General features: G+C 40.1%; 101 protein-coding genes and 1 pseudogene. 46 read left to right on the top strand and 56 right to left on the bottom strand.

Annotation, left to right across the window (positions count from 1 at the left end):
• Positions 1-103: 103 nt before the first annotated feature.
• The gene (gss, locus tag H5180_RS06800; RefSeq protein WP_182757990.1) at positions 104-1,987 is read left to right on the top strand and encodes a bifunctional glutathionylspermidine amidase/synthase; all 1,884 of its coding nucleotides are present in this window, start codon (positions 104-106) and stop codon (positions 1,985-1,987) included.
• Positions 1,988-2,138: 151 nt separating this feature from the next.
• On the opposite strand, the gene H5180_RS06795 is transcribed toward gss, so the two are convergent.
• Positions 2,139-2,588, bottom strand: coding sequence for an Lrp/AsnC family transcriptional regulator (locus H5180_RS06795; protein ID WP_149981764.1), 450 nt, complete (start codon positions 2,586-2,588; stop codon positions 2,139-2,141).
• A gap of 100 nt (positions 2,589-2,688) precedes the next feature.
• Between H5180_RS06795 and H5180_RS06790 the strand changes: the two genes are divergently transcribed.
• The 3 genes from H5180_RS06790 to H5180_RS06780 all read left to right on the top strand — a co-directional run bounded on the left by H5180_RS06790 (position 2,689) and on the right by H5180_RS06780 (position 4,493).
• A complete protein-coding gene (locus H5180_RS06790; protein ID WP_145240775.1) occupies positions 2,689-3,282 on the top strand; it encodes a LysE family translocator in 594 nt (197 codons plus the stop codon).
• Between the two features lie 203 nt (positions 3,283-3,485).
• Positions 3,486-3,836, top strand: coding sequence for a hypothetical protein (locus H5180_RS06785; RefSeq protein ID WP_259399546.1), 351 nt, complete (start codon positions 3,486-3,488; stop codon positions 3,834-3,836).
• 237 nt (positions 3,837-4,073) lie between these two features.
• On the top strand, positions 4,074-4,493 hold the full coding sequence (locus H5180_RS06780; protein ID WP_182757960.1) for an HPP family protein: 420 nt from the start codon (positions 4,074-4,076) through the stop codon (positions 4,491-4,493).
• A gap of 84 nt (positions 4,494-4,577) precedes the next feature.
• Here H5180_RS06780 and corA read toward each other — a convergent pair whose 3' ends face one another.
• Complete coding sequence (corA, locus tag H5180_RS06775) at positions 4,578-5,534, bottom strand: magnesium/cobalt transporter CorA (RefSeq protein ID WP_145241796.1); 957 nt, start codon at positions 5,532-5,534, stop codon at positions 4,578-4,580.
• Between the two features lie 337 nt (positions 5,535-5,871).
• On the opposite strand from corA, the gene dps reads away from it, so the two are divergent.
• Entirely contained in the window at positions 5,872-6,396 is a 525-nt protein-coding gene (gene dps, locus H5180_RS06770) for a DNA starvation/stationary phase protection protein Dps (RefSeq protein ID WP_145241798.1), read from the top strand.
• Between the two features lie 122 nt (positions 6,397-6,518).
• Here dps and H5180_RS06765 read toward each other — a convergent pair whose 3' ends face one another.
• Entirely contained in the window at positions 6,519-8,186 is a 1,668-nt protein-coding gene (locus tag H5180_RS06765; protein WP_182731128.1) for a methyl-accepting chemotaxis protein, read from the bottom strand.
• A 454-nt stretch (positions 8,187-8,640) separates the two neighbouring features.
• On the opposite strand from H5180_RS06765, the gene H5180_RS06760 reads away from it, so the two are divergent.
• Together H5180_RS06760 and H5180_RS06755 are read left to right on the top strand one after the other, a co-directional pair.
• Positions 8,641-9,006 (top strand): DUF2237 family protein, encoded by a 366-nt coding sequence (locus H5180_RS06760; protein WP_145241802.1) that lies wholly within the window; start codon positions 8,641-8,643, stop codon positions 9,004-9,006.
• 272 nt (positions 9,007-9,278) lie between these two features.
• Positions 9,279-11,018, top strand: a complete 1,740-nt coding sequence (locus tag H5180_RS06755; protein ID WP_182757959.1) for a SulP family inorganic anion transporter — start codon at positions 9,279-9,281, stop codon at positions 11,016-11,018.
• Positions 11,019-11,138: 120 nt separating this feature from the next.
• On the opposite strand, the pseudogene H5180_RS06750 reads toward H5180_RS06755, so the two are convergent.
• Positions 11,139-11,474: pseudogene (locus tag H5180_RS06750) on the bottom strand (zinc ribbon domain-containing protein YjdM).
• 190 nt (positions 11,475-11,664) lie between these two features.
• Between H5180_RS06750 and H5180_RS06745 the strand changes: the two are divergent.
• The 3 genes from H5180_RS06745 to H5180_RS06735 all read left to right on the top strand — a co-directional run bounded on the left by H5180_RS06745 (position 11,665) and on the right by H5180_RS06735 (position 15,440).
• Complete coding sequence (locus H5180_RS06745) at positions 11,665-13,026, top strand: MFS transporter (RefSeq protein WP_145241808.1); 1,362 nt, start codon at positions 11,665-11,667, stop codon at positions 13,024-13,026.
• A gap of 180 nt (positions 13,027-13,206) precedes the next feature.
• Positions 13,207-14,763, top strand: a complete 1,557-nt coding sequence (locus tag H5180_RS06740; RefSeq protein ID WP_182757958.1) for a sensor histidine kinase — start codon at positions 13,207-13,209, stop codon at positions 14,761-14,763.
• Positions 14,763-15,440: a response regulator transcription factor gene (locus tag H5180_RS06735; protein WP_182735733.1), complete on the top strand. Its 678-nt coding sequence runs from the start codon at positions 14,763-14,765 to the stop codon at positions 15,438-15,440. Before H5180_RS06740 ends, H5180_RS06735 begins: the two co-directional genes overlap by 1 nt.
• A 38-nt stretch (positions 15,441-15,478) precedes the next feature.
• Here the strand turns inward: H5180_RS06735 and H5180_RS06730 are convergent, their stop codons facing one another.
• A complete protein-coding gene (locus H5180_RS06730) occupies positions 15,479-16,345 on the bottom strand; it encodes a delta-class carbonic anhydrase (RefSeq protein ID WP_182735721.1) in 867 nt (288 codons plus the stop codon).
• A gap of 230 nt (positions 16,346-16,575) precedes the next feature.
• Here H5180_RS06730 and H5180_RS06725 point away from each other — a divergent pair, with 230 nt between their 5' ends.
• Entirely contained in the window at positions 16,576-18,276 is a 1,701-nt protein-coding gene (locus H5180_RS06725) for a diguanylate cyclase (RefSeq protein ID WP_182757957.1), read from the top strand.
• Between the two features lie 59 nt (positions 18,277-18,335).
• Here the strand turns inward: H5180_RS06725 and H5180_RS06720 are convergent, their stop codons facing one another.
• Complete coding sequence (locus tag H5180_RS06720; RefSeq protein ID WP_145241816.1) at positions 18,336-18,584, bottom strand: hypothetical protein; 249 nt, start codon at positions 18,582-18,584, stop codon at positions 18,336-18,338.
• 186 nt (positions 18,585-18,770) lie between these two features.
• Between H5180_RS06720 and H5180_RS06715 the strand changes: the two genes are divergently transcribed.
• The 6 genes from H5180_RS06715 to H5180_RS06690 all read left to right on the top strand — a co-directional run bounded on the left by H5180_RS06715 (position 18,771) and on the right by H5180_RS06690 (position 25,145).
• Complete coding sequence (locus H5180_RS06715; protein WP_145241818.1) at positions 18,771-19,919, top strand: hypothetical protein; 1,149 nt, start codon at positions 18,771-18,773, stop codon at positions 19,917-19,919.
• Between the two features lie 270 nt (positions 19,920-20,189).
• A complete protein-coding gene (locus H5180_RS06710) occupies positions 20,190-20,663 on the top strand; it encodes a YqhA family protein (protein WP_145241820.1) in 474 nt (157 codons plus the stop codon).
• Between the two features lie 543 nt (positions 20,664-21,206).
• Positions 21,207-21,569: a hypothetical protein gene (locus H5180_RS06705; protein ID WP_145241822.1), complete on the top strand. Its 363-nt coding sequence runs from the start codon at positions 21,207-21,209 to the stop codon at positions 21,567-21,569.
• Positions 21,570-22,026: 457 nt separating this feature from the next.
• Positions 22,027-22,317, top strand: coding sequence for a hypothetical protein (locus H5180_RS06700; RefSeq protein ID WP_145241823.1), 291 nt, complete (start codon positions 22,027-22,029; stop codon positions 22,315-22,317).
• Positions 22,318-22,402: 85 nt separating this feature from the next.
• Positions 22,403-24,523: a TonB-dependent receptor gene (locus tag H5180_RS06695; RefSeq protein WP_182757956.1), complete on the top strand. Its 2,121-nt coding sequence runs from the start codon at positions 22,403-22,405 to the stop codon at positions 24,521-24,523.
• Positions 24,524-24,836: 313 nt separating this feature from the next.
• Positions 24,837-25,145, top strand: coding sequence for a hypothetical protein (locus H5180_RS06690; RefSeq protein WP_182757955.1), 309 nt, complete (start codon positions 24,837-24,839; stop codon positions 25,143-25,145).
• Positions 25,146-25,212: 67 nt separating this feature from the next.
• Here the strand turns inward: H5180_RS06690 and H5180_RS06685 are convergent, their stop codons facing one another.
• From H5180_RS06685 to H5180_RS06660, 6 genes are all read right to left on the bottom strand, one after another.
• The gene (locus H5180_RS06685; RefSeq protein WP_182757954.1) at positions 25,213-26,085 is read right to left on the bottom strand and encodes a lipopolysaccharide assembly protein LapB; all 873 of its coding nucleotides are present in this window, start codon (positions 26,083-26,085) and stop codon (positions 25,213-25,215) included.
• Between the two features lie 15 nt (positions 26,086-26,100).
• Entirely contained in the window at positions 26,101-26,817 is a 717-nt protein-coding gene (locus H5180_RS06680) for a hypothetical protein (RefSeq protein WP_182757953.1), read from the bottom strand.
• Between the two features lie 148 nt (positions 26,818-26,965).
• The gene (locus tag H5180_RS06675; protein WP_182757952.1) at positions 26,966-27,616 is read right to left on the bottom strand and encodes a response regulator transcription factor; all 651 of its coding nucleotides are present in this window, start codon (positions 27,614-27,616) and stop codon (positions 26,966-26,968) included.
• Complete coding sequence (locus H5180_RS06670) at positions 27,613-28,752, bottom strand: sensor histidine kinase (RefSeq protein ID WP_182757951.1); 1,140 nt, start codon at positions 28,750-28,752, stop codon at positions 27,613-27,615. The genes H5180_RS06675 and H5180_RS06670 overlap by 4 nt, the downstream gene beginning before the upstream one ends.
• Positions 28,753-29,451: 699 nt before the next feature.
• The gene (locus H5180_RS06665) at positions 29,452-30,039 is read right to left on the bottom strand and encodes an ACP phosphodiesterase (protein WP_182757950.1); all 588 of its coding nucleotides are present in this window, start codon (positions 30,037-30,039) and stop codon (positions 29,452-29,454) included.
• A gap of 116 nt (positions 30,040-30,155) precedes the next feature.
• The gene (locus tag H5180_RS06660) at positions 30,156-31,286 is read right to left on the bottom strand and encodes an AraC family transcriptional regulator (protein ID WP_259399545.1); all 1,131 of its coding nucleotides are present in this window, start codon (positions 31,284-31,286) and stop codon (positions 30,156-30,158) included.
• A 227-nt stretch (positions 31,287-31,513) separates the two neighbouring features.
• Here H5180_RS06660 and H5180_RS06655 point away from each other — a divergent pair, with 227 nt between their 5' ends.
• Entirely contained in the window at positions 31,514-32,323 is an 810-nt protein-coding gene (locus tag H5180_RS06655) for a DUF2306 domain-containing protein (protein ID WP_145241831.1), read from the top strand.
• A gap of 250 nt (positions 32,324-32,573) precedes the next feature.
• Here the strand turns inward: H5180_RS06655 and H5180_RS06650 are convergent, their stop codons facing one another.
• Entirely contained in the window at positions 32,574-33,590 is a 1,017-nt protein-coding gene (locus H5180_RS06650) for a metal-dependent hydrolase (RefSeq protein ID WP_182757949.1), read from the bottom strand.
• A 293-nt stretch (positions 33,591-33,883) separates the two neighbouring features.
• On the opposite strand from H5180_RS06650, the gene H5180_RS06645 reads away from it, so the two are divergent.
• A complete protein-coding gene (locus tag H5180_RS06645) occupies positions 33,884-34,264 on the top strand; it encodes a hypothetical protein (protein ID WP_145241835.1) in 381 nt (126 codons plus the stop codon).
• 217 nt (positions 34,265-34,481) lie between these two features.
• Here H5180_RS06645 and H5180_RS06640 read toward each other — a convergent pair whose 3' ends face one another.
• Positions 34,482-36,308 carry a GGDEF domain-containing protein gene (locus tag H5180_RS06640; protein ID WP_182731116.1) on the bottom strand — a complete coding sequence of 609 codons (1,827 nt, stop codon included), beginning with the start codon at positions 36,306-36,308 and terminating at the stop codon, positions 34,482-34,484.
• Positions 36,309-36,994: 686 nt separating this feature from the next.
• On the opposite strand from H5180_RS06640, the gene H5180_RS06635 reads away from it, so the two are divergent.
• From H5180_RS06635 to H5180_RS06625, 4 genes are read left to right on the top strand one after another with little or no spacing between them, the layout of a single operon-like run.
• Positions 36,995-37,852 carry a chitodextrinase gene (locus H5180_RS06635; protein WP_182757948.1) on the top strand — a complete coding sequence of 286 codons (858 nt, stop codon included), beginning with the start codon at positions 36,995-36,997 and terminating at the stop codon, positions 37,850-37,852.
• The gene (locus tag H5180_RS06630; protein ID WP_259399544.1) at positions 37,849-38,631 is read left to right on the top strand and encodes a hypothetical protein; all 783 of its coding nucleotides are present in this window, start codon (positions 37,849-37,851) and stop codon (positions 38,629-38,631) included. Before H5180_RS06635 ends, H5180_RS06630 begins: the two co-directional genes overlap by 4 nt.
• The gene (locus H5180_RS23755) at positions 38,565-38,993 is read left to right on the top strand and encodes a KTSC domain-containing protein (protein ID WP_310736489.1); all 429 of its coding nucleotides are present in this window, start codon (positions 38,565-38,567) and stop codon (positions 38,991-38,993) included. Before H5180_RS06630 ends, H5180_RS23755 begins: the two co-directional genes overlap by 67 nt.
• Before the next feature lie 22 nt (positions 38,994-39,015).
• On the top strand, positions 39,016-39,873 hold the full coding sequence (locus H5180_RS06625) for a chitodextrinase (protein WP_182757947.1): 858 nt from the start codon (positions 39,016-39,018) through the stop codon (positions 39,871-39,873).
• A 330-nt stretch (positions 39,874-40,203) separates the two neighbouring features.
• On the opposite strand, the gene H5180_RS06620 is transcribed toward H5180_RS06625, so the two are convergent.
• On the bottom strand, positions 40,204-42,225 hold the full coding sequence (locus tag H5180_RS06620; protein WP_182757946.1) for an ATP-binding protein: 2,022 nt from the start codon (positions 42,223-42,225) through the stop codon (positions 40,204-40,206).
• A 223-nt stretch (positions 42,226-42,448) separates the two neighbouring features.
• Between H5180_RS06620 and H5180_RS06615 the strand changes: the two genes are divergently transcribed.
• On the top strand, positions 42,449-42,727 hold the full coding sequence (locus H5180_RS06615) for a hypothetical protein (RefSeq protein ID WP_145241854.1): 279 nt from the start codon (positions 42,449-42,451) through the stop codon (positions 42,725-42,727).
• Between the two features lie 546 nt (positions 42,728-43,273).
• On the opposite strand, the gene gcvP is transcribed toward H5180_RS06615, so the two are convergent.
• The 4 genes from gcvP to H5180_RS06595 form a co-directional block, all read right to left on the bottom strand.
• Complete coding sequence (gcvP, locus tag H5180_RS06610; RefSeq protein ID WP_182757945.1) at positions 43,274-46,165, bottom strand: aminomethyl-transferring glycine dehydrogenase; 2,892 nt, start codon at positions 46,163-46,165, stop codon at positions 43,274-43,276.
• Between the two features lie 176 nt (positions 46,166-46,341).
• On the bottom strand, positions 46,342-46,731 hold the full coding sequence (gene gcvH / locus H5180_RS06605) for a glycine cleavage system protein GcvH (protein ID WP_145241859.1): 390 nt from the start codon (positions 46,729-46,731) through the stop codon (positions 46,342-46,344).
• Between the two features lie 219 nt (positions 46,732-46,950).
• A complete protein-coding gene (gcvT, locus tag H5180_RS06600) occupies positions 46,951-48,033 on the bottom strand; it encodes a glycine cleavage system aminomethyltransferase GcvT (protein ID WP_145241861.1) in 1,083 nt (360 codons plus the stop codon).
• 187 nt (positions 48,034-48,220) lie between these two features.
• Entirely contained in the window at positions 48,221-48,820 is a 600-nt protein-coding gene (locus tag H5180_RS06595) for a hypothetical protein (RefSeq protein ID WP_182757944.1), read from the bottom strand.
• A gap of 126 nt (positions 48,821-48,946) precedes the next feature.
• On the opposite strand from H5180_RS06595, the gene H5180_RS06590 reads away from it, so the two are divergent.
• Together H5180_RS06590 and H5180_RS06585 are read left to right on the top strand one after the other, a co-directional pair.
• Complete coding sequence (locus H5180_RS06590; RefSeq protein WP_145241866.1) at positions 48,947-49,792, top strand: LysR family transcriptional regulator; 846 nt, start codon at positions 48,947-48,949, stop codon at positions 49,790-49,792.
• A gap of 206 nt (positions 49,793-49,998) precedes the next feature.
• On the top strand, positions 49,999-52,149 hold the full coding sequence (locus H5180_RS06585; protein ID WP_182757943.1) for a TonB-dependent receptor domain-containing protein: 2,151 nt from the start codon (positions 49,999-50,001) through the stop codon (positions 52,147-52,149).
• Positions 52,150-52,247: 98 nt separating this feature from the next.
• Here the strand turns inward: H5180_RS06585 and H5180_RS06580 are convergent, their stop codons facing one another.
• On the bottom strand, positions 52,248-53,159 hold the full coding sequence (locus H5180_RS06580) for a LysR family transcriptional regulator (protein ID WP_182757942.1): 912 nt from the start codon (positions 53,157-53,159) through the stop codon (positions 52,248-52,250).
• Between the two features lie 106 nt (positions 53,160-53,265).
• Between H5180_RS06580 and H5180_RS06575 the strand changes: the two genes are divergently transcribed.
• From H5180_RS06575 to H5180_RS06560, 4 genes are all read left to right on the top strand, one after another.
• Positions 53,266-53,712: a VOC family protein gene (locus tag H5180_RS06575; RefSeq protein WP_145238636.1), complete on the top strand. Its 447-nt coding sequence runs from the start codon at positions 53,266-53,268 to the stop codon at positions 53,710-53,712.
• A complete protein-coding gene (locus tag H5180_RS06570; RefSeq protein ID WP_182757941.1) occupies positions 53,699-54,292 on the top strand; it encodes a glutathione S-transferase family protein in 594 nt (197 codons plus the stop codon). The genes H5180_RS06575 and H5180_RS06570 overlap by 14 nt, the downstream gene beginning before the upstream one ends.
• 274 nt (positions 54,293-54,566) lie before the next feature.
• On the top strand, positions 54,567-55,298 hold the full coding sequence (locus H5180_RS06565; RefSeq protein WP_182757940.1) for a MauE/DoxX family redox-associated membrane protein: 732 nt from the start codon (positions 54,567-54,569) through the stop codon (positions 55,296-55,298).
• Positions 55,299-55,413: 115 nt separating this feature from the next.
• Complete coding sequence (locus H5180_RS06560) at positions 55,414-56,250, top strand: mechanosensitive ion channel family protein (RefSeq protein ID WP_145238627.1); 837 nt, start codon at positions 55,414-55,416, stop codon at positions 56,248-56,250.
• Positions 56,251-56,321: 71 nt separating this feature from the next.
• On the opposite strand, the gene H5180_RS06555 is transcribed toward H5180_RS06560, so the two are convergent.
• From H5180_RS06555 to H5180_RS06525, 7 genes are all read right to left on the bottom strand, one after another.
• On the bottom strand, positions 56,322-56,570 hold the full coding sequence (locus tag H5180_RS06555; protein ID WP_182757939.1) for a hypothetical protein: 249 nt from the start codon (positions 56,568-56,570) through the stop codon (positions 56,322-56,324).
• 30 nt (positions 56,571-56,600) lie between these two features.
• Positions 56,601-57,170 carry a DUF2799 domain-containing protein gene (locus tag H5180_RS06550; RefSeq protein ID WP_182757938.1) on the bottom strand — a complete coding sequence of 190 codons (570 nt, stop codon included), beginning with the start codon at positions 57,168-57,170 and terminating at the stop codon, positions 56,601-56,603.
• Positions 57,171-57,259: 89 nt separating this feature from the next.
• The gene (locus tag H5180_RS06545) at positions 57,260-57,481 is read right to left on the bottom strand and encodes a DUF3955 domain-containing protein (protein ID WP_145238621.1); all 222 of its coding nucleotides are present in this window, start codon (positions 57,479-57,481) and stop codon (positions 57,260-57,262) included.
• Between the two features lie 11 nt (positions 57,482-57,492).
• Positions 57,493-58,395: a polysaccharide deacetylase family protein gene (locus H5180_RS06540; protein WP_310736488.1), complete on the bottom strand. Its 903-nt coding sequence runs from the start codon at positions 58,393-58,395 to the stop codon at positions 57,493-57,495.
• 48 nt (positions 58,396-58,443) lie between these two features.
• Positions 58,444-58,983 (bottom strand): YbhB/YbcL family Raf kinase inhibitor-like protein, encoded by a 540-nt coding sequence (locus H5180_RS06535; protein WP_010390480.1) that lies wholly within the window; start codon positions 58,981-58,983, stop codon positions 58,444-58,446.
• A gap of 31 nt (positions 58,984-59,014) precedes the next feature.
• Positions 59,015-60,115 (bottom strand): alkene reductase, encoded by a 1,101-nt coding sequence (locus H5180_RS06530; RefSeq protein WP_182757937.1) that lies wholly within the window; start codon positions 60,113-60,115, stop codon positions 59,015-59,017.
• A 39-nt stretch (positions 60,116-60,154) separates the two neighbouring features.
• Complete coding sequence (locus H5180_RS06525) at positions 60,155-60,559, bottom strand: lactoylglutathione lyase (RefSeq protein ID WP_182757936.1); 405 nt, start codon at positions 60,557-60,559, stop codon at positions 60,155-60,157.
• Between the two features lie 115 nt (positions 60,560-60,674).
• Here H5180_RS06525 and H5180_RS06520 point away from each other — a divergent pair, with 115 nt between their 5' ends.
• Positions 60,675-61,565: a LysR family transcriptional regulator gene (locus tag H5180_RS06520; RefSeq protein ID WP_182757935.1), complete on the top strand. Its 891-nt coding sequence runs from the start codon at positions 60,675-60,677 to the stop codon at positions 61,563-61,565.
• Positions 61,566-61,651: 86 nt separating this feature from the next.
• On the opposite strand, the gene tldD is transcribed toward H5180_RS06520, so the two are convergent.
• The 9 genes from tldD to H5180_RS06475 all read right to left on the bottom strand — a co-directional run bounded on the left by tldD (position 61,652) and on the right by H5180_RS06475 (position 74,320).
• The gene (tldD, locus tag H5180_RS06515; RefSeq protein ID WP_182757934.1) at positions 61,652-63,091 is read right to left on the bottom strand and encodes a metalloprotease TldD; all 1,440 of its coding nucleotides are present in this window, start codon (positions 63,089-63,091) and stop codon (positions 61,652-61,654) included.
• Positions 63,088-63,897, bottom strand: coding sequence for a carbon-nitrogen hydrolase family protein (locus H5180_RS06510; protein WP_182757988.1), 810 nt, complete (start codon positions 63,895-63,897; stop codon positions 63,088-63,090). Before H5180_RS06510 ends, tldD begins: the two co-directional genes overlap by 4 nt.
• A 20-nt stretch (positions 63,898-63,917) precedes the next feature.
• Entirely contained in the window at positions 63,918-67,763 is a 3,846-nt protein-coding gene (locus H5180_RS06505; RefSeq protein WP_182757933.1) for a YhdP family protein, read from the bottom strand.
• Entirely contained in the window at positions 67,763-69,235 is a 1,473-nt protein-coding gene (rng, locus tag H5180_RS06500; protein ID WP_149982651.1) for a ribonuclease G, read from the bottom strand. The genes H5180_RS06505 and rng overlap by 1 nt, the downstream gene beginning before the upstream one ends.
• A gap of 1 nt (position 69,236) precedes the next feature.
• Positions 69,237-69,806: a nucleoside triphosphate pyrophosphatase gene (locus tag H5180_RS06495; protein ID WP_145238593.1), complete on the bottom strand. Its 570-nt coding sequence runs from the start codon at positions 69,804-69,806 to the stop codon at positions 69,237-69,239.
• Positions 69,806-70,285 carry a rod shape-determining protein MreD gene (gene mreD, locus H5180_RS06490; RefSeq protein ID WP_145238590.1) on the bottom strand — a complete coding sequence of 160 codons (480 nt, stop codon included), beginning with the start codon at positions 70,283-70,285 and terminating at the stop codon, positions 69,806-69,808. Before mreD ends, H5180_RS06495 begins: the two co-directional genes overlap by 1 nt.
• On the bottom strand, positions 70,278-71,120 hold the full coding sequence (gene mreC / locus H5180_RS06485; RefSeq protein WP_182717725.1) for a rod shape-determining protein MreC: 843 nt from the start codon (positions 71,118-71,120) through the stop codon (positions 70,278-70,280). The genes mreD and mreC overlap by 8 nt, the downstream gene beginning before the upstream one ends.
• Positions 71,120-72,163, bottom strand: a complete 1,044-nt coding sequence (locus H5180_RS06480; RefSeq protein WP_145238587.1) for a rod shape-determining protein — start codon at positions 72,161-72,163, stop codon at positions 71,120-71,122. Before H5180_RS06480 ends, mreC begins: the two co-directional genes overlap by 1 nt.
• Before the next feature lie 138 nt (positions 72,164-72,301).
• Entirely contained in the window at positions 72,302-74,320 is a 2,019-nt protein-coding gene (locus H5180_RS06475) for a formylglycine-generating enzyme family protein (protein WP_145238584.1), read from the bottom strand.
• Between the two features lie 280 nt (positions 74,321-74,600).
• Here H5180_RS06475 and H5180_RS06470 point away from each other — a divergent pair, with 280 nt between their 5' ends.
• Complete coding sequence (locus H5180_RS06470; RefSeq protein WP_182757987.1) at positions 74,601-75,455, top strand: 1-aminocyclopropane-1-carboxylate deaminase/D-cysteine desulfhydrase; 855 nt, start codon at positions 74,601-74,603, stop codon at positions 75,453-75,455.
• Here the strand turns inward: H5180_RS06470 and H5180_RS06465 are convergent.
• The 3 genes from H5180_RS06465 to H5180_RS06455 form a co-directional block, all read right to left on the bottom strand.
• A complete protein-coding gene (locus H5180_RS06465) occupies positions 75,452-77,209 on the bottom strand; it encodes an EAL domain-containing protein (RefSeq protein ID WP_182757932.1) in 1,758 nt (585 codons plus the stop codon). The genes H5180_RS06470 and H5180_RS06465 overlap by 4 nt on opposite strands.
• Positions 77,210-77,568: 359 nt before the next feature.
• A complete protein-coding gene (gene ssb / locus H5180_RS06460) occupies positions 77,569-78,294 on the bottom strand; it encodes a single-stranded DNA-binding protein (protein ID WP_182735083.1) in 726 nt (241 codons plus the stop codon).
• Positions 78,295-78,314: 20 nt separating this feature from the next.
• Positions 78,315-79,682, bottom strand: coding sequence for an MFS transporter (locus tag H5180_RS06455; RefSeq protein WP_182757931.1), 1,368 nt, complete (start codon positions 79,680-79,682; stop codon positions 78,315-78,317).
• A gap of 164 nt (positions 79,683-79,846) precedes the next feature.
• Between H5180_RS06455 and uvrA the strand changes: the two genes are divergently transcribed.
• The 3 genes from uvrA to H5180_RS06440 all read left to right on the top strand — a co-directional run bounded on the left by uvrA (position 79,847) and on the right by H5180_RS06440 (position 84,767).
• Positions 79,847-82,672: an excinuclease ABC subunit UvrA gene (gene uvrA, locus H5180_RS06450; protein WP_182735081.1), complete on the top strand. Its 2,826-nt coding sequence runs from the start codon at positions 79,847-79,849 to the stop codon at positions 82,670-82,672.
• A 30-nt stretch (positions 82,673-82,702) separates the two neighbouring features.
• Positions 82,703-83,761 carry a hypothetical protein gene (locus H5180_RS06445; RefSeq protein ID WP_182757930.1) on the top strand — a complete coding sequence of 353 codons (1,059 nt, stop codon included), beginning with the start codon at positions 82,703-82,705 and terminating at the stop codon, positions 83,759-83,761.
• A 733-nt stretch (positions 83,762-84,494) separates the two neighbouring features.
• Entirely contained in the window at positions 84,495-84,767 is a 273-nt protein-coding gene (locus H5180_RS06440) for a hypothetical protein (protein ID WP_182757929.1), read from the top strand.
• A gap of 249 nt (positions 84,768-85,016) precedes the next feature.
• Here the strand turns inward: H5180_RS06440 and H5180_RS06435 are convergent, their stop codons facing one another.
• Positions 85,017-87,158 (bottom strand): winged helix-turn-helix domain-containing protein, encoded by a 2,142-nt coding sequence (locus H5180_RS06435; protein WP_182757928.1) that lies wholly within the window; start codon positions 87,156-87,158, stop codon positions 85,017-85,019.
• Between the two features lie 283 nt (positions 87,159-87,441).
• On the opposite strand from H5180_RS06435, the gene H5180_RS06430 reads away from it, so the two are divergent.
• Positions 87,442-87,792, top strand: coding sequence for a hypothetical protein (locus H5180_RS06430; RefSeq protein WP_182757927.1), 351 nt, complete (start codon positions 87,442-87,444; stop codon positions 87,790-87,792).
• Positions 87,793-87,827: 35 nt separating this feature from the next.
• Entirely contained in the window at positions 87,828-88,748 is a 921-nt protein-coding gene (locus tag H5180_RS06425) for a TraB/GumN family protein (protein ID WP_182757926.1), read from the top strand.
• Positions 88,749-88,873: 125 nt separating this feature from the next.
• Here H5180_RS06425 and trpS read toward each other — a convergent pair whose 3' ends face one another.
• Genes trpS through rpe form a run of 3 tightly spaced genes read right to left on the bottom strand, consistent with a single transcriptional unit; the run spans position 88,874 to position 91,277 of the window.
• Positions 88,874-89,878, bottom strand: coding sequence for a tryptophan--tRNA ligase (gene trpS / locus H5180_RS06420; RefSeq protein WP_182735078.1), 1,005 nt, complete (start codon positions 89,876-89,878; stop codon positions 88,874-88,876).
• A gap of 50 nt (positions 89,879-89,928) precedes the next feature.
• Positions 89,929-90,594 carry an HAD-IA family hydrolase gene (locus tag H5180_RS06415; RefSeq protein ID WP_182735077.1) on the bottom strand — a complete coding sequence of 222 codons (666 nt, stop codon included), beginning with the start codon at positions 90,592-90,594 and terminating at the stop codon, positions 89,929-89,931.
• Complete coding sequence (gene rpe, locus H5180_RS06410; RefSeq protein ID WP_145238551.1) at positions 90,594-91,277, bottom strand: ribulose-phosphate 3-epimerase; 684 nt, start codon at positions 91,275-91,277, stop codon at positions 90,594-90,596. The genes H5180_RS06415 and rpe overlap by 1 nt, the downstream gene beginning before the upstream one ends.
• Positions 91,278-91,561: 284 nt before the next feature.
• On the opposite strand from rpe, the gene H5180_RS06405 reads away from it, so the two are divergent.
• Both H5180_RS06405 and H5180_RS06400 read left to right on the top strand, forming a co-directional pair.
• Positions 91,562-91,855 carry a hypothetical protein gene (locus H5180_RS06405; protein ID WP_145238548.1) on the top strand — a complete coding sequence of 98 codons (294 nt, stop codon included), beginning with the start codon at positions 91,562-91,564 and terminating at the stop codon, positions 91,853-91,855.
• A gap of 4 nt (positions 91,856-91,859) precedes the next feature.
• Complete coding sequence (locus tag H5180_RS06400; RefSeq protein WP_145238545.1) at positions 91,860-92,045, top strand: DUF2970 domain-containing protein; 186 nt, start codon at positions 91,860-91,862, stop codon at positions 92,043-92,045.
• On the opposite strand, the gene H5180_RS06395 is transcribed toward H5180_RS06400, so the two are convergent.
• The 9 genes from H5180_RS06395 to H5180_RS06355 form a co-directional block, all read right to left on the bottom strand.
• Positions 92,008-92,859 carry a Dam family site-specific DNA-(adenine-N6)-methyltransferase gene (locus H5180_RS06395; RefSeq protein ID WP_149982636.1) on the bottom strand — a complete coding sequence of 284 codons (852 nt, stop codon included), beginning with the start codon at positions 92,857-92,859 and terminating at the stop codon, positions 92,008-92,010. The genes H5180_RS06400 and H5180_RS06395 overlap by 38 nt on opposite strands.
• A gap of 53 nt (positions 92,860-92,912) precedes the next feature.
• Entirely contained in the window at positions 92,913-94,253 is a 1,341-nt protein-coding gene (locus H5180_RS06390) for an AAA family ATPase (RefSeq protein WP_182757925.1), read from the bottom strand.
• The gene (gene aroB / locus H5180_RS06385) at positions 94,253-95,323 is read right to left on the bottom strand and encodes a 3-dehydroquinate synthase (RefSeq protein WP_182735074.1); all 1,071 of its coding nucleotides are present in this window, start codon (positions 95,321-95,323) and stop codon (positions 94,253-94,255) included. The genes H5180_RS06390 and aroB overlap by 1 nt, the downstream gene beginning before the upstream one ends.
• A gap of 25 nt (positions 95,324-95,348) precedes the next feature.
• Positions 95,349-95,867: a shikimate kinase AroK gene (aroK, locus tag H5180_RS06380; RefSeq protein WP_008466255.1), complete on the bottom strand. Its 519-nt coding sequence runs from the start codon at positions 95,865-95,867 to the stop codon at positions 95,349-95,351.
• 184 nt (positions 95,868-96,051) lie between these two features.
• Complete coding sequence (locus H5180_RS06375) at positions 96,052-98,136, bottom strand: type IV pilus secretin PilQ (protein ID WP_182731698.1); 2,085 nt, start codon at positions 98,134-98,136, stop codon at positions 96,052-96,054.
• The gene (locus H5180_RS06370; RefSeq protein ID WP_182731697.1) at positions 98,123-98,659 is read right to left on the bottom strand and encodes a pilus assembly protein PilP; all 537 of its coding nucleotides are present in this window, start codon (positions 98,657-98,659) and stop codon (positions 98,123-98,125) included. The genes H5180_RS06375 and H5180_RS06370 overlap by 14 nt, the downstream gene beginning before the upstream one ends.
• Positions 98,656-99,276 (bottom strand): type 4a pilus biogenesis protein PilO, encoded by a 621-nt coding sequence (locus H5180_RS06365; protein ID WP_182735072.1) that lies wholly within the window; start codon positions 99,274-99,276, stop codon positions 98,656-98,658. Before H5180_RS06365 ends, H5180_RS06370 begins: the two co-directional genes overlap by 4 nt.
• Positions 99,276-99,839 (bottom strand): PilN domain-containing protein, encoded by a 564-nt coding sequence (locus H5180_RS06360; protein WP_145238523.1) that lies wholly within the window; start codon positions 99,837-99,839, stop codon positions 99,276-99,278. Before H5180_RS06360 ends, H5180_RS06365 begins: the two co-directional genes overlap by 1 nt.
• Positions 99,827-100,906, bottom strand: a complete 1,080-nt coding sequence (locus H5180_RS06355; RefSeq protein WP_145238520.1) for a pilus assembly protein PilM — start codon at positions 100,904-100,906, stop codon at positions 99,827-99,829. Before H5180_RS06355 ends, H5180_RS06360 begins: the two co-directional genes overlap by 13 nt.
• Positions 100,907-101,038: 132 nt before the next feature.
• Here H5180_RS06355 and H5180_RS06350 point away from each other — a divergent pair, with 132 nt between their 5' ends.
• The gene (locus tag H5180_RS06350) at positions 101,039-103,534 is read left to right on the top strand and encodes a penicillin-binding protein 1A (protein ID WP_182757924.1); all 2,496 of its coding nucleotides are present in this window, start codon (positions 101,039-101,041) and stop codon (positions 103,532-103,534) included.
• 81 nt (positions 103,535-103,615) lie between these two features.
• Here H5180_RS06350 and metL read toward each other — a convergent pair whose 3' ends face one another.
• Positions 103,616-105,961: a bifunctional aspartate kinase/homoserine dehydrogenase II gene (metL, locus tag H5180_RS06345; RefSeq protein ID WP_182735070.1), complete on the bottom strand. Its 2,346-nt coding sequence runs from the start codon at positions 105,959-105,961 to the stop codon at positions 103,616-103,618.
• 6 nt (positions 105,962-105,967) lie between these two features.
• On the bottom strand, positions 105,968-107,230 hold the full coding sequence (gene metB, locus H5180_RS06340) for a cystathionine gamma-synthase (RefSeq protein ID WP_145238511.1): 1,263 nt from the start codon (positions 107,228-107,230) through the stop codon (positions 105,968-105,970).
• A gap of 235 nt (positions 107,231-107,465) precedes the next feature.
• Here metB and metJ point away from each other — a divergent pair, with 235 nt between their 5' ends.
• On the top strand, positions 107,466-107,786 hold the full coding sequence (gene metJ, locus H5180_RS06335; protein WP_016709540.1) for a met regulon transcriptional regulator MetJ: 321 nt from the start codon (positions 107,466-107,468) through the stop codon (positions 107,784-107,786).
• Between the two features lie 109 nt (positions 107,787-107,895).
• On the opposite strand, the gene H5180_RS06330 is transcribed toward metJ, so the two are convergent.
• Together H5180_RS06330 and rpmE are read right to left on the bottom strand one after the other, a co-directional pair.
• On the bottom strand, positions 107,896-109,137 hold the full coding sequence (locus tag H5180_RS06330) for a malic enzyme-like NAD(P)-binding protein (RefSeq protein WP_145238508.1): 1,242 nt from the start codon (positions 109,135-109,137) through the stop codon (positions 107,896-107,898).
• Between the two features lie 564 nt (positions 109,138-109,701).
• Complete coding sequence (rpmE, locus tag H5180_RS06325; protein ID WP_145238505.1) at positions 109,702-109,914, bottom strand: 50S ribosomal protein L31; 213 nt, start codon at positions 109,912-109,914, stop codon at positions 109,702-109,704.
• A gap of 233 nt (positions 109,915-110,147) precedes the next feature.
• Here rpmE and priA point away from each other — a divergent pair, with 233 nt between their 5' ends.
• The 5 genes from priA to H5180_RS06300 all read left to right on the top strand — a co-directional run bounded on the left by priA (position 110,148) and on the right by H5180_RS06300 (position 115,296).
• Positions 110,148-112,334: a primosomal protein N' gene (gene priA / locus H5180_RS06320; RefSeq protein ID WP_149982625.1), complete on the top strand. Its 2,187-nt coding sequence runs from the start codon at positions 110,148-110,150 to the stop codon at positions 112,332-112,334.
• Positions 112,335-112,355: 21 nt separating this feature from the next.
• Complete coding sequence (locus tag H5180_RS06315) at positions 112,356-112,886, top strand: SPOR domain-containing protein (protein WP_182757923.1); 531 nt, start codon at positions 112,356-112,358, stop codon at positions 112,884-112,886.
• 80 nt (positions 112,887-112,966) lie between these two features.
• Positions 112,967-113,485, top strand: a complete 519-nt coding sequence (hslV, locus tag H5180_RS06310) for an ATP-dependent protease subunit HslV (protein WP_145238496.1) — start codon at positions 112,967-112,969, stop codon at positions 113,483-113,485.
• Between the two features lie 11 nt (positions 113,486-113,496).
• Positions 113,497-114,825: an HslU--HslV peptidase ATPase subunit gene (gene hslU, locus H5180_RS06305; protein WP_145238493.1), complete on the top strand. Its 1,329-nt coding sequence runs from the start codon at positions 113,497-113,499 to the stop codon at positions 114,823-114,825.
• Positions 114,826-114,921: 96 nt separating this feature from the next.
• Entirely contained in the window at positions 114,922-115,296 is a 375-nt protein-coding gene (locus H5180_RS06300) for a gamma-butyrobetaine hydroxylase-like domain-containing protein (protein WP_182757922.1), read from the top strand.
• Positions 115,297-115,343: the final 47 nt, after the last annotated feature.

The raw sequence follows: 115,343 nt of genomic DNA, 5'->3' as shown, positions 1-115,343 counted from the left end.
ACATATAAAATGCCTGAAAGATTATATTTATTATCTTGCTATCGGCCTTATTCACTCCTATAGTCTGCAAATTATCACTCCTTAATTTTGAATTACTTTGTCTATTAAATCCCGCGTTCCTGTCAGTCAGTTTGGTGAATTATTAGGTTATGCGCCTGGTAATGTTGCTGTTTATTCGTCTGATTACGATACAGCTGACGAAACAATTTATCCTAACCGTAGCGCCTATCGTAGTTACCTCGATGGTATTTACATGGGCTATAAATGGCAATGTGTTGAATTTGCGCGACGCTGGATGTATCTCAATCATGGCTATATTTTTGATGATGTTGCAATGGCTTACGATATTTTTGAGCTACGCTCAGTGCGTGACATAAACAATCAAACCAGGTTGCCTTTACAAGCATTTCGAAATGGTGCAAAACACCACCCAGTGGTAGGAAGTTTACTCATTTGGGAAGAAGGCGGTGAATTTGAAGAAACTGGCCATGTTGCGGTGGTGGTTGAAGTACATCAGGATAAAATTCGTCTTGCTGAACAAAACGTGGCCCATCAGCTATGGCCGCAAGATCAACAGTGGTGTCGCGAACTCAAAGCGAAAGTCACAAAAGAAGGTGACTACTGGATTGAGTGCTCTTACAGTGACGCCACTATTTTAGGCTGGATGACACAAACTGAGTACAGCGAATTTAGTGAACCTACGCCTGAAATAAACACTGATCTGTTTGCCATAAAAGCCCAATATGCAACTGATTATGGGCAAGCCACTAAGTCATGGCTTAACATTGCCAATGACGATGAAGCAGCCTACGTAGAAATGATGCAAGGGCATAAATTGACTTCAGTTAATGCTGATCAACATCATTATTTTACAATTTCAAAAACCGCTCAACAAACTATTGAACATGCTACCAATGAATTACATGGCTTGTTTATGCATGCAACAGACTATGTACTGCAGCATCCTGAGCTATTAAAAAAGTTTAATTTACCCGATGCGGTGCTCAATAAGATTCGCCAATCATGGGATAATCGCTTAAATCAACTGATCACCAGTCGATTTGATTTTGCATTAACTCCCGCAGGCTTGAAAGTCTATGAATACAACTGCGATTCAGCATCGTGCTATATGGAAAGTGGCAAAGTACAAGGTAAATGGGCCAAACACTTTGGTGTTAAAACGGGTATTGATGCCGGCCATGATTTATTTAAAGATTTAGTAAGGGCATGGCGAAAAAGTGAAGTAAACGGCCTTGTCCATATATTGCAAGATGATGAGCCAGAAGAACATTACCATGCATTGTTTATGAAAGAAGCTATTGAAGCCGCTGGTTTTGAGTGCAAAGTGATCATTGGTTTGACTGATTTACACTGGGACGCAGCGGGTAATATTATTGACGCTGATGGCGAAAAACTCAGTTACGTTTGGAAAACATGGTCATGGGAAACCGCTCTTGATCAAATAAGACTAGAGTGTGAGGCTGATCAATCCCAAAGCGATGATTTTGAGCCGCACTGGCAATCTGGTAAAACCCCACGTTTGGTCGATGTATTACTTCGTAAAAATGTGATGGTTTTTGAGCCGCTGTGGACATTAATACCCAGTAATAAAGCAATTTTGCCAGTACTGTGGAGTTTATTTCCAAATCATCCGTTTTTACTCAATACTGCATTTGATTTAAATGATGAACTATTGCAAACAGGCTATGTCGTTAAACCGATTGTTGGTCGATGCGGTGCAAATATTCAACTCGTTGATGAACAACAACACGTAATAGAAAAAACAACGGGTCATTTTGCCTCTCAAGAGCAAATATACCAGCAGTTATTTGCCCTTCCTAAAGTAGCTGATTACTTTGTGCAAATATGTAGTTTTACCGCAGCAGGTAAATACGCTGGTGCTGGCGTACGCGTTGATAAAAGCATGATTATAAACGGCCACAGCGATTGTATGGCACTGCGTATCAGCGATGATAGTTACTTTTAATTAAACGTGCTTTAACCTCAATATTGAGCGCATATCAAACCCAACAAGTAGCCTGTTTACTGCTACTTGTTGGGTAAATAAAGTGACATAAACCACCAAGCAAGGACTCAGCATAAAATTAAAAGTGGCATCGCACCGTTGGCACTAGCATTTACGCCCGCTCATCTTTTGGTGAGTCCATCACTACATGCGAAGTGATCGTTCGTACCTGTGGGATTGATCCTAAAACATCAGCATGGAATGCTTTATAAGACTTAATATCAGCGGTTTCTACTCTAAGTAAATATTCAAATGCTCCTGTGACATTATGGCACTCTTTAACTTCATCAATAAACTCAAGTGCTTGTTCAAAAGCTCGTTGTGATTTCGTAGAGTGCTCATTTAAACCCACCCCCACATACGCGACAAAACCAAGTCCAAACGCTTGATTATTAATAACTGCTCGGTAGCCTTTGATCACACCTGCTTTTTCTAACTCTTGTACACGGCGCAAGCATGCTGATGGGGATAAACCAACCAAATCAGCAAGTTCAGCGTTGGCAATTCGACCACTGCGCTTTAATTCTTGCAATATCCTGTCGTTAATTCGATCTTTTTTCATATTAAGTTGCTAAAGTAAATTTATAATAGATTAATAAGCGCAAAAATTGCGAGCCATACAAAATATAATTGCACAATCATTATCAACTGAGCAACTATAAATGAATATTGAATTGGTATCAGCATTAGCATTATTTGCACTTGTATCTTCCATCACCCCAGGTCCTAACAACCTGATGTTAATGAACTCAGGCGCTAACTTTGGTTTTAAACGTTCATTGCCACATTTACTCGGCGTAACAATTGGCTTTGTGATCATGCTCGTATTGGTTGGTTTAGGTGTCATGCAATTATTTGACTTTGTGCCATGGAGTTACCAGCTATTAAAAGTGCTTTGCATTGCTTATTTGCTTTATCTTGCTTATAAAATTGCCAGTAATAAAACTCCTATCGGTGCTAAAAATAGCGATACTAGACCTTTTTCTTTTGTACAAGCATCTTTATTTCAATGGGTTAACCCGAAAGCCTGGACTATGGCATTAAGTGCAGTGAGTGTTTATGCCCCATCCAAAGGAATTGGTGCAGTGGTACTTGTAGGTCTTATTTTCGGTATAGTTAATTTACCCTGTGTCTGCTCATGGACGTTAGTCGGACAAAAGCTACAAGTATGGCTAAAAGATCGCAAGCGCCTACGAGCATTCAATATTTTTATGGCTGTATTGTTAGTCGCCTCGGTACTTTTTAGTATGCTGTGAGTAATAAAACAAATAAACGCCTTAACAATGGCAACTTGGTTAAGTTGCCATTGTTAACCTCAATTTCGGATAACAAATCAATTTCCAGCAGCTAACTTATAAACCCCTCGCGAACTAAAACTTTGATCTACTGCAACATGACTATGCTTGCCTCGTGCAATTATGGAGAGACTTGCAAACAGTACTGACACTTATCTATATTCATGATGGAAGCCTCTATTCGTACAGCACGTATTGGGGTATATAAGTTACTTAATATCCCTAAACAAGTGCCCGACATTAGCCCAACCCAATATGATATTCGTAACCTAATTAAAGGAGCTAGAGCGCTCAACAGCGGCAAGCCCTTTATTGGCGAGCGGTTATTACACCGCCTGCTTGATAAAACCTACTTTGCTCATATTTTACCGCCATTACCAGAGCCAAGTAGTAAAGAACAAACCCATTTTGAAGCAGAAATGCATGAGCTACTGGGCAAAGGCAACTCGGCGATACATAAATTTTCAAACTGGGTTGGTACACTAAGGGATAATTTTTCGCATAAAGATAAATAATCTGAGCTTCGGAGAGTAAATATATCTCCAGTGGCTATAAATCTAAACCAGCTGATGACCAAGCTAAAAACTATTCCTATACAAAAAACCAAAGCCTTGATCTTGATAAAGTGCAATAAGAAAAAATAAGGCTAGAATGATTAATAATATGAGCTCTGGATAATCCATCTATCTCCAGTAGCTATTTTAGTAAACCTTTTAACCAAAGTTCTAGTTAGTGATTTCACGGGAGCCAAAATGAGCCAAACAGTTGCAGATTTAATGACATCAGATCCATTTGCCGTAAGTGCAGAAAACACCCTACACGACGCACATAATCTAATGAAGGAAAAAAATATCCGCCATATTCCCGTAATTGATAACAATGGCGAACTAGTGGGTATGTTGACACAAAAAATCATGATTGCCCAAGTGATGAATATTATGGCTAATTACAGTCCTAGCGCACTTGAACGAAAGGAAAAACAAACGAAAATACACACTATTATGGCAACCGATTTTGCCACTGTACTAGCAACCCAACCACTGCAAGATGTTGCTCGGTTTTTTGTTGATAACCGCCATGGTTGCATGCCTGTGACCACTGAAAAAAATAAACTCGTGGGTATACTTACCTCGTCCGACTTTGTGCGCCTAGCGGCCGCTTTATTATCTTAATGCAAGGTGATAATAAGACCGCTATCCGTATAAAATGAATATAAACTCGTATAATAGTGTATGCCAACTAGTCATTGGCACACACTACAGCCAGCCTTTGTGTTTAAAAAATAAATAAGGGGCAAAGCCCGATAGCAACATAATGCCAATTGCAAATGGGTAACCCCATTCCCATTGCAGCTCAGGCATTATATTAAAGTTCATCCCATATACACTGGCTACTACGGTAGGTGGTAAAAAAACCACCGAAGCAATAGAGAAGGTTTTGATAATTTGATTTTGTTCAATGTTAATAAAACCTTGTGTTGAATCCATCAAAAAGTTCACCTTATCAAACAAAAAGGTACAGTGAGACATTAGCGTATCTATATCAAGTACAATTTCTCGTAGTGATTCACGATCCTCATTTTGTACACCTAAACGACGTATTAAAAACGAAATATTGCGCCGCGTATCCATTAAACACAAACGCACTTTCCCATTCGCATCCTCTAAACGCGCGATACGACTAACCGCTTCTTCTAGATCAGAGTCATCTTCTTCTAGTACATATGCACTGAGCTTCTCTAACTGATGATGCATATCCTCGAGCATATCAGCATGGTTTTCGACTTTTTGATCGAATAATGTAACCAATAACTGTTTTGGCGTATCACACATTACTTGACCTTTACGTGCTCTTAAGCGTAACAATCGAAAGTCAGCCAGCTCGTCATCGCGAATGGTCAGCAAACAGTTATCCTGTAGTAAACAGGCAACTGTTACCGTATTAAAACGTCCTTCATTGGGCGACATAAACAATGCATGCACATGCAAGCCTTCATTGTCGATAAAACATCGCGATGAAGCTTCAATCTCTTGCACATCCCCTGACTCAGGAAAAGTTATATTGAGCGTTTTTGCGAGCGTATTTCGCTCATCTTCCGTTGGGTTGATTGTGTCAATCCAGTGTGCATTTCTGATTGATACTTCAAGAGAGGTATCGGATGAAGGCTCTAACTCTTTGATCACCCCCTGCTCGATAGAAAAAAATCTCAACATGCACTTCTCCTTTAATAACAAGATGAGTTGAGTATATGTAAGTGATGATTAATCAACAATGACAATACACTCCTGCATCTCAGTTATTATTAATAGTAAGCAATTCGCTAACACGTAACAGCACCTTTTGTTTTGCAGATTTTACAAAAAAGTGCATATTTTTCATGGCATATCAAAGAAAGCTTTCATCCCCCTCCTTTGAAAAAAATACAAAACATTAAATATCAGCAACTTAAAAAACAATTTTTATCGGCACAACCATTGCTTTATATAAACTAACGCATGTTCATAGACTTTATTAGACGCTGTGAACATTCCTTATAAATCAGGAGGAATAATGAGTAACAATAACGAAACAAACAAAATCGCTGAATTTACTGCCCCAGGTATGAATGAAGAATCTGCAAAAAATACCATTGCTACACTTGATAACCGCATGGTCGCACTGATCGATTTACAATTGACTCTAAAACATATTCATTGGAATGTAGTTGGCCCAAATTTTATTGGCGTGCATGAAATGCTCGACCCTCAGGTTGAAGTGATCAGAGCAATGACCGACACCATCGCCGAGCGAATCGCTACGTTGGGCGGAGTTCCAGTTGGTACTCCAAAATCGATAGTTGATCGTCGTTCATGGCAAGATTACTCAATTGGTAAGGGCTTGGTAAAAGATCACTTAGTTGCGCTTGATAAAGTATATAATGGGATTAATGGCGATCACCGAAGTGCGATTGGCAAGCTATCAGAGCTCGATCCGGTATCTGAGGATATGCTAATTAGCCAACTTGCCGATTTAGAACAGTTTCAATGGTTTGTGCGTGCACACTTAGAGTCGTCAACGGGCAAACTCAGCAGCTAATCTAGCGGTTTTGTGTTCAGTTTAAACTGACTAATTTATATTTAAAGTCAAAGATCGGGCTATTTAAAGCCTGATCTTTATTTATTACTGATCAACAATAATATCGCCACTTTTTGTTTATATTAGATCTTAAACTGACCTACTAAATTGCCTAAACTCTCCCCTCGACCAGCTAAGTGATGACTAACTGATGAGGTTGTTTTAATTGAACGTGTTAGCTCATTAACGATTTCTTGAATCGCAAAAACGTTACGGTTAATTTCCTCAGTTACACTACTTTGCTCTGTGGCAGCTGTAGCTATTTGCGTGCTCATATCGTTAATTGTGGTAACCGAGCTGGTTACCGCCCCTAAACTTTCAGAAATTGCGCGAGATGACTCAACTGAGCGATTGCAGCTTTGCTGGCTTGCCAACATTGCCTTTACCGCTGCTGTGACTAGCGTATGTAACTCATTAAGCATTTCATTAATCTCTAACGTGCTCTCTTGTGTACGACTGGCTAAACTTCTCACTTCATCAGCTACAACCGCAAAACCACGGCCTTGCTCGCCAGCCCTTGCAGCTTCAATAGCCGCATTAAGGGCCAATAAGTTAGTTTGCTCAGCAATGCCACCGATAACACTTAATACACTGTTAATTTTTTTAGATTGTTCACTTAATGAATTAACCTGTTCAGCAGCTTGATTAATCTCACTCATTAAATTTGAAACTTCTTCTAAAGAAACATCTACACATTTTTGAGCATTGGCAACATCTTGCGTGGCTGACTGAGTTGATACCGCCACTTGTGTGGTATTTTGCGCGACTTCCTGAGATGTTGCTGACATTTCGGTGATCGCCGTTGCTACCAGCTCAGTTTCATGATTATGGTTTACTAACTGATTTTCAATTAACTGTGTTTGTGTATTGATATCATTTGATGAATCTTTTACATCACGAGTTACATCTGCCACATTGGTGATAATGCTATGTAGTTTACTAACAAACACATTAAATGAATTACCCAATTGACCAATTTCATCATTACTATGCACTTCTAAGCGCTTAGTCAGATCACCTTCGCCTTTTGCTATATCATCTAAGTTTTGCACCATATTTTGGATAGGCTTTACCATATTGTTTGCCGCAATTAAGGCAAAAAACACCGTCAACATCACCCAAAATAATGCAATTAATAACAGGGTCGTTACTTTTTCATTCATATGAGCTTGTATTGTTGCTTGGTACTTTGTTAGCTCAGCTTCAATATCATCCATATAAGCGCCCGTTCCTAGCATCCAATCTGTACCAGGAACCATCGCTGCATAACCCATTTTTTCAACTAACCCCGTTGTATTAGGCTTTTGAAAATCATAATAAAAAGCACCGCCACCTTGTCTTGCTTGCTCAAGTAATCCAACAATTATTTTTTTACCATTGGGATCGGTCATGGCTATTTTATTTTGCCCTTCAATTGCATCACCCAATAGAGCATGGAAAATACTAACGCCTTTTGTATCATAGATAAAAAAGTAACCATCTTTGCCAAAAGTGAGATCTCGCAATGCATTTTTTGCATCTTCTTTAGTCCCCTTGGCTAGTTCGTAATTAATTATTTGGCGGCCTATCTCAACCTCAGTTGCTAATAAACTTTCTTTGTCAGCAATTAATTTTGTTTTAAACGATACAAAATTTTGCTGCTGATTTTGATACTCTAAATAATATGAGCTGGCCATTAAACTAATTAAAAGCAGCGTGAGCGGCAAAATAGCTAATAGCAACAGCTTGTTTTTCAGACTTAGATTACTCATTTTTCCTCACGTGTAACAATGTAAAGCTCCATGGTATTGATACATCGAGAGCTTATAAAAACTGTAATTATACTGCCAATTACAATTAAGTGTTTATTTGAAATCAGAAGCTATTCAAATACCATATTCACATATATATAGATTCTGGATATAAGACAAACGTATAATAGCTGCAAGTTACCATAATAAATTTTTACTAGTACAGTAAACGTAAAAATTGCAAGCCAACTAAAACACAATTGCACAATAATTACACAGCAAGCAACTATAAATGAATATTGAACTGATTTTGGCCTCGCCATTAGTTTGATGAACTGACGTTTAATATTTTTAATGGCTATGTTATTTGTGATCTCCATGCTATCTATCAATATAAGCTTTTCATCCACCACGTTTTCACATAGTCTGAAGCAGACTGAATGTAAAACAATACAAATTATAACAAGGTAGTTTTATGAGCAATCAATTAAATGTATTAGGTACGCGCTTGCATTTGTGCTGCGGGAATACAGGCTACACTCGAGAAGGGTTTTGCTATGTCCCTGCATCTGATTTTGGTAACCACAGTGTATGTGCCATCATGACTGAAGAATTCTTACAGTTTTCAAAAGCACAAGGCAATGACTTGATAACGCCTAATCCAATGTACGATTTTGCAGGCCTAAAGGCTGGTGATAAATGGTGTTTATGTGCCGTGCGCTGGCACCATGCGGTTGCTGAAAACGTAGCTCCGCCGGTTATACTTGAGGCCACCCATGAAAAATCGTTACAAGTAGTCTCTCTTGAAGTATTAAAGGCTCACCAATACTCTGCACGTTAAAAGTTTCCAATAGGCATTTACACACTCTAAGATAAAGCCATTGCGCTGGTTTTATCTTATTCACCATCTAGTATGATATTAGCAATGTGATAACACCAACCAGCTAATATCGCTCAACCTTAAACTTTTTCATCAGACTTAACACTCAATCAAAAGCAGTCCTAAGCCTAAGTATCTGCTATTTATTAAAAAAATCCTCACCCCTGAGCTATACTTGTTAATATATTAAATTTACTATCCAAGTGTGCTTACGATTAAATAAGGAAACTTTAGTGCTGTCGCGTTTGTATGATTTTATGCCGGGTTTAAACACTTTACTTCATTATGAACGAAAGTGGTTTGCTGATGATGTGAGGGCTGCATTATCCGTTGCCGCCGTTGCTCTACCTGTTGCTATCGCGTATGCACAACTTACCGGGGTTAACGCCGCTGTTGGGCTATATTCATGCATATTACCCATGATTTTATATGCCTTGTTTGGTACTTCCAAACAATTGATTGTCGGACCCGATGCTGCAACATGTGCGGTTATTGCTGCGGTGGTGACACCACTTGCAGCTGGAGACAGTGTTAAACACTGGCAACTCGTTGTAACTATGACCGCGATGACCGGCTTTTGGTGCTTTATTGCTAGCCGATTTAAATTAGGGGTATTAGCAGACTTCTTATCTAAGCCTATTTTAATGGGCTTATTAAACGGTGTTGCAATTACGATTATTGTCAGCCAATTTTCTAAAGTATTCGGTTTTACCTTCGATGACAGATATTTACTTGAACGATTAGGAGGTGTGCCTACTTATTTATCACAAACCCACATCCCTACTCTATTAATGGCCCTGTTTACCCTCGGTGTTTTTTTTGCCATGAAGCGACTAAAACCGACTTGGCCAGCATCTATGTTTGCTATCGCATTTGGTGCCCTATTAGTGTGGGTTTTTAATTTAAAGCAGTTTGATATCAACACAATTGGCACTGTAACCGGTGGCCTTCCAGTGTTTAACACCCCTATTTATGATATTGGTATTATTCGTGAACTTGTCGTGCCTGCACTTAACTTAGCAATAGTTAGCTTTGTCAGTATGATGCTAACCGCTCGCAGTTTTGCAGCTAAAAATGGTTACGACATAGATGCTGACAAAGAGTTTAGAGCGTTAGGTATTGCGAACATTGGATCTGCTTTATCACAAGGTTTTGCTGTCAGTGGTGCAGACTCTCGTACAGCTGTTAACGATGATTCCGGTGGTAAAACGCAATTAGTGTCGATTATCGCAGCGGGAATTATTGCTGTTATCGCCCTATTTTTAACCGCTCCCCTAGAATTTATTCCCAGTGCAGCATTAGGTGTTGTGCTTATTATTGCTTCAATCCATTTATTAGACTTAAAAGCCATTTGGCTATTAAAGCGTAAAGACAAACAAGCATTTTACCTTGCGCTAGCCACCTTATTCGCAGTGTTATTTATTGGCGTAATACCAGGCATCACTCTCGCTGTACTATTGGGGTTATTCCAGTTTATTCGCACCGTAATGCGCCCTACCGACAATATATTAGGTGTTGATATTAAGGGCGTTGTTAGGAGCCTTGATGCCACAGATAAAGCAAAGTCAGTACAAGGAGTCTTTATTTATCGTTTTAATTCTCCTTTAACTTACTTTAATGCCGGTTACTTTAAACGGCGTTTGCTAGAACAATATGCGCGGCAAAAAGACGACACGCAATGCGTTATTATCGACGCAGTCCCCTGCTTCACCCATTTAGATTTAAGTGTCATGGCCATGCTCGCCGATTTAGACGTGATATTTAAAAAACGTGGTATTCGATTAGAACTAGCTGGCAGAAAGCGGCAATTACTATCATGGTTTGAAATTGCTGGTATGACATCCGGTAAAGACGGCATCTACGTGCATTCAGATCTCTATATTGCCTTACAAAAAAACAGCGTCAGCCAACCAAGTGCACAAGTGAATTTATTTACAACACATCCAAATGAGGGTACTGCAGAACAGTTATAAACATGCGTATGTAATTATGATTGTTGCAAGCAACTAAGGCGATAGTCCTTGCTTCCCCTAATTTAGTAAGGACTTTATACAAACCACGTTTTTTCGTAAATCACTCAGTGCAAAACCTGTTCAGGCTTTTTTAACAAATTTAGCAGTCACTATCATTTCGCCTACGCCATCGACCTTACAATCGAGCTGATGATCTTTAGCATCTTTTATTCAGCGTATAACCGCTTTACTGCCAATTTTTATCACTTGTGAGCTACCTTTGATTTTTAAATCTTTTACTACAGTCACTTTATCGCCTTCGCACAAAAGCGTGCCATTGGCATCTTTTACGCTAATCACATCATTTAACAGTATCGCATCTGGATCCCACTCATAAGCGCACTCAGGGCAGATCAACAAGGTTTGATCTTGGTATACAAAGTCAGATTGGCATTTAGGACAGGAAGGTAAAGACATAAATTAGCGTGCGTAAGTAAATTTATAACAATGGTAATGGCTAATAATGATTTTGTCTATTTGTGGAGTTATTACGATATAAAGTTAATAAATGCATTGCTAAAGCATACCAATGAAGACTTTAAACTACTTGGAAAACATCCCTAGTTATTCTAGTATCTACTGGTCAAAGCTTATTATTTGCATTTAAATGAAATCATTTCCGTCACTATATTTTGCTAATCTATTTTTAATTATTGGCACCGGTTTACTCACCACCTATTTAGCCCTCTATTTAGGGAAAAATGGTATCTCGACCTTTTGGATTGGGTTAATGACCTCGTGTTATTACATGGGTTTGTTGCTTGGCTCAAAGCTTGGTTATCACCTTATTAAATCAGTCGGCCATATTAGAACCTTTGCAGCCAGTACCGCCGCTGTTTTAGCGTGCGTTGCAGCACATGGCGTTAGCGATAATATTTATTTATGGTTAGCCCTGCGGCTATTTGTAGGCCTTGGTATGATGTGTAATTACATGGTGCTCGAAAGCTGGCTCAACGAACAAGCTGCACCAGAGTCTCGCGGGCGAGTGTTTTCGTTTTATATGATCACCTCTTATCTGGGTATGATTTTAGGTCAATTTGCATTAGCCGAATTCCCAGAGCTTGGCTATGCACCACTATTTTTAGTGTGCATGGCGCTGGCAATTGGCATTATTCCTATTTCAATCACTCGTAGGATTCACCCCAAGCCATTAAAACCAATTCAAGTCAGTCTGTTTGACTACTTTAAAAAAGTACCGCAATCACTTACAGCTGTTCACTTTGCGGGTATTATAAATGGCAGCTTTTACGGCCTTGCACCAACATTTGCCAAGTCATCTGGGTTTAATTCGTCAGAAATTGCCATTTTTATGTCTGCCACTATTTTTGCAGGTCTGATCGCGCAATGGCCAATGGGGATATTGTCGGATAAAATACGTCGTAGCGTATTGATCCGCACCAATGCGGTTGCGATTGGTGTAGTTAGCTTGGCTTTATTTTTGCTACCTATTACGCAAACACTCGCCTTTGCACTCACTTTTATGTTTGGGTTGTTCGCCTTTACTTTATATCCATTATCCTCAGCCTTAGCTAATTCACGCGTTGAAGATGAAGAGCGCGTTGGCGTGTCATCTGCGTTATTAGTTGTTTTTGGAGCCGGTGCAGCACTTGGTTCAACTGCCAATGCACAAGTTATGACCTATTTTGGTCACCAAGCCCTTTATGCCTCCATCGCATTATTAACGGTGATAATGTACTTATTACTCACTTACATTAATTCGAAACAAAAAGTAGAACAACCGGAGTCGAGTGATTACGTTGTAGGCACATCAGACGTTACCAACTCGCCTCTGGCTGCGACCATGGACCCACGAATAGAAGAAACGACTGCCCACGAGCAAATGTTGGTGGTCGATGAAATTGATGATGAATATGAAGAAAACAATGCAGTCTTTGATACCGATGATCCGCAGGGTGACCTGTTTAAAGACTTTCAAACGCAAGACGAAACCGCAGAACTAAAAAAATAGCGATTCATTTTCGATATAATAAAAGCAGGTAACAGCCTCTATTTACCTGCTTTTATTTAGCTTTATTTAGCAGCTATCGTCATCTACGTAAGCTTTAGACTCGGTACTTAGTTACGAGTCTATTGCGTAGCAAAAACCTTCCATGTACCCTTATCAAACGTCCCAAATCAGTAAACCACTATGTATAAGCGCAAACTTTTTTATTTTGGCCTGACAACTGCTTTTATTTTATTTTTGGCACTACTGAGCACCGCAATTTCCGCTCATTTAACTCGCGAAAACCTGCTACAAAGTAATATTGCTCAGTCATTATTAGTTGAGCATGAAAAGCTATCGAGTATTTCTTACCGACTTTTTAAACAGCTAACCGATGAAATCATTTTTGGTCAAAATGCCAACCAAGCCTATGTACGAAAAAAACAAAACCTGATCCAGCAATCAATTAACCAAATCAAAAAACTGGAGATTGAGCAACGCAATGCATTAGGCCTATCCTTCACTAAAGGCAGCGTTGAAGACACCGATGAACTTGTAAGGCTCATTGATGAAATAACTGTTGAATTTAGAGCCGTAGTAAGCAGTGATAACAAAGCGCCTTTAAATCAGCAAGCACAGCTAAAACGCTTACTTGAAGTAACCATAGACGATCAATTTAGAGAGGCAATCAACTCGGCAGTAGCGCGTCAGGCACGTGTTGTGGCGGCGATCAATGCAAAAATTGAGATGCTTAATACCACTATTTTATGGTTTGCGATTGGCCTAGGTGCCCTCTCAATTCCGCTAATATTATATGGCTGCTATTGGCTGTTTAATCAACTTTATCAACCACTGATATTAATCGCTAATGCAACTAACTCGATTGCGTTAGGACACTATCAAAAGCCAATCTCAGTAAAACTAGATGATGAGTTTGAAGAGCTTGCAACATCGATAAACCAGCTTGCACTGCGCCTGCAAGAACACGAAAAAAACGCAATAAAATCAAGAAAACAATTAGAACTTGAAGTAAAACAGCGCACCAGTGAGCTCACTGAAGCCAACCTGCTGCTCACAAAAACTGACTCTCGGCGCCGCCAGTTTATCGCTGATGTATCACATGAACTGCGCACACCACTGACGATTATCAGAGGTGAAGCGCAAGTTACACTAAGAATGCAATCGGTATCGGTTGATGACTTTAACCAAACCCTCACATCAATACTTGAGCAAGCTGTAAGCCTAAGCCGCTTAGTTGATGATTTATTACTATTAACACGGGCAGAGATGAATCAAATAAATCTCGAAGTTATACCGACCAAAATCATGTCGTTGATCGCATCAGAAGTTGCTAAATGGCAAAAGCTCAATCCAAGTCGTGCTATAACCTTCGAAGCCAGCACAGAACTAAATGAGCAACTGGTCACCATAGATATACGACGGATCCAGCAAGTACTGGCTATTTTATGCGATAACGCGATCAAATATTCAAAGTCAAATCAACCTATTGATATTAGCCTACATAGAACAGATTTATTGATCACTATTGCTATAAAAGATTATGGCGAAGGGATCTCAGCAGCTGAAGTCGATAATATTTTTGAGCGCTTTGTGCGCTTTAGTAAACACAGTGAAGGGCTTGGGCTTGGGTTGCCAATTGCAAAAGCCATTATCGAAGCTCATGACGGCAGTATTAGCGTTACCTCAACCCAAGGGCAAGGGTCTATATTTTCAATCTCTTTACCGGTAGGACACAAATGATGAATATTCTTCTCGCAGATGACGAACTACCACTGTTAAACTTTCTATCACGGGGATTACGCAGTGAAGGCTATGAATGTACAAGCATCAATGAATTACATGAAGTCCTGCCGTTTATTAAAAAAAACTCACCGCAAATAGTGATACTCGATAGATTATTTGGTTCACAAGATAGTTTATCAATATTGGAAGCGGTCAAAGCCCTCCCCAACCCACCTATGGTGCTAATGCTAACTGCCTTAGACGAAGTCCCTGAACGCGTCAAAGGATTAGAAATGGGAGCGGATGATTATCTATGCAAACCTTTTGATTTTGACGAACTATTAGCCCGTGTATTAGCATTAAAACGCCGTATGACGGCACCGCAACAGCAAGACCAAACAACGCTTAATATTGGCTCATTAGCATTACTCATTCAGCAACGTATTGCATTACTAAATGGTGAAGAATTAGCACTGACAAAAATTGAATTTGAGTTACTGCTGTACTTTGTAGAAAATCAAGACAAGGTGCTGTCTCGTGAGCGGATACTTAGCCGTGTATGGCAAACTTACAGCGAACCCAATACTAATATTATTGACGTGTATGTCAGCCGATTAAGAAAAAAAATAGAAACAGATCCTAATTTAACTATTCAAACGTTGCGCGGAAATGGTTATAGGATGAATCTAAAATAGTGCGAGTTGACTACTCGCACTTTAAATACAGGATTAAATCACTGAGAAATAGGTGATAACAACTTAGGGTTTTGCACTAAATTACGCACCCCATGGGCATGATCTTCGTTAAATACATTCTCATCACACCACTTACCAACGCTGTTGATATCGACTACGGCAACGTGTGGTCTAACACTCCAACTAACTTGTAATGGCGATGCTTTTTCATTATATGCAGGGCCCGTTGTTGAACCTAAATACTCAATAGGGATGCCGGTATTAGTAGGAATATTAGGTGCTTGGTAATAACCATTAACTTGCTCAACATTTGCAAGCTGTGCAAAATTAACAGCATCTTTGTCATTGGCTAGCACGATTACTTGTCCTTCAACTCTAAGAGCTGGATTCATTGTGCTTTGAGCTAAACAAGCCCCCAATGTCGGGCCAGGTGTAACTTGTGCTGATGAATAAACAAAGTGTACTTCTAGAGTATCACCCACCTTTAACGACTCACCTTTTGCCGCACAAATTTTACTTTTTACAGGCTGTAATTGAGCAGCTGATAATTTGCGCTCAGAAAGGTAACCTGTATGATGACCTTTGCCATCTCCATTGCCAGCATAAGTGGTAAACTCCCCGCCTTTATGCTCCGCATTTTTATGAAAATGAATGTTGCATAAATTAAGCTCACTACGGCTTGGCGCCATCCCAAAGCTACGTAAGTTAGTACCATAATTTTGGTCTATATCGCGAGGTGATTGTGGCCCAAAACCTTTACCCTGAGTGTTTTTATCAAGTGCTTCACGTTGCTCGGCCACAATACTATCACTAACATTCTTTGCGCTCACAACCGCACTAGTAACTGCCAATGTAGACAAACCAATGACACATGCACATTTTACAAAAACTGCTGTTTTAATCATTTTCACTTTTATTTATGCCCTTTATAAAGTTAATAAGGCCATGTTATTGAAAGTATCTAAAAAAGACTTAACTGGAACATTAAAATAAGATTAAAACCCAGCGAATAATAATCAATGTATTTGAAGAGCCTAAAGCCTTCCCTTTAAATATATACTAGCTGCTTATTTTATTGCTCGACAAACAAACAATTAAAGTTAAAAATAAGTCTTTCATAAGAGGGACTTTATGTATGGTAAACCGTGTTTTATACCTTTTTTTGCTTATTTTTATCTCATGCGGTGTATACGCAAAGACTGAGAGCCTTCAATCACCTAATGTTAATATCAAGACCGCTAATGTTAATTTAACTCAATTTCCTATGGGTTACTTTATTGATACAAGTCTAGAAATGCCTTTCGAACAAATACAACAGCAACAATTCACCCCAAGTAAAAGTGAAGTAACCTTAGGGCCAAACGCAAAAATAACCTGGTCTAAAATAATCATTAACAATGAGTCTCCACAACAACTGCGGCTATTTTTGCATAACTCAGATGCGTATCACCTACAAGACGTTGATTTTTATGAGACAAAAAATGGAGAGCTATTAAAACAAATCAACATTCAATTAGATAAGCCAGGACCACATCCCAATATATTTGGCGGTAGTGCCATATTTTCATTTCATCTTGCAGCAGGTGAAAATAAGACAATTTTTGTTAGAAGCGTCACTTTTTCTCACCAGTGGTATGCCCTCGCTCTTTTCGATGAGGAGTACTCAAAACGCGCATTAGTTGGCAGTAGTAGCTACATTGCTTTGCTTGTGGGAATGATGCTGGCATTAATGCTTTATAACTTTTTCTTATATTTATCGGCAAGAAAAATTGAAAACATTGTTTATGCCTTTTATTTAATTTCCGGCATCATTTGGGTATCACTTTCCTATGGTTTAGGCGCTAACTTTTTTGGGATTTTTAGTGCCGACCTTCTGCAATTTAACTCGACTTTGTATAGCATGCCTAGTTTTTTAATCCTATTTATGATGCTTATATTTGAAACCAAAAAGCGCTACCCCAAAGAGCATATTGCACTGTGTATTATTTTAACTATATTAGTAGCCGAATTTTTTTATAGTCTATTCGACTTGGTTAGCGCATTAAAACCTGCGAGCAGTTTAGCTGCACTAATGATGACTGTGACTTTAGGAGTATCGATATCTTTATGGCGAAAGCGAGACCCCCTCGCTAAGTACTTCTTTTTGGGTCATGCAATGTTTATTATTTTTAATATGTTGGCGGTGCTTTATTACAAGGGCATAACCGAATCAAATCAAATTAATAGTCATGGCGTGGGTATAGGTATTGTACTTGAAGCGCTAATGATGGCATTTATTTTGTCATACCGGATCAGAACATTAGAAAAAATAAAATCAGCACAATCTGAATTAAAGCGCCTCGCAGATACCGACCCTTTAACCAAACTATACAACCGCCGCTACTTTGACAAAGCCTGTTCGCAATTGCTAGCAAAAAGCAAAACTGCAAAAAAAGAGCTGTCGATAGTTATTGCCGATCTCGACTTTTTTAAAGGCATAAATGACACTTACGGCCACGATATTGGCGATCGCGTTATTATCGAGTTTGCAAATATTTTAACAAAGCAACAAAAAGTAGATGATATTGCATGTCGATTTGGTGGCGAAGAATTTATATTATTACTGAACTGTGATGCTGACAATGCCAAGATTATCGCACAACGTATTCGCAGTACCGCTGAAAAGTGTATTGTGAAAACAGAAAATAACCAAGAAGTTCGCTTTACTGTCAGTATTGGTATCAATCAGGTATCGCAAACGGCTAACAATATAAAAGAAAGTATATCATTGGCCGATCAAGCTCTTTATAAAGCAAAAAAACAAGGCCGAAATTGTGTTGTTGTCATTAAAGAGTAAGTCTATTAATAACTTTTACCACAAAAGGTTACGGCTGATTTTCAATTGCCTTTGCAAGATTAATGTAACTTTTTAGGCCCACTACGAACAAGCTCTTTACCGTTTTCAAACACATCTTGTGTTACCCAGCGACCTAACAACAACTTGTGGTTATCATCAAGTACTGCTACAAACGGGCGACCATTGGTATTATTGGTCGCCAGTGCCACACCGGCTACATTTTTTAAGCCCAATCCACCGTTATCAATCAATAACAAAAAAGCCTCTAGCTCTGCGAGGGTGTCAATTACATCGTTATCATTAATCATGCTGTTTACTCAATTACAACTTAATAAGTGAAGGATAGCAGTTTATGAAAATAGGCTCTAGAGGCTGATTAAAAGTTAAAGATGAGAGTTAAAGCCCTAATCAACGTATTTATTTGCGCTTACTCGCTCTAAATCAGATAGTAGCCTTTGCATTCAAACTATTAAAACAGCTTATATAGGAAAACCATGATCAAACGACTTTTAGCCGCGAGCTTAATCTTCTCTTCCGGCTCTGTTTTTAGTGCTAACCCAACAGTTGAAGAGCTACGTATTAAGCAAGCCACAACCGCTATGCCACAAGTTTTAGATATCTTTTCTGAGGATATAGCGCTATTTGAACAAAGCTGGAAAAGCCTAAGAAACTTTAAACAGGCAACTGACTTACTACATGATTACTCAACCCAACTCTGGCTCAACGCCAAACAACACATTACCGTCACTAAAAGCTACGATGACAGAGCACTTTACTGGGCTCGCCTACTTTCAAGTAAAATAATCCGTACAACAAAACCTGAATTTGCATTAACAACTGCCGAGCAAAGCACATTGTTAACAATGCTAGAAAATGGCAGTCGCGGTCGCACCGACCTTGCCTACTCTAAAAACACCACCAAAAAGATTTTACTAACAGGCTTTGACCCATTTTTGTTGGATAGTAACATCAATCAAAGTAATCCATCCGGTGTGGCCGCATTATTACTCGACGGCCAAGTAATTACTTATCAAGGCATCAGCGCTGAAATAAATACTGTAATGGTGCCTGTTCGCTATGAAGACTTTGATCAAGGTATTATTGAAGAATTACTCGCCCCCTATTACGCACTGAACAACGTAGATATGATAGTTACCGTTAGCATGGGTAGTAAAGACTTTGACCTTGAACGCTTTCCAGGTAAGCGGCGCAGCGTAACCGCCCCCGACAACGCAAATATTGTCTATGGCGGCACAGCAAAAGCGCCACTTATTCCAAACCTAAACGATCGTCCATTGCCTGGCAGCGAATTTGTGCAGTTTAGTTTGCCCATTACGCAAATGCAGCAAGCCAAAGGGCCCTTTCCGATAAATGACAATCACAAAGTTGTTACACTGGAAAAAGCCTTTGAGCCTAAAATTTTAGCTGAACTAAAAGGTGCGATTGCAGTAAAAGGCGGCGGTGGCGGTTACCTGTCTAACGAAATTTCGTACCGCAGTATTCGCCTGCGTGATCAACTCAATTCAGATATTCCTACTGGGCATATCCATACACCGCGCATAGCGCAGTTTGAACCAGAAACAGAAGCTAAAATAGTCAAACAAATTCAAGCAATGTTAGAGCAAAGCTTAGTGGCTTTATAAACCAATTTATAAGAAGATATGACTTCAGGCTTCCTCCTCTAAAGAGGGAAGTCTGAAGTGGGTGGACTATGTCACGCCTGTTACAAGTGGTAATACTCTAAACTAATTACTTATTTCATTTAGCCGCAGCACTTTTACACATTGAATTAAACAAATCAATGATATCACCCCATGTTCGTTTGTTCCCTATAAAGGCGAAAATACCTATAAAAACAAACTGATTTAAACTATCCTTCGTATAGATAATACAATCATCAAAAGTTGAGTAGCATGGAACGTATTTTTCAAAACAGTCGGTTTTTAGTTATAATCGCCGTCATCACCGCAGCAATATCATCATTACTTGTTTACGTTTCATGTATCAACATCGTTATTCATATAGTAAAAAGCACTATTATGAGCCTCCCTGATTCAGCAAAGGATGGCAAAGAATTAATAGTGGAACTTTTAAAAATTCTTGACTTACTGCTAATTGGCATCACGCTACAAGTAATTGCTATTAGTTTATATCGTCTATTTATCTCGACCACAAAACCTAATGAGAGCCAGTTCTTAGCTGCATTTAACATAGAAGATTTTCATGATTTAAAAATAACTTTAGTACAAGTTACCTCAGTTGTATTAGTGATTTTATTTTTAGAACATGCTGTGGAATTTGGCGGAACTATAGAAACGCTTTACTTAGGTATTGCAATTGCTATCGTCATTGCAGCATCAACATTTGCTTGGCGATCGATGAAGTGACGATGCTAAATAAATATGTTTATTGCACCTAATTAACCTGTTCTTCGGGAATAAATCTATCTCCAGCGGGTATTTTCAACGCTAACCATGTTAAATTTACTGACAATAAACTCGATATTAACACCTCAACTCGCCTTGTGATCCCTGTAAACATCTTAACCAAAGCTCAAACTGATAAAAGTAAGTGTAATGGGCTGTTATTTCTAAATAGTATAAACACGTCCTAGCGAGTAACCAGCTAAGCCTTGCCTTTATAGTTTGTTATTTAGTTATTCTACTGTATATATTACCGGCTAGCACTTATCAAAAAGCAAAGTAATTTTCCGTAAACATATCGCTTGGGATTAGCTAATTTCAATCTTGATAAACCTATTATTGGCAAAAATGAAGAACCTTATCAAAACGCGAATTTAATAACCATGGCTGCAATACTTGATTGAATTATTATTAATGAATAAAAATGTTAATGAAGTGTTTATTTTGTGTATTAATTGATACATTATTGTATCTGAAAAACAAACAAACAAACATAAGGACGAAAAAATGAAAAAGGTATTAACAATAGCAACTTTACTAGCCGCTAGCGTATTTTCTGTTCAAGCAAGTGCAAGTTCAATGGAATGCTATGTAGACACTCAAGCATATGATCAATACACACCAAATAGATGTATGGCACTCATCTATGGTCAAAATAAGGCAACAGCAGTATTTCGTGTTATCGGCAATGGGTCTGCTATCGATAGTGTAATTTGGTCCAATGCAGCCCAATCTTGTGGCACCTCAGGTACTTCTTGCTCATTTGAAATAAGGTCTTTTAAACCTTATAAAGCGGAAGCAACAATCCTTTATACAAATGGCAGCTGGAGCAAAGTTTCTGCAATTGCATCATTTGAAGATGGTCGCTAAAAGTTGATAAGTAATTATTAATCATGTGAATTTAGGGCTTTTTAACACCATTTAATAAAGCCCTATAAGATGCAAAAAAACTCATATTTAACCCTTTCACACTATCAAACCTCGCGCTTTACAATTACCTAAAAATCAAGCTTACTTTAACAAGCAATCAAATCATCAAACATAGCAGCTCAGTCTATGTCACTGTTGACGTTGTCACTCATAACGACAGCCTATAAATTATCGTTTTTGGGTAAAAAGCGTTGAACTGATAAAAAAATGGCAAACTAACTAAGCAAAGCCTATTCCCTGATTGATGTCTGATCTAGAGGTTTTATTTATCAAAATAAAACATAAACCACTGATTATAAATAACAAAGTAAAAACTTATAATTAAACAGATTATTTTACTTATTCAGCTCTCGACATTGCAAAAAAAACAACGTTATACTATCACCTAATGAAACACATGAATTTACACTCATTCAGACACAATAAAACACTATTAAAATATTTAATGGTGCTTTTACTGCTGATCAGTGTTTTTTCACAGTGGCACTCAACTGTTCACGCAGTACAAAGCAGCACAGAGTGCCAACTCTGCATAAGTTCGTTTGATTTTGACGATTTAATATCCCCTACCACCAGCATATTTGAACCTGAAAGTAACCGCTACGGCGCTGTTTTAGCTTTACACTCCCCGCAATTTAGCGCAACCGTTGCGTTTTCAGGTAACCGTGATCCACCGAATACTCTTTAAAGTTCACTGCTAAAAAACCGTTTTATAAAGACTGTTTACCATTGGGTAAGCAGCCAGTTTTAGTGCAAATTTTAGAGATTAAACAATGAAAATTAAGTATTCACCATTAGTTTTGGCGGTATTAACTGCTATCAGTACACACGCAATGGCAGCAGAGAAACAAATACAAAAAGATGAAAGCGATTTAGAAAAAATTGTTATTACAGCTTCACCACTTAAACGTACCGTACTTGAATCAAGTACACCTGTATCTATTTTGAGTGGCGAAGAGCTTGATCAGCACCAAGCAGCAACCCTTGGCGAAACCTTAAAAAATGTGCCGGGTGTACACAGCTCTTATTTTGGACCCGTTGCCAGTAGTCCAATTATCAGAGGATTAGATGGACCTCGAATCAAAGTTGTACAAAACGGATTAGGCGCATCTGATGCATCACGCGTTGGCCCCGATCACCAAGTATCAACCGAAACCTCTACGGCCACACAAATTGAAGTATTACGCGGCCCTGCTACTTTGCTTTATGGTAGTGGTGCAATTGGCGGCGTTGTTAATGTGGTTGATAACCGCCTTCCCATTGAAAGACAACAAGGTATTACTGGAGAAGTATTTGCTCAGTACGATAACGTAGCAGATTCAAAAACAACATCTACTGATTTAAATGCCGGAACGGGCGACTTTGCTGTTCATATAGATGCTTACAACCGTAATACCGGTGACTATAAAATACCTGTTCCCGCTGATATTAATGAACATGGTGGCAGTACTAAACTCTCAAACTCAGCAATCGATGCACACGGTTATAACTTAGGAGCTGGCTGGATCACTGACGATACTCGGGTTGCTTTTGCCTATGGCTCAATGGACTCAGAATATGGTTTACCGGGTGAAGATGGTGTATTTATTAAGTTAAAACAAGACCGCTATCAAGGTGTTGTTGATTGGAATAATCTTGACGGTTTTATAAAATCTGTGCATTGGCAAAATGCATATACTGATTACCAACACTCAGAAATTGAAGGGACTGAAATAGGCACTACTTTTAAAAATGAAAGTATCGAGTCTAGACTATGGGCAGAGCACAGCGCGGTTTATGGTTGGCACGGCATAATGGGCTTACATTATAACAAAAGTGATTTTGAAGCGATTGGCGAAGAAGCATTCACACCACCAACAAAAACCGATAGTTTAGCCGCATTTTTAATGGAAGAAAAACAAACAGGTGCTTTATTGTGGCAGCTTGGTACACGCGTGGAGCAACTAACCCATAAAGTGAATAACCAATTTTTTGATGAGCTATCAACCGATAATAGTATCTCATTTGCAGATGAAGATTACACGGCGGTTTCAGGCTCTGCAGGAGTAGTTTGGAGCATTAACGACAAGCACTCATTAGCATTTAATTATGCATATTCAGAACGCGCCCCCTCTTCATCTGAAATTTTTGCATACGGCCCACACATTGGCTCTGGCACTTACGAAGTAGGTGGTGGTTTTAATCTTACTAACGATAACGGTAATTATTCGGTGGTGCAAAACGGCCAAAGCATGAATAAAGAAGTGTCTAATAATATAGATGCAACCTATCGTTATAATACTGACAACTGGAATGCAAGCTTAAGCCTGTTCCAAAACCAAGTGAATGACTACATATACGAAGACGTTAGTAACCTTGTTCTCAGTGATGGTGAGTTTATTACGGCGCAAGATTACCAACAACTACAAAGTAGCGGCGCAGGATCAGAGGAAGAAACCGATGGTTTACCTGTTGTACTCTTTGCCCAGCAAGATGCACAGCTGTATGGTTTTGAAGCACAAGTTGACTGGCACTTAAACGAACAATGGCGTCTGGATGTGTTTTCGGATTATACCCGCGCTAAACTAGATAAAGGCGGTAACGTACCAAGGATCCCACCATTACGTGTTGGTTCTTCAATACATTATGAATACGGTAATTGGCACACTGAAGTAGAAGTCACTCGCAACAGTAAGCAAGATAAAATTGCTGCAAACGAAACCACCACCGACGGCTATACCATGCTATCAGCCGCTGCTAACTACTACCTTAATTTAGGTAACGTTGACATGACATTGTATTTAAAAGCCGACAATCTAACCGATCAAGAAGCGCGCGTGCACTCATCTTACTTAAAAGACGAAGCACCACTTCCTGGCCGCTCAGTTAGCCTTGGCGTAAGAGCGCGTTTTTAAAAAAGACGCCTAGCCACAAATTAAATTAACAACACAAAATCCCCCAGCATGTAAATGTATGCGGGGGATTTTTTAATAAGTAATGTGATTGTTTAGTAGAACAACTCAAGTATGAAAGCAGGATGCTGCTTCATACGATCTGGTCTCTCAATTTCATCCCACCAGCAGAGTAAGTAAAGTGACCAAGAAACATTTAAAATGCAATTTAATCTGATATTTAATTTAAGTCACTGCCAAAGTTGTTACCCATCTACAAGCTCGGTTATAATCGGTTTTTATGGCTACATTTTTAGCCTCTAATTGGATTAAAACGATGAAAAAACTCTCTGCGGTGCAAATAAAACAACAAGCACTGGTACTTAAAGTTGCTGATGCAATTGAAGAGCAAGGCCGTAATGAACTCTCTGGCATGCTGCAATGCTGGTTTGACGTGGAATATCACTTATTTCCGGGCTCTTTGTTAATGTGTTTTCAATTTGCAAATGAGCAAGCATTAGCAGCGGCAGAGCCCAACCTATTAAAGTGGCAAAAGCGTTTAAGCGGGGCAATGTTAAAAAAAGGCGTGATTTTAAAAGATATGCGCAAACATTTAGTTTTCACCCTAAAAGGGCCTGATGATTAAAATGATAAAACAGGACAGGTATATGTTAATACACTTGGCCTGCCCCATTTTATTTTTATGCCACTTTTCAGCGCTTCAATAATTTAATTAATTGCTCATCATCCGTTTTCCTAGCAAGACGTCGGTATTTATTATAACCCTCTGTATTATTAGATAGTTTGTACAATTGCGAGAGACGGTAGTAAGCCCAATATAAACTGGGCAAAGAGGTATTTAATTCACTTTTACTGTAATTAGTTAACGCCTCAATACCTAATTGAATATTGGTCTTACTAAACACCGCATTGCGACCAAGCTGATATAAAATATTCAATTTTAATGAACTCATAGCATCGCTATTGTTTAGCGCCTTTAAAAACTGCTGATGGGCGTTGTCAAAGTCCTTATTTTGTTGATAGAGCAGCCCTAATTCATAAGCGATTAACTCCACGTTTGCTGGGGTTTGCTCAAAACTAAGAAGCTTTTTTTCCAGCTCTTTGCTACTTTTTGTTTGCTTATAGAAAGCGAGTTCAGCAATAAAGCCTTGTGTTTTATCACGCAACATTATTTCTTCCACTTGCTTAAACGCACGTTCTTCACTGCCACCCGCAATCGCTGGCGCCCCTAGATAAAAGTTAACTAAACCTTTTCTGTAAGTTATATTATCTGGGGCTAATAAAACGGCTTTTTCCATACAGGCCAATGACTTTTCTGCATAACTCAGGGCTTTAAAAAATGCCAGTCCAGCTTGCCTGCCCATAATTCTGCCGCAATAAAATAACGTTAAATGATTATTAGGGTACTCTTGCAGTAGCTTATTAATTAACGACTCGGCTGCATCTAAATCCTCATCAATAAGTGCTATAGCTTGTTGATTCAATTTATCGATTTCTGTAGTCGCTTTTGCCATTGAGCAAAAGGTCGTTAACAATAAGGTAAAAATCACCACGTGTTTCATCATGTATTCCCCCTATTGTTAGTTTGCATATTTACGAGAAAGGAAAAAAATAAACAACACACCAATAACTCCGGGCGCTATCCAAAACGCCAATTGCAGATACCCTGATGAGGTAAATATGTGTCTACCGCCAAAGGAAAGAAAAGCCGTAAAGGCCGCGATACCCGAGCCAATGTAGCCCCCTAAATGCTCAACGAGCCAATCGCGAGGTTTAATCTGACGCTTAAAGGTAAAATGTAAATTTGTCAGCGAAATAAATATGCCTAACGGCCCAAATATCAACATTAAGATATGCTGATCAATCATACCGCGCCAAAAAATAGCAATGCCACTCATTAATAGAGCACTGGTTATCAACAACTGAAAAGGGCTTTTGAGGCGTTGCCGATCGACTTTAGCTGTAAGCACCAGTTTACCATAACGCACTGCCACTAAAGTCAAAATAGACAAATGCAAAAGCAATACCGCAAACCGTACAATACTTTCGCGTACTTTACTGTTATCAACATCAGCCGTAAAAGCTGCCGGTTTTACCAGCTCAGGGATCAATATTGACAGTGATGCCATTAAAATACCCGAAATAACAACACCGTACATTGATATAGAATACCAATTGCCAAATTTTTTATGCCGCGGCGAGCCCTTTTTACTAAACGCAGGAAACCAAAATAAAGTTAACGCGCAAATACCTATGGCTATATGCGCTGCTAAAATAATTTTAAATATAACATCCATTATAAATAACCCCTCAATAAAACAGTTATCTATAGTATGTAAAATTACCAACAGGGATGAGAGTGCCAAAAGTCACGTTTTTTATCGCAATGGGTTTTATGCGGCAAGTGAATGGGCTTTTGTGAAGTGGGTGGGGTTAGTCCCGGTTTTATATGAGTCCTATCTCGATAGCTTTTAAGACGGCTCTGGTTCTATCCCTAACGCCAAGTTTTGCCAGTATATTCGACACTTGGTTTTTCACCCTGCCTTCGGATTTATAAATAGCCTCAGCTATTTCGCGATTACTGCAGCCTGCAGCCATAAAACGTAATATTTCGATTTCTTTTACCGTCAGTGCTTCTTGGCTTAAGCTATCAAATTGACTGTCGTTAGTCGTCAAGTGCTGTACTACACGCTGTGAAATCGCAGGTTGAATTAAGGTTTGACCGCTATGTACCACCTCAATTGCGTCAACTAAGGTTTCTAATGACACATCTTTAAGTAAGTAGCCCTTTGCACCCGCCTGCAAGGCCCCAGCAACAAGCTCGTGATCATTAAACGTGGTTAGCATAATAACCGCAGGACAGTGGCTGCGTTGCGTGCTCTGGTGCAATTCATTTAAGGTATCAATGCCTGACTTAACGGGCATTCGAATATCCATAAGCACAACATCTGGCTGCATATCTTTAATCAGCGTTAACGCTTGGTCACCATCCGCGGCCTCACCAATAACATCGATCACGTCAGAGAGCAGCAATAAACTTTTAATGCCTGAGCGCACCAACATTTGATCATCCACCAGCATGACACGAATTTTCATAATGGCTCCGGTAACCTTATGTTTGTAACAAATCCACTCGGTGTGAGTGCAAAATCAACGCTACCACTGAGTTCATTAACCCGTTCTTGAATGCCCTTTAAGCCATTACCATACACGAGTGACTTGGTGGTGTTATGATGTGCATTGTCAAAAATAGTCAAATAAATAACTTTGTCTTTATCAGTAAGGTTAATCGTAAGCTCACTCGCTTGGCTATGTTTGAGTGTATTAGTCACGCACTCTTGCGTACACCGTAACAGTGTATCAGCTGTTTTTACATCATTTATCATGATGTCATCAACAATATTCAAGTGAATAGTGAGCTGAGGAACATTACTGACGAGTGCTTGTAATGTCTGCGTGATTTCAATTGCTGATTTTTCACGGATTTCTGACACAGCCTCCCGCACATCGCTTAATAATAATTTAGACAGATCATGGCATTGCTTAATATTGTCTTGCACAGGGCCTTCAGCAGTACGATAAGCAACTTGTAGATTAATAGTCAAAGCGGTTAAATGATGACCTAAAAGGTCATGAATATTACGTGCAATGCGGACTCTTTCAGCCTGTTTTGCGGCTTCATTTAACAGTGTTTGCGTAGCAATTAACTCTCGATTTAGTGCATCAGACTGTTCACGGGCGACACTCTCTTTACGTGTGCTATTCATTACCACCAGTGCAAACAAATTAAATGTCCAAAACAGTATGCCAGTTAACAAGCTACCTTCTTGATGCCAATAAAAGCTGAAAATTAAAAACAGTGGCAGCAAACATAAAAATGATAAACAAATGGCGTAACTTAAGCGCATAAAATACGGCAACTGAGCACACCAAATGGTACTTAAAATCGCAATGTAGGTATAAGGAACAAAGATTGCTACTATCAGTAAAGCGGCATATTGAGCAAATAACAACCCACGCTTTAACAACGTATTTAAACGTACTTCATAGTCGGCATTGGCAATTAAAAAGCAGCTAATAAAAATTAAAAAGCAAACAACAACGGCGCTTAAGTCCAAAACGGAAAACCCATCAGACTGCAGCATTAACCATATTGCTGAGCCACTCACAACCGCCCAGGTGATGATTGCTGCAAAAGTTTCTATTGAAATAAAACGCCCTACGCCAGCCATTAAGGAAATCCATTAATTGTGATGATGATTATTATCTTGTCGCACAAGCACAATGTCAAAAAAGGTATCTTTCTTTATCTGATAGGCTCTTATCCCTATATTCTATAAGTTCTCCTACTCTGGCATGATTTATAAACACCGCTGCCCTGCGATTAATTTTCATAACATCTTCCTACCAGTAACTGATCGTTTCCTAACACTCAAGATAGACTCTATGGTTGACCGTTTAGCTGATCCAGGGCTGTTATATGCTTTATAATGGGTCGCTTTGCTAATTGAGGCGAGTTCGCAAACGGTATCTATCGTGATGTTATTATCTTTGCAATATTGATTAACGCGATCCCTAATATCAGACAACGGAAAAGTTTCATCATGGTTGGAATATGAAGACTCTAACCGTGCAATTTCTTGCAAGAGGTTAATATCTGTTGTTTCAAATAGTTGAAGCTACTCATTACCTTCAACTATTTAAATTAATCGTTCATAGAAGTGAACCAAAACAATAATATATCTACAAGATAAAAAGTACACTAAAGTAAACTTAAATAACAAAAAGTACACTAAAGAGATATAAAACATGCCGAACCTAATGCAATGTTCACAAAGATGAACTAAAAATAAAAAAAGTATGCAAAACTAAACTTAAAGTCTGAGCAAAATTAGCGATTAAAATTTCAAACTCTGACAAACTATGCTCATTTAAGCGCTTTCAAGGCCTCGTTGGTTTACATGCTTAATCAGCTCAGGGAAAAACGCTAAGAATATGGCATCTAATTCAGTGTAATGAAGGGCTATATCCGCAGCAGCGTCAGAAAAAGAATTAGTAAAGCGAATGCGCTTGGCAATATTATCAAGTGCAACCCCGACCCCTTCGACGGTTTCGTATTCTTTAAACCAATCATTCTGCGTCATATGTTTTACAACACTTTGCATTCTTGGCGGCATAACTGCAATACGGTTATTCAAAAGCTGATAGCTGGCTTGCTTAAAGTCACTTAGAGGTTGGTCGTTAAATCGTTGCCAATGCTGAATTAAAAAATGATCGAACACTACATCAATAGCTACAGCCGCAAAGCGCTTACGCTGAGACGAAAAATATTGTTTAGCTTCCTTTACTAGAGGGTGAGCATCTGTAAATTTGTCGACTAAATAGTGGTTCTCTAGTGCATTTTTTACCGTGATTGGCAATTGCTCTACATGCCTATTACCGCCAAAATCACCAAGCAAGTTGCCAAAGTGTGAATCTGCTGTAGGCTGCGCCAAATAAAGATGAGCTAAGTAGTTCACACTGTTCTCGGTTATTGTTAATACAATGCAGATAATACTCTAAGTTTGACTAAATTACTCATTCACTATAGCTATCTAATATTCTTGATTAACTATAAAAACAAACCTATAACTCGCTAATCAACAAGCTCCCGTATACCTTCATTATAGTAGTCACCGTTTTGTTTTCGATATTCATTAGGAATGTCACCCACAATACTTTTAAACACCCGGTTAAAAGTCGCAAGAGAAGAAAAGCCACTCTCAAGTGCTATGCTTAAAATACTCCACTCTTTGGCCTGATCGCATATCAATAACTTTTTTGCATACTTAACGCGGTATTGGTTAATAAATAAATTAAAGTTAGCTACTTTATAGTGATAGCGAATTGCTCGGCTAACTTTGTACTCAGGCACCATTAGCGCTTGTGCAAAATCTGAAATTTTGAGGCTGGCTTGTAAGTAAAGCTGCTGCTCATTGATAAGCTTTGTAATGCCAACTATCAATTCAGGCTCTACATCTTGATTGCCGCTTTCATTTAGATGACTCGTGTCATTGTTAATAGTGCCAATATCATCTTCTTGCTTTAGCGCTTGGTCATTTTTCACTCTTGCTTGAAGGGCCATGACTGCTTGCATCGCTAATACAATTAAAAGCGCAGATGAAGTAATAATTATGGGATTGTAAAGCTCAATTTCAGCCGCACTAAATATGAACTTTGGCAGAATGCTGGCATTAAACACAGCTAAAAAGAATGCACTAGCAAAGAGTATTGATTGCAGTTGTTGTGATTGTGTTTTACCTCTGTAGCCCCTTATCGCTTCCCAAAAAGACAGCGCAAGGATACTTGATGAAAGCAATATGGTGACCTCATTCACCCCTTGCTTTAAGCGCCACATTATATCGCTAGTAGGTAAAGGCTGAGGATCAAGGCTCACTAAGTAATGCCATGTTTGATTAAACATGATCAAGCCAGCAATGGTTACTGCAAAAGCCACATGCCTGCGGGAAATTGGCGAGTGCTCACGAAATAACGTTCTTGCAATCAGCCATGAAACATTACATGTTGCGCAAGTAAACAACCCAATTAGATATTGATACGCGCCAACACTTTGCGCACTGAGCTTTTGTGCTGCCACCATACAAAGCGAGCCACAAAATATCACAAATAAATAATGAACCAGCTGCTTATCTTTTTTCAACGCATTTAAAAACATTAACCCCAAACAAACAAAAAGAAGAAGATAATAAGGGGAATAATTTTGCATAATAGCGTGCTCTTAAAGTGACGTTTAAACCAACAACGTTGTCTAAATCACATAGTACAAAGTAACGCTCATATTAGCAAAAAGACTTTGTTAGAGAATGTGTCTATAACCAATTAGCTAAAGCGCAAAAAATTATCAATATATCGTTGCTCAAGTTTCGAATTTGATAAGCATTTGCCATGTAAGTCTTTATATTTGGGTTATTGAAAGGTTTGATGGAAAAATATATGTTGATGCAAAAAATGAAAATAACCCCCAAAAAGCTCCTCGATAACAGTAAAAAATTGTGGTTTATTTGCTTGCTCATGGCACAAGGCTGCTTTGTAACTTACCTTATATTGGGATATGGCCTGACCAGTGTCACCACAGGTTTGTCAGGGTGGAGTCGTCTTAACAATACAGCATATGCTGCGAGTGACCCCACCGGTAATATACTGTATGCGACGCATGTGTTACTGGCCATAGTGATGATAATTGGCGGTAGTTTACAGCTAATACCCGCATTAAGAACGAAGTATAACAAATTCCACCGCTACAACGGACGCGTATTCGTTTTGTTAGCATGTACTATCTCAATGGCTGGCATGTATCTCATTATTGTTAGAGGAACAGTGGGTAACACATTAATGCATAGCCTTACTATATTTGCTGGTTGCGTGGTCATTTTATCGAGTATATTAGCAGTACAAGCCGCCAGAGGGCGTAATATCAATACTCATCAAATATGGGCGATCCGTTTATACCTTGCAGCAAATGGTGTGTTATTTTTTAGGCTGATGATTTTTGCTTGGTTTTTAACATTCGGCTCACTTGGAATTGATACCGCAACGTTCACAGGCCCAACGGTATTAACTATTAGCATATGTTCTTATGTGATGCCGCTGCTCATAGCTGAGCTAGTAAGGTACGCAGGTAGAACAACGAATAAAGTGATAACAACCGTCACAGCAGGCTTAATGGTGTTGATATCCTTTGTATTTTTAGTAGGCTTATTTGGTGTAGTGTTAGCAAATTGGTACCCGGCGATAGTTGGCTAATAGCCACATAATTAGTTAGCAGTAATACCTGCAGAGTGAAAATATAACGCAGCTGGGTCGGTTAACAACCCAGCTTTATTTATATCAATGAAGTGAGCTTCGCCTTGGTAATTTTTATTGCTCAAATAGAACAGAGTGCTCTTACTTAGTTATCGTGTATTGCTGAATGGCGCATTGCTAAAACGGTTTTCCTCATCTTGCCTTTAAAAATTTAAGGCCTAAGCAACCGTCTATTTCAGGGAGATGTAGGCTATTTTTCGGTAGTTTCTAAATTAACATTTGGGTTAGTAATGCGGGCAAAAATGAGTCCAAGCTTCTCTAGTGGAAATCGATTGCTGAGTTGTTGATAAGGGCCAGGGATCAACTGCTGATCTTTTTGCTGTGCAACCACAAATGAAAATACATAATAACCTTCAAGACCCATTCTTAAATCACTCATAATTACTTGCTCATCTTGTTGATAAACACCATAAAGGCCTTTAGTAAATGCTTGCAGTAGCTTGATCTGTTTGGCATCTTTAAGCTGTGTTAGCAGCGCATTTTCGGTTGGGTAAAATTGCATATCAACGTTTTCAACATCATCAAACACCGACGTATAAACCTCATAATGGCCCTGCTCAGTAACGACTACCGCCCGCCACAGCAAAGTATTAAAAGGAGTTGGCGTACTTTCAAAGTCTGTAAATGTGATATTTTGCGTATTCAACGCCTTATAAACCTTATCATTAATGTGCCATTTAGCCGCTAAACCCCACGTTAAATATAGCGAACTGATAATTAATGCACTAGTAATAATACGCTGTGCATAAGGGCGCATGCTTACAAATAAAAGCACTATACAAGAGAGCAACAATGGCAAAGTATACGCAGGATCAATAATAAATATGCTCGATATACCAAAGGGGTAAGTCGTCAGTGGCCACAGCAACTGTGTACCATAGACGGTAAAACTATCGAGCAATGAATGGGTACTCAAAATTAAAAACATGGCAACCGACCAACGCGTCAGGGACACACCCTTAGCCCAATTCATTTTAAGTAAAAGCCACGCAAATAAAGGGCTCACTAGCAGCTGTATAAGCAAAGAATGACTAAAACTGCGGTGATAGACAAAGTTTTCGACATCGCCACCAAAATTAATTAGCACATCTAAATCAGGTAACGTGCCAAACCCCGCGCCGACCAATAGCGATTTTCGGCCAAGCTTATTGCCTAAGACTGAATAAGCAACTGCGCTACCAAGTACAACTTGTGTCAGTGAATCCAATGAAACCCCCTTTATAACTATGTAAGTAGTGACCATATGATACGGCCTTATCACGACAGTCGATCGCTATAAGTATTTAACTTAAAAAATTAGCAAAGCTAAACCAGCAACTTAACAACAAGCCAAGTTTACCTGTTCAATTACAATTGTATTTTGTTAATTCAGTAACCAGTCAGCCCTATTTTGTTATCACTATTAGCATGTTTTTTCGGTACTGCATGAACCATAAAACGTTTTGCTTAACCTATTGCTCAATTTAATTGTAACTAGCTTATAGAGGCCCCCATCACATTATGACCACGAATTTTCTAAGTAAACCACAACAAGTCGCACTGCAACAAGCGCTTATCAACAGCAAGCTGCTAAATGGTTACACAATAAATAGTGATAACACGCCCTCTGCTGAGCAGCAAATATATAGCCATATCGCCGTCACGCTTTACCGCTTTAATTTACAAAAAATAAAATGGTCATCTTTTTTCAAAACAGCAATCAGCATAGCAAGTAATGAATGCCAATGGTTATCGAGCGAACTTGCCAGATGCCAACAAGACTACAAAACCCAGCCTAATGACAGCGTAATACTAGAACAAAGTGCATTTTTTAGTGGTATTTTTAGCGAAGAACTCTCCTACATTGATGCTTTACTTGGGACAGCAGCGCAAGCTGAATAAAGGACCTAGGTTTTAGGTGCTGGAGTGATTTGCAGTATGGTAGTTGTGTCGTTTGTGAGTGTTTTAATTTGCACAGAAAGGGTAAGAGTCACTGCGCTACATCGAGGGGAAAAGCTCAATGACCATGCTGTTTTGAAATATGGGCGTCCTTAGGGTTTAGCTGATTGGATGTTGCCTAACGTTAAAAATTAATACGGTTATTGCCCTAAATAAAGCCTTAGGCAGTAATAGTATTTCTACCACTTCTTTTTGCTGCATATAAATTAATATCAGCACGTTTTGCAGCTTGTTCAGGCGTTTCATCTGGTGCAACTTCCACAACTCCCATACTCACCGTAGCCTTAATGTTTTTTGCTGTATGAGTTTGTTGCTCAATAGAGCTTCTAATTCTTTCTGCGACTTCTAAAGCATGTTGCAGTGATTGTTGCTCAAGTACAATTAAAAACTCTTCTCCGCCAACCCGACCAACGTTATCTGACGAGCGTACTCCTTGTGAAAGTGTATTAACCACTGACTTTATCAGTTCGTCACCAATATCGTGTCCGTACTGATCATTAACCGCTTTAAAGTGATCAATATCAATCGATATAAGTGAGTTAGCAGTGCCTGTACTTTTGCTCTTACTAATTGCCCTTTTCTTCATGTCTAAAATAGCCCGGCGATTGGCAACACCGGTTAACTCATCTTTTAATGCCAATACTTTATAATGTTGCTTATGTTGAACTTGCTTATAGGCATACACAGCCAACATTAAAAGCATCACACAAGCAAAGGCTAAAGTCAGTCGCTGCCAAAACGCCTTATCTACAGCTACAGCCAGTAACTTTTCTTTAATATCAGCAACTTCTTCGAGCCGAGCTATTTCTCGGTTTTGCTGATTTAAATTAAACATTAACCGTTCAGAAAGTAACGCCCTATCAGCCACATTATTCACTTGGGTATTTGCAATTGTTAGCAACTGCTTTTGTACAGCTGCTTGTGTTTGGTAATCACCTTGTCGCATAGCTAAAGCAGCATAAAACTGCAAATATCGCTCTGTAAAACTTGCAGGCCAATTTTGTTGGTCTAATTGAGCTAGCACATTATTTTCACGTACTGCATTGGATATCTGATCTGTTGCTAAAAACCACTGAGCAAGTGCCATTGTATGCAATTGCTTTATCCAATCACTCGTAATATCAAGCGTTTGTACTTGACTAAAATATTGCTGTGCTTTTTCAAACTCATTCAACTGAGTATAAAGCTGGGCAACTTTTATTACCAAGTACCCAAAACCATCATCATTTTCATATTGACGCACCGCAGCAAAGATCGATAAATATAGCTCAAGAGCTTTGCTAACTTCACCCTTTAGTTCATACACGTAAGCAATTTCGTCAGTCACTTTATAATGTTCTTGCACATTAAATGTTGCTAACTCAGACTTTGCACGAAGTAACTGTTCAATCGCTAAATCATAGTTAAAAAGAGCTAAATGTATAGCTGCTATTTCTCTAAGAGTTAAAGCTCGTTCGTAATAGTTTTCAGCCAGTTCGTAAGCTTGGTAAGATTTTTGTGCAGTATCGAAAGCCAACTTATATTGGCCTTTCGCTAAATAAACGCGGTTCAAGACAAAATTAGCAAAACCAATAGCAGAGGTTTGTGATTTATCATCAAGCTCGGGATTTAAAGCAACTTCAGCGATTGGCTGCAAAATCATTTTTGCGCGTTCATATAAACCTTGGCTATAAAGGTGGAAGGCCTCACAGACACTAAGATCTTGCGAAAGCACTGCATCCCCTGAAGAGCTTATAACCTGCTTAGCCTCAGCTAAAAACACTTTAAATGCTTGGCGCTTATCTAGCGTATCGGTATCAAGAAAAAGGCACTTAAACGCCATAACCCTAGCATCGTCTAAGTTATCACTGTATGGCATACCAGCTTCAAGGGAAGCTAATAAAGCCATAGATTCAGGCGTGGTGGTATACCCTTGATAAACGCGATCGATACTGTTTTTTACATCACTGGCAAAAAGACTGGTTGAAAAGAAAAAAAGTAACAACATCCTGTACATACTCTACAATCCCTTAGTCCACAGCGCGATATTTATTATTTTTGTTATCGCCATTAAAATCCAAACGATTATTGCACTAAATTGAATTTGATAACAGATTGAAATAACAAATTTAATCAACCAGTCCTTCGAATAACCATTTACCTCAACGGCACCTTTATTAATCATTACTTATATATGGTTATTTCAGCTAATTAGTTGGTCGCTGTTTACTGAATGATTAGTACATTATTACCCATTCACATGTAAAAATACGGAAGGTGTTGTGTTGTGTTGTGCCATGACAAAACTACAGTCATACATTTAACACTATTATCCCGTTATCTCGTCCTGAAATAAGCAATAGATGAGTAATTCTTTTCAAGAAGGGTTTTGTTCGCGACAAACTCTAAATACCTAAACCCATGAAGGTAATGACTTTACCAGAAGTAAAAAGTACAGCTTTAAACGAGAGGCCATGGCGCGATGCACCTATGTGTTCTCCGTGGTGACATTCATTTTCTCGCTTTAAAGCTAGACCTATAAGTGAAATCAAAATCCACTGGGGTTCGTTAAACTATTCCCAACCTACAAATTCAGTAATTATTTTAAAATACTTAACCCTTTAGACTTGCATTTACCTAATAAGTGAACTTAATTTGAAGAAGTAATGGAACTCCAATTAAAAGGAATTTGCAATGACTAAACTCATCATTATTGCTTGGTTACTTTTTTGTTCGCATGCTTACGCGACAAATATTTTTAAGCTTAACTCACAATCTAAAAATACAGATTTAGCCGATATTCAACCAACCCCCCCACAATGGAATGCCAGCTCAATTTATGTAGCCGGCGATGTTGTGACTCACAACAACAGCTTATTTATTGCCGCTTTTTGGGTTAAAGGCATTGAACCGATAGAAAACCAACCCCATTGGGATGGTTGGATTTGGCTGCAAAATACTGTGATAGAAAAATGGCAAGCAAACAAAGTGTATCAAGGTGGCAACCTTGTAAAACACGGAGCCGACTACTACCTTGCCCGCTACTGGAATGAGAATAACGAACCCGCCCCTCACAGTAGTTGGCAAAAAATTAAAGATTTATTTTACCTAACCCCAGATTTACCACCGGAACACCCTGACGACTATAAAACGTTGGACGGTGTTGATCAAAATGACAACGGTATTCGTGATGATTATGAGCGCTATGTGTATGAAAAGTTTGATTCTCCGCAGCTCATCACCTTTAGTTTAGGCGCAGCTTCAACATTGCAGCTCGTTATTGATATTGAACAAGGTCGTATACCAAATTTAGATGCTGATATAGGTAGGCAAATCATTTTAGATATTATGAATATCAATTACTGCACAAGGCAATTACAAAATGAATTCTCTGATTTTCGTAATCCTAAATCATTGTATTTCAATACAATTGATCGAGCTTATACGAACCGGAAAAGTCAAAATAAAATAGCAGATATTCTACGTTTTGAACCTAGCTACCACTGGATGGCTGATCAACATTGTGAAGCATTAATAGGGGCTAAAAAATGAAAATATACATTTTAATTATGGCCTTAATTTTTTCATACTCTGCATTTGCTAACTTACAAACTCTTGATAGACACTGTAGTAAGCAAGTTGATTATATACGCTTTTTCCATGTAAATGGAATGCTCACAAGTTATGATGAATTTGAATCAAATCTTGCTTGGATCGATAATTTTCATGCTGTTTGGTTAGGTAAGTACTACCGAGGAGCTAAAGCAGATGGTAACTATAATAATAATGAGGTTATATATGAGCAAATTTATGAAGTTGCTCAACAAAAATATAGCGACCTATCTATATTTTCACCGAAATATAGAATCATTACCGCCATACTCAATGGTACTGTTTCTGTCTTAAATAAAAAAGATTTAATGATTTTACAAGAAGTTATCTTAGAGTCTGTAATTGATGCAAATTACAGTATCATAAACGAAACTGATTATAACAATGCTTACCAAAAACTAAATTTTCATATGAATTCATGCAATAGAATTATTTTACTGGGTCACTCCCAAGGTAATTTTTATACTAATGTTTTATTCGAAGAAATAATTGATAACTACATTTACAGTGACGGTTATTCTACTGCAGATTATCCAATGATCAGCCTTTCTGCAATCGCTCCCCCAACAAGTTCATTACCCAAAGATGAGTATAAAGCTCTAGTTTCATATCTCACTTTAGATGATGACAGTGTCATTGATATAGTAAGAATATTATTTGGAAGTCTACCACCAAATTTTCTGCTAAATCATACTTTGACGACTCACATCATGGTTTAATAGATTCATACCTTAGAAGTAATCCTGTTGCGAGTAAAATTAGTGAAAAAATTGAGTTTTCTATACAAAACCAAACCCCCTTTCCGTTATTTGAACAACATCCAGTAAAATCTGATGCTTTTTCACACATAGGCTATTCAAAAATAAGTAAAATTCTTGACCTCAAATTTGAATCTGGTGGTGTTTATCGTTATTACAATATACCAATCTTATTATGGGATGAGCTGTATTACTCAACATCAATGGGGAAGGTTTTTAATGATAATATTCGAGGTCAATACCCTTTTGATAAGTTAGATATTGAAAGTATGACTTACCTGAAAATGACAACCATTGAACCTTTTGCAAAAGTTGAAAAGTAATGAAACTTCAAAGGAATTTGCAATGACTAAACTCATCATTATTGCTTGGTTACTTTTTTGTTCGCATGCTTACGCGACAAATATTTTTCAGCTTAACTCAAAATCAAAAAATACAGATTTAACTGATATTCAACCAAACCACCCACAATGGAATGCCAGCTCAATTTATGTAGCCGGTGATCTAGTCACCCACAACAACAGCTTATTTATTGCCGCTTTTTGGGTTAAAGGTATTGAGCCGATAGAAAACCAGCCGCATTGGGATGGCTGGATCTGGGTGCAAAATACCGTGATAGAAAAATGGCAAGCAAACAAAGTGTATCAAGGTGGCAACCTTGTAAAACACGGAGCCGACTACTACCTTGCCCGCTACTGGAATGAGAATAACGAACCCGCCCCCCACAGTAGTTGGCAAAAAATTAAAGATTTATTTTACCAAACCCCAGATTTACCACCTGAACACCCTGACGACTATAAAACGCTGGACGGTGTTGATCAAAATGACAACGGTATCCGCGACGATTATGAGCGCTATGTGTATGAAAAGTTTGATTCTCCACAGCTCATCACCTTTAGTTTAGGTGCCGCTTCAACATTACAACTGATTATTGATATAGAGCAGGGCCGTATACCAAATTTAGATACTGAGATTGGTAAGCAGATTATTTTGGATATGCTCAACATAAGCTACTGTGTTCAATATTTACAAAATTCACACCCACACTTTAGAGAACCCGAAGTTTTATACTTTAATACGATAGATAGAGCTTACGCTAACCGAAAAAGCCAAAATAAAATTAGTGACTATATTGCTTGGGATGACGGTTTTCATCGAAGTGCTGATCAAGACTGCAATATCCTTAAGAAGGACATAAAATGAAAGCTATATATATTTTAAAAGGTATTTTCACGCCCTCTTCCACGATTCATTACATGATAAAACGCATTGTCATACTCTATTCGCAGCGGCCTAGACATAGTAATTCACTCAATGAGTAGTAAACTATAAATCTAGACCTTTGATGTCTGAAGTCAAGATTTGACCCCTTTGGTTCTCTTCCACGATTCATTACATGATAAAACGCATTTTCATGCTCTATTCGCAGCGGCCTAGACATAGTAATTCACTCAATGAGTAGTAAACTATAAATCTAGACCTTTGATGTCTGAACCCCTTTAGTCCTAATCGGTGAGCCTACTGGTATTCTAATTACGTCATTTTATCTAGCGTAACCTCAGAAGCTTGGTCAGAACTTCTTTCTACATTGGCAAAATCGTCAGCTAATAATAATTCTTCATCTTCAATTAAGTTATCACGTTGGATGGATAGCTTATCTAAAAGGAAGTTGTGCTTAATCTCAAAGTCTGTAAATAACTCCTCCCAAAGAACAACATAAACATCGTACTTACCTCTATATGCTAGGTACTTTTCTCCAAAATGTTTTAAATTATCTATTTGCTCTTCAATGAATTCACTACCATCATATCTATTTCCTATTAAATAGAATTTCCAGCTCTCTTGATTAGTATTAAACCCATCTGTAGATTTAATTTGGTGGTAATAATTAAAAACTTGGTCTATTTCTTTTTTTCCAAGCTTCACATTAGTAGGGTGCTTTAATTCAACCACTATATTTTCTATTTTGTCATTATAAATAGTTCTAGTAGTTAAGAATAAATCCATTTCTTTTAATTTATGCTCACCTTCGACTAGCTCTTTAGAAGTTTCTTCAGGCTTCTCACCTCTTAATAAATAAGAGTATCTATCTAGTGCTTCTTGAAACTTTGGTTCAGCTGCTGTGACTAATCTCAAGTGTTCTCCAAGTAGCCAATAACACTTTTCCATTTTATTTTGTAAATGAGGAACTTCTTTAGCATATAACGAATTATCAAAAACAAGTTTATTTAAATCTTCAACAGATCTTTTTCTATCAACAATTAAATCTATTGACTCAATAATGTTGCCTAATTTAGTAACATTTAATTGTTTAGCAAATTGCTCTCTTTGAGCAGAGTCTATATCAATAACACTCTCCAGAATCTTAAAGAGATTCTCAAGTTCACCACCGTCTAATATTAAATTAAGGAATCCTACAAAAGTTTTCTTTTGAGTTTTATTTAGTTCCTTAAATATTGCGGGTTCAATCTCATATAAAGACTGAACAGTTGATTTAAGATCCTGAGCTTTTAACACTTGATACTTGTCACTTGAGTTGAAAGTAGGGAAAATACCATTCTTTTCATAATCTTCTACAAGTTCTTTAGCAAATTGATGCAGTAGAGGTGTTCTTTTTCCTCTAACAAAACTGTCTAACTCTCTTATTAATTCTTTGAACTCTTCATCAGTGGCTGACGTATTAAAATGATCTTGAGTCCCATTCTGCTTACCAACGATAAAGTTATCAAAGTAATCACTTTGGATTGTTAATGAGTGATGGAAACTGTCACCCTTTCGATTGAATTTAGTTGTTTGGAAATGCTTAGTTAAACCAGTAGATGATGTAAAAACATACCTAGATGGTTGGTTATTAGGGGCTGATTTCCAACGAATGTAATTAATATTAAATTTATAATCTGAAATGCATATTTCTTTAAAATCACGTTCTCCAACTAAGGCATCATAATCTAGAGGAACGCCATTTATTATTATGCTAAATCCTAAACTGTTATTTAGTTCCAAAAACCAGCAAAACTCTTTCTTTAAAAATTTTATGACATGTGATTCGAAGTACAGTTTAGAAAATTTCGCATCAAATCCGTGAAATGTAACTACGGTTTTACTTGTAGAGCTTGGAGAGTTTATTGGTGAGGATTCATTATAATCGTCTAGAGTATCACTATCGACTTTAATGGAATACTCTTGGTAAGTATTACCTTTTTTATATGTTGTAGTCCAAATAGCATTAGCAGAAAAATGATAAAATGTTAAACGCCCTAAACCATTCTTACCATGAAGTAGAGATGAACTGTTCGAGCTCAGTAGATCTTTTTTTTCTGACTTTAAGACTGGTTTAAACTTATCTTTTAACAAAGAAAAATCGATACCTGAACCATTATCAGAAATACTTAAAGAATTAATATTGCCAACGTCTTCATCAAAAGAAAAGTCTACTAATATCTGACTTGCGCCAGCATCAAAGCCATTCCAGATATATTCAGAAATTGCCTTAAATGATTTATATGATTTTAAACGATTTTTAATTCCTTTAGTATCAACTTCGACTTTTGCCACAATTCAGCTTCCCTACAATATTTTGAATCTATCTAATCATATTTTACCCAATAAATTAAGTGTTTATAACAAAATAAGATGCAAATGCAGAGAATCAGATCTTGTTTCTTGCCAAGACTAAACACCAATCTCAAGTTTAACACCCTCCCCCGTCATCACGCCCTGAGAATAAGCAATTGATGAGTAATGCATTTCATGGATGAAATGAAAGCCATGCTTGCACATGGATGTGCTTTCATGGCGTTTACGTTCACATCAATTGTGTTTTGAAGGATTAAGCGTGATGCTCGGGGCGCCGTGGGGTTCCAAGGGGCGGTCGGCGGCAGCCGCCCCTTGGTTGCCGCCAGCAATCTGGCAAAAAACCTTGAATAAGGTTTCTAATGTAGGTCGCGGATTTATCCCGATAAAAGTTAGCAAGTTAGCAATAAAAACCATCAGCCAAGGTGATACAACTTTTTGGGCTAAAGCCCAACCTACAAATTACACACGCCAGCAAACTTAGCGCCTACGGTGGTTAACTCTATCTACTGGTGTTAAATCATTCGTGGCTGAAGCCATCTCCTACAACAATACTTAACCTCGGTGCAGCGCGAAGCGCCTCTGAATTCTCGGTGGTGAAATTCACTTTTTCGCCCTAAAGGGCGACCTACAATTTAAACAAAGCCGTTGGGTTTCATTGCACTCTACCCAACCTACAAATTACACACGCCAGCAAACTTAGCGCCTACGGTGGTTAACTCTATCACTGGTGTAAAATCATTCGTGGCTGAAGCCATCTCCTACGACCAATATTTAACCTCGGTGCAGCGTGAAGCGCCTCTGTGGTGAAATTAATTCATTTTTCGCCCTAAAGGACGACCTACAAACAATGCATATTTACGTGTTTGGGAGCTGGTAATGATGTTGGAGAATCGTTGGGTTTGGTTTCACTCAACCCAGCCTTGAGCTTTCTAACTCGCCAGCTTTCCCCTCGCCTCTTATTCCACGCATAAAAAAGCCGTTACATTGCTGTAACGGCTTTTTTAATTATTTGAGTTTAATCAAAAAATTAATCTCTGTATGTCTCTACCGCTGGGCATGAACAAACTAGATTACGGTCGCCGTATACGTCATCGATACGCGTTACTGTAGGCCAGAATTTGTTTTTAGCCACTGCTGGTACTGGGAACGCAGCGTAGAAGCGGTCGTATGCTCTGTCCCACTCGTTACCAAGTACGTCGCCTTGTGTATGCGGTGCAAACACTAGCGGGTTGTTTTCGATAGACCATTCGCCAGAGATCACTTTGTCGATTTCGCCTTTGATTGATACCATCGCTTCGATGAAACGGTCGATCTCAACTTTAGACTCCGACTCAGTAGGCTCAATCATCAAGGTGCCCGCTACAGGGAACGACATAGTTGGTGAATGGAAGCCGTAATCTTGTAAGCGCTTAGCCACGTCCATTTCAGTGATGCCTGAAAGCTCTTTAAGTGGGCGTAAGTCAACAATACATTCGTGAGCAACACGGTTGTTGCGACCACGGTATAAAATTGGGAAGTGCTGGCTTAACTCATGAGTTAAGTAGTTAGCACTTACGATTGCCATTTCAGTGGCTTGTTTAAGGCCTTCGCTACCCATCATGGTGATGTAAGCCCATGAGATAGGTAAAATAGCTGCTGAGCCGTATGGCGCTGCTGATACTGCTCCGTTGCCGATACTCGTACCAGGTACGTTAATTACGCTATGGTTAGGCATAAATGGCGCTAGGTGTGATTTAACACCGATTGGGCCAACACCTGGGCCACCGCCGCCATGTGGGATACAGAACGTTTTATGCAAGTTTAAGTGCGATACGTCTGAACCGATAAAGCCTGGGCTTGTTACACCTACTTGTGCATTCATGTTCGCGCCGTCCATGTAAACTTGGCCGCCATGTTGATGAATGATGTCACAAATTTCACGAATTGTTTCTTCGTATACACCGTGCGTAGACGGGTATGTGATCATGATACATGATAGGTTTTCTGATACTTCTTCTGCTTTCGCTTTAAGATCAGCCATATCAACGTTACCGTTTTTATCGCAATCAACAACCACAATTTTCATGCTTGCCATTTGTGCAGATGCAGGGTTAGTACCGTGCGCTGAACTTGGGATCAAACATACGTTACGGTGCGCGTCACCACGTGACTCATGGTATTTACGAATTGCGATTAAGCCTGCGTATTCACCTTGTGCGCCAGAGTTTGGCTGAAGTGAAACGGCGTCGTAACCGGTGATGTTAACTAACCAATCATGTAGTTCGCCCATCATAATTTGGTAACCTTCTGCTTGGTCTAGCGGGCAGAATGGGTGCAGGTTAGCGAACTCAGGCCAAGTGATTGGGATCATCTCTGCGGTCGCGTTTAGTTTCATAGTACATGAACCTAACGAGATCATCGAGTGGTTAAGTGCTAAATCTTTGTTTTCAAGGCGTTTGATATAACGCAGCATTTCAGTTTCGCTGTGATACGAATTAAAGTTAGGGTGCGTTAAGATTTCATCATCGCGTTCAAGGTTTGCAGGGATTGAATCGCTACCGTTCGCTTCGATGTCTGCTGCGATTGCATCAACACTTAAGCCGTGGTCTTCGCCAAGAATGATATCAAACAACTGTGCTACGTCTGCGCGCGTTGTGGTCTCAGATACTGAGATTGAGTATTCGCCATCATGGTTAGTAGCAAAGTTTACGCCGTTTGCTACAGCACGTGCTGTTACGTCGTCTTTGTTATCGCTAACAACTGTTAGGGTATCAAACCAGGTGCTGTGCTTAAGGTTTACACCTTTAGCTTTAAGGCCTGCGGCTAAAATATCAGCAAAGCGATGAATACGCTGTGCAATAGTTTTTAAGCCTTGTGGGCCATGGTACACCGCATAAAACGCAGCCATGTTAGCTAGCAATACTTGCGCTGTACAAATGTTTGAGTTGGCTTTGTCGCGGCGAATGTGTTGCTCGCGGGTTTGCATTGCCATACGTAGTGCATCGTTACCCAAACGGTCTTTAGACACACCAATGATACGACCTGGTAATGAACGTTTGTATGCATCACGTGTTGCGAAAAATGCAGCGTGAGGACCGCCGTAACCCATTGGTACACCAAAACGCTGGGCAGAACCAAGTACAACGTCTGCGCCAAGTTTACCTGGTGCTTTTAATAATAATAAGCTCATGATGTCGGCTGCAACACAGGCAATCGCTTTTTTGCTTTGTACGCCAGCGATTAAATCTGTGATATCGACTACTTCACCTGATGTTGATGGGTATTGAAATAACGCACCAAAAATTTCGTGATTTACAGCGTCAGCAGCAGGACCTACAACAACTTCAAAACCAAATTGGTCGGCACGGGTTGCCACAACGTCAATAGTTTGTGTGTGTACGTCATCAGCGATGAAGAAGATGTTGGCTTTTTTAGCTTTAGATACACGCTTTGCAAGGCCCATGGCCTCGGCAGCCGCAGTTGATTCATCAAGTAATGATGCACTTGCTAAATCAAGACCGGTAAGGTCTAAGGTCATAGTTTGGAAATTAAGTAATGACTCTAAACGCCCCTGAGCAATCTCTGGTTGGTATGGAGTGTACGCTGTATACCAACCTGGGTTCTCAAGCACGTTACGTAAAATCACGTGTGGTACATGAGTTGGGTGGTAGCCTTGACCGATGTAAGATTTAAACACTTTATTTTTGCTTGCTACTGATTTTAAGTAGCTTAGTGTTTCAACTTCAGTGCGGCTTTCGCCCACTGTTAGGCCTTGCTCTAAGCGGATGCTTGCAGGTACAGTTTGACCGATCAGCTCTTCAACACTCGATACTCCAAGAGCACTTAGCATATCGCTTACTTGTGCTGGGCTTGGCCCAATATGGCGGCGAATAAAATCTTGCGTTTGCTCTAATTGTTCAAGAGATTTGGCGTTTGACATTTGTCCAGATTCCTATGATCCAAAAAATAAATGGTTATTACTAATGGGTGACCAGTAATAACTTAAAAGCTTTTGATTTAATAACTTACAGTGTATGGAAAAGTAAGCAGTAAAATCATAAAAGCCCCAATTATGTTAGGTATAATGGGGCTTTTAGTACGGCGATAAACTAATTATTAGTCTTCGTCGATGGTGTTTGCATAGCCTTCAGCGTCAAGCAAGTTTTCTAGCTCAGACTCGTCAGATGCTTTAATGCGGAATAACCAACCGTCGCCGTAAGCGTCGTTGTTAACTGTTTCAGGTGCATCTTCAAGGTCTTCGTTGATTGCAACGATTTCACCGCTGATTGGTGCATAGATGTCTGATGCCGCTTTTACTGACTCTGCTACTGCACAGTCTTCGCCTGCATCTACTTCATCGCCTACTTCTGGTAATTCAACAAATACCATGTCGCCAAGTAGTTCTTGTGCGTGCTCAGAAATACCTACAGTGAAAGTACCGTCACCTTCGTTGCGAACCCACTCGTGTGAAGAGGCATACTTTAACTCGCTAGGGATATTGCTCATTTTATTCATCCTTTGGTTTTGATACCAATCAACTTAAAAATTTAACCATTCTAGCGGTCTAAATAAAGCGCTAACAGCGTTATTAATTTATCAGGTAGAACAACTACATATCAAAATTAATGCCTTGTTATCACTCTATTTATCTGTCGCTATAACTGGTTAATAACTCAACATGATTGGTATTATTGGGTGATAACACCAAATTTTTTAATTAATACTTTAAAGTACAGACTTACCGTTACGTACAAAGCTTGGTTTAACTACTTTTACGTTAACTAATTTTTTACGCATTTCTACTTGAGCAGTTTCGCCAGTTGAACGTGGTACACGTGCAAGGGCAACACTAAAACCAAGTGTAGGTGAGAAAGTACCAGAGGTAATGACCCCTTCGCCACCATCAACAATTACTTTAGAACCACTACGCAATACGCCTTTTTCTTCCAGTACTAGGCCAACAAGTTTATCAGTGCTTTTGTCAGCGCGTTGCTGTACTAGTACGTCACGACCGATAAAGTCACGATCTTCAGGTTCCCATGCAATGGTCCACGCCATGTTAGCAGCAAGTGGTGATACGCTCTCGTCCATATCTAGGCCGTAAAGGTTCATACCCGCTTCTAAACGTAGTGTGTCACGTGCGCCAAGGCCCGCAGGCGCAACACCAGCATCTAGCAGTTGTTGCCAAAGATCCGCAGCTTGCTCGTTCGGTACAACAATTTCGTAACCGTCTTCGCCAGTATAGCCTGTTGTAGCAATAAATAAATCACCAGTTTGCACACCAAAAAACGGCTTCATATCTGCAACAGCTGCTTGTTGATCAGCCGTTAAGATAGTAGCAGTTTTTGCTTTAGCATTAGGGCCTTGTACTGCAATCATGGCAAACTCTGGGCGCTCTGTTACTGCAACGGCAAAATCAGCTGAAACTTTAGCCATGTGCGCTAAATCTTTTTCACGAGTTGCAGAATTAACCACTAAGCGATAATCAGTATTTGAGAAGAAGTAAATGATAAGGTCGTCAATTACGCCACCTTGCTCATTCAGCATGCCAGTGTAAAGCGCTTTACCAGGAACGGTTAATTTAGCAACATCGTTAGCGACTAGTTTACGAAGGAATGCTTGTGCTTGCTCGCCTTTGACATCAACAATAGTCATGTGTGAAACGTCAAACATGCCTGCATCGGTGCGCACTGCGTTGTGCTCTTCGATTTGCGAACCATAGTTGATTGGCATTTCCCAGCCATGAAAATCAACCATTTTTGCTTTTGATTCTAGGTGCTTTGCATGTAAAACTGTTTTAGAAGTCATAATATTCCTTCACTTTATAATTAACCCAAGATTGGGCGTGGCCTCAATTTAATGAGGGGGAATAACATGGGCGGCGATTATACATAAGTTGTAATGCACCTAACACCCAAATTGCGATTTGTTCTTACAAATAAATTACAAAAAGCTGGCAACTAAAAAATACGCTAGCCAGCTTATCTATTTATGTTCAAGCAACGTCTGGTAGTGACATATCAAAACCGCGTTGCTGTAAATATGTTTGCCATTTAGTCAGCTCTGGCGCTTTGGCCACCAGCTGAAAATACTGTATTGATTGTTTATCAATAGCGGTAATAAATACCTCACCACTTTGCGTACCATAACAGCTGTTGGTGTCTGACAAGCGTAGTCCAGGGGTTAGTTTAAATGCTTCGACTAAGGCGTCAAATGCTTGCTCACCAGATAAAGTTAAGGTCGCTAAATCAGTGCGTGTAACAAACTCAATATCGTAGCGCAGTTGCTGTTCACTGATCAGTGCTTGTAATTGAGCCGCTGCATCTGTGAGCAACACGAATCTAAACGCTGTTGCACTAAAGTAATATAACGCAAAGCTATAATTGCTATTTAGGTCGCCATCTAAGGTGCCTTTCACACCTAAACCACTGGCGGTTAGTTTGTTTAAATCTAACCCTAATATAGTGGTTAAAAACGGGATTGCTTCAGTGCCGCTAAAATCGATCACCACGTTGTTTGTATTGACCTGCAGCATATTGCTATCAGCTGCTTCAATCTGGCTATGACGAGCAAACATTATCGGGCTAAAAGTCATTATCGACACCTATCAATCTTTAATGGCAAAAGTATATTGTGCAAGTCTAGCAACAACAAATTGTAATTATTAATCAATTGATAAATAATACTTATCAATCTACCCCCATAAATTGTAATTTTTAATATGAAAAATATCTCAACAGACAGCTTACGCACATTAGTTACTGTGGTTGAAGTAGCAGGTTTTGCTAAAGCAGGTGATTTACTTGGCTTATCGCAACCCGCTGTAAGTTTACAAATAAAGCGGTTAGAAGAAATGCTCGGGCATAAGCTATTTAAAAAACAAGGCCAGCGCCAAGTACTCAATCAATACGGTGAACTGCTGCTGCCGATGGCAAAGCAAATGCTGCTGCAAAACGACACCATTTTGCAATTGTTTACTAAAGAGAATGTGACCGGTAAGGTGCGGTTGGGAATACCCAGCGAATTTGCAGCTCGGATCTTACCCGCTATTATCGGTGACTTTGTGGCACTTTACCCTGAAGTGTCGTTAGAGGTTAAATCGCGTTTAAGTAAGCATTTATTGTCGGTTTCACGAGAAGACCAGTTTGATTTAGTACTGGCGTTAAATGAAGATTTAAACTCTGAAAAATTCCCTGTTTTTATGCAAGACCAACTGGTCTGGGTTGGTGATTTATCAATAGCACAAAATGACGTTGTTACGCTTGTGACTGCACCGGAAGGTTGTATTTATCGACGCCGCGCCATCGAGGCATTGCAACTTGCGGGTATTAAGTACCGCATAAGTTATAGTAACGCTGATTTAACAGGCCTTACTGCGGCTTTAAAAGAAGGATTAGGGATCACCGTTTTGGCTAGAAGCACAGTACCTAATGAACTTAATTATGAGTTAAACACCGCTATTTTACCGAGCCTAGGTAAAATAGGTATTAGCTTAACAAAGCATGCAGAACAAGCCGAGCATGCGGTAGATAAACTTGCCGAGTTTATTGCATTACGCTTGACCTAATAGCTAACAAAAATCCGCCTTTAGTTACCTTTTGATAATTTAAATTAACGCAATTAATATAGTAATACAATATTGATAAAGGTGGATTTTCATTTTTGTATTCAAAAATTTACTTAACGATCGAGATTGTTACAAATAGGATTGATTCGTATTATTTTACATGTTTAAATTGCGCCAGTTTAAATTAGACATATACAGGATCAACAATGACCCCTAAGTTTATTGTTTCAACACTTTCGATGGCTGTTGCTTTATCACTAAGCGCTAATGCTGTTGCAAAGGATGCAACAAATAAAGAAAAGAACTTTGAGCAAATTACCGTAATTGGCTCGCAAGCTGCTATTAACGATATTCCGGGCTCTGCTACATTTATCTCAGACGAACAATTACAAAAATTCGAATTTACCGATATTTCTCGTGTTTTAGCATCTGTACCAGGTGTTTACGTGCAAGAAGAAGATGGTTATGGCCTGCGCCCTAACATTGGTATGCGCGGAACAGGCACTGGCCGTAACGATAAAATATCTGTAATGGAAGATGGCGTTCTCGTAGCACCCGCTCCTTACTCAGCGCCATCGGCTTACTACTTCCCTACTATGGGCCGTATGGAGTCTATTGAAGTATTAAAAGGCGCAGCCTCTGTTAAGTATGGCCCACGCACTACCGGTGGTGTTTTAAACTTACTTTCGCGCAGCTTACCGACCGAAGGTTCAACGGGTTTAGTAAACGCCGAACTCGGTAGCGATGGTTTTTATAAGGGCCATGCTTACTTCGGTAAAGAAAAAAACAACGCAGCCGGCCTTATTGAAGTTTTCAGCTATGGCGCAGATGGCTTTAAAGAATTACCTGTAGGTAGCGACAACACAGGCTTTGAAAAGAACGACGTTCTACTTAAATTTGGTTATAAGTTTGGTAAAAACAACGCGCATAACCTAGAGATGAAAATTAAGTACTCTGATGAACAATCTGATGAAACTTACATGAGTTTAACAGAAGAAGATTATAAAGCGTCACCAAACCGTCGTTATGCCGCATCACAAAAAGACCAAATGAACACGCAACATAATGCATACCAATTAAATTATGCTTATCGTTTTGGTGATGGTTATGAGTTATTAGCGACAGCTTATCTCAATGATTTTCATCGTAATTGGTACAAAGCGAGCAAAGTAAGTGAAAGCTATTTAGCACAGTACAGTGAATTTGAAGCGGCACCAACAGCTGAAGGTATTGAAGGCATTGGTATTAAAGCAAATAACCGCGACTACCAAGCCAAAGGTGTGCAATCAGAGTTGCACATTCCTGCGGGCGATCACTATGTGACTGTTGGCGTGCGCTACCACGAAGACGAAATGGATCGTTTTCAGTGGGAAGACAAATACACACTTAATCAAGATTTAAGTATGACCTTAACGTCTCAGGGCGTTCCGGGTTCTGACAGCAATCGTGTAGATAGTGCAAAAGCAACAACGTTATTCATTCAAGACCAGTGGTCAATCGATGCATTAGTGATTAATGCAGGCCTTCGTTATGAAGACATCACAATTACCCGCGTAGAGTGGTCAAAGTCTGATCCTAAACGTGAAAATGGCTTAACTAAAGACGTTTCAAACGATACACAAATCTTAGTGCCATCACTGGGGGCAACTTACACCGTAAGCGACAGCCTAACGCTACTTGCAGGTATTCAGCAAGGTTACGCTCCTGCTGCACCAGGTAATGCTGACCAAGAAGAAGAGGAAAGCGTAAACATTGAGTTTGGTGGCCGTTATAACGTTGCTGGTTTTAATGGTGAAATCATTGCATTCTTCTCTGATTACAGCAATATGCATGGAAATTGTACTGCATCTGTAGGCTGTAGTGATGAGAACATTGGCGACCAATACAACTACGGCGAAGTAGAAGTATCGGGCTTTGAGTTCTCTGCAGGTCGTATTTTCGAAACTAATAGCGCAACATTCCCTGTACGCTTAACTTACACTTATACGGATTCACAGTTTAAAAATGATTTTGCATCTGATATCTGGGGGCAAGTAAATAAAGGCGATGCAATGCCTTACGTTCCAGAGAATCAAATCGCTCTTTCATTTGGTGCCGTGCTTTCAAGCTTTGCATTTGATACGCAAGTGCGTTATGTATCTGACGCACATGCTGATTTAAGTACTGACGGCTTGAATGCAATCGACAGCCGTGTTGTGTGGGATTTAGCCGCTAAATATTTAATTGATGACAATCAAAAAGTATATCTAACGGTTGATAACTTGTTTGATAACACTTACATCGCTAACCGCGCAAACGGTGGTATTCAACCAGGTAAACCACGCACAATCCAAATGGGTTACAGCTACGCGTTTTAGGCTAAAGGCTAAAGGCTAAAGGCTAAAAAGATAAAACCTTGCAGTTAACGCTGCAAGGTTTTTTCGTTTTGGCTGGTGACTTTACTTACTATCAATACCTACAAAGCTAATTCATCAATTTTGCTTTTTAATCTTGGTGATGCGAAATCTAAAAAGCTTTTCATTTTTTGTGGCATATATTTTCGAGATTTATGCAGTAAATGCACAGGAACTTTCGCGGGTTCAAATTCAGCTAATATGACCTCAAGCGCGCCTTGCTCAAGTGCATCTTTAACTTGGTAATGTAGCTGCTGGGTTACCCCTACTGAATTTATAGCAGCAGTAACAGCTGATTTACTATCCGTAATCGTTAATCGCGATGATATATTTACATTAAAAGCAATTGTAGAATCCGGAACAAGGTAACTCCAAGGTGGGGTTGTCATCGCCGTATTTAGTGATATACACGGGTAGTGAGTTAAATCAGCCGGTGTTTTTAACGTTTTATGGGCAGCTAAAATCGATGGGCTTGCACAGGTTACCACCCGAATTTCTCCTACTTGAGTGGCTATCATTGAGCTATTTGGTAGCGCACCAATTCTAACAGCCATATCAACATCATTATCAAACAGATTAATATTTCCATCCGACAAAATTAACTGCACATTTATGCTGGAATATAAGGACAAAAACTCAGTAACAATTGGCAATACATATAATCTTCCAAACATCACTGGTGCGGTGATGACCAACTCCCCTTTAGGCTCTGAATATTCACCTTTTACCCCTTGTTCGGCCTCTTCAACTTGCTCGATAATTGCTTTACAAGCACGAATATAATTTGCCCCAAAGTCCGTTAACGATAACTTTCTCGTTGTTCTATGTAATAGACGCACACCGAGCTGGTTCTCAAGTTCCGATATTTTTCGGCTCAGGGTTGGCAAAGGAACATTTAGCTCTTTACTTGCCGCAGAAAAACTACCAACTTCCACAACCTTAATTAACATAGACATTGCTTGTAACTTGTCCATTGATTATCTCATTTATTGAAAATATCCTTATCAAATTTACCGTATTATCTTTTAAATAACAAAATGTCATAGTGTCGCTATCAAATAAAGATAGGAAACATACTCTATGAACACTTTATCTCCTGTAAACCCTCAAGCAGCTCTTGCCTATGATCATGTTGGTATTCGAGTCAGCAATAGACAAAAATCAGTCCACTTTTATGAACGCCTTGGATTCAAAGAAACCTATCGCATTGCAGAAGGCGAAGCGAATGAGATGATTACAGCGGGCGGTGTTCGCATTAATCTTATTTTTAATGGTGCAAAAATAACAGGGCAAAAGAACACACTCCTTGATGAGCCGATAAAAAAACCAGGGATCACGCATCCTGCATTCATTATTAATAACATTAATGAATTTCAAGTTTGGTTATCTAAAGAAGGGCTCACAATCACTGAGGGACCAAAAAAACTCGGCCCGAGAAGAATCGCTTTATTTATCCGTGATCCTGATGGGAACGTTCTTGAGTTCAATCAATTATTATCAGAGGAGACAAAAAATGAAATTATATGATTTAGAGTTATCAGGCAACTGTTACAAAGTAAGGTTATTTGCCTCACTGATCAATACACCATTAAATATTATTCCTGTTAACTTTATGCAAGGCGAGCATAAGCAAAGTAAATTAATGAAATTAAACCCTTGGGGAGAAATCCCAATACTTGAAGATGGCAATATAGTGTTAAGAGATGGGCAAGCGATATTAGTTTATCTTGCCAATAAATATGGCGGTGAAGCATGGTGGCCTAGTGAAGCGCATTTACAAGCAGACGTTATGCAATGGTTGTCTGTCGCGGCTAATGAAATACAACATGGACCGAATAAAGCTCGGTTAATTAAAAAGTTTGCGGCCGAGTATGATCATACTCAATGTGTGCTGCAATCAAATAAAATACTTACATTAATCGATTCTCACCTTATGAATAACCATTGGTTAGCAGCGAATCGCCCGACTATCGCCGAGTGTGCAATTTATCCTTATATATCCATCGCCCATGAAGGAGATGTTGAGGTAGATAAATACCCGCATATTAAAGCGTGGATGAAGAGAATTGAGCAGCTACCTGGTTATATCCCTATGCCTGGTAACTAACATTGCCGCGTTTTATGCAGGCCTAAACAGTCGCTACATTAAGGTCGCCACGAAACCTTGCAGCTCTGTTGCAAGGTTTTTACACCCATGATTATTTAGCATGGCATGATCCAGTTATGGATGTTGTTTTAAGCATGACCAAGTAATTATTATTAGCTGGCACAAACCTTGTATTCACTTAATAACACTGAATAACAAGCACATTTTGTTTATGTTTACTGCGTAATTCGGTAATGATTACGTAGTCGGCTTTACATTTTTACAAGGAGGCACTGTGTCTAAGTCAGCAATTTTATATCGCATGGTAACCGATGAGCATATTTGCCCGTTCGGGTTAAAATCAAAAGATTTGTTAGCGCGTAATGGCTACGATGTTGATGATCGCCACCTTACTAGCCGCAAACAAACCGATGACTTCAAACAACAGCATGATGTAAAAACCACCCCACAAACCTTTATTGATGATAAACGTATAGGTGGGTACGATGATTTGCGCGATTTTTTCAATCTGACCAAAGCGGGTCAACAAGGCACAACTTACACGCCAGTGTTAGCTATTTTTGCAGTCACACTATTACTCAGCTGCGGGTTTAGCTATGCCAATGGCGACGCTTTATTGTCTATGCAAAACTTAATGCTGTTTATTGCACTGTCGATGGCGGTGTTAGCAATTCAAAAGCTACAAGATTTATATAGCTTTTCAAACTCATTTATTACCTATGACTTACTTGCCATGCGCGTTGTGCCTTATGCTTATGTTTATCCTTTTATTGAAGCCTATGTTGCCATCGGGATGGTGGCCAAACTTCCGGCCTTAGCGGTGGCGCCGTTCTCGTTATTTATTGGTGGTATTGGTGCGGTATCAGTATTTAAAGCTGTATATATAGATAAACGTGAACTCAAGTGCGCGTGCGTCGGTGGCAACAGCAATGTACCGCTAGGTTTTATCTCATTAACCGAGAATCTATTTATGATAACAGCGGGTCTTTGGATGCTAGTTAGTTGATAAAACATATAACGGTTTTGCCCCTTTATTACTGTTCTACCGTGGTTAAATCTGCAAAATTTAGTTAGTATGGTCGCGTGTTATTTTTTATTAACGCTCCATCAATTAGGAATTTATGAACAAAGATTTACTGCTCCATCCGGTACTTATTTCACTAGCAATGATCACTATTGCGTTTACTCTTAAGGCGCTGGTTGACAGATTTGCGCGCCATAAAGCAGAAAAAAAAGAAAAAGATATTCGCTATATTTCGCACAATATTAAGCACTCTATTAACCTAGCAACGGTACTATTACTGCTATTTGTATGGTCTACTGAAATCCAGAACTTTGCGCTGTCGATCGCGGCATTTGCAGTGGCTATTGTATTTGCGACCAGAGAGTTTATTCAATGTATAATTGGCTTTTTCTATTTAGTTACCACGCGCCCGTTTCGGGTTGGTGACTGGGTACAGGTTGGTGAATACTATGGTGAAATTGCTGAAACCGATTGGATCAAAACCACCATGCATGAAATTGACATGCACACCTATCAGTTTTCTCGCAAAACCATTTATATTCCGAATAATAAGCTGATCACTAACCCGATTAAAAACTTAAACTTTGTAAAACGCTTTACCACACATCACTTTAGTATTGTGCGTAAAGAAAGTTTTAATCCGTATCCAATTTACGAAACTTTGACCACGAAAGCGAAACAGTATTGTGAAGAGTTTCAAGATGTGGCTGGTCGTTATAATTCGATTATCGAAAGAAAATTAGATGCAAAAATTTCTGGCCCTGAGCCTGAAATACACTTTAGCACCACCGAATTAGGCGAGTTTAAAGCCAGCTTCACTTTATTCTGTCCCACTGACAAGGCGCTGGGAATAGAGCATAAGCTAACTGCCTTTTTTATGGAGCTTTGGTACAGTGAAGCTGCAAAACAACAAAGCAGTAACTCTCACATATAATAAGAATATGCCACTATATGGACATAGTTTAACTCACTTGATTAAAACTGAAGTGAGTTAAGCTTTTAACGCTAGCCTCCCGATCTAATATCTCGCTCAAACTCAGTTTCAGTTTTTACTGGCTGACAAGTTGATTGAACCGTGCTCTTATTACTTTCATCTTCGTCAGAACTAAAGATTGTATAGTTATAGTCTGTCTCAACTTCACCACCTAAGCACTCATGCTCAGCAAACACCTCATTGCTATATCCGTCTGGCATTTCCTGTGACGCACACCCACTGAGGAGCAGAAGTATTATTAAAATTGACATTACTTTCATATTAATCACCGTAAAAGAATACGTTATAAATTATAGTTCATACTCAAAATGCCATGAAGGAAACTTGTTGAGTAATGGCAGAAGTGCTTTTTCTTTTCTTAAATCACGACGCTCTCTCTCCAACTGTTCTCTTTCTCGGCGTAACTCTTTATTTTGACTACTTGACGGTTTATCACTCGCTAATTCATTACTAATAGATTGCAACCGCCAATTAATATTATTAAGTCGATCATCTATCTCGGCTTTCCTTGCTTCAAATTGATAACGCTCGTTACCCTCTTGCCATGCTTTTCTAAACTGTGTGTCATTACAAACCCCGTTATACGCATCGCCTCGTAAACCTAGGGTAAAGCCATTTTCAGGTTCACAATACACAGCAAGGCCTTGCTGGTAACTTGCCTGATACTCATTTAACTGCGCGGTAATACCAAATTCACGACAAGTGGCTATGATTTCTTTGCCTCGTTCATATGTATAGCCTTGTTGGCCATGGCTATAACCTAACTGCTGCCAATTAGATTCTGCGCACTCTTGTTGAGATAAAGAAGTACACCCTGATAACAATATCAAAAGCAACAAACATAAAAAACGATGAGACATTTCACTTCCTAAAGTATCAGGGGTTATTCAAGTACCTACTTTGTAGCACTTTTTAAATAAGGTGAACAATATAAGTGTAACTAGATGTTTTACCTTTTAATTATCACTTTCCTTCCTTGTAACTTCATGATTAAAAATACAATTACAGAAAGTACAAAAAAAAGCCAAGATAATGGTATTAAGAAAAACGCTTCCACTAACATGCCATTCTCATCAATGTAACCACCTTGTAAATAGAAACTAATAGCGCACAATAGACTCAAAAACAAACAACCAACCACATATTTATAACGTTTAATAAATGACCACATATCAGGCTCCTCTATTTAAATGTACGTGCTGGATTAGTAGGCACATTATTTTGCTTCATTATCCAACGGGCTATGTTATCTTTTCGCATGAACTTAACACCAGTATGCTGTTTTGCATACTGGATAAAATCATCAAGCGCTTTTACTCGTGCAGGCGTTCCTGCAATACGGTCATGAGCACTAATCGACATCATTCGTCTTCTGTGTTTTCCTTCAGCGTATAACACGTCAAACTCATCTTTTAACTCTTGTAAGTAGGCTTGGGCCGTCATTGCAGTGCTTCCTGAATAGCGCACAATGTCGTTATTACGAAAAGTATAAGGTACAACCACAAAAGGCTTATTATTTACTGGTGTAAAAGAAGGCTCATCACGCGATAGATCATCAATATGATAAATAAACCCCAGCTCTTGCAAAAGCGTAAGTGTATTTTTTGAGTGTCTCATCCAAAATGCATTAAAGCCAACCGGCCGCATGCCTGTCACTTTTTCGATAATATCTGCACTTTTAATATATGAAGCGCGCTCTTGTTCAACACTCATAGAATATTGTGGTGTCCATGTTTGGCCGTGACCCGATGCTTCATGCCCTCGTGAAACCACCTCTTTAGCAAGTGCTGGATTTAATTCCACAGCCCTACCCACCATATGAGAAGTAACTTTAATATTATGTTTATCCCATAGATCAAGTAATCGTGGGATCCCTTCATTCATCCCATACTGATACCAAGTAGGCGAAATCGTATCGTGATAACCCTGCTCTATTTGAGGAAACGGCCCTGCATCAGAGCTATCTTGTGCTGTTGCTTCAAATTGCATTGAAATAGAAATCACTAATTGTGCATCATCAGGCCAATAACCTGATTTATCAGATAATGGGGCCGCATTTAACAACTTACTGCTGCACAGTGCCATTAAAAGAGTGAGTAAAGGTAAAGCCTTCATTTTTATCTCCTTAACTAATTAACGCGGTCCTGCCGTTACTGTGATCTCGGCTGTTTGCAAAGAATGCTGGTGTAAGAAAAACCCTGTAAGTGCACTTGTTGCCCCTTGTGGAACAGCTAATTTTTCTACATCCAATGCATACACTTTATAGGTGTAGCTATGCTTGCGCCCTTCTGGTGGACATGGCCCAAGGTATCCGGGCTTCCCCATATCTGTATTACCTTCAATGGCTCCTTTGGGCAAAGTCGTTGAAGATAGTGAGTTACTAGTAAGAGGAATATCATGTACTACCCAGTGCCAAAAACCACTGCCAGTTGGTGCGTCATTGTCATACACTGTCACGGCAAAGCTTTTGGCTTTCTTAGGCGCATTTTGCCATTTAAGTTGTGGCCTAACATTACTCCCCTGACAACCAAAGCTATTCCAATATTGCTCACTCTTTATTGCCTGCCCTGGCTGTAAATCAGGGCTCGATAAACTAAATTCAGCCGCAAAACTGGCACTACTAAACAGCCCGCTGATCAGTAAAGTAACTACTGAGTTTGAAAAATTAACCATTTTTAGCCCTTATATTTTCAGTTAAAAAAAGTTACTTTTGATACGCTGGGTAATCGGTATAACCTTTGGCTGTACCGCCAAACAATGTACTCCCATCGGTAATCGTGTTTAGTGGCAGTTGCTCTTGAATACGATACGGTAAGTCTGGGTTGGCAATAAAACGACGACCGAATGCAATGTAATCGGCAAGACCTTGTTCAATAAGCTGCGCACCTGAATGCTCGGTATAATTACCGGCAACAATAATCGCGCCACTAAAATACTGACGAAGTGCGGCTCTAAACTCTGGTGTTACACTGGGTGCATCGTCCCAGTCCGCTTCGGCAAGATGAATATACGCAATACCAATTTGCTCAAATTGCTTTGCTGCTAATAAAATAGTGTCAATTGCTTCACTATCACCCATACCACGCTGAGTGATAAAAGGCGCTAATCTAATACCCACTTTATGAGCTCCAATGGCATTACTAATTGCGCCAATAATTTCACAGGCAAAACGAATACGGTTTTCTTGGCTACCGCCATATTCATCTGTGCGTTTATTCGCTGAACGTCTTAAAAACTGATCAATTAAATACCCGTTACCTCCATGTATTTCAACGCCATCGAAACCAGCCTCAATCGCGTTAATTGCCGCTTGCTTATAATCATTTACTATTTCTTTAATTTCTTTAACACTTAGTGCTCGAGGGGTTGGGCAGTCAAGCATCCGTCCTTCTCCATCATCGCCTACCACCCAAACTTGTACATCTGGAGCAAGTGCAGATGGGGCAACTGGCGTTCCATCATGATGAAATGAAGAGTGCGACATTCTACCAACGTGCCAAAGTTGTAAAAATATTTTACCGCCTTCTTTGTGCACAGCTTGTGTTACTTGCTTCCAACCTTCGATTTGTTCTTGCGTGTAAATACCTGGCGTAAATGAGTAACCTTTGCCCTGAGCAGAAATTTGTGTTGCTTCAGAAATAATCAGCCCTGCAGTAGCACGCTGGGCATAATAAGTGGCCATCAGTTCAGTAGGAATATCGCCCGGTTGCGCAGTTCGCGAACGGGTCATAGGTGCCATCACAATTCTATTTTGCGTGACCATGCCACCGAGTGTTTTAGCTTCAAATAAGGATTCTATAGACATAACTAACTCTCTTATAAATAATGTTTATCTGGATTTAATTTAAATTTCATCACTACTAAATAGCATTTCGACCTTTATCTCTTCTGTTCCAGGTATAAATACTTGCTGCTCTAATAGCTCTGGCACGGTTCGCTCAAAGTAGCTTATACCTGTTTGCGCTAAGCGACTTTTCAATCCTTGATAACCTATGCTACGAATCGCAATGTGATCTACCACTCCTCGGCCTTGGGTTTTGCTGTTTAATGCTGATAAGTAACCCTGTTGCGCTTTATTACCCGTGGCATTAACCAAATGAATCAAAGCAACATTATCACTGCCGTATAACCATGCCCCCTCGAAAGGGAAAGGCGGACGATACCCTTCAACTAGCCCAACTGAATTTATAAAGAACTGTCGCATCGCCTGGTAATCACAACTAGAAATTAATACATGATCTAAACGCATAAACTTTCTCTGTTGATAATGAGTACAACCAGTTTAACTATTTACTTAAATTTGATAATTGAGTTAATATCAAAAACACTATTCATTAATACTGAATTATAAAGAATGAGGAACGATGGCTAAGATTGATGATATGCAGCTTTTTGTTCATGTGGTGCGCTCTGGTGGGCTTGCTGCAGCAGGGCGAAAAATCGGTTTATCGCCTGCGAGTATGACGGCACGTATCAACCAGCTTGAAAATCACTATCAAACCCGACTCTTAATACGTAATACTCGAAGTATTAAATTAACCGAGGCTGGAGAGCACTTTTTTCAAGGCTGTTTAAGAGTGATTGCTGAAATTGATGCCGCAGAGCAAAGTATTCAGCTTAGTAAAAGCACTCTCTCGGGTAGCCTCAAAATAACCGCACCCTCTGACTTTGGTAAACAGTTTGTTGCCCCTGCAATAGCTAAATTTGTAGCACTGAATCCACAAGTAAAACCACACCTGCATTTAACCGATGGCTTAGTCAATTTAGTGGAAGAAGGCATTGATATTGCTATTCGCCTTGGAAACTTACCCGATAGTAATTTGATTAGCCGAATGATCAAAGCCAATAAACGTGTGTTATGTGCTTCAGCTGAATATTTAAAAATACATGGCCAACCTTTACAACCAAGCGATTTATTAAACCATCGCTGCTTAGTAATGGAGCGACTTGGTCAATCGATGCATGATTGGCATTTTAAAGACGAGGTAATTCGCGTACCTGTAGCTATGAGTAGCAGTGATGGTGCAGTGATCAGACAGTGGGCAATTAACGGTGCAGGTATTGCTCTAAAATCAATGGTAGATATTAATGATGATCTGACTAAGGGTAATTTAGTGACGCTACTTGATGACTATATTCTCGGTTTTAGTAATAAAGATAAACAGCAAGTTGGCTTACAGTTTCTTTACCCATCAAGGCAATTTCAGCCACGACAAGTTGCCGCATTTATGGATTTTTTTCAGCAGCAAATTTAACCTCAAAACAATAAGCAGCCGACAAAATAAAACCTTGAGAGTTTGCACTTTCAAGGTTTTATTTATAGCGTTTGGCAGTTATAAAGTTAAGCAGTACCACCTACCGTTAACTGATCAATTTTCAGGCTTGGCTGGCCAACGCCTACTGGTACACTTTGGCCGTCTTTACCACATACTCCTACGCCTTTATCAAGCGCTAAATCATTACCTACCATAGAGATTTGTTGCATAACCTCAGGGCCATTACCAATTAATGTTGCCCCTTTAATTGGCTGAGTAATTTTACCATTTTCAATTAAGTAAGCTTCTGAGGCACTAAACACAAACTTACCTGAGGTGATATCCACTTGGCCGCCACCAAAGTTTGGGGCGAAGATACCTTTTTTAACTGTGCTAATAATATCGGCTTGGCTGTGCTCGCCGCCTAACATATAAGTATTGGTCATACGCGGCATAGGTAAATGCGCGTATGACTCACGGCGCGCATTACCAGTTGGGTTAACGCCCATCAAACGCGCATTCATTTTATCTTGCATGTAGCCTTTTAAAATACCGTTTTCGATAAGTACGTTGTACGCTGCAGGCGTACCTTCGTCATCCACATTAAGTGAACCACGGCGATCGGCAATGGTGCCGTCATCAACTACAGTACACAGCTCTGATGCGACTTTTTGGCCCACTTTACCGCTAAATGCCGAGGCTCCTTTACGGTTAAAGTCGCCTTCTAGGCCATGACCTACGGCTTCATGCAGTAAGACTCCTGGCCAACCTGCGCCAAGTACCACTTCCATCGTGCCCGCTGGAGCGTCAATAGCTTCAAGGTTTACTTTTGCTTGGCGTACGGCTTCTTCTGCGTATTCCATCCAACGGGGTTTACCATCCACCAGTTCTTTAAAGTAACCATAATCTAAACGTGCGCCACCACCTGCGCCACCGCGTTCACGGCGGCCGTCTTTTTCAAGTAATACCGAGCAATTTAAACGGATCAATGGGCGGATATCGGTGGCAAATGTACCATCGCTGGCCGCAATCAATACTTCTTCATACACCGCAGACATAGAGCTAATAACTTGCTCTGCGTCAGGAGCAAGCTCACGAATATAATTTTCAAGCTCACGTAATAAATTTACTTTGTCGGTATCACTCATGCTTTGAATCGGCTGCAGTGGTGCAAACTGCTGTTTTGCTGCTACATCACTAAATACCTGAATGGCTTTACTTTCACCTGCTTCGGCAATACTGCGCGCAGCGGTTGCGGCTTTGTTAAGTGCTTCTAAATTAATTGCATCAGAGTACGAAAAACCGGTTTTTTCGCCACTAACTGCGCGTACGCCGACGCCGCGTTCAACGTTGTACGAGCCTTCTTTTACTAAGCCATCTTCAAGCACCCATGATTCATGGTGGCTAGATTGAAAGTAAAGATCCGCGTAATCAACTTTATGCTGATGAATAAAACCAAGCGTTTTTTCGAGTTCTTCTCGATTTAGCTGGCTGTCGTGTAATAAATGCTGTTCAACCGTGTTCATAATAAATGCTCTCTAAATCGTTGGTGAGATTGCACTGGCATATCTCGACGAATGGCGTGTAAGCGGTTTAGATCTGGCTGACAACCAATAAACCCAATGCCATTTGCAAGCTCGCTGAGGACGTCACCCCAAGGAGAAATAATAATACTGTGGCCGTATGTCGCGCGACCATTTTCGTGTTGCCCTACTTGCGCAGCAGCAATCACATAACTTTGCGTCTCTATCGCTCTGGCCGTTAATAACGGTTGCCAATGAGCTGCACCTGTTATGGTAGTAAATGCGCTAGGCACTAAAATAACCTCTGCCCCGGCTCGTTGCAAAGCACTAAATAAGCCACTAAAGCGTAGATCATAACATACTGTAAGACCTATTTTACCAAACGGTGAATCGACCACCACAATGTCACTGCCCGCTTCGGTGAAGTTAGACTCGCGATACGCACCAGTCCCATCAGCAACATCAACGTCAAATAAATGCATTTTATTGTACTGGGCCAGCACTTCACCTTGCTCATTAAAAAGCAAAGACGCTGCAAAGTATTTGTCATGCTCTGTGGCAATAGGCACAGTACCTGCTGCTAGCCAAATATCATGTTGGCGACATAACTCACTTAATTGTTGTTGATAAACATCACTTTGTTTTGCTACAACAAGTGTTTCATGACCGCTATTAGCAAACACTAAGAAGCTTTCAGGTAAACACACCAGTAACGGCCGAGTTGCAGGAAGCGTGGTTAACTGTTGCCTAAGTTGATTCATGTTGTCATCAGCACACAGCCTGGAGCACATTTGTAGAGCGACTATCATAGCTTGCATCGTTTAAGGCCTTATTGGGTGACTGTAACAGCGGCATCTTTGAGTATTAACTCACTGGAGGCGGCGGCTTGAGGTTGGTTTTGTGCAGCTTGCGGAAGAGTCACTTCACGACTTTTACGATCTACTTCTTTCACTACAGGATCAGTCATGCTGCCAGTCACTTTAAAATTAATCTCAGAAATAACGCGCGCAGAGTGGAGTACTTTATCTATCGCCAATGCTGCAAGCCCAGTTACCGGATTGACCATCCACGCGACAATCACCGGAATACTTGAGGTCACTTGTGGTGCAACCGCTAAATCGTAATCAATTTCCATGGTATTGAGGTTAGTATGGCCTTTAACCGTCAGATCGGCAGGTACTCCATCCATTTTCGTATCTTGCGTGTAAGCGATGCCTTTATCTACCTGCATGGTACCTTGCAGACTGTTATAAAAAAAACCTTTCGAAAATACATCTCTAAAATCGAGTTTTAACTTACGCACTAATGAATCCAGGCTCAGCAACGAAAATACCCTTGCGCCGCCATCGCTTACCTCAGCTAAATGCCCTTCGCCTAAACGCCAATCTAAATTACCGTTGAGGCTGGCAATATCAAATAAATAAGGCGCATCTTGCCACGCAAGCGTAAATTTAATATCTGCGGGTGAATCTTTAACTGTGGTGGTTATATCAAATTCATCAAATAGTTCACCAATGTCATCACTTTGCATATTACCGCTAAATTGACTTATGCCATCTTGCCAATGCCCTTTAGCACGTAACACATGCTCGCCTTTATCAACCACCAGCTCAGATATGGTGAGCTTATGACCATCGCCATAAAGCGATGCGCTGACTTTATCTAATTGATAGCTTGCCACTTTACAATCAGCACACTCAAATTCAATGGCCGGTATGTCACTCAACCAAGTGTAATCTTGAGATGTTTCAGATGGCTGTAATTCGTCTGTTGTTGGGGTAAAGTTAACACGTAAATAATCACTGGCAATATGAATCGGCCGACTTGATTTATCTAGCGGAATAAGTACTTGCGAGCGTAATTCTTTGGCGTTTAGCCGTAAGCTCATGTCACTTGGGGTCGGCGCTAAACGCATTTCAAAATCATTAAATGCAATATCACCAATGGTTAATTGCTGAATGTTACCCACCACTTCTTTTAATGGCGGTAGTACGCTCTGCTCAGCTGATTCTATTTGACTGATGGTGATGATCTGCTGGATCAAGCCAAGCCAAGGTAATAGATCTGTTTGCTCTAAATCAATTGCAACACTTAAGTCTTGCTGGTTTAAACCCAGATCATGCTCGCCTAAAATAAACTGTGCATTGGTTAGTTTGCCAACGTTATTCGCTAAGATGCCATTAAAATATAAGTTGTTATTAATATTAGCGGTGATCAAATTAGAAATATTATCACCTTGAATAACAGCCGCTAGCGGCCATACTTGATCGGCACTTTTAGTGTATGGTGCGGGCAGCTCACTACTGAGCCCTTCGAGTTGTGAGCTGACATTAGCGCGATAATCAAAGCCGTCCGTTAAAAAGTTTAGAGCAAGATTAATAGCCACTTCACTTTCACCATGCAAGTAACCTTTTAGTAAGTCTTGACCATGAGAAATTAACGTATCAGCATTTAACTGTACTTTTATATCAACGTCAGCACGATAGTTTGGGCCAATATTTTTACCATTAAAGTTAACTTTCAGCGGCATTCCTAACCAACTTGCGTTAGCATTTTCTAAAGTGATCTGATCATCATTAAAATAGAGCTGACCTGTAACACCTTCAAGCTGAAGCCCAGGTTGTGCTAAATACACTGGCAGATCTTTTAAATTAACCATGCCTTTAGCTGTTACATCTAACTCATTTAAATCAACAAGTAGCTCAATATCAGCGCTGGCAGCGCCGTTACCTTGGATCACCTCAAATACATTTGCTAGTGGCTCAGCAATTGGCGTTGCTTTAAAAAACGGCAGTAATGTTTCCATCTCAGCACGTTTATTAATTTTTACGCTCAGTAAATCTGCGTTCATTAGATCTGCAATACTGACATGCACGGCATCATCGATCGCTAAGTTAACAAGCCGCCCATGCTCAGAGTAAATATCCATACGCTGATTTTCAAAATGTAATTTTGCACTCGCTTGAGTTACTGCAGGCCAATCAGGGGCAAATTGATAATTGGCGTTATCTACCTGCGCTAATACTTCAAACTGTCCTGAATTATCGGCAAACGGAAAGCCCGTTAACGGCCCAGAAAACAGCACTTGTGTTTGCGTAAGTTCACCACCTTTAATAGCCCCAGTTAAGTAATCAACTAAATTTTTAGTCATCACAGGGCGTGGGAAATAATGGCTGGCAACACTGGCATCTGGTGCAAATGCTTCTGCATATAAATCAAGCCGAGGCTGTTCGTCTAAGCTAAGCTTCATTTCGGCTGCAACAGTGACCTCATCATTATCAAGCCACATATTATCACTGCTGATCTGCCAACCTTGCTCACTATTGGCTAAATCAATTTGCATATTCAGTTGGTTATATTTGATTGGCTGGCTAAAAGTATCAGCGGTAAGTAACTCGCTATTTTCGCCAAACAGATTAATACGACCACGATCTTGATTTAACAAACCATCGACAAGTAAGCCCTGCACACCGGGCACACCTTGCTCTGCAAGCCAGCCCAATTGCTGGGCTTCAAACCATAATTGCCATTGCTGTGTTGATGTAAATTGCACATAAGCGCGCTTAACTTGACCACTGGGTTGACGACTTAACAGCGGCTCTAATTCAGCAAAATCACTTAACTGGGCTAACCTTGTAACCAAATCAAAATCGAGTTCTTGCAACCAAATTTGTTGTTGCTTGTTATCCAGCTGTGCTTCAAATTGAAAGTCAGGCCAATGCTGTTGATCGTTTGAGAGCCGCACCCCTGAACTTTTTAACCGCCAACCTTGCTGCCAAGGGTAAAGGCTAAAACCCCCTTCACTTAAACTAAATTGATGACTTTTTGTATCTTGCTGCCAATTAATAAAGCTTGGCAACCATTTAACTGTGACATCTTTGATCAGGCCTTTTTCAATACTCAACCATGATTCTAAGTTAATGTCAGAATTGAGCTGCTCTTTACTAGCATTAATATACTGAGCCAGCCATTTCGACACATCAACATTATTTGCTTGCACATAAATATCACCCAGCATGGTTTCTAGCGTCGATCCGGTTAATGCCAAGCGAGCATCAAATGTACCCACTGAAATCCCGGGCAATGCTAAAGTACCACTAGCTAAGTGTTGTTCGTATTGATTTTGCCAAACGATGTCTTCAAGCATCACCCGACGCTCTTTGCCATCTGCCAAGATAAAATTAAGACTACTATTTTCAACCGCAAAATGACCGGTTTTACCTAAGAATAAGCCTTCAATCAGCTCTTTTTGTTCAAACGATACCTCACTGCTGTTTGACTGCAACATAGTCGGCATATCAACATCAGCATGGAAACCGTTGATCACAAAGTAGTTAGATTTTAACTGTCGTGTTTTGATGGTTTCCCAGACGTTTAATTCAAGGCTAGCTTTAGCGATAGTCAGTGCGATGGGTGAGCTTTTATTATCTTCAAAGGTGATATCTTCCAAGACAATAGAAGGGCCTTGGCCATGCCAGCTGGCAGAAATAGCCCCAATTGATAAATTAACCGCAAACTTATCATATAGATAACTTTCAAGGTCACCTTTATAGTCATTGGCATACGGCAGGGTATATTTTAAAACCGAAACAACAACGGCAAGCAGTACCAGCGTTATGGCGAACACTTGCCATAACTTACGGATACAAAAAAAACAGACCGTCTTTGCTTTCATTACATCATAACCACATCAAACTGCTCTTGACTGTAGAGGCTTTCGGTTTGAATGCTCACTTGCTTACCAATAAATAACTCTAGTTCTGCAAGATTATGATACTCGTCATTAAGTAATGCCTCACTTACCGCGGGAGCTGCATAAACCATAAATTTATCAGCCGCGTAAGCACGGTTTACTCGAACAATTTCACGCAGTATTTCATAGCATACGGTTTCAACGGTTTTTTGTGAACCGCGCCCAGAGCAGGCCGGACATACATCACATAAAATATGCTCAAGACTTTCTCGAGTACGTTTGCGGGTCATTTCCACTAAGCCTAATGCCGATAAACCATTAATATTTGATTTAACGCGATCTTTACCCAGTGCAGACTCAAGTGAATGCAATACCCTGCGCTTATGCTCTTCGCTAACCATGTCAATAAAGTCAATAATGATAATACCGCCCAAGTTACGCAACCTAAGCTGACGGGCAATCGCAGAAGTAGCTTCTACGTTGGTGTTAAAAATAGTTTCTTCGAGATTTCGATGGCCAACAAAGGCACCGGTATTAACATCGACCGTGGTCATCGCTTCGGTTTGGTCGATAATTAAATAGCCACCTGACTTTAACGTCACTTTACGATGTAAGGCTTTTTGTATTTCACTTTCAACATCAAACAAATCAAAAATTGGTCGCTCGCCTGGATAATACTCTAAAGCATCGGAAAGAATTGGTACAAACTCTGCGGTAAAGCTTTTTAGCTCTTCATAGGTTAGCTTTGAGTCAACCCGAATACGCTCCATATCTTCCCCTACGTAATCTCGTAGAGTTCGAAATGCTAAGGTTAAATCTTCATGCAAAATACTTTCTTTGCTGGTTTTTTTACGTTTAGTGACGATTTTTTTCCATAGTTTTTTTAAAAACTCGGCATCGTGACGCAACTCAGCTTCGCTGGCACCTTCAGCTGCAGTACGAACTATAAAGCTGCCGTCTTCATCGCCATACTCACCTACAATGCTTTTCAATCGCGCGCGTTCTTCTTCGGTTTCTATACGCTGACTCACACCAACATGAGTGGCATCTGGCATAAACACTAAATAACGAGAAGGGATGGTGATGTCAGTTGTTAAACGTGCGCCTTTAGTACCCAGTGGATCTTTTACCACTTGCACCATAATGTATTGACCTTGGCGCACTAACTCGCGAATATCTTGTACTTTTTTAATTGGTTGCTCGTCAACACCTTCAACAATAGAGGCGCTATTTACAATATCAGACGCGTGTAAAAAAGCCGCTTTATCTAAACCAATATCAACAAACGCAGCTTGCATACCCGGTAACACTCGGCTTATTTTACCTAAATAAATATTACCGACGATACCTAAATTGCCAATACGCTCTAGTTGAATTTCTTGTAATACACCGTTTTCAATCAGGGCAACACGGCTTTCACTCGGGGTGACGTTGATCAGTAATTCTATACTCATGTTACCTACTTAGGAATTCGCTTAATAATTTTTCGCATTCATATAAAGGTAAGCCTACTACCGCAAAATAGCTACCGGAAATATTAGTAACAAAGCGCCCACCGAGTCCTTGTATACCATAGCCACCGGCTTTGTCTTGTGGTTCACCAGTTTGCCAATATGCTGCTAATTCTTGTTCTGAGAGTGTTTTAAAACTCACTTGCGTGGTTACTACACAACTCATGACCTTGTGTTCAGTAGCAAATGCAATTGCCGTTAACACTTGATGACTGCGCCCAGATAAACGTTTTAGGGTTGCCATAAAGTCAGTTTTATCACGGGGTTTACCTAGTGACTGATTATCTATGACCACTACGGTATCACTGCCGAGTACGGGGCGATCTGTATACCCCATAGCAACACCGGTTTGAGCTTTTAGACGCGCTAAACGCTCAACAAGTTCAAGGGGAGTTTCGTCTGCTAGCTGGCTTTCATCAGCATCAACACTAAATTGTGAAAATTCGATACCAAGTTGAGTTAGTAATTCTTTGCGCCGAGGAGAAGCTGACGCTAAATAAATGGCAGTTTGCATTACCTGATCCTGAAATGACGGCGATATTTACGTAGCAATAAGAAAATCCAAGGCCAACTTAACATGCCAGTCACGACCGGCCATAAATACTGCGGGTTGAAATAAACGTCCATTAAAAAGTGATTAAGCCAAAATTGCATTAAGTGATATAGGGTTAAAAATAAGCCCACGAGTATCGCTTGCTGCCAAATTGAAAAATTACGAATTTTTTGAAAGTTACTTGCGGTTACAAAAATACAAATTGAGTAAGTGAGTGAATTAATTCCCAGCGGTGACCCTGTGGCTAAATCAATCAGCAAGCCAACTACCCAAGCCGTACCAATATTTAATCGATGTGGAACAGCTAAAGACCAGTACATTAATACTAATAACACCCAGTCAGGGCGAAAGGGTTCAAACGAAAAAGGCAATGGCATCAAAGCCATGATCAACGCAAAGAAAATACTCACGGTGATCAATAAGAAGTAACGACTATTCATTGCTGATAGTTTCCTGCTGATTACGCCATAAGATCACTAATAAGCGAATACGATCTAACTGAGCTATCGGCTCGGCGTATACTTGAGCAAACGGGCGGCCCTCATCGCGATTAATTTCAGTTACCACAGCAACCGGGTAGCCCTCAGGAAAAGTGCCTCCAAGTCCTGATGTCACTAGCACATCACCAATCCGTACATCTAAACTATGGGGTACATGGGAGAGTTTAACTAAATTAATTTTACCAATCCCTTCAACCACGGTACGCACATCATTACGTAAAATACGTACTGGTGTGGCATGGGTTGTGTCGGTCATCAGTAACACCCGAGACGTCGTTGAGCCTACTTTGGTAAGTTGTCCGACGACCCCCATCTCATCAATCACCGCTTGGCCTTCACTGATGCCATCTATCGTGCCACGATTGATCACCACTTGATGGCTATAAGGATTTGAATGAACAGAGAGAACTTGAGCAATAATTTTACGATTTGACTGCTTAGCAGAAGAACCAAGTAACGCGCGTAGCTTTTGATTTTCTTTGTTTAAGAATTGATATTGCTGAAGCTGTTCGCTTTGCAGTAATTGTTTTTTCTTGAGGGCTTCGTTTTCAGTTAATAATTGATCGCGCGTGTGTAAGCTTTTAGCCCCGAGGCTAAATACTTCATAAGGTAAATTGGCTAAATACAATAACGGACTAACTAAGGTGTTTAAACTAGTGCGTACTGTGGTGCCACCTTGCGTATAACGATCGCCTACGATCAACACGATACTCAAAAGCACCGCGACAAAAAGTCGCAGCTGCAAAGAAATGGCACGCCCGAACATTAACTTCATTAGTCGTAACTAAATACATCACCACCATGCATATCAATCATCTCAAGTGCCTTACCGCCACCACGCGCAACGCACGTTAATGGATCATCAGCAACCACAACAGGAATGCCGGTCTCTTCCATTAATAAACGGTCTAAATCTTTAAGTAATGCACCACCACCTGTTAATACCATGCCTTTGGCTGATATATCTGACGCCAGCTCTGGTGGCGATTGCTCAAGGGCAACCATTACCGCACTAACAATCCCCATTAATGGCTCTTGCAAGGCTTCTAATATTTCATGTGAATTAAGCGTAAATGAACGCGGAACACCTTCGGCAAGGTTACGGCCACGTACTTCAATCTCAATTGGCTCATCTGTTTTAAACGCAGAACCAATTTGATGTTTAATGTTTTCAGCCGTTGCTTCACCAATTAAACTACCAAAATTACGACGTACATAGTTGATAATTGCTTCATCAAACTTATCCCCACCAATACGTACAGATGATGAGTACACCACGCCGTTTAGTGAAATAATTGCAACTTCAGTGGTACCACCACCGATATCTACAACCATTGAACCTGTTGCTTCTGATACCGGTAAACCTGCACCGATTGCCGCAGCCATTGGCTCTTCAATTAAATAAACTTCACGCGCACCTGCGCCCATAGCCGACTCACGAATTGCGCGTTTTTCTACTTGCGTAGCACCGCACGGTACGCAAATAAGCACACGCGGACTTGGACGTAAAAAGTTATTGTTATGCACTTGTTTAATAAAGTGTTGTAACATTTTTTCAGTTACATAAAAATCAGCAATTACACCGTCTTTCATTGGCCGAATGGCTTTGATATTACCAGGCGTTCGACCAAGCATTTGCTTTGCTTCAGTCCCTACTGAGGCTACACTTTTAGGTCCACCAGCGCGTTCTTGACGGATCGCAACTACTGATGGTTCATTAAGGACAATGCCTTCGTCTTTAACATAAATAAGGGTGTTGGCTGTACCCAAGTCGATCGATAGATCGTTTGAAAAAATACCACGGAGCTTTTTAAACATGAGGCTGGATGACCTTTGAAAAATATTCTTATATTAGCTTATGCAACTTTACCATGCTGAATCAGTTCGGCAATAAAAGTGCAGCTACCTTTGTTAATTGGGTAAAAAAGGAAGCTATGCTTCCTTTTTAAATTAATTTTATCGTTCGCGTACTAGACGAAAACCAATATAGTTTGCACGAAAATCTGGCGCTAAAATCAAACGAGTTGAAGCACGAGCTAAGCTAGGCGCGAAATTCCACGCACCACCACGGACAGTAACATCCGCTTGTTCAGCTGACTTATGAGTCCATTCCCATACATTTCCTACTGTGTCGTAGAGACCAAACGCATTAGGTGCAAACGAGCCTGTTGGCGATGCACTTTTATTTGACCACTCACTACCACACCAACCACAATTGGCTAAATTTTTACCTATCTCATTCCCCCACGGGTATTCAGTTTTAGTACCAGCGCGTGCTGCATACTCCCACTCAACCTCATTAGGTAAACGATATTGTTGACCTGTTTGACCAGACAACCAATCAGCGTATGCTTTCGCATCGTTGTAGGTTAAGCACACTGCTGGAAAATCACTGCCTTGCTCAAAACCTGGATTACGCCAATTTAAATTTGCTTCCCAGACCGGTTCGCCATTTAAATAATAAGCACAGCCACGATTACGCTCAGCTTCAGTTTTATAGTTAGTGTTGCTGACGAACTTTTGATAAGCACCGACTGTCACTTCTTTATTTTGCATCGCAAATGAGTTTGCAATGGTTTTTTCAACAACTGGACGCTCATTTGCAAGTCCATTGCCATTGATATCACCCATTTCAAACTTACCTGCGGGAATAACTACCACGTCAGCGGCAGCATTGCCTATAGCTGCACTAGTTACTGATGTCGTATTACGTTGCTCGCTGGTGTATGTCGGTGCAGCAATCGACTCAGGCTTTTTTACCAACTTAGCATGAATCGTCTGCGGCTTTCGTAAATCAACACGCACGCGATAAGGTTTATAACCCTGCTTGCGAACTTCAACATCATGAATACCACTTGGTAAAGTCGTTGCTAAACGTGTTGAACCAAAACTTACGCCATCAATAAACACTTCGTCGTCGTATACGTTTGAACGCAGTGTAAATTCAATCATTTTATTACTATCAACGACTTGTGTATTAACCGTTGGCATTGGTTTGACTGAATAATCACGTATTGGTTGTTCACTCAAGCGTGACACCGAAACGTTGGCATTATCCTGACCATCACTGAATGTTAACTGACTATCAGTAAAAGTAGTGTCATACCGAGTTTGATAGGTTGCCGTTAGCGGCGTGCCGTACTCTGAACAATAGCGATTATCAACACTCAATAAATTACATAAGCGGCTGCTATTCACATCACCGCGCATAGTGACGCTTAAGTTAACGTTATAATTGCCTTGACCGCTAAAAGCACTATTAACTACATGGCTACTTAAAACCTGTACTTGTGCACCAGCCATATTACGTTTGGGTTCAACTAGGCGCTCTTCAGTTAAGTTAGCAAAAATTTGGTCTACAAAACGCTTGGTTGCTTTTTGTAAGCCCATTTGCTGGCCTCGTTGCTCACAGGCTGCCAATGTTTCTGTTCGTTTACAGTTGATAGTGTGATTAACTTCTAGCGTCCCTTCGCGGGTAAACTCATTGCGTAAGCGCTCAACTCGGGCTGTTGTTAATTGTTCTTTTAAGCTTTCGAGTGTATTTAACTGAGTATGTTTTGCTACGCGAATTTGTTCAATGTCTTTGCGGTGGGATGCAATTGCCGCCAACTGCATCGCGATATCGTCTTTATTTTGCTTATGATCAACCACAGCTTGCTGATATCGCGCCTGTGCAGCACTTATATCAATAGTGGGATCATCAATTAAACGACGATACATTTCATTCATGGCATCAAGTGCTTGATTTTTTTCTTTGTCCAGCTCAGTCGAACGAGTGCGTAATAAATCAAGTTGACTTTGTAACTGACTTTCTTCTTTTAAATGTTTTTCAAGTATCTGTGTAGCGTTATCGTATTCAGCTTGTTTAATACTGATCTCAGATTCAATTCCAGTAACTGTGGCTGTATCTTGTGCAAATGCACTCGATGCAAACAAACTAGCTGAAATTAACAGAGATAAAGGAGCAATTCGCATATATTCCATTCCCAAAAAGCGGCAATTATTTGGTCATTATTTATTTTTTATAATTAAACTCTTATGCTATGTACTTGCAAGGCAAAACACAAGCTTTGTTCAAAAATTATCTGAGTTTACAACTATTACCGTACTTCATGCCAGTAAATTACCATCACATAGTATGAAAATAGCCCCTTTTCTTGTTCATGGCTAATTTGTTAAACTTATGGCCCATTTATTTTAAGTTGCAACTGTGAATTTAATCCCTGAGTCTCCACTGCAAAAAATCACTTGTTCGATGCTGAGTGAACAAAGAATATCTTTATCGATAAAACGTGACGATCTTCTGCATCCGTTAATAAGCGGCAATAAATGGCGAAAATTAAAATATAACTTAACTGCAATGAAAACAGAGGGTAAAACAGAATTAGTTACTTTTGGCGGTGCTTTTTCAAATCATATTCATGCCTGTGCTGCTGCAGGAAAGCAATTCAACTTAAAAACCCACGGCATTATTCGCGGCCCTGAACTTGATCGACACAACCCCACCTTACAGTTTGCTAAGCAATGCGGTATGCAGCTTCACCCTGTAACACGTATAGAATACCGAGAGCGAAATACTCCAGATTACCTAGCTCAGTTACAAGCATATTTCCCCAATGCATATATATTACCGGAAGGTGGCACTAATAAAGCCGCCTTGCTAGGTTGTAGAGAACTCGCTCAATCATTACCTCACACTGATTATGTTTTATGCCCAACCGGTAGTGGCGGCACATTAGCAGGACTGATTGAAGGCTGCGATAAGACCACTCAGGTTTTAGGGGTTGCGGTATTAAAGCAAGCAGATTATCTAGTGGATGAAATCAAATCTCTTAGTGCAATTGCTACGCAGCAGCAAAACTGGCAATTACTCACCGCGTTTCATGATGGTGGCTATGGTAAATTTAGCCCTAAACTTTGGCAGTTTTGCCAAATGATGCAAACCCAACATAAATTACCACTTGAGCCTATTTATTCAGGAAAAATGATGTATGCATTATGGCAATTAATCGCACAAGGCTACTTTCCAGCAGGTAGCAGGATCGTTGCGATTCATACCGGCGGTCTGCAAGGCTTAGATGGACTGCGTTACCGCCAGTTAATAGATTAATTAACCATTACATTAGTAAACTCTTGCAAAGGCTCCGTAAAATAAAATCCTTGCGCGCCAATGACGCCCTGTTTTTTAAGCATATTGAGCTCTTGCTGCGTCTCAACACCAACACCGTATACGGGTAAGTTCACTCGCTCTGCACTGGCTACAATTTGGCGCACCACTTTTTGCTGCGTTACATTTTTATCAATGTCGTGGATTAAATCATAGCTAAGCTTGAGTCCTTTGATCCCTTTGTAAGGCGCTAATAAAGCGATTTTATCGTGCGATGAAACATTATCAATTGATACTGAGCTCCCCACTGATTTAATTGTACTAAAAGCAAAATTCAATCGCTGTTGATGTTGATAAAAATCCACCTCCGATATCTCAAACTGTAGCTTATCAGCGCCTTTTACATTTTTCATCCTCTGCCCAAACCAGCGCCAATAGTCATTAGAAAACCAATTAAATGCGTGTAAGTTAATACTCACAGTTAACGCACTTGTTTCACTTTCTAATAACTTAACAACTTGATCCAATACTGTTTTATCCAATAAAACAATCGCTGAATCATTTTTTAGTTGAGGAATAAATTGCTTAGCAGAAAGCATCCCTAAAGACTTATGACGAACCCGGATCAAAGCTTCATGCTGTAAAATATCACCACTGGCGAACTCAAATAGCGGCTGAAAAAACAACATAAATTTCTTTTTGCTAATGTAATCAGCTAAGTTCTCATCGCTATTTGCCAGCACCGTTGAACGCGTATGGTTAAACGGTACCCGATGAGTATGCTGCCATGGACTTTGTTTTGCTAATGCGAGTGCTGATTTAGTTAACTGATAAACCACAGTTTGATCGGCACCATCGCGGTAATTACATACGCCTATTTTAATTTCTTTACGAGACAAATCACCGCGATAAAGCAAAGAAGCCTGATAAATAATTTGATGCAAGCGCTTAGTGTAAGCATCGATATCAGGTTGAGGTATATTCTCCAAGGTAATTGCCAGACCTCCTGAAGATAACAACTTAACTGATACCCGAGATAACTCTTTAAAACCTTTGATTACAATAAGTTTAAAGTGGCTTTCTAAATCAACGTTATCTGGAAATGGCCGTGTCCAATAAAGTAAAGCAAAAAGGTGGTTATGATTATTTTGGATACCGTACATTGCGGTAATTGCAACATCGTCTGCGGAACTTAATTTACGCTTGGCTGTAAGTACTTTTGTACTATTAATTGCAATATCATTTAGTGCTAATTTAACCACATCTTTAGGCGCTTGTTGGCTGCTTGATACTTTACTACCAGTTAATAATGCAATTGAATCTACGCCATCGCGCTGTTTAAATAGCAGACGCCACCAGCGATAACTCCAAATAGCAGCGCCAATCATCACTAGATTTAATAAAATAAATAGCGGACTTTCTACAACCCAAAAAGGCAAATGATAAAGCTTTAAACTAACTGTTTTATATTTAAAGATATCACTATCTTGGGTCATAAAAGCAGAAAAGTGAAACGACTCATGGGCTGATTCAAGCATAAAACCATGACTTTGAGCAAGTGCGGCAATGATCTCTTTATCTGCAATTGGCTTTAGTTTGAGGCTATAGACTTGCTTAGCTAATTGACTCCCAGTGATGTGTACTTTTTGATGCAATATCTCCCCTAACAAGAGATTAAATACTGTTAGTAAAAGCATAAAAGCAATCACATAAATACTTAGCATCCGTACTTGTGCATTTTTAAATTGAGTCACCATGGCTGTTACGCTATTTGTATGAATAGCTAAAGTGTTGTTCAAGATCTTTATAAACACAAGGCTACAGCATGATTAAAGATGGTTTTAAATGCTATAAATATAGTAACAAAGCCAAAACTGACGCTTTTTTAGAGACCTAGGACAGTACACGTTCTAAATAAAAATAACTCTCACTCCATAGCATTTGATAGCTGTTAACTAAAAAACTCCAACATAAAAGAAAAATAGCGGTCAGCTCCCTCTATTCACCAGCTCTTACTATTTTGTAATATTCAGACTACAGCACACTATAAAAACAAAAAAGCCGCTTAAAAGCGGCTTTTCAGGGTATTTTTAAACATTTTCATTTTTGTCTTGAATTAGAACGGGATATCGTCATCAAAATCGATAGGTGGTTCCATTGGATTTGATGCGCCGCCTTGCGGAGCACTTTGTGGCTTAGGTGCAAAACCACCTTGCGCTTGTCCACCACCTTGTGGAGCATAGCCGCCACCTTGGTATTGATTACTTTGCTGTGGTGCTGCCGCTGGTTGCTGACGAGCTGCTGGCGCTTGTTGTGGCGCTGGTGCATACCCACCGCTTTGCTGTGGTGCACTTTGCTGCTGAGCATACCCACCACCTTGTTGTGGTGCGCTTTGCTGCGGTGCGCTCTGTTGTTGGCCGTAACCACCTTGAGATTGACCACCGTGGCTTTGCTGTTGGCCACCTTGGTAACCGCCACTTTGTTGGTCGCCACCACGGGCACCTAACATTTGCATTTGACCAGTGAAACCATCCACTACGATTTCAGTGGTGAATTTCTCTTGGCCTTGTTGGTCAGTCCATTTACGGGTTTGAAGTTTGCCTTCAACGTAAATTTGTGAACCTTTACGGCAATATTCACCAACAATTTCAGCTAACTTGCCAAAAAACACAACACGGTGCCATTCTGTTTTATCAACCATTTGACCGGTGTTTTTGTCTTTATAGCTATCTGACGTAGCTAGAGTAATATTCGCTACACCATTGCCGTTAGGCATATAACGTACTTCTGGATCTTGACCTAAATTACCAACCAAGATTACTTTGTTCACACCGCGTGCCATGGACCTTTCTCCTATAAACGTTATATTAAACCAGCCACTTTGCGGGCTTGGTCTAGGTCAAATTCTTTATCATCAATCTTTAAATAACTGCGATTTTCATCACAGACTACTGTTGCTTCAATTACGCCTGGTAAAGCAACTAAACGAGAAGCAAGGGTTTGCGCTTGCTGCTCGTTACTTAATTCTGTCATTAAGCTTATCATTTTACTGCGTGGCGGGACTTGCATATTCCACGCAAGGTTAAGCCATATTACCCCAACAACTGCGGCTGCGGCAAACACTGCTTGCGGCGTTGTTGATTGCGCAACGTAACCGCCTAAAATACCACCTAAAAATGCACCAAAAAATTGTCCTGACGAAAACACTCCCATCGCCGAGCCTTTTTGGCTAGCAGGTGCTAAGCGCGATACTAATGCCGGCATTGTCGCTTCTAAAAAGTTAAAGGCAACAAAATACGCCAGCATACACATCGCCATGCCGATGATTGAGTCAACACCAATTGCCATTGCCAACATACTTAGAGCGAGCACTGCGATAGAGCCAACAAATGCCTGTTTCTCTTTTTCTTTGCGGATCGCAATGATCATCACTGGCGCCATTAATAAAAATGCCAGTAATAAAACGGGAATATATACTTGCCAATGCGCTTGTGCTGCTAAACCTTTGGCAATTAACTGCCCTGGTAAGGCGACAAAAATCGTCGTCAAGGTCAAATGTAATAGCATCACCCCTAAATCTAAACGCGCTAATTGCGGGTGCTTAATGAGTTTTTTAATATCGCTAACGCTTGCTAAGGTATCGCCTTTGGGGGCTTTACTAACCGCTTTGGGGACCAAAAACAACACAATAAAAATACCTGCAACAGCCAAAATAGCAGTTAACCAGAACACTCCAGCAAGACCCCACGCTGCGGCAACCATTGGACCAAGTAACATAGCAATAGCAAAGCTCATGCCTATGCTCATACCAATCACGGCCATCACTTTTGGTCGTTGCTCATCGCGGCTCAAATCAGAAGCAAAAGCTAATAACGAGCTGGCAATTGCGCCCATCCCTTGTAATGCTCGCCCTAAAGTGACCATTTGCATTGAATCAGCCGTGGCAGCAATCACCGAACCGATGGCAAAAACAGTTAAACCGCCAACAATGACTTTTTTACGGCCAATTTTATCCGATAACCACCCCATGGGAATTTGTAACACAGCTTGTGTTAAACCATAGGCGCCAATCGCAAAACCAATCCATATCGGTGAAAATCCTGATAATTCTTGCCCATAAATCGCCAATACTGGCATCAACATAAATAGGCCAAGCATACGAAATGCAAACACACTCGCTAAGGAAACTGCGGCGCGTTTTTCTCGTGAATTGAGTGAAGAAGCTGTCATGATTCGCGTGTTCTTGCTGTCTATTAAAATTTGAGCAGGGATTCTACCACAAGCTTACAGAGAAATAATCGTCCCAATGCGATGATTTTTCATTGATCAAGGATTAATCTTCGCACGTATTATGAGATACTCAGTAAATCAATTTGGTAATGAAACGAGATAGCATGGAAAACATTGAAGTCCGAGGCGCCCGCACGCACAATTTAAAAGACATCAGCCTAACCATTCCCCGTGATAAATTAATTGTTATCACCGGTCTATCTGGTTCGGGTAAATCGTCTTTAGCATTTGATACCTTATATGCAGAAGGGCAGCGTCGGTATGTAGAATCTTTATCGGCCTATGCCAGACAATTTTTATCTTTAATGGAAAAACCTGATGTTGATCATATTGAAGGGTTGTCGCCGGCAATTTCAATTGAACAAAAATCAACGTCACATAATCCCCGCTCCACCGTTGGCACCATTACCGAAATATATGATTACCTGCGCTTAATGTTTGCCCGTGTCGGTGAACCGCGTTGCCCTACTCACGATTTGCCACTCGCTGCACAAACTGTTAGCCAAATGGTCGACACTGTGCTGGCGTTCCCAGAGGGCAGCAAGCTGATGTTGCTAGCCCCTGTTGTGAAAGAGCGCAAAGGTGAGCACGTTAAGTTGTTAGAGCAACTAGCCAGCCAAGGTTATATTCGCGCCCGTATTGACGGGGAAGTATGCGACCTTTCTGATCCACCGACTTTAGAACTACATAAAAAACACACTATTGAAGTCGTGGTCGATCGTTTTAAAGTGAAAGATGGCTTACAACAGCGTTTAGCCGAATCGTTTGAAACCGCGTTAGAGCTGTCAGCAGGTGTAGCAACTATTGCATCGATGGATGACGCAAACGCCGAAGAGCTGCTGCTCTCCGCCAACTTCGCTTGCCCAACATGTGGCTACGCCATGACCGAACTTGAACCTCGGTTATTCTCATTTAATAATCCGGCAGGCGCATGCCAAAGTTGTGATGGTTTAGGGGTTCGTCAGTATTTCGACCCAAATCGAGTGATTCAAAACCCAGAGCTTAGTTTATCTGGCGGCGCCATAAAAGGCTGGGATAAACGCAGTTTTTACTATTTCCAGATGCTACAAGCCGTTGCTGAGCACTATAAATTTGATTTAGAAATGCCATTTCAGGAACTATCTAAAGATGCTAAAAAAATCATTTTAGACGGTTCTGGCGATACAAAAATTGCTTTTAACTACCGCAACGACCGTGGCGATCTGATCACTCGTAACCATGAGTTTGAAGGCGTGTTAAATAACATGAACCGCCGCTATCGTGAAACAGAATCAAATTCCGTGCGCGAAGAGCTGGCTAAATATCAAACCAGCCAAGCTTGCCCAAGTTGTAAAGGGTCGCGCCTACGCCAAGAAGCGCGCAGTGTATTTATCGGTCAGACTAACTTACCCGCTATCACCAGTATGAGTATTGGTGAAGCGATGAGCTTTTTTGAGCAACTAAGCTTAACGGGCCAAAAAGGCCAGATAGCTGAGAAAATCTTAAAAGAAATTCGCGACCGTTTATCGTTTTTGATCAACGTAGGGCTAAATTATCTCTCTTTAGAGCGCAGTGCTGATACTTTATCTGGCGGTGAGGCTCAACGTATTCGCTTAGCCAGCCAAATTGGCGCAGGCTTAGTAGGCGTAATGTATGTACTTGATGAACCATCGATTGGTTTGCATCAACGTGATAATGACCGTTTACTGCAAACGCTGATCCATCTACGCGACTTAGGTAATACCGTGATTGTGGTAGAGCATGACGAAGATGCCATACGTGCCGCCGATCATATTATTGATATTGGTCCTGGAGCTGGCGTGCATGGCGGCTATATCATTGCCCAAGGTACTCGCGATGACATTTTAGCTAGCGAAGAGTCAGTAACAGGGCAATTTTTATCTGGCCGACGCAAAATTGAAGTTCCCAAAGAGCGTCATAAAATCAACGATAAGTGGTTAGAGCTGTTTGGCGCTAGCGGTAATAACTTAAAAAATGTCGATTTAAAAATACCTTTTGGTTTAATGACCTGTATTACTGGCGTATCAGGCTCTGGTAAGTCAACACTTATCAACGACACCTTATTTAAACTTGCTCATACCGAACTAAACGGAGCAACCACCGCCGAAGCCGCACCGTACAAATCAATTAGTGGCCTTGAGCATTTTGATAAAGTTATCGACATTGACCAAAGCCCGATTGGCCGTACCCCACGCTCAAACCCAGCCACATATACCGGTATTTTTACTGGCATTCGTGAACTGTTTGTGGGCACGCAAGAATCTCGCTCTCGTGGTTACAAAGTCGGTCGCTTTAGCTTTAATGTAAAAGGTGGCCGCTGTGAAGCTTGCCAAGGCGATGGCGTGATCAAAGTCGAAATGCACTTTTTACCTGATGTATATGTGCCATGTGATGTCTGTAAAGGGCAACGTTATAACCGTGAAACGTTAGAAGTGCAGTATAAAGGCAAAAACATCCATCAAGTATTAGAAATGACGGTGGAAGACGCACACGACTATTTTGATAAAATACCCGCCATTGCGCGTAAACTAAAAACCTTAATGGATGTGGGCTTGTCTTATATTCGCTTAGGCCAAGCCGCGACAACGCTCTCTGGTGGTGAAGCTCAACGGGTTAAACTCGCCCGCGAGTTATCTAAACGTGACACAGGTAAAACCTTATACATTTTAGATGAACCAACCACAGGCTTGCACTTTGCTGATATTGAACAATTATTAGTAGTACTGCATCGCCTGCGTGACCACGGTAATACGATTGTGGTTATTGAGCATAATCTTGATGTAATAAAAACAGCCGATTGGATCATTGATCTAGGTCCCGAAGGTGGTGCTGGCGGCGGTGAGATCCTCATTGCAGGCACGCCGGATGAAGTAGCCGAATGTGAGCGTTCACATACTGGCCACTATTTAAAACCCCTATTATCAAAATAGGGTTTTCGCTTTATGTACTAAGGTTGGCCGGTGTTAAGATACATAAAAATTGCCAGATGGCGTGCAAACAAACAGCTGAGGCAACAACAGCAAAATTTGCAACCTCATAAACTGCGCTTTTATGAGCAAGGTAAAGCTATTTGGTTTAATCTTAACACCGCGCAAAAGCTCTACTTATTGGCGTTAATCTGCCTAATCATCTTTCAAATTGGTTGGCTATGCGCCAGTATCACTATCGTAGCGCTTACTATTGAGTTTTGGCCAAAGTTCAATAAGCTCTGGCATTCACTTGCTGGCAAAGCACTTATACTTATTTTCTATGCCAGTATCGCCAACTTTGTACTGGCCAATGCCAGTGGCATTGTAAATAATGTAACTCATGTTTCAGCAACACATTTTAATTACACCCACAATTTTGCCACGCTACTTTATTTACCACCCTGGGCGTTGGGCATCTCTCTATCAACATTACTATTATTACAATTGATATTGCCGTTCTATATTTTTATGCTCTTAATCATCAAACCGTTTGGTTCACAGCGGGTAAAGTTTATTAGCCAAAGCTATTCACCTTTACTTACAGCTTCTATACGGTTTTTTTTATCAACGATTGTAATAATCAATCTAATGTCTTTTGTTGATGACAAAGATACCGGTGCCGTTTTTGATGACATAGTAAGCAACTTCGTCAGCAGCAAGCAGCTCTCAAGTCGAGCACTAACAGAGCAACAAGAAGTTGAAGTTGTAGAAGAGCTCAGCCAAAAAATACATGGGCAACTACCAAGTGAAAATATTACCCAAACACCTCCCACACTGCCAGTAACTCCGACGGAAGAAGATGAAACCACTCAATCCGTACGATTATTCTTTAACACAAAAGGTTACTTTGAACGCAGCAAACGGTTAATTGCTATGTTTGCTTACACCTACGAAGCAGACCAATACTCCCGTTGCAAAAAATCTGACGACAGTAAAGCGATTGAGATTAACGACTACGAAATTGTTGAAATTGCACCAGATAACAGCAAACCTTACGGTTACAGCTTTACGGTAAAAGCATGCCAATCGCCGGGCATTAAAGCGCCATAGCGGGCTACGGGCTACGGGCTACGGGCTACGGGCTACGGGCTACGGAAAATACTAAAGTCAGTTAATTAAAGTCAAACCTGTTTTTTAATTTTGCACGCCATTAATAAAAGGTTGAGTTGCTCATTAGATGTTCACGGCATAACTCAGGGATCGCTATAACGCTTTCGGCTTGCTTCAAAATAGTGAGGCTCTGACTGTCTGTAAAATATGCCTTTCATCATTTTATCCTTTATTTACAATAAGATAAAATTCTACGTTTGGCTTCTATTATTTTTCGGTGGGATTACACTTGCTTATATACTTACTTAATTATTGGCGAGCAATAATTACTTAAGACTTACTGGTAAAGCGCATCAATAACTTAACGGGTCTTATTCTCGCTCAATACTGCCAGCTTCAACAACAATAGCGGTGTTCAATAAATTGCCAAGGTCCGATTTGATAATTCATATTGGATTCTGGACTTTTAATATTCTTAAACCCTAACACCGTCAAGAGTTTCAATATAACGTTACCTTTAAATCTTATATATGAATATAAGATTTAAAGGTAACGACATGTTTTATAATATTAAAAATACTCAGAATGTTATTTATAAATCCCTTATAAGTAGATAAGCGACTTACAAAAAATTTAGAGCTATTCTTTTCACCGTCAACAGTAAACCAGCCAGTTAAACATATTAGCAGACGTTCACTTGCTGACTCACTTTACAATTAAAAAGGGTTTTATTATGAAAAAATTAATCAAAAAAGCATTACCTGTAATTCTGATCATAGCAACATTCTGTACATCTTCAGCCATGGCTGCTGGTAACCCTGAACTTATTATGCAACAGTTAAGCAGCGTCCATATTTCTAAAGTCGTGATGCAAAATCCACAGCAAAAAGAGCTTCGGTTTGAAAACTCACTAAACACTAAGCTAAACGTAAAGCTAGAAAAATCAATGCGAGAAATTCAAAAACAGATTGACAATAAATTAACGGATCAATTAGATAAAAAGTAACGCCTTTAGTTATTTGCTGCGCCCGAAATATAACGGCGCAGCCAGAATTCAACACCACGGACAAAAACGCTCACCTGACACTAACCGGTTGTGGGTACTAAATCGATGAGGTTTTCTTGCGTGAATCATAAAAAACATCCTTTATATTATTGAATATAGAGTAATAGTGGTTGATGCTATGATTCTTGTCCGCTCCATTGTTAGTTGTTTTGCAGATAATGTTTTACTTTTTTTGCATAGTTATCTTAACTACTCATTCCAACTAATTTGCATTATTTGCATGTCTTTGTATTTTGAGCCCGTAAATAAAATTTCGTCATCACCGCTTATAAAAAAAGCAATTGGTCGAAAGTCCATATGCATATCTTGTATGGTGTTATCTTGTAAGTTAAGTCGAGCAACTCTTGAAATCGCATCTGAATAATATAAATAGTTACCCCGAATAGCATAGCCAATCGCTTTACTAGCATCTTTAGATAACTCCCAACTTTGCCTATCAGATAGTCGAATTAACTTATTATTGGTAATTACGTAACTACTACCATCGCTATCTGAAATTAGTTTATTGGGTTTAATATCGTCTAATAATGTGGTGTCGCGAGTTAATAAATTAAGTTTGGCAAGTATATTTTTTGAATCACCTTGTTCAATATAAAGGATACCTTCATTATTTTTTGACCATACATAGCTTACTATTTTACGCCCTTTAAACTCTGCTATTGAGTAGAGCTTTTCAGCTATAACATCATAAAATGCAATGCTTTTATTTATTCTCAACAAAATACGCTGCTGATTAGGAGATACACTCAATCCTCCCATTGCAAACGTAGATGAGCCATCGTGGGTAAAATGACTAAGCTGCTTTATCAGTCCATTTTGAGATAGCCATAACTGACTACTACCAGAGCGCTCTGATACAAAAACCTGTGCAGGCCCCTCTTTGTTAACGACTTCAACAATGTTGTAATCATCTTTTTCACTTTTATAGAGTGCTTCATATTTAGGAGTATCACTAAATAAACCGGTAACTTTGGTTAATGAGTAAGTTTGCGTTTTATTTGCAGAATAAAATAGGCTATTAGCTGATTGAACCGCTATGTAATAGGGCGATATTTCAGGCGTAACTTGCACTGTATTTTTAAGAATACTCTTTTCATCAAATAAAACGGTTGTGAGCTGTGATCCTTCAGAAACAATCACGCCTTTATCATTTAAAAGCCAGTCAAAAGCAAAGCTAATGGTATTTTTCTGTGCTTGAAATAAACGCTTAGTCTCACGAGTTTCAAAGTTATAAGTAAATACAGAGAATGGCTGACCTTTTTGATTGAGTATATACGCTAACTTATTACCAGAATGAGATAAACGAGGTATGCTGATGCCATACATTATACCTGGCGGTGGGATGATAATTGACTCCTTTTGCGATTCTAAGTCAAATTGATATAAACCAGACCCATCTTGTTCATTCTTATACTCGGTGTAATAAATATGTTCCCCATTTTCGTCTACTTGTGCATAGCCAGTGTATCTAAGATCGCATTTTTTAATTAACTTTGTTTCCCCAACAATCGGAAATTCACTCAGATCAACTAATACCATTTCACAAAGCTGTTGCTTTAGGTTTGTAGCCTGTAATAACACATAAGGCTGGTTTAACTGCCACGATAAAACGGACACCTGAAAACCAGGATAAGTGAGTTCAACCTCTCTTTGATCGGAAAGACGCTTAACAAATGCATGATTAATATCTGTTTCTGGCTCAATATTGGTATAGGCTAAATATTTCCGATCTGAGGATAGTTCGGGGTGTACTTCACTTCCTAAGTTCCACGTACTTGCTACCTTTTTTATCGTTACCTGTTTAATAGACTCTCCCTCTGGCTTGCTAATAAATACTAAACTGAACCATGCTAAAAAGCACAAGCAAACAATACCGGCTAAAGCAAAAATAAGGGGCTTTTGAGTGCTCTTTTTTTGAATAGCTTGATTGGGCTTTATCGTCGAAATATCATCACCTTTTTCAACAGCAACCGATATGATACTTGCAGGTTGTTGAGTTTTATCAAGTTCAAGCTCTTGTGTTAAACGCTCAGGTATAACCGTTAAACTGTAACCTTTACGATAATGTGTTTTTAAAAGAGGAGCTTTTTCAATCGGATGCGCTAGCTGCTTTCTCAGCTCTGAGATAGCACGGTTAATTGCATTATCATCTACAAATTTTTGCTGCCATACACTCTCTATGAGCTCTTGACGAGATACGATTTGTTGAGGCTTATTTATAAAATGAAGTACTAACTTTACTAATAGAGGATCTAACTCCCTTTCTATACTATTTGAAGTAATCACACAGCGATTACTAATAAATTGCCAAGGTCCGATTTGATAATTCATAGTCTTTAAGTATTTTTTATTTTGCCAAACCCTACCACATGTACATTATGTTTTATAGTAACTGTATTTATAAACCTTATATTAGCAGATAAGGTTTAACATCAAAATATTGATTTTAAAGAATAAAACAAAGTGAAAACCTTATACATTAATTGCTCACAACTAGATAAGCGACTCTATGAAAATTCACCGATATTCTTTAAAACGTCATCAACAAGCCGCTTAGCCAAAATCGTTTTGCATACTAATTTGGCAGCGCTTAAAAAACATAAAAGGTTTGATTATGAATAACGCAATTAAAAAAGTACTACCCGCCCTACTATTAGCAACTGCATTTAATACTGCATTCGTTATCGCTGCTGAAAGTAAAACGCAGGCGATTCAATCAAAATCAGCACAGTGCATGATTGGCGAAACAATAACGAATGCTCAAGCACTCAATAAGCAAACAACTTCCTCTGATGCGGTTACAACAAGCAACATAAATACTCAAACCTTACTCTCTACCATAGATGAGAAAATAGCTGCTGATTTTGACTCATCCATAAATAAAATTAACTCACAAATTGATAAGAACCTTTCACGAGTAACGTCATCAATTACAGCCTACATAACTTCTGTTTTGACTAAGTAATAAAAACTTTAAACAGCTTAAATTAAGGAATTGCTATGAACACATTTACCAAAAAAATAGTATCAGCAAGTGTTTTACTTAGTAGTAGCCTAATAGCAACAACAGCACAAGCACAAAGCTCTGTGTGGCAGGTTAACAAAGGCAGTGACTCGTTATTTATTGGTGGTACGGTACATATTTTACCTAAATCAGAAATGCCGCTTCCTGCAGAGTTTAATCACGCTTATAAGCAAGCAGATACTATTGTTTTAGAAGCGCCAATTCCAGACCCATCAGATGCGAACGCACAAATGCAAATGTTAGCAGCGCTATCATATGCTAATAACGAAACGTTAAGCCAAAAGTTAAACCCGCAAGTAAAGCTTTTATTGGAAAATAAACTTACTGAATTTGGCGCTAACCTAACCAAGTTAGATGGTTTTCGCCCTGCTATGGTAAGTATTGTTTTAATGTCGATGGAGTTGCAAAAACAAAACTTAATGGGTGAAGGCGTTGATGCGTACTTTACCAAAAAAGCGACGATAGATAATAAAACAAAGAACTATCTGGAAACTATGGAGTTTCAGTTAGAGCTTTTCAAAACAATGGGACAGAACAACGAAAATAATTTTATTAAAAATAATTTAGCCGAGTTAAATAATTACGGTGTAATGTTTAAAGAACTGGTATCTGCATGGCGTCAAGGTGATACAGACACACTGAATAAAGTGGCTATTGAAACAATGCAAAAAAATGATCCGCATACTTATCAGCAGTTAATAACAGATAGAAATAATGCTTGGTTAGCTAAAGTAGAAGAGATGTTTAATAACGATAAAAGTGAATTTGTACTTGTTGGAGTTGCACACCTTGCAGGCAAAGATAGCTTACTTACATTACTTGAAAATAAAGGTTACACCGTTTCTTTGGTTAATATTGACGATAGCACTGAAATGACAAGCAAAAGGACTGAGTAATGGATAAAACAGACAAGCAAGCTATGTCATTACTGTTTATATTTGGATCTTTAATATTAATTAGTATTCTATAAAAAATGCCGCTATTTAAGCGGCATTTTTTATTTAAGCGGACAAGCAACCTTTTACGGACGTGGAATAAATCCTAACGCGTTGTAAACAGACTTTAAGGTCACTTCTGCACGTGCGCTGGCTTTTTCAGCACCGGTTTTCATGATGTTGTTGAGCAATGCTTGATCTTCACGGATCTCTTTAAAGCGCGCTTGGATTGGCTCGATCATGCTTACTACTGCGTCAGCGGTGTCTTTTTTCAGATGGCCATACATTTTGTCTTCGTATTCAGGCACTAACTCTTCAATTGAGCGCTTGGTTGCAACAGACATAAGTGTTAGTAAGTTTGATACGCCTGGTTTTTCAGTGCGATCAAAATAAATACGCGCTTGCTCGTCTGAATCGGTTACTGCTTTTTTAAGCTTTTTCTCGATCTTTTTTGGTTCGTCTAACATCATGATAAAACCATTTGGGTTTTCATCTGATTTAGACATTTTTTTCAGTGGATCTTGCAGGCTCATTACGCGCGCACCAAACTCTGGAATGTAAGGTTCTGGGATCGTGAAAACTTCACCATATAAGTTATTAAAGCGCGTTGCGATATCGCGTGTTAGTTCAAGGTGCTGCTTTTGATCATCACCTACTGGTACTTGCGCCGCTTGATAAAGTAAAATATCAGCTGCTTGTAATACCGGATAAGCAAACAAACCAACGTTTACGTTGCTGGTGTTCTTTGCTGACTTATCTTTAAACTGGGTCATGCGGTTAAGCTCGCCCATTTGCGCATAACAGTTTAATACCCAACCTAGCTGTGCATGTTCAGGCACTTGCGACTGCACAAATAAAGCAGCTTTATCTGGATCAATACCACATGCAACATACAAAGCTATACCATCTAATACACGGGTTTTTAAAAGCTCTGGATCTTGGCGTAACGTAATCGCGTGCAAATCAGCTAACATAAAGTGGCTATCATACTCTTCCTGTAGCTTTACCCACTGGTTAATAGCGCCAACATAGTTGCCTATTGTCATTCCACCGGTTGGCTGCATGCCACTTAACACTACTGGTTTACTCATGATGTTCCTTTATATTACAAAAATAAAAAATGCTAAAATTAAAAAATCGCTTAACGCTGGGTAAGAACAGGTATTATATCTAAGAAATTCTCACAGAGGTACTGTGGATTCAAATCAGCAAGATTTTCACCTTGGTTATAACCATAATTAACGGCAAGTACGTCTATATGTGCCGCTTGCGCCGCTAAGATATCACTTTTTGAGTCACCAATCATAATTGCTTGACTCACTGGTACATTTAATTGCTGACAAGCAAATAAAAGAGGCTCTGGTGAAGGCTTTTTGGCCATGTCATCACCACACACTATCACCTCAAAATGACTGCTTAAAGCGAGCTTATCAAGTAGCTTTTCAGTAAAGCAGCGGGCTTTGTTAGTGATCAACGCTTTTGGTATACCACGTAACGCCGCAAGGCCTGTTTCTACGTGTTGATAAAGCACACTGTATTCACCTACTTGTTGCTCATAATGACCATAAAAAAGCGCAATTGCTTTATCTGCTAATGCTGGATCTAGGTGTTCACTGACTTTCATGTCGCCACTGAGGCCTCGCTTAACCAGCATTTCAATGCCGTTACCAACCCAGCTTTGTACCAACCCCTGACTTACAATTGGAAAAGCTAAATCAGATAAAGTCAGATTCATCGCTATATATAAATCATAAACACTATCAACTAAAGTACCATCAAGATCAAATAAAGCGGCTTCATACTTCATTATTTTACACCCTCTAACTGGGCACGCATTTGTTCAATTACTTGTTGGTAATCTGGCTGATTAAAAATAGCAGAGCCGGCAACAAACATGTCAGCTCCGGCTTGAGCCGCCGCCGCAATATTATCGACTTTAATACCACCATCTACTTCTAAACGAATAGCACGACCTGAATCATCAATTATTTTCCGTGCTTGGCGTAGTTTTTCCAAAGTATTAGGAATAAAACTTTGACCGCCAAAACCTGGATTAACCGACATTAATAAAATCACATCAAGCTTATCAATTACATGTTCTAAATAGCTTAAACTCGTCGCAGGGTTAAAGACTAAACCAGCTTGGCAACCATGATCTTTGATCAGCTGCAAAGTGCGATCAATATGTTCACTCGCTTCAGGATGAAAAGTAATGATTGAAGCACCAGCATCAGCAAATTGCGGTATTAAACTATCGACCGGTTTAACCATTAAATGCACATCAATAGGCGCCGTAATACCATAATCACGCAGCGCTTTGCACACCATAGGCCCAATTGTTAAGTTTGGCACATAGTGATTATCCATCACATCAAAATGAACTACATCTGCACCAGAAGCTAAAACACGCTCAACATCTTCGCCCAAACGGGCAAAATCAGCAGATAAAATAGACGGGGCGATAAGGTACTTTTGTAGTGTTTCTAACATAAACAATCCTTAGTGATATTAAAAATGCGCAAAATAGCAGGGCCGATAATTGCCATAATGTAACCTAAATCAAGCTATTCCCCAAGAATCCCAGCTAATTAAAGCTTTAACTCTATTTGAAGTTTTGCAACGGTTATATTTTAAACAGCTAAATATAAACATTATTTTTACCTTAACCTTTTAATTTTATTAATTTTTTATATTTGTTAAGGATAAATTAAGTTTGTTATTTGAGCATTTTTTATGTATGCTCTAGTGAGTAACACTATTATGGACTTAGTAAAATGCGTGCTTTTAAAATCGGGATCTTAACTGCGGCTGCTATAACTATCGGTACACTAAGCTATTTTTCAAAAAGTGATAATACACTTATCGCAGCTAACGATTGCGAATGTAGCTCAGGCCATTTAAAAATTAATAATGCAGTGCAATGTATGAAGGTCGAACAAGAATCAAGTTGGATGTCATGGATCACTGGTGATAGTCGCAGTGCACAATTTCATTATTTAGATTTACTTGAATTATTAACCAGCTCAGACGAACCACAAAAAGCACGTTCACTTAGTCCTAGGTTCTAGTAAAGTGCGGCAACTGATCAGCGCTATACAAAGTGTTGTTGCGGCATTTTTTGGTGTGCAATCTGAGCACAAGCGTCACGCTGACTTTAAACAACACTCGCCTACCAGTATTATTATCATCGCTATTATTTTATTTATATTTTTTGTAACCGCTATCTATGGCGTGGTGACTTGGGTGCTAAGTACATAGCCATCAACTCATTGACTTTATTGCGCGAACCACCTTTTGGACTAATCGTCCGCTTAACTTGAATTTCAGCTAACGTTGCTTGGCTATATATTTTACGTGTCCATACAGTGTCATGATTCGAGATCAATACCGGTGTTTTGTTTTCAAATGCCGCTTGCTCAGCTAAATTAGCTAGATTCGCCTGATCATCTAAATTAAAGCCACCCTTAGCATAAGAGGTAAACGACGCCGTTTTACTCAAAGGAACATAAGGTGGATCGCAATAGATCACTGCGTTATCGGGTACTAATTTAAATACATCGTCATAACCTAAACAAGTAAACGTGGCTTGTTGCGCTTTTTCGGCAAAAAAGTACATTTCTTTTTCAGGAAAATACGGACGTTTATACTTACCGAACGGAACATTAAAAATTCCTTTCAGGTTATAGCGGCATAAACCGTTGTAGCCGTGGCGATTCATATATAAAAATAAGATCGCTCGCTCGTAAATGTCATTACTTTGATTAAACTGTACGCGATAATCATAATATGCGTCAGGCTGATTGTTTAAATCAACAAACAGCTTTTTAGCATCGCTGATGAATTCATCTGGAGAGTTTTTTAATTCGTTATACAAGTTAATGAGATCAGCATTAATATCATTAAGAATATAATCTTTAAAATCTGTGTTTAAAAATACCGAGCCAGCACCAACAAACGGTTCAACTAAGGTATCAGCGTGTTTGCTCGCTTCATTTAAGCGCGCGCTAATATCTTCAACTAAGCTGTATTTTCCGCCAGCCCATTTAAGGAAGGCTCTGGTCTTTTTCTGCATCGGCTCTTTACTTCAAACTGGTGTGCCGCGATTTTACACTAAACAGTGTAAATTTACTGATCTAGTAACGCGATTTCTTGTTTTATTTTACTGATTTTTTTATAAAACGGCTGATTTTTACGCACCGCTTCAGGTAGGCTTGCTAGCACTTCGCGAGCAGCATTTAAGTTATCAAAGCTGCCATAGGTTACCACCCACCAAATTTTATCGTTGCGGCGTGTTTGATAGACTTTACCAAGTACTTGCAGCGACTGTTTAGCAACAAACTGCTCGGCGATTGTTTGCTGAGTTACCGCTAGTAACTGGATCACGACCTTACTATCCGGCTGTTGTAGATACCAAGCATTATCTGCTGGCATAATTTGCTGCGCTTGAGGAACAGGCTCTACCACAGTGGGTTCTTCAGCCAAGCTAGTCGTGATATCAACAGGCTCTGCAACTGGCGCTAAACTATCGAGTATTGCCGCAACATTATTTTCCTGAGTAGGATTATCAATAAGCGGCTTGTCTTGCTCTGGTTGAGCTTGTTGATCAGCTGATTGAGCATCTGCAGCTTCTACTTGTGAGGAATCTATTGTCACCGCTGGTTCTGTTACAGCTTGCTTTAAAGTATCGACTGCGATTGCCGTCGCCACTGGAGTTTCAGGTTGTGGCTGATAAAAATCATGCCACCAACGGGTCATATCAGATTTATATAAAAAGCCAATGATGAGTAACATAATAATCACTAGCAGCGTTATTAAATGTACTCGCCAAGATACTTTATCAGTGACTACAACCTTAGCTGTATGCTGTGTTGGTTGCCACGCTAACAATAAACTCGGATTACCGTGTGCTTCGCGCAAAAAGGTTTGAAATACCGGGTCTTCATCATAAGGTAAATCATTAAAATAGCACTTCATCAACTGTTTACTTTCTGCTATTGAAAGTGCTTCAAGATGAATTTCAACAGCGCTTTTAAATTGCCCCACTGATTGCGATGCCAGTAAGACATATAAAGTAGTAGGACTATGCTTGGTAAGCGCTGTTAACTCTTCGACCATTTCTTCAGATAAATGCCGTCCACCATCTAACACCCATAAACATGGACCACAGTTTTGCTGTTTAGCTAGTTGGTAGAAATTTTCTGACAGGCTTAGGTTTTGATCAATTAACGGCGAGCGGAAGCTTTGTTCCAGTAACTCACTCATCAATTGCATATCACTCATACGCGCACTTAGCTGCACAAATGACTTATTAAAATCACTGTATTTATCAGTAATGAAGGTTTCGAGAAGATAACTTTTACCAAGTCCAGAAGGACCCAGTAAGACAATTAAATTTTGCCCATATTCAAACTGTAGGGCAATCCGATCAACCAAAGCCGCACGGCTAGGTAAGATTTGCGATTGCATTAGCGCCCTATTAAATCTCGGACCTGTTGATCTGAGACATCATCAACCAACGCGCATTGACCAAACTGAGTAGGAAGAATAAAACGGATCGTGCCTTTTTTATTCTTTTTATCTTTACGCATATGATGAAGGAAATGTTCAGCAGTCATCACATCAGGGATCTCACTAGGCAAATTATATTGCGCTATTAAGGTAACGATCCTTGCAACTTCTTGTGCACTTAAATCACCACGAGTATGAGCTAGCTGTGCTGCTAATACCATGCCAGTGGCAACAGCTTCACCATGTAGCCATTGGCCGTATCCCATTTGCGCTTCAATAGCATGTGCAAAGGTATGGCCTAAATTAAGTAACGCTCGTAGTCCTGCTTCTTTTTCATCCTGAGCGACAATCAGTGCTTTAATTTCACAACAACGAAAAATCACATGCTGAATGGTTTCTTCATCCAAAGCCTGTAATTGCGCGGTGTTGTTTTCTAGAAAAGTAAATAATTCTGTATCGTAAATTAAGCCATATTTAATAACTTCAGCCATACCGGCTGCAAATTCACGAGCAGGAAGTGTATGCAATGATTGAGTATCAATAAACACGGCTTGCGGCTGATAAAAAGCCCCAATCATGTTTTTACCCAAAGGATGGTTAACCGCCGTTTTACCGCCAACTGATGAATCAACTTGCGATAATAAGGTAGTGGGTACTTGAATAAACGGTACTCCGCGTTGATAGCAGGCCGCAACAAAACCAGTCAGATCACCGACCACACCACCACCAAGGGCGATTAAGCAAGTATCTCTGCCGCAATTATTTTCAAGCAAAAAAGCCGAAATTTTCTCAAACCATTCCAGTGATTTATATTGCTCACCATCAGGAATAATAAAACTTAGCGGATTTAAATCAGCTAATAACGCCATTGCATCGCTTAAGTACAAAGGTGCAATGGTGTCATTAGTGATAATGATAGGTCGACAATCACCAATATGATGATGCAGCCTGTCAGTCTGTTGAAGAGCAGATTGACCAATATAAATAGGATAACTTCGCTCGTCTAAATTAACTGTTAATTCAAGCATCGCTAGTATCCTTTCTTATTGGTATTTAAAAATCTAATTTCTCGATGATTTGATTAGCGACAACTTTAGCGCTTTGCTCATCAGTGCGTACAACAAAATCAGCTACTTCTTTATACAACGGTTCGCGTTCTTCAGCTAAGCGCTCTAATACATCACGAGGTGCTTCTTCTGTTTGCAGTAATGGGCGACGCTTGTCGCGCTGCGTGCGTGCAACTTGCTTTTCGATAGGTGTCTCTAGGTATACAACAATACCACGAGCCGAAAGCTTGTTTCGTACTTCTTTACTCATCACAGAACCACCACCAGTTGCAAGTACAATACCTTGCATTTCTGTTAGATCGCCAATGACAGATTCTTCACGAAGTCGAAAGCCTTCTTCACCTTCAAGATCGAACACCCAGGCAATATCTGCACCGGTACGGCGTTCGATTTCTTGATCAGAATCGACAAATTCAAGGTGCAATTGATCTGCAATGTGACGACCAATTGTGCTTTTGCCAGCCCCCATAGGGCCAACTAGAAATATATTACGTTTTTCAGCCATATCTTTTAGTACAAACGAACTCTAAAATTTGAAATAAAACCCCGCCTAACGACCTGGCCCCAAAATTAAGGAGGGGATTATCTCAGTAATTGATTGGGTATTTCAAGTCAATTAGAACAAAAAGCCAATTAACGAGCAATTAAAGTCAATAATTGCCCATTGTGTAAGAATAAATCAGTGTAAATTACTCTATTTGGATTTTCGGAGTAACGAAAATCAGCAATTCTTTCTTTTCATTGAACTCACTAGTGCTTCTAAACAGCACTCCTAGGTAAGGAATATCACCTAATAATGGTACTTTTTTAACTGAGTTAATGATTTGCTGCTGGAATATACCACCAAGTACCACGGTTTGACCATTCTCAACCAGTACTTGGGTTTGAATTTCTTGGGTATCAATTGCAACTGCAGGACCAGTTCCAGTTTGTACCGTATCACCTCGGGTATCTTGGGTAATGATTAAATCCAAGATAACTTTATTATCTGGGGTGATGTGTGGTGTTACCTCAAGACTCAATACTGCCTTTTTAAAGCTAACAGTTGTAGCACCACTTGAAGCAGATTCAACATACGGTATTTCGGTACCTTGTTCAATACGTGCTTTTTTCTGGTTGGCAGTCGTAATGCGCGGACTTGCGATAATTTCACCACGGTTTTCTTCTTCAAGCGCGGTTAGCTCTAAATCAAGTAACGTGCCATTTGCTAATTTAGCAACGTGCATACCTATACTGCCAGCGGCACCTGTGATAGGCAAGTTTACATTAAGGCGATCAGAAATACTTGGAATGGTGCCGTTAGAAATCGTATTAGCACCTTCTAAGGTACCTGAAATACCATCAGTGCCTTGTTGATCACTAAACCCCCAACGTACTCCTAAGTCTTCTTTTACGTTATCACGTACAGTAACCATACGTGCCTCAATAATAACTTGTCTAACCGCTATATCCAAAGTTTCGACCATACGGCGAACACTTGCAATGCTTTTAACGGTGTCTTTAATTAACAAGGTATTGGTACGTTTATCAACGGATACACTGCCGCGAGCACTAATAATGCTGTTAGTGTCGGTTTTCAGTAAATCAGCAAACTCTTCCGCTTTAGCATAATTCAAACGAATATATTCACTATAAAGCGGCTCTAAATCTTCAACTTGTTGTTTGGCTTTTAGATCTTTCGCTTCGCGGGCGGCAAGCTCTTCAGATGGTGCAACCATTAATATAGAGCCATCCATACGCTTATCTAAACCTTTAACGCGTAATACCACGTCAAGAGCTTGATCCCAAGGCACACCATCTAAACGCAGAGTTATGTTGCCACTGACTGAGTCACTGGTTACTAGGTTGAAATCATTATAGCCGGCAATAATTTGTAATACGGCACGCACTGAGATGTCTTGAAAGTTTAGGGTCATTGGCCGACCTTGATACTCTTTACCACCTTCTAAATATGAACGTTGCGAGTCATCTTTTTCAACTGTAAGAGTAAGGATATTTTCAATTTGCTGATAAGTAAATTTAAACGCTGCATTAGGAGTTATTACCACCCTGCTCATATTATTTTCTTTAAATGTCTCAATTGAGCTGACCACAGTGCCAAAATCTAGCACATCTAGCTCATATAATAAGTCATCTAAAATATCGGTATGATGAAATTCAGCAATAATTTTACCGCCACTTTCATGCACATCAATCGCAGCTTGAGTGTCTTGCAAGAATACTAATACTCGTGCTTCACCTTTTTCACCACGACGAAAATCAATAGACTGGATTGAGTTAATGTAATTGCCAGTCACTTCTTTGGCGGTATTAGCATCTTCTTGTGACGTGATAGGATTATCGGAAACGTGTAATGAAACAAGATTATTATTAACCGTTGTTTGGTAAATTTTTAAACGCTCTAAATGAACAGTGACAATCAAGTTACCATCAGCAGCTACACTATTAACTTTTTCAATACCGCCTTGGTTGATTTGTACTTCACTTATACCTTGTTCAACATCAGTGGCATTAAAGCGCATTTCAATACGGGCTGGGTTATTAAATACCTGAACTTTTGGTTCTTCACTCAGCTCCTCATCAAATACCAGCTGTAACTGTGTTTCTCCAGCTATTAATGGGCTATAACGAATGTCATACAATAACGGAGTTGCCATTGCTGATTGCGTGATAAAAAGGGCAATAACAACAAACAAAGCCTGATGAATGCGATTACTCCAAGATACTCCCTTATGCATTTTAATTTTACCTTTTTTATTTTTAACTAGTGCCATTGGAGCCCGCCTCTAACATTTCAAGCTTCGTAAGACGTTCTTTCCAACAACCAGACCCGTCGGGTATTAATTCTAACAATTCTATATAATCACTTTTAACATCTTGTACAACACCATGATATAAACCAATATGATTACCCACAGTCACTCGGTGCAAAGTATCATCTGCAGCTTTAATTAATGCCCATGTTTGGCCACCAGAACCCAGTGTGCCTTTCATTGCCAGATTATCCAACGGATATTTCTCTAAAACTTCACGCGTACGATCAGGATCAGGATGTAAACAGTTTTTAACTTGGATCATGTTATTTTGAATAATTTCTGGCTGCGGCGCAACAAAAGGACTACGTAGTTGCTGTGCATTGTATTCAAAGTGCTCAAATTGGATCAGTTTTGGAATGGCCTCAACTTTAGGTGTAGTGCTGGCTTTTACCTGATCAATAAACTCTTTTTGCTCAGAGGTATCATCGTTACATGCGCTCACCAAAATACCGCCGAGTAAAACCAAGGCTAATTTTTTCATTTTTTAGCCCCTACTTTTTTCACGCCGCCTTCGTAGCGGTAAGTTTTGGCGACCACGCTAAATGTCAGCTTGCCTGAATCTGAACTAGTAATTGAAAAGTCATGCAAACTTACGATACGAGGAAGTTGCGCTACTTTGCCAACAAAATCACCAAACTCATGGTAGCTACCTATTACTTCAATTTTAATCGGCAACTCAGTATAAAACTCTTTTTCCACTTCTGGTAACCAGCCAATTTTAAGAAAGGTTAAGCCACTGGTCGTGCCCACATAAGATAAATCATCAAGTAAGCCTGGTGTTTCGTTTGAAGTCGGTAAGCGCTTTAGCAATAAAGAAAACTTTTCTTCCATTTCAACCATTTGTTGACGGTAAATTTCTAGATTACTCGCTAGTGAGTATTTCACTCGGTAGTTACTGCGTAACTCAACTTCTTTACTAACCGCATTATGGTAGCTATCTATTTCATCTGAAACCAATAAGCTGTAACTGAAAAACAATACTAGGGCCGCTACAAAAGTGCAGCAAATAATCTTGACAACTATTGGCCAGTCGCCAATGTTTTCAAGCTCAATTTCGTTCCATTCAATCTCTGTTAACGCTTTGATATCAAGGTTCATTATTTAACCTCTCCAATCTTATCAAAGGGTTTTACATAAAATTCCATATTAAAATCACTCAATAAACGAGACGATTTTTCACCAGCAATAATACCTTGCATTATCGGCTTTTCGAGCAGATAGGAATTTTGTACTTGGCGTAACATATTTGACAAGTAATTATTTGATTCGCTACGACCAACCACATGAATTGCACTACCACGACGCTCTAACTTAGTTAGATACACCCCCGTTGGTACAATTTTGGCAACTTCATCCATAATTTGCGTACCCAAGTTTCGACTACTTTGCAGTTCTTCGATTAAGCGCATACGTTGCTGCAAGTTTTCTTTCTTTTTGTCTAATTCACGTATTTCACTAATACGTTTATCTAATTGGCCAATTTCAGCTGAAAGGTAATTATTTTTAATATTTTGACCATCTCGTAAACTACCGTAATAACTACTGAGTAAATACATACTGATAAAACTGCCAAGCACCACAAAAAACAAAACAGTGGCAAACTTATTCTGTGATTGTTTGCGCTGCTGTTCGCGCCAAGGCAGTAGATTTATATGTGGCATGATGAAAAACTCCTTAATGCCAAACCCGTCGCTATTGCAAATTGAGTACGATGACGCTGTAACACATTGCGATCGACATGATGGGAAATATCCATATTTTCAAAAGGCTCTGCCACTATGGTATGGATGCCTAGTTCTTCGATTAGCAGTCGATCGAGGCCATCAATCATCGCTGTGCCACCAGTGAGCACAATGTAATCGATTTGATCTTTGCCACTGGTAGTTAAAAACATCTGCACTGCGCGGCGTACTTGCTGTAATAATGAGGTTTGAAATGGTGCCAATACTTCAAACGTGTAGTTAGGCGGAAGATCGCCTGTAGTTTTACCTATTTCAGCTTCATCAAAACTTTTATTATAATAAGCTACTATGCTGTTAGTGTATTGATCGCCACCAAATACTTGGTCTCGGGTGTAAATCGTTTCACCGCCAAGTACCACACTTACCAACATAAGTACCGCGCCAATATCGACCACTGCTACACACTTATTAAATGCATCGCTTGGTAATTGCTGATAATACACATCCATTGCGCGACTCAGGGCATAGCTTTCTACATCAACTACTTTTGCTATTAAGCCAGCTGATTCTAATGCACCAACACGAGCTTCAACACTTTCGGTACGCGCAGCTGAAAGCAACACATTCATTTTGGAAGGATCGGCTTCGTTGGTACTGAGCTTTTCAAAGTCTAGGCTAACTTCATCTAAAGGATAGGGAATAAGGCTGTCAGCTTCGATTTCTATTTGCGACTCAAGCTCTGCATCTGAAAGCGTAACATCCATAAAAATTACTTTCGTAATGACGGTTTGTCCCGATACTGCAACTGCTGCCGAACGAATTGACTTTGGTAACTTACGCTTTAATTTAGTAATGATATTACCAATCGCCTCAATATCTTGAATATTGCGCTCAGCCATTGTACCTTTTGGCATTGGCTCAATTGCTAACGCTTCGAGCCTATAGCCACTGTCCGTTTCATTCAGTAACACTGCTTTTATAGCATGTGAACCGATATCTATCCCTACCATCATCGATGAAGACTTACTCAATAGTTGACTTAGCATGTTCGCAACTTGGCCTTTGTTTTAAGAATAAACAAGTTATAATTTTTATATGAAAAAATACTATTCATTTTTTAATCAATATATACTAGCAGTCTCCGATTCTAATTGGGAGTCCATTTAGGGAAAATATAAGTGATTTTATTAAAACGAACTTTACAATTTTTTATCATCTGCGCGTTTTTAGGGCTCATTACCTTAGTAAGCCTTTATTATTACGTTAAATCTGATATCCCCAGTGTGCAAGTTTTAAAAGACGTGCAATTACAAACTCCTATGCAAGTCTTTTCGAAAGATGGTTTGTTAATCAACCAGTTCGGTGAAAAACGCCGCATTCCAGTGACTATAGAAGAGATCCCACAACCACTCATAAATGCTATTTTAGCCACTGAAGATAACCGTTTTTATGACCATATAGGTATAGATCCTATAGGTATTTTACGTTCAGCGCTCGTATTAATTTCAACTGGTGAGAAAAAACAAGGCGCAAGTACTATAACAATGCAGTTAGCTCGTAACTTCTTCTTAACACGTGAAAAGGCCTATATTCGTAAAGTAAAAGAGATCTTCATTGCGTTACACATTGAGAACTTACTTACCAAGGATGAAATACTCGCTTTATACCTAAATAAAATAGAGTTAGGTAATCGTGCTTTTGGTATCGGAGCCGCTGCACAAGTCTATTATGGTAAGCAACTAAACGAGTTAACTTTAGCGCAAATGGCAATGATTGCAGGCTTACCAAAAGCGCCTTCAGCTTTAAATCCGATCAGAAACCCAGTTCGCGCCAAGGCACGCCGTAATGTGGTACTCAGACGTATGCTTGATGAAGGTTATATCTCTCAAGCAGACTACAACCAGAGCTCTCAAGAACCAATTACGGCAAAATTTCATGGTGCCGAAATAGACTTATATGCGCCTTATATATCTGAAATGGTGCGTGCAGAAATGGTCGCTCGTTATGGCTACGAAAAAGCATATAATACCGGCTTTAAAGTTTACACCAGTGTTGAATCTGACGTACAAGCCGCAGCGCAAAAAGCACTCGTTGATAATCTCCATGCATACGATATGCGCCATGGCTATCGTGGCCCAGAGCAGCAACTGTGGGATTTTGAAACGCAACCTGCCCTAAGCTCTAGTGAAATTTTAGCAAAGCTTGAGCCGGTAAAAGAAATTGCCCCGCTATTAACGGCAGCAGTTTTGTCTGTAGGAGAGCAAACGGCAACAGTGTTATTAAAAAGTGGTGAGCAAGTCACTCTAGACTGGGATAATCTCAAATGGGCGCGCAAATACATTACGCGTTACCGTCAAGGTTTCCCACCAAAAACAGCTGCTGACATACTCAATCCAGGTGAGCAAATTTGGCTACGTAAAAATGACGATGGCAGTTATCTACTCAGCCAATTACCTGAAGCCTCAAGTGCATTAGTATCGCTGGATCCGAATGATGGTCGCATTAAAGCAATTGTTGGCGGTTATAGCTTTGAACAAAGCCAATATAATCGAGCCGTGCAAGCAAAACGTCAGGTCGGCTCTAACATTAAGCCGTTTATTTATTCTGCGGCGCTGAATAATGGTTATACCTTAGCGTCTATTTTAAATGATGCGCCAATCAATCAATGGGACAAGAGCCTAGGGGTTGCATGGCGACCAAAAAACAGCCCTGCGGTATATAACGGCCCAATCCGTATTCGTCGTGCTTTAGCACAATCGAAAAACGTTATTTCGGTGCGCTTACTGCGCGGTGTAGGCTTGCAGCGCACAGCTGATCACCTATTAAAATTTGGCTTTCAAAATAATGATATCAATCGCAGTGAATCGCTAGCTTTAGGTAGTGCGTCAATCACTCCTTTAGAGCTTGCCCGTGGCATGAGCACATTTGCCAATGGCGGTCATTTGATCACCCCTTATTTTATTAATGAGATTCAAGACTCAGCAGGTAATGTGTTATTTAAAACAAAACCATTATTAGCGTGTGATCCTGTTACGCCTCAGCTAACAATGACTCAATTTGAGTCCACTACAGGGTTAAATACCAGCCAAACAGCAAATCATTGTGCGCCGCGCATCATATCTAAACAAAACGCGTTTTTGATAGCTGATGCGATGAATAGCGCAATTTGGGGAGGCGGTAGTTGGGCCCATAAAACGGGTTGGAGTGGAACCGGTTGGCGTGCTCAGGTATTAGATCGTCGCGATCTTTCCGGTAAAACGGGTACTACTAATGACTCTGTCGATACTTGGTTTAGCGGCTTTAACCGTAATGTTATGACCTCGGTCTGGGTTGGATTTGATAATCCAGGTAACCCGCTTGGTCGCTCGACTTATAACAACAACATGGATAATACCCAGATCTCTGGTGCAGAATCTGGTGCTAAAACAGCTCAACCGGCATGGATTGACTTTATGCGAGTAGCACTCAAAGATAAGCCAGAAGCACCAATCGAGCCACCTGAAGGATTAGTGTCGGTACGAATCGATCTAGCAACGGGACTCTTGAGTCAAAAGAACGATTACACTAGTCGCTTTGAATACTTTGAAAAAGGCACCTCGCCCACTAAGTATGTGATGCAGCATGTAGAAAACGTTTTTGAAGAAGAGACTAAAACAGAAGAAGAGCTGTTTTAATATTACTATGTCGCAATATAAAATCGCTGCTACATAAAAAAAGCGCCAATCGGCGCTTTTTTTATTTTACAAACTCAGAGCTCATTTTAAGTTTTGTATTAACCAATATAAATCAGAATGCACGCCTGCTGCGGTAACTTCTTTGCCTGCACCAGGACCTTGGATCACCAACGCATTATCGCTATACCACTGACTGTTGATAACAAAGATATTATCACCTGGAGTTAAGTTAGCTAAGGCATCACCCTGTGTTGCATAAGCCAAACCGACTTTAGCGGTTACTTTGCCATCAGCAATTGTTAACGCACCGGTATAACGCAGTACTTTGTTTTCTTTGGCAGCTAACTGCGCTTTTTCAGCAATAAAGTCATCAAGCAACTGCTTATTAGCTAAAAAAGACTGCCAATCACCTTGCGCTAGTTGCTCTGGCATCAACGGTGTTAAGCCAATCTCATCAAGCTCTAAGGTGAGCCCTAATTCACGGGCTAAAATAAGCAGTTTGCGCTGCATATCACGCCCTGATAAATCTTCTCGTGGATCAGGCTCGGTGTAACCCATTTGCTGCGCTTGCAACACTAAATCGGAAAACGCCACACTGCCATCATAACTGCTACACAACCACGATAAAGTGCCTGAGAACACGCCTTCAATATGGGTAATACTGTCGCCACTGTTTTGTAAATCAGCTAACGCAAAATTAATTGGTAAACCCGCACCAACACTGGTGTTATAACGCCATAGTAAGTTACGTTCAGCTAAATTACGGCGTAAATTTTGATACCAGTCATTATTTGCAGTGCCCGCATATTTATTAGCACTGATCAGGTGACAATCTAAATTAACAAACGCCGGGTAAAGCTTACTAAACGCTTCACTAGCAGTAATATCAATCAGCACTTTGTGTTCGTAATCGAGTTCGCTGATACGTGTCAGTAAATCAGCTTCTTGGTAATCTATTGCTTCGTTTTGCCACTGTGACTGCCATTGCTCAAGCACGATACCACTTGGGCTGAACAACATAGAGCGCGAGCGTAATAAACCAACCAGCTTAACGCTGAAGTGTTGCTGCAAACGATTAAGCTGCTGACTTAGTTGCTCAATAAATACTTCACCAACATTACCAAGGCCAGCAACAATAATGGCAAGCTCTTGGCCTTTGTTAATCAGCTTATCATGCAATAAGGTCAATACATCACTATCAATAGATTGATCCGTTAGTAGTAATATGTAGTCTGCGTCTTGATGGCTAAAGCGCGGCACTAAACTTTGCTCACTAAGCACTTGCGTTGCTTGTTCAAATAATTGCGCTACATCATTTCGTGGCGCCACAACAGCGCAACCATGTAAGTTCGACTCAATAATATTAGCGCGCCCTTGCAAATGACTCACCACCTGATGAGTCGCTGCTGCCGGCACTAGTAAGTAGGTATCGCCGTTTTTAATAAAGTGATGCAAGCTGTGTTGAATAAGCTGACTTAATTCGCCAATTTCACCGCCACGCAGCTGATCAATACGCAGTAAATCAATATTTTCTAAGGTAGTGATAAAACGCTTAGCTTTGCTGTAACCTTCTTTGACAATTTCTGTCGCGCTAGCTTCGCTGTCGTAACTACTGCGAACGACTAATTTGATATCAGTATTTTTTAATGGCGAGAGAGTTTTAGCATGTAACACTGGGTTGCCCAAACGCGCCAGTAAGTTTGCTTGGCCACGACATACTTTAGAATACTTAATCGCTTTTTTTACTTTACGAGGGTCGGTACTAAACACCCCTTGGGTATCAGTCCAAATTGATACCTGACTAGCATGACAATAACTGCTTAACAAAGTCGCGCTGTAATCACTGCCATTGCGCCCCAAAGTAACTGTATTTGCTTGGCAATCAGCGGCTATAAAACCAGTAACAATATTAATGCAATTGGCTGAAATTAACTCGGCACAGGCTTGTTGATTTTTTTGATGTAATAATTGCCCATCATTAAGGGTAAACAATTGACGAGCATCAACATCTTGAGCTGCAACATTTAACTGTTTTAAATAGCTAGCCAATAATCGTGCCGACCAAACTTCACCGTGAGCAAGCAATGCGGCTTCCTGTAAGCTTTGCTGTTGAGTTTGCTGTGCAATTAAGGCTAGCTCTTGTTCTAATACGTTTAATGCCGTATGTCGCGCTGCTGGACTCAATAACTGCTCGATCAAAGTACGTTGATGATTATCAAGCTGCAATAAAATATCACTCACTGCCTGTTGATCACCTTGCTGGTAACTCTGCCATAGCGTAACTAACGTATTAGTAGTTTTACCGGCTGCGGATACCACCACACAATCACCGGCTTCCGTATGGGCTAGAATAATATTTGCTACGGCCTGATAACGCTCTGCAGAACTAAGGCTAGAACCACCAAATTTATGAACTATATTTACCATTTTTTATTACCACAAAGCCGTATGTGCAGGAGTCAGTTTAAATGAGCTTGATTGCTCATCATCTTGTTGTTGAACAGAGGAAGCGATTACTTTTGCGCCGTGCTGAGCTTGACCTGGTTTCACTTTATTGAATACACGATCTAAGTCAGCGATTAAATCTTTTACATCTTCAATGCCCACCGAAATACGGATCAGGGTATCACCTACTCCCGCAGCAAGACGAGCAGTTGCCTCCATACCTGCGTGGGTCATAGTTGCAGGGTGACAAATCAAACTCTCAACCCCACCTAATGACTCAGCTAAGCTAAATTCTTCTAAGCTGGTCAAAAATTCTGCAGCATCATTAATATCACCTTTGATATCAAAGCTTACCATGCCACCAAAACCACGTTGCTGCTGTTTAGCGAGTTCATGCTGTGGATGAGATACTAATCCAGGGTAATATACTTGGCTTACATAAGGGGAGTTTTCTAGATATTGGGCAATAATAAAGGCATTTTCTTGATGCTGACGTAAACGAACATTCAAAGTACGTAAACCACGTAACGTTAAGTAGCTATCAAACGGGGCACCGGTAATGCCAATGTTATTAGCCCACCAAGCAAGCTCATCACCCAACTCTTGGGTAGCGGCGATCACCGCACCACCAACAACATCTGAGTGACCGTTAATATATTTAGTGGTCGAATGCACCACAATATCAACACCAAACTCAATTGGGTTTTGCAAAGCAGGTGATAAAAATGTGTTATCGGCACCAACCAACGCACCGCACTGCTTAGCAATCGTGGTGATCGCTTTAATATCGGTTAACCGTAAGATAGGATTACTCGGTGTTTCAATCCAAATTAGCTTTGGTTTTATCTCAAGAATTTTTTGATGATTTTCAGATTTAGTTAAATCTAAAACCACTAACTTTAATAAGCCACGCTTTTCAAGTGAGGTGAATAAGCGGTAACTACCGCCATAGCAATCATGTGGGATCACTAAAGTATCGTCACTGTTTAGCAGCTGAGTAGCTAAATGCACCGCAGCCATGCCCGTTGCAGTGATAATCCCCTTAGCGCCACCTTCAAGCTTAGCGAGCGTTTCAGCGAGTAAATCACGGTTTGGGTTGCCGCTACGGCCATAATCATATTGGCGCTTTTTATCAAAATCAGCAAATGAGTAGGTGGTCGATAAATGAATGGGAGGCACAACCGCGCCGTGATGTTTATCTGCATCAATACCATTGCGTACTGCAATGGTTGCTTTATTCTTTTGACTCATACCGTCACCTACAATTAAATGGATGTTTAGACGTCTAAAAGGTTAGAGGATCAAATTTAATAAGTCAAAGCATTTATGCGGTTTTAGCCGCAAGATTAGAAGTAAAAACATTTAAGCCGCTAGATGGCTAAAAAACAAGTATTTGACTATCTTTTTTAACACGATAGAATTTCGCCATCTTTGCGCTGCAAAAGGTCGCGCAAACAATTAACAACCTGAGGCAACGATACATCCTATGGCTAAATGGAATGGTGAATATATTCACCCATACGCAGAACACGGGAAAAAATCAGAACAAGTTAAAAAGATCACCGTTTCGATCCCGCTAAATGTATTAAAAGTTTTGACTGATGAGCGTACTCGTCGTCAAATTAATAATCTTCGCCATGCAACAAATAGCGAATTACTTTGTGAAGCATTTTTACACGCATTTACTGGCCAACCACTGCCAAACGATGAAGATTTACGTAAAGATAATCCAGAGAAAGTGCCTGAAGAAGTGAAAAAAATCATGCTTGAAATGGGTCTCGAAGTACCTGTACTCAACGAAGATTAAGTTATCATTTGTATATATTCCTGCTTCAGGAATGGGCTACAAAAAAACCTCAGTAACGTAAGTTACTGAGGTTTTTATTATTGTGCCATTACCAATTGCAGCTAAGCAGCTACTCCATGTAGTTTTCCGGCATATCAATTTGTGCAACACCAGAATCAATTGCCGCTTGCGCTACTGCTTTGGCAATGCGCGGTAATAAACGCGGATCCATCGGTTTTGGAATAATATACTGCGCACCAAATTCAAGTGTCTCAACACCCGCCGCTTTTAATACTTCCGCTGGTACTGGTTCTTTAGCAATGCTACGAATAGCGTCAACCGCAGCAATTTTCATTTCATCATTAATTTTGCTTGCACGCACATCTAGCGCACCACGGAAAATAAATGGGAAACACAGCACGTTGTTAACTTGGTTTGGATAATCTGAACGACCCGTTGCCATGATTAAATCATCGCGAGCACCATGAGCAAGCACTGGAGAGATTTCTGGATCTGGGTTTGAACAGGCAAACACTACAGGTCGATCAGCCATTAGCTTAAGATCGTCAGGAGAAAGTAAATTCGGGCCAGATACACCAACAAATACATCGGCATCAGCAATAACATCTTGCAGTGTGCGCTTATCTGTATTGTTAGCGAATAACTGTTTGTACTCGTTTAAATCATCACGACGAGTATGAATAACGCCTTTACGATCTAACATGTAAATATGTTCACGCAATGCGCCACACTTGATCAGTAGCTCCATACACGCAACCGCTGCGGCACCGGCTCCTAAACAAACGATAATCGCATCTTCGATTTCTTTGCCTTGTACTTCAAGTGCGTTGATCATACCAGCAGCCGTTACAATCGCGGTACCGTGTTGATCGTCGTGGAACACTGGAATGCTACAACGCTCGATCAATGCTTTTTCTATTTCAAAACACTCTGGCGCTTTAATGTCTTCTAAGTTAATACCGCCAAACGTATCAGCTATGTTAGCAACTGTATTGATGAAATCTTCGGTGGTATTGTGTTTCACCTCAATATCTATCGAATCTAGACCCGCAAAGCGTTTAAATAATAACGCTTTACCTTCCATAACCGGTTTTGAAGCCAATGGACCTAAGTTACCTAAACCTAAAATAGCGGTGCCGTTAGTAATAACCGCAACCATATTGCCTTTACCGGTGTATTTGTAGGCATTAGCGGGATCAGCAGCTATTTCACGTACCGGTTCTGCAACACCGGGGCTGTATGCGAGTGCAAGATCCTGTACGGTTTCAGCTGGCTTTGTAAGCTCAACGCTAATTTTTCCTGGAACGGGGTGCGAATGGTAATGTAAAGCTTGTTCACGAAAGTCTGACATAACGCGATTTTATCCTGCAAGTAAGTTAAGTTGAAAGTGAGAGTAAGCAGTTCTTATATCTTATAGGGAACGATACCTATATTATAATTAAATTCAAGCAATATCAGGTCTATCCTGTTATATGCTATATCCGTTAATTTTATGCGTTTTGTCAGCATTTTTTGCAAAAAAGCTTCAATTTTCGGCTATAAAAACGCCACAAAGCATCAAAAAACCCATCTTAAAATGCTCATTATGCAACGCTTTAAAGCAAAAATAATGACCTATGACTAAAAACCATCAAAGTAAGACGTTAACAACATTTAACCGCAAAAGACCTAACTTTACCGACAAAAACGTTTAATTTATCGCTTTAACGAGAATGACAATATAGTCAACAAATCACTATTTGTCTGTTATTTACTCGCTATACTGGATATAAAAGTGGGAAATAGTCACAACATAATGAATGCGTAAAGCTGGAGCACTAGAGCAAGAAATAAAGACTAAAAGGCGGTGTTTTTAATAAATAGCAGGCATAAAAAAAAGCACCCTAAGGTGCTTTTTCCGACAAAACAACAAGAATTACTTGCTGCTAAGTGAACCGAAACGCTTGTTAAAGCGATCAACACGGCCACCTGTGTCTAAAACTTTTTGCTTACCAGTGTAAAACGGGTGACACGCAGAACATACGTCTAAGTGAATGTCTTTACACAGAGTAGAACGAGTTTCGAATTTATTTCCACATGAACATGATGCTGAAATTACTTCGTACTTAGGGTGAATACCTTCTTTCATAGAAACCTCTAGTTAAGGCCGCATCGCTCTCCAAACCCGGAGTCTGGCACCATACGTCGTTAAAACAAATTATTTAGGACGCGTATTCTAAGCAACAACCCCACTTGCTACAAGCTTTAAATGTCGTTTTTGCTAATAAAATGAACAAAAGTTTTAAAGAAGATATTTGCAGGTAGGTTTTCAGCCATAATTTTAGTACATTAACTCCCTTATTCGTTCTTGTTTGGGTTGTTATGAGTTTTGTTGAAGTTGCTATAAAAGTACCGTTGCATCGCACCTTTGATTATCGCATTCCAGAGCAACTCGATGGTTTATCGGTGATGCCTAAAGTCGGTGCGCGGGTATGGGTGCCATTTGGTAATCAGCGCAAAGTTGCGGTAGTACTGGCGCTAAAAACCAACACCGATGTGCCGGTTAATAAACTTAAAGCAGTGCTTGAAGTGATTGATGATGAAGCCGTTTTATCAGAGCGACATATCGAATTATTGCGTTTTACTGCGCGCTATTATTGCTACCCACTAGGTGAAACAATTCATATCGCCCTGCCTGGCGCGCTGCGTCAAGGACTGTGCCCAGATAAAAGCAGTATTAGTATGGTGGCACTAACTGAAAAAGGCGCTAAATTACCGTCTTTAAAAGCAAAGAGCCAACTAAGCTTACTCAAACAACTGGCAGATTCGGGTAAATCATCACTTACAGAATTAAAAGCGCTGGGGTTTAGTAAAAAAACTATCGACAGCTTACTTAACAAAGAGCTGATCAGCCAAACGATTGAACACGACAACCAATGGCAACAACAACTCCCCACCGTAGGCACTAAGCCGACTCTAAATAAAGAGCAAGCAGTAGCCTGTACCACCATTAATCAAGCGGTCGGTTTCAATAGCTTTTTACTAGAAGGTGTTACTGGCAGTGGTAAAACCGAGGTTTACTTACAATGCCTTGAAGAGGTTTTAAAACGCGGTGAACAAGCACTCGTACTAGTGCCTGAAATTGGCCTTACGCCACAAACGGTTAATCGATTTCGTCGTCGCTTTCCTGATACGCCGATTATGCTGTGGCATTCAGCACTGACCGATAACGAACGCTTACAAACTTGGCGCTTTTGTGAAAAAGCCAGTTGCGCAATTGTGATTGGTACACGTTCGAGTATCTTTTTACCATTTTTAAAGCTTGGTATGATCATTGTTGATGAAGAACATGACGGTTCATTTAAACAACAAGATACCTTACGTTACCATGCCCGTGATTTAGCCGCATACCGCGCTTTTCAACATAAAATACCGCTGATCTTAGGCTCAGCAACCCCGGCGCTCGAAACCTTGCATAAGGCAATTCATAATAAATACCAACTACTGAGCCTAACGCAACGTGCGCAAACCAGTACCGACAATAAATTTCAGCTGATTGATATGAAAGGCCAGCCGGATCAAGCCGGTATAGCTCATGCCAGTCTTGCCACTATGCGTCAGCATTTAAAACGAGGCAAACAAGTGATGGTATTTTTAAACCGTCGCGGTTTTTCGCCTACCCTGATTTGCCATGAATGTGGTTGGTTAAGTGAGTGCACACGTTGCAGCACTAGTGCGACTTTTCACAAAGCCATCGGCCAGATGATTTGCCATCACTGCGGTGAGCAAGAACGCGTGCCGCACCAATGTCCAGATTGTGGTAGTACACAAATATTTCCTAACGGCAAAGGCACCGAACAAATAGAAGAGTTTTTAACTACCGAGTTTCCTGATACCCCGATTAGCCGGATTGACCGCGACTCAACGCGTCGTAAAGGCAGTTTAGAAAAAGCCCTAGACGATATAAACCAAGGCGGTGCACGGATTTTAGTTGGCACCCAAATGCTTGCCAAAGGTCATCACTTTGCTGATGTGAGCTTAGTATTGATCCTTGATGTCGACGGCGGCTTGTACTCGTGCGACTTTCGTGCCACAGAGCATTTAGCACAATTGGTTACTCAGGTGGCTGGCCGTGCTGGGCGCAGTGGCGAACCGGGTCATGTATTATTGCAAACTCACTTTCCCGAGCATCCTTTATTACAAGATTTAGTCAATAATGGTTATCAAGATTTCGCCCGTTTTGCACTGCAAGAGCGCGATGACGCACAGCTACCACCAATAACTAATATGGCGATTGTCCGCGCTGAAGGTCACAACATAAAGCAAGTGGTCGATTTTTTAACAGATTTAGTTCCAGTCCAAGGTCTAACTGGTATACAATTGCTAGGTCCGATCCCTGCACCGCTCGAGCGAATTGCGGGGAAATATCGCTTTCAATTGCATATTCAAGCGCTCGAACGCCCTCTATTACACCAATATCTCGCGCAAATGGTAGACTACTTAAGTACCAGTAAATTAGCGCAAAAGGTGCGATGGAGCTTAGATGTAGATCCAATAGATATGATTTAAGGTTAGAAGCCCAATACCACCATGGCACAACACGATTTTATTAATAAAAAACCGGGCAACCGTAATAGCAAAAAAACAGCGCCACCGAAAAAACCATTCCCCGTATTATTAGTACTGGTTACCGTACTACTTGTTGGCGGTTTTAGTTTTGGTTTATGGTATGTCAAAACCAATGCAGATCCAAAGCTGGTTGAACAACAAGCAAACCCAACACCTGCAAAAGTGCAACAAGAGTTGCCTAAACCACGCCCTCCTGAATTCATAAAAGAAATCAAAGAGCATGAAATTCAAGTTGAAGTAAGAGAGCTTGAACAAAAAGGCCCTTATGTAATGCAATGCGGTTCGTTCAGAACCCATGGCCAAGCAGAAACCTTAAAAGCTAAAATTGCATTTGCCGGATTAATCGCCGAAATTCGTGAAACAACCGGCACTAAAGGTGTCTGGTATAAAGTGCGTTTAGGTCCTTATAAAACCAAACGTTTAGCCGAAAGTGATAAAAACAAACTAAAGCGTAGCAAAATAACTGGTTGCGGAATTTGGAATTGGACTTGATTTTAGCCCATTAACCCATATTAACTCATCATCAATCGCTTTTAACGAGTCGCCCCTGCGACTCGATGATGAGGAATAACATGACCACTATTGTAAGTGTACGTCGCGGCGATAAAGTCGTCATTGGTGGCGATGGCCAAGTTTCACTTGGTAACACCGTAATGAAGGGCAACGCCCGCAAAGTTCGACGCCTTTATAATGGCAAAGTGATCGCCGGTTTTGCTGGCGGCACTGCTGATGCCTTCACCCTGTTCGAACGTTTTGAAAGCAAGCTTGAAATGCACCAAGGCAACCTAACCAAAGCCGCTGTTGAAATGGCTAAAGATTGGCGTAGCGATCGCGCCTTGCGCAAACTCGAAGCATTGCTTGCTGTTGCCGACTCCACAGCCTCACTGATAATTACTGGTAACGGTGATGTTGTGCAGCCTGAAAATGATTTAATTGCCATTGGTAGTGGTGGTAACTTTGCCCAATCAGCTGCAACTGCCCTACTTGAAAACACCGATTTAAGCGCCCGCGAAATTGTTGAAAAAAGCCTGACAATTGCCGGCAACATTTGTGTATTCACAAATAACTTTCAAACCATCGAAGAATTGTAATAGGAACTGCTATGTCTGATATGACTCCCAGAGAAATCGTTCATGAACTTGACCTGCATATAATTGGTCAAGCAAAAGCAAAAAAAGCAGTGGCTATTGCCCTTCGTAATCGCTGGCGCCGCATGCAATTAGATGAAGATCTTCGCGCTGAAGTAACGCCGAAGAATATCCTGATGATTGGTCCAACCGGTGTTGGTAAAACTGAAATTGCCCGTCGTTTAGCAAAACTTGCCAACGCGCCTTTCATTAAAGTCGAAGCGACTAAGTTCACTGAAGTGGGCTATGTTGGTAAAGAAGTTGAAACCATCATTCGCGACTTGGTTGATGTATCAATCAAAATGACCCGTGAACAACAAACTAAAAAATTCAAACATCGCGCAGAAGAAGCTGCCGAAGAACGTATTTTAGATGCACTACTGACTCCAGCTAAAGATTCGTCTGGTGAAAGCCAACGCGATGAAGGCTCTTCAACGCGTCAGATTTTCCGTAAAAAATTACGCGAAGGTCAATTAGACGATAAAGAAATTGATATTGATTTAGCCCAAGCACAACCAAATGTTGAGATCATGGCACCACCTGGTATGGAAGAAATGACCAACCAGTTGCAAGGCATGTTCCAAAATATGGCGGGTGACAAGCGCACTAAACGCAAACTTAAAATTAAAGAAGCGTTTAAATTATTGGTTGAAGAAGAAGCCTCTAAATTAGTAAACCCTGAAGAGCTAAAAGAGCAAGCAATCTTCGCAGCCGAACAAAACGGTATTGTGTTTATCGACGAGATAGACAAAATCTGTAAGCGCGGAGAATCATCAGGTCCAGACGTAAGCCGTGAAGGCGTACAGCGTGACTTACTGCCACTGATTGAAGGCTCAACCGTGAGCACTAAGCATGGCATGGTGAAAACTGACCATATGTTGTTTATTGCCTCTGGCGCATTCCAAATGGCAAAACCATCTGACATGATCCCAGAACTACAAGGTCGCTTACCTATTCGTGTAGAGCTTGAAGCATTAACCGCTGACGACTTTAAACGTATTTTAACCGAACCACATGCCTCACTGACCGAGCAACAACATGCACTACTTAAAACAGAGCAAGTAAATGTTGAGTTTAGCGACGATGCCATTGAGCGCATTGCCAAAGCTGCATGGCAAGTAAATGAGAAAACCGAAAACATCGGTGCTCGTCGTCTACACACTGTGATGGAAAAACTAATGGAAGAAATTTCATATGATGCATCCGAGCAGGCAGGCAGCAGCATCGTGATTGACGCCGCTTATGTAGAGCAGCACTTAGGTGCGCTGGTTGAAGATGAAGACCTAAGCCGCTTTATTCTTTAATTTTAAAACTAGGATCTAGAGCCTAGGTTCTAGGTTCTAGGTTCTAGGTTCTAGGTTCTAGGTTCTAGGTTCTAGGTTAATCACAAAGGTATAACAATGAAGCAAGTGATCAAGGTACATCATCACACCGTTAGTAAAACCCTTGATGTATATTTTGACGATAACAGTCATTGCACCTTTAGCTGTGAGTTTTTACGTGTTCATTCACCGTCTGCCGAAGTACAAGGCCATGGTAACGAACCAATGAAATTGGTACTCGGTAAATCGCAGGTTAGCATCAAAAACATCGAGCCAGTCGGCCACTACGCACTGCGTTTAGACTTTGACGATGGCCACAACAGCGGTTTATTTAGCTGGGCATACTTCAGCCACCTACAAGCCCAACATGACGATTTATGGCAAACCTACCAACAACGCCTCGCAGAACATCAAGCCAATAAAGACAGCGTACCGATCAAGTTTGTACCTTAGCGAGTTTGCGAGTTTGCGAGTTTGCGAGTTTGCGAGTTTGCGAGTTT

This window comes from Pseudoalteromonas sp. SR41-4 (assembly GCF_014163985.1).
In the GTDB taxonomy this organism is placed as follows: Bacteria; Pseudomonadota; Gammaproteobacteria; order Enterobacterales; family Alteromonadaceae; genus Pseudoalteromonas; species Pseudoalteromonas rhizosphaerae.
This window is presented reverse-complemented; position numbering and strand designations above follow the sequence as displayed.

Coding starts and splice junctions, on each gene's coding strand:
- H5180_RS06795 (WP_149981764.1), bottom strand. CDS start 2,588: ATGAAAAAAGATCGAATTAACGACAGGATATTGCAAGAATTAAAGCGC.
- H5180_RS06790 (WP_145240775.1), top strand. CDS start 2,689: ATGAATATTGAATTGGTATCAGCATTAGCATTATTTGCACTTGTATCT.
- H5180_RS06785 (WP_259399546.1), top strand. CDS start 3,486: ATGATGGAAGCCTCTATTCGTACAGCACGTATTGGGGTATATAAGTTA.
- H5180_RS06780 (WP_182757960.1), top strand. CDS start 4,074: ATGAGCCAAACAGTTGCAGATTTAATGACATCAGATCCATTTGCCGTA.
- corA (WP_145241796.1), bottom strand. CDS start 5,534: ATGTTGAGATTTTTTTCTATCGAGCAGGGGGTGATCAAAGAGTTAGAG.
- dps (WP_145241798.1), top strand. CDS start 5,872: ATGAGTAACAATAACGAAACAAACAAAATCGCTGAATTTACTGCCCCA.
- H5180_RS06765 (WP_182731128.1), bottom strand. CDS start 8,186: ATGAGTAATCTAAGTCTGAAAAACAAGCTGTTGCTATTAGCTATTTTG.
- H5180_RS06760 (WP_145241802.1), top strand. CDS start 8,641: ATGAGCAATCAATTAAATGTATTAGGTACGCGCTTGCATTTGTGCTGC.
- H5180_RS06745 (WP_145241808.1), top strand. CDS start 11,665: ATGAAATCATTTCCGTCACTATATTTTGCTAATCTATTTTTAATTATT.
- H5180_RS06740 (WP_182757958.1), top strand. CDS start 13,207: ATGTATAAGCGCAAACTTTTTTATTTTGGCCTGACAACTGCTTTTATT.
- H5180_RS06735 (WP_182735733.1), top strand. CDS start 14,763: ATGAATATTCTTCTCGCAGATGACGAACTACCACTGTTAAACTTTCTA.
- H5180_RS06730 (WP_182735721.1), bottom strand. CDS start 16,345: ATGATTAAAACAGCAGTTTTTGTAAAATGTGCATGTGTCATTGGTTTG.
- H5180_RS06725 (WP_182757957.1), top strand. CDS start 16,576: ATGGTAAACCGTGTTTTATACCTTTTTTTGCTTATTTTTATCTCATGC.
- H5180_RS06720 (WP_145241816.1), bottom strand. CDS start 18,584: ATGATTAATGATAACGATGTAATTGACACCCTCGCAGAGCTAGAGGCT.
- H5180_RS06715 (WP_145241818.1), top strand. CDS start 18,771: ATGATCAAACGACTTTTAGCCGCGAGCTTAATCTTCTCTTCCGGCTCT.
- H5180_RS06710 (WP_145241820.1), top strand. CDS start 20,190: ATGGAACGTATTTTTCAAAACAGTCGGTTTTTAGTTATAATCGCCGTC.
- H5180_RS06705 (WP_145241822.1), top strand. CDS start 21,207: ATGAAAAAGGTATTAACAATAGCAACTTTACTAGCCGCTAGCGTATTT.
- H5180_RS06700 (WP_145241823.1), top strand. CDS start 22,027: ATGAATTTACACTCATTCAGACACAATAAAACACTATTAAAATATTTA.
- H5180_RS06695 (WP_182757956.1), top strand. CDS start 22,403: ATGAAAATTAAGTATTCACCATTAGTTTTGGCGGTATTAACTGCTATC.
- H5180_RS06690 (WP_182757955.1), top strand. CDS start 24,837: ATGAAAAAACTCTCTGCGGTGCAAATAAAACAACAAGCACTGGTACTT.
- H5180_RS06685 (WP_182757954.1), bottom strand. CDS start 26,085: ATGATGAAACACGTGGTGATTTTTACCTTATTGTTAACGACCTTTTGC.
- H5180_RS06680 (WP_182757953.1), bottom strand. CDS start 26,817: ATGGATGTTATATTTAAAATTATTTTAGCAGCGCATATAGCCATAGGT.
- H5180_RS06675 (WP_182757952.1), bottom strand. CDS start 27,616: ATGAAAATTCGTGTCATGCTGGTGGATGATCAAATGTTGGTGCGCTCA.
- H5180_RS06670 (WP_182757951.1), bottom strand. CDS start 28,752: ATGGCTGGCGTAGGGCGTTTTATTTCAATAGAAACTTTTGCAGCAATC.
- H5180_RS06660 (WP_259399545.1), bottom strand. CDS start 31,286: ATGCAAAATTATTCCCCTTATTATCTTCTTCTTTTTGTTTGTTTGGGG.
- H5180_RS06655 (WP_145241831.1), top strand. CDS start 31,514: ATGTTGATGCAAAAAATGAAAATAACCCCCAAAAAGCTCCTCGATAAC.
- H5180_RS06645 (WP_145241835.1), top strand. CDS start 33,884: ATGACCACGAATTTTCTAAGTAAACCACAACAAGTCGCACTGCAACAA.
- H5180_RS06640 (WP_182731116.1), bottom strand. CDS start 36,308: ATGTTGTTACTTTTTTTCTTTTCAACCAGTCTTTTTGCCAGTGATGTA.
- H5180_RS06635 (WP_182757948.1), top strand. CDS start 36,995: ATGACTAAACTCATCATTATTGCTTGGTTACTTTTTTGTTCGCATGCT.
- H5180_RS06630 (WP_259399544.1), top strand. CDS start 37,849: ATGAAAATATACATTTTAATTATGGCCTTAATTTTTTCATACTCTGCA.
- H5180_RS06625 (WP_182757947.1), top strand. CDS start 39,016: ATGACTAAACTCATCATTATTGCTTGGTTACTTTTTTGTTCGCATGCT.
- H5180_RS06615 (WP_145241854.1), top strand. CDS start 42,449: ATGGATGTGCTTTCATGGCGTTTACGTTCACATCAATTGTGTTTTGAA.
- gcvP (WP_182757945.1), bottom strand. CDS start 46,165: ATGTCAAACGCCAAATCTCTTGAACAATTAGAGCAAACGCAAGATTTT.
- gcvH (WP_145241859.1), bottom strand. CDS start 46,731: ATGAGCAATATCCCTAGCGAGTTAAAGTATGCCTCTTCACACGAGTGG.
- gcvT (WP_145241861.1), bottom strand. CDS start 48,033: ATGACTTCTAAAACAGTTTTACATGCAAAGCACCTAGAATCAAAAGCA.
- H5180_RS06595 (WP_182757944.1), bottom strand. CDS start 48,820: ATGACTTTTAGCCCGATAATGTTTGCTCGTCATAGCCAGATTGAAGCA.
- H5180_RS06590 (WP_145241866.1), top strand. CDS start 48,947: ATGAAAAATATCTCAACAGACAGCTTACGCACATTAGTTACTGTGGTT.
- H5180_RS06585 (WP_182757943.1), top strand. CDS start 49,999: ATGACCCCTAAGTTTATTGTTTCAACACTTTCGATGGCTGTTGCTTTA.
- H5180_RS06580 (WP_182757942.1), bottom strand. CDS start 53,159: ATGGACAAGTTACAAGCAATGTCTATGTTAATTAAGGTTGTGGAAGTT.
- H5180_RS06575 (WP_145238636.1), top strand. CDS start 53,266: ATGAACACTTTATCTCCTGTAAACCCTCAAGCAGCTCTTGCCTATGAT.
- H5180_RS06570 (WP_182757941.1), top strand. CDS start 53,699: ATGAAATTATATGATTTAGAGTTATCAGGCAACTGTTACAAAGTAAGG.
- H5180_RS06560 (WP_145238627.1), top strand. CDS start 55,414: ATGAACAAAGATTTACTGCTCCATCCGGTACTTATTTCACTAGCAATG.
- H5180_RS06555 (WP_182757939.1), bottom strand. CDS start 56,570: ATGAAAGTAATGTCAATTTTAATAATACTTCTGCTCCTCAGTGGGTGT.
- H5180_RS06550 (WP_182757938.1), bottom strand. CDS start 57,170: ATGTCTCATCGTTTTTTATGTTTGTTGCTTTTGATATTGTTATCAGGG.
- H5180_RS06545 (WP_145238621.1), bottom strand. CDS start 57,481: ATGTGGTCATTTATTAAACGTTATAAATATGTGGTTGGTTGTTTGTTT.
- H5180_RS06540 (WP_310736488.1), bottom strand. CDS start 58,395: ATGGCACTGTGCAGCAGTAAGTTGTTAAATGCGGCCCCATTATCTGAT.
- H5180_RS06535 (WP_010390480.1), bottom strand. CDS start 58,983: ATGGTTAATTTTTCAAACTCAGTAGTTACTTTACTGATCAGCGGGCTG.
- H5180_RS06530 (WP_182757937.1), bottom strand. CDS start 60,115: ATGTCTATAGAATCCTTATTTGAAGCTAAAACACTCGGTGGCATGGTC.
- H5180_RS06525 (WP_182757936.1), bottom strand. CDS start 60,559: ATGCGTTTAGATCATGTATTAATTTCTAGTTGTGATTACCAGGCGATG.
- H5180_RS06520 (WP_182757935.1), top strand. CDS start 60,675: ATGGCTAAGATTGATGATATGCAGCTTTTTGTTCATGTGGTGCGCTCT.
- tldD (WP_182757934.1), bottom strand. CDS start 63,091: ATGAACACGGTTGAACAGCATTTATTACACGACAGCCAGCTAAATCGA.
- H5180_RS06510 (WP_182757988.1), bottom strand. CDS start 63,897: ATGATAGTCGCTCTACAAATGTGCTCCAGGCTGTGTGCTGATGACAAC.
- H5180_RS06505 (WP_182757933.1), bottom strand. CDS start 67,763: ATGAAAGCAAAGACGGTCTGTTTTTTTTGTATCCGTAAGTTATGGCAA.
- rng (WP_149982651.1), bottom strand. CDS start 69,235: ATGAGTATAGAATTACTGATCAACGTCACCCCGAGTGAAAGCCGTGTT.
- H5180_RS06495 (WP_145238593.1), bottom strand. CDS start 69,806: ATGCAAACTGCCATTTATTTAGCGTCAGCTTCTCCTCGGCGCAAAGAA.
- mreD (WP_145238590.1), bottom strand. CDS start 70,285: ATGAATAGTCGTTACTTCTTATTGATCACCGTGAGTATTTTCTTTGCG.
- mreC (WP_182717725.1), bottom strand. CDS start 71,120: ATGAAGTTAATGTTCGGGCGTGCCATTTCTTTGCAGCTGCGACTTTTT.
- H5180_RS06480 (WP_145238587.1), bottom strand. CDS start 72,163: ATGTTTAAAAAGCTCCGTGGTATTTTTTCAAACGATCTATCGATCGAC.
- H5180_RS06475 (WP_145238584.1), bottom strand. CDS start 74,320: ATGCGAATTGCTCCTTTATCTCTGTTAATTTCAGCTAGTTTGTTTGCA.
- H5180_RS06470 (WP_182757987.1), top strand. CDS start 74,601: ATGCTGAGTGAACAAAGAATATCTTTATCGATAAAACGTGACGATCTT.
- H5180_RS06465 (WP_182757932.1), bottom strand. CDS start 77,209: ATGGTGACTCAATTTAAAAATGCACAAGTACGGATGCTAAGTATTTAT.
- ssb (WP_182735083.1), bottom strand. CDS start 78,294: ATGGCACGCGGTGTGAACAAAGTAATCTTGGTTGGTAATTTAGGTCAA.
- H5180_RS06455 (WP_182757931.1), bottom strand. CDS start 79,682: ATGACAGCTTCTTCACTCAATTCACGAGAAAAACGCGCCGCAGTTTCC.
- uvrA (WP_182735081.1), top strand. CDS start 79,847: ATGGAAAACATTGAAGTCCGAGGCGCCCGCACGCACAATTTAAAAGAC.
- H5180_RS06440 (WP_182757929.1), top strand. CDS start 84,495: ATGAAAAAATTAATCAAAAAAGCATTACCTGTAATTCTGATCATAGCA.
- H5180_RS06435 (WP_182757928.1), bottom strand. CDS start 87,158: ATGAATTATCAAATCGGACCTTGGCAATTTATTAGTAATCGCTGTGTG.
- H5180_RS06430 (WP_182757927.1), top strand. CDS start 87,442: ATGAATAACGCAATTAAAAAAGTACTACCCGCCCTACTATTAGCAACT.
- H5180_RS06425 (WP_182757926.1), top strand. CDS start 87,828: ATGAACACATTTACCAAAAAAATAGTATCAGCAAGTGTTTTACTTAGT.
- trpS (WP_182735078.1), bottom strand. CDS start 89,878: ATGAGTAAACCAGTAGTGTTAAGTGGCATGCAGCCAACCGGTGGAATG.
- H5180_RS06415 (WP_182735077.1), bottom strand. CDS start 90,594: ATGAAGTATGAAGCCGCTTTATTTGATCTTGATGGTACTTTAGTTGAT.
- rpe (WP_145238551.1), bottom strand. CDS start 91,277: ATGTTAGAAACACTACAAAAGTACCTTATCGCCCCGTCTATTTTATCT.
- H5180_RS06405 (WP_145238548.1), top strand. CDS start 91,562: ATGCGTGCTTTTAAAATCGGGATCTTAACTGCGGCTGCTATAACTATC.
- H5180_RS06395 (WP_149982636.1), bottom strand. CDS start 92,859: ATGCAGAAAAAGACCAGAGCCTTCCTTAAATGGGCTGGCGGAAAATAC.
- H5180_RS06390 (WP_182757925.1), bottom strand. CDS start 94,253: ATGCAATCGCAAATCTTACCTAGCCGTGCGGCTTTGGTTGATCGGATT.
- aroB (WP_182735074.1), bottom strand. CDS start 95,323: ATGCTTGAATTAACAGTTAATTTAGACGAGCGAAGTTATCCTATTTAT.
- aroK (WP_008466255.1), bottom strand. CDS start 95,867: ATGGCTGAAAAACGTAATATATTTCTAGTTGGCCCTATGGGGGCTGGC.
- H5180_RS06375 (WP_182731698.1), bottom strand. CDS start 98,136: ATGGCACTAGTTAAAAATAAAAAAGGTAAAATTAAAATGCATAAGGGA.
- H5180_RS06370 (WP_182731697.1), bottom strand. CDS start 98,659: ATGAAAAAATTAGCCTTGGTTTTACTCGGCGGTATTTTGGTGAGCGCA.
- H5180_RS06365 (WP_182735072.1), bottom strand. CDS start 99,276: ATGAACCTTGATATCAAAGCGTTAACAGAGATTGAATGGAACGAAATT.
- H5180_RS06360 (WP_145238523.1), bottom strand. CDS start 99,839: ATGCCACATATAAATCTACTGCCTTGGCGCGAACAGCAGCGCAAACAA.
- H5180_RS06355 (WP_145238520.1), bottom strand. CDS start 100,906: ATGCTAAGTCAACTATTGAGTAAGTCTTCATCGATGATGGTAGGGATA.
- metL (WP_182735070.1), bottom strand. CDS start 105,961: ATGGTAAATATAGTTCATAAATTTGGTGGTTCTAGCCTTAGTTCTGCA.
- metB (WP_145238511.1), bottom strand. CDS start 107,230: ATGAGTCAAAAGAATAAAGCAACCATTGCAGTACGCAATGGTATTGAT.
- metJ (WP_016709540.1), top strand. CDS start 107,466: ATGGCTAAATGGAATGGTGAATATATTCACCCATACGCAGAACACGGG.
- H5180_RS06330 (WP_145238508.1), bottom strand. CDS start 109,137: ATGTCAGACTTTCGTGAACAAGCTTTACATTACCATTCGCACCCCGTT.
- rpmE (WP_145238505.1), bottom strand. CDS start 109,914: ATGAAAGAAGGTATTCACCCTAAGTACGAAGTAATTTCAGCATCATGT.
- priA (WP_149982625.1), top strand. CDS start 110,148: ATGAGTTTTGTTGAAGTTGCTATAAAAGTACCGTTGCATCGCACCTTT.
- H5180_RS06315 (WP_182757923.1), top strand. CDS start 112,356: ATGGCACAACACGATTTTATTAATAAAAAACCGGGCAACCGTAATAGC.
- hslV (WP_145238496.1), top strand. CDS start 112,967: ATGACCACTATTGTAAGTGTACGTCGCGGCGATAAAGTCGTCATTGGT.
- hslU (WP_145238493.1), top strand. CDS start 113,497: ATGTCTGATATGACTCCCAGAGAAATCGTTCATGAACTTGACCTGCAT.
- H5180_RS06300 (WP_182757922.1), top strand. CDS start 114,922: ATGAAGCAAGTGATCAAGGTACATCATCACACCGTTAGTAAAACCCTT.